The sequence below is a fragment of the Psychromonas sp. psych-6C06 genome (assembly GCF_002835465.1).
Classification (GTDB): Bacteria; Pseudomonadota; Gammaproteobacteria; order Enterobacterales; family Psychromonadaceae; genus Psychromonas.
Window position 1 is genome coordinate 346,029 of sequence record NZ_PIZM01000006.1, and the last position, 115,343, is coordinate 461,371.

At 38.8% G+C, this 115,343-nt stretch carries 106 protein-coding genes, 1 tRNA gene, 2 pseudogenes and 1 riboswitch (2 of these 110 cut by a window edge); of the genes and pseudogenes, 60 read left to right on the top strand and 49 right to left on the bottom strand.

All coding sequences use genetic code 11. From position 1 onward, the window contains the following. The 6 genes from nudF to CW745_RS10150 all read left to right on the top strand — a co-directional run. Positions 1 to 611: the 3' portion of an ADP-ribose diphosphatase gene (nudF, locus tag CW745_RS10125; RefSeq protein WP_101108528.1), read on the top strand. 25 nt of this gene lie to the left of the window's left edge; the window shows 611 of its 636 coding nt (coding positions 26-636); its start codon lies off the left edge, out of view; its stop codon occupies positions 609 to 611. A 154-nt stretch (positions 612 to 765) separates the two neighbouring features. Then, complete coding sequence (gene cpdA / locus CW745_RS10130; RefSeq protein WP_101108529.1) at positions 766 to 1,590, top strand: 3',5'-cyclic-AMP phosphodiesterase; 825 nt, start codon at positions 766 to 768, stop codon at positions 1,588 to 1,590. Further along, on the top strand, positions 1,590 to 2,162 hold the full coding sequence (locus CW745_RS10135) for a YqiA/YcfP family alpha/beta fold hydrolase (RefSeq protein ID WP_101108530.1): 573 nt from the start codon (positions 1,590 to 1,592) through the stop codon (positions 2,160 to 2,162). Before cpdA ends, CW745_RS10135 begins: the two co-directional genes overlap by 1 nt. 180 nt (positions 2,163 to 2,342) lie before the next feature. Further along, a complete protein-coding gene (gene parE / locus CW745_RS10140) occupies positions 2,343 to 4,232 on the top strand; it encodes a DNA topoisomerase IV subunit B (RefSeq protein ID WP_101108531.1) in 1,890 nt (629 codons plus the stop codon). Positions 4,233 to 4,547: 315 nt separating this feature from the next. Then, positions 4,548 to 5,624, top strand: coding sequence for a TRAP transporter substrate-binding protein DctP (dctP, locus tag CW745_RS10145; RefSeq protein WP_101108532.1), 1,077 nt, complete (start codon positions 4,548 to 4,550; stop codon positions 5,622 to 5,624). Continuing rightward, positions 5,621 to 7,519, top strand: coding sequence for an ATP-binding protein (locus tag CW745_RS10150; RefSeq protein ID WP_101108533.1), 1,899 nt, complete (start codon positions 5,621 to 5,623; stop codon positions 7,517 to 7,519). Before dctP ends, CW745_RS10150 begins: the two co-directional genes overlap by 4 nt. A 500-nt stretch (positions 7,520 to 8,019) precedes the next feature. Here the strand turns inward: CW745_RS10150 and CW745_RS10155 are convergent, their stop codons facing one another. From CW745_RS10155 to CW745_RS10165, 3 genes are all read right to left on the bottom strand, one after another. Continuing rightward, complete coding sequence (locus tag CW745_RS10155; RefSeq protein ID WP_101108534.1) at positions 8,020 to 8,571, bottom strand: mechanosensitive ion channel family protein; 552 nt, start codon at positions 8,569 to 8,571, stop codon at positions 8,020 to 8,022. Between the two features lie 453 nt (positions 8,572 to 9,024). After that, positions 9,025 to 9,831 carry an SDR family NAD(P)-dependent oxidoreductase gene (locus CW745_RS10160; protein ID WP_101108535.1) on the bottom strand — a complete coding sequence of 269 codons (807 nt, stop codon included), beginning with the start codon at positions 9,829 to 9,831 and terminating at the stop codon, positions 9,025 to 9,027. A 56-nt stretch (positions 9,832 to 9,887) separates the two neighbouring features. After that, positions 9,888 to 10,544 (bottom strand): NAD(P)H-dependent oxidoreductase, encoded by a 657-nt coding sequence (locus tag CW745_RS10165; RefSeq protein WP_101108536.1) that lies wholly within the window; start codon positions 10,542 to 10,544, stop codon positions 9,888 to 9,890. Positions 10,545 to 10,654: 110 nt separating this feature from the next. On the opposite strand from CW745_RS10165, the gene CW745_RS10170 reads away from it, so the two are divergent. After that, positions 10,655 to 11,590, top strand: coding sequence for a LysR family transcriptional regulator (locus CW745_RS10170; RefSeq protein WP_101108537.1), 936 nt, complete (start codon positions 10,655 to 10,657; stop codon positions 11,588 to 11,590). A 144-nt stretch (positions 11,591 to 11,734) separates the two neighbouring features. Here the strand turns inward: CW745_RS10170 and CW745_RS10175 are convergent, their stop codons facing one another. From CW745_RS10175 to CW745_RS10190, 4 genes are all read right to left on the bottom strand, one after another. Beyond that, positions 11,735 to 12,253: a hypothetical protein gene (locus CW745_RS10175; RefSeq protein WP_101108538.1), complete on the bottom strand. Its 519-nt coding sequence runs from the start codon at positions 12,251 to 12,253 to the stop codon at positions 11,735 to 11,737. A 97-nt stretch (positions 12,254 to 12,350) separates the two neighbouring features. After that, on the bottom strand, positions 12,351 to 12,731 hold the full coding sequence (locus CW745_RS10180; protein ID WP_274521248.1) for a CbiX/SirB N-terminal domain-containing protein: 381 nt from the start codon (positions 12,729 to 12,731) through the stop codon (positions 12,351 to 12,353). A 79-nt stretch (positions 12,732 to 12,810) separates the two neighbouring features. Next, on the bottom strand, positions 12,811 to 13,026 hold the full coding sequence (locus CW745_RS10185) for a TIGR02450 family Trp-rich protein (RefSeq protein WP_101108540.1): 216 nt from the start codon (positions 13,024 to 13,026) through the stop codon (positions 12,811 to 12,813). Positions 13,027 to 13,086: 60 nt separating this feature from the next. Continuing rightward, positions 13,087 to 14,583, bottom strand: a complete 1,497-nt coding sequence (locus CW745_RS10190) for an MATE family efflux transporter (RefSeq protein WP_101108541.1) — start codon at positions 14,581 to 14,583, stop codon at positions 13,087 to 13,089. A 133-nt stretch (positions 14,584 to 14,716) separates the two neighbouring features. Here CW745_RS10190 and CW745_RS10195 point away from each other — a divergent pair, with 133 nt between their 5' ends. Next, the gene (locus CW745_RS10195; RefSeq protein ID WP_101108542.1) at positions 14,717 to 15,973 is read left to right on the top strand and encodes a leucine-rich repeat-containing protein kinase family protein; all 1,257 of its coding nucleotides are present in this window, start codon (positions 14,717 to 14,719) and stop codon (positions 15,971 to 15,973) included. A 500-nt stretch (positions 15,974 to 16,473) separates the two neighbouring features. On the opposite strand, the gene CW745_RS10200 is transcribed toward CW745_RS10195, so the two are convergent. Together CW745_RS10200 and CW745_RS10205 are read right to left on the bottom strand one after the other, a co-directional pair. Then, positions 16,474 to 17,634, bottom strand: a complete 1,161-nt coding sequence (locus tag CW745_RS10200) for a methyl-accepting chemotaxis protein (RefSeq protein ID WP_101108543.1) — start codon at positions 17,632 to 17,634, stop codon at positions 16,474 to 16,476. 194 nt (positions 17,635 to 17,828) lie between these two features. Continuing rightward, a complete protein-coding gene (locus CW745_RS10205; RefSeq protein ID WP_101108544.1) occupies positions 17,829 to 19,337 on the bottom strand; it encodes a CYTH and CHAD domain-containing protein in 1,509 nt (502 codons plus the stop codon). Positions 19,338 to 19,501: 164 nt separating this feature from the next. On the opposite strand from CW745_RS10205, the gene CW745_RS10210 reads away from it, so the two are divergent. The 3 genes from CW745_RS10210 (at position 19,502) to CW745_RS10220 (ending at position 22,199) form a co-directional block, all read left to right on the top strand. Next, complete coding sequence (locus CW745_RS10210) at positions 19,502 to 20,182, top strand: TIGR00153 family protein (protein ID WP_101108725.1); 681 nt, start codon at positions 19,502 to 19,504, stop codon at positions 20,180 to 20,182. Between the two features lie 19 nt (positions 20,183 to 20,201). Beyond that, positions 20,202 to 21,467 (top strand): inorganic phosphate transporter, encoded by a 1,266-nt coding sequence (locus CW745_RS10215; protein ID WP_101108545.1) that lies wholly within the window; start codon positions 20,202 to 20,204, stop codon positions 21,465 to 21,467. Between the two features lie 123 nt (positions 21,468 to 21,590). After that, positions 21,591 to 22,199: a TIGR04211 family SH3 domain-containing protein gene (locus CW745_RS10220; RefSeq protein ID WP_238596775.1), complete on the top strand. Its 609-nt coding sequence runs from the start codon at positions 21,591 to 21,593 to the stop codon at positions 22,197 to 22,199. A gap of 249 nt (positions 22,200 to 22,448) precedes the next feature. On the opposite strand, the gene CW745_RS10225 is transcribed toward CW745_RS10220, so the two are convergent. The 3 genes from CW745_RS10225 to CW745_RS10235 all read right to left on the bottom strand — a co-directional run bounded on the left by CW745_RS10225 (position 22,449) and on the right by CW745_RS10235 (position 26,258). Further along, the gene (locus tag CW745_RS10225; RefSeq protein WP_101108546.1) at positions 22,449 to 23,219 is read right to left on the bottom strand and encodes a general secretion pathway protein GspB; all 771 of its coding nucleotides are present in this window, start codon (positions 23,217 to 23,219) and stop codon (positions 22,449 to 22,451) included. Then, positions 23,219 to 24,814: an AAA family ATPase gene (locus CW745_RS10230; protein ID WP_101108547.1), complete on the bottom strand. Its 1,596-nt coding sequence runs from the start codon at positions 24,812 to 24,814 to the stop codon at positions 23,219 to 23,221. The genes CW745_RS10225 and CW745_RS10230 overlap by 1 nt, the downstream gene beginning before the upstream one ends. 106 nt (positions 24,815 to 24,920) lie before the next feature. Then, entirely contained in the window at positions 24,921 to 26,258 is a 1,338-nt protein-coding gene (locus CW745_RS10235) for an AAA family ATPase (RefSeq protein ID WP_101108548.1), read from the bottom strand. A gap of 291 nt (positions 26,259 to 26,549) precedes the next feature. Here CW745_RS10235 and CW745_RS10240 point away from each other — a divergent pair, with 291 nt between their 5' ends. Beyond that, the gene (locus CW745_RS10240) at positions 26,550 to 27,779 is read left to right on the top strand and encodes a multifunctional CCA addition/repair protein (RefSeq protein ID WP_101108549.1); all 1,230 of its coding nucleotides are present in this window, start codon (positions 26,550 to 26,552) and stop codon (positions 27,777 to 27,779) included. 8 nt (positions 27,780 to 27,787) lie between these two features. Continuing rightward, a complete protein-coding gene (locus CW745_RS10245) occupies positions 27,788 to 28,501 on the top strand; it encodes an ABC transporter permease (protein WP_101108550.1) in 714 nt (237 codons plus the stop codon). 189 nt (positions 28,502 to 28,690) lie between these two features. On the opposite strand, the gene CW745_RS10250 is transcribed toward CW745_RS10245, so the two are convergent. The 3 genes from CW745_RS10250 to folB form a co-directional block, all read right to left on the bottom strand. After that, positions 28,691 to 29,488, bottom strand: coding sequence for an undecaprenyl-diphosphate phosphatase (locus tag CW745_RS10250; RefSeq protein ID WP_101108551.1), 798 nt, complete (start codon positions 29,486 to 29,488; stop codon positions 28,691 to 28,693). Between the two features lie 76 nt (positions 29,489 to 29,564). Next, the gene (folK, locus tag CW745_RS10255) at positions 29,565 to 30,053 is read right to left on the bottom strand and encodes a 2-amino-4-hydroxy-6-hydroxymethyldihydropteridine diphosphokinase (RefSeq protein WP_101108552.1); all 489 of its coding nucleotides are present in this window, start codon (positions 30,051 to 30,053) and stop codon (positions 29,565 to 29,567) included. Beyond that, a complete protein-coding gene (gene folB, locus CW745_RS10260; protein ID WP_101108553.1) occupies positions 30,053 to 30,406 on the bottom strand; it encodes a dihydroneopterin aldolase in 354 nt (117 codons plus the stop codon). The genes folK and folB overlap by 1 nt, the downstream gene beginning before the upstream one ends. Positions 30,407 to 30,478: 72 nt before the next feature. Between folB and plsY the strand changes: the two genes are divergently transcribed. The 3 genes from plsY (at position 30,479) to CW745_RS10275 (ending at position 32,999) form a co-directional block, all read left to right on the top strand. Continuing rightward, entirely contained in the window at positions 30,479 to 31,075 is a 597-nt protein-coding gene (plsY, locus tag CW745_RS10265; RefSeq protein WP_101108554.1) for a glycerol-3-phosphate 1-O-acyltransferase PlsY, read from the top strand. A 190-nt stretch (positions 31,076 to 31,265) separates the two neighbouring features. Further along, positions 31,266 to 31,691, top strand: a complete 426-nt coding sequence (locus CW745_RS10270; RefSeq protein WP_101108555.1) for a cytochrome c5 family protein — start codon at positions 31,266 to 31,268, stop codon at positions 31,689 to 31,691. A gap of 399 nt (positions 31,692 to 32,090) precedes the next feature. Beyond that, positions 32,091 to 32,999, top strand: coding sequence for an aldo/keto reductase (locus tag CW745_RS10275; protein WP_101108556.1), 909 nt, complete (start codon positions 32,091 to 32,093; stop codon positions 32,997 to 32,999). A gap of 55 nt (positions 33,000 to 33,054) precedes the next feature. Here the strand turns inward: CW745_RS10275 and CW745_RS10280 are convergent, their stop codons facing one another. Next, on the bottom strand, positions 33,055 to 33,660 hold the full coding sequence (locus tag CW745_RS10280) for a LysE family transporter (RefSeq protein WP_101108727.1): 606 nt from the start codon (positions 33,658 to 33,660) through the stop codon (positions 33,055 to 33,057). Between the two features lie 91 nt (positions 33,661 to 33,751). Here CW745_RS10280 and mobB point away from each other — a divergent pair, with 91 nt between their 5' ends. Then, the gene (gene mobB, locus CW745_RS10285) at positions 33,752 to 34,300 is read left to right on the top strand and encodes a molybdopterin-guanine dinucleotide biosynthesis protein B (RefSeq protein WP_343226081.1); all 549 of its coding nucleotides are present in this window, start codon (positions 33,752 to 33,754) and stop codon (positions 34,298 to 34,300) included. On the opposite strand, the gene CW745_RS10290 is transcribed toward mobB, so the two are convergent. The 6 genes from CW745_RS10290 to CW745_RS10315 all read right to left on the bottom strand — a co-directional run bounded on the left by CW745_RS10290 (position 34,283) and on the right by CW745_RS10315 (position 41,496). Beyond that, the gene (locus CW745_RS10290; protein WP_101108558.1) at positions 34,283 to 34,801 is read right to left on the bottom strand and encodes a hypothetical protein; all 519 of its coding nucleotides are present in this window, start codon (positions 34,799 to 34,801) and stop codon (positions 34,283 to 34,285) included. The genes mobB and CW745_RS10290 overlap by 18 nt on opposite strands. A gap of 332 nt (positions 34,802 to 35,133) precedes the next feature. Further along, the gene (locus CW745_RS10295; protein ID WP_101108559.1) at positions 35,134 to 35,823 is read right to left on the bottom strand and encodes a porin; all 690 of its coding nucleotides are present in this window, start codon (positions 35,821 to 35,823) and stop codon (positions 35,134 to 35,136) included. 638 nt (positions 35,824 to 36,461) lie between these two features. Further along, positions 36,462 to 37,106 carry an SEL1-like repeat protein gene (locus CW745_RS10300; RefSeq protein ID WP_153069759.1) on the bottom strand — a complete coding sequence of 215 codons (645 nt, stop codon included), beginning with the start codon at positions 37,104 to 37,106 and terminating at the stop codon, positions 36,462 to 36,464. 124 nt (positions 37,107 to 37,230) lie between these two features. Continuing rightward, complete coding sequence (locus CW745_RS10305) at positions 37,231 to 37,995, bottom strand: phosphoadenylyl-sulfate reductase (RefSeq protein ID WP_101108560.1); 765 nt, start codon at positions 37,993 to 37,995, stop codon at positions 37,231 to 37,233. After that, complete coding sequence (gene cysI / locus CW745_RS10310; protein WP_101108561.1) at positions 37,988 to 39,703, bottom strand: assimilatory sulfite reductase (NADPH) hemoprotein subunit; 1,716 nt, start codon at positions 39,701 to 39,703, stop codon at positions 37,988 to 37,990. Before cysI ends, CW745_RS10305 begins: the two co-directional genes overlap by 8 nt. Continuing rightward, complete coding sequence (locus CW745_RS10315; RefSeq protein WP_101108562.1) at positions 39,703 to 41,496, bottom strand: assimilatory sulfite reductase (NADPH) flavoprotein subunit; 1,794 nt, start codon at positions 41,494 to 41,496, stop codon at positions 39,703 to 39,705. The genes cysI and CW745_RS10315 overlap by 1 nt, the downstream gene beginning before the upstream one ends. A 164-nt stretch (positions 41,497 to 41,660) precedes the next feature. Here CW745_RS10315 and CW745_RS10320 point away from each other — a divergent pair, with 164 nt between their 5' ends. The 20 genes from CW745_RS10320 (at position 41,661) to CW745_RS10410 (ending at position 61,251) form a co-directional block, all read left to right on the top strand. Continuing rightward, positions 41,661 to 42,965: a MipA/OmpV family protein gene (locus CW745_RS10320; RefSeq protein ID WP_101108563.1), complete on the top strand. Its 1,305-nt coding sequence runs from the start codon at positions 41,661 to 41,663 to the stop codon at positions 42,963 to 42,965. A gap of 59 nt (positions 42,966 to 43,024) precedes the next feature. Next, a riboswitch (TPP riboswitch) is annotated at positions 43,025 to 43,138 on the top strand. A 73-nt stretch (positions 43,139 to 43,211) separates the two neighbouring features. Next, entirely contained in the window at positions 43,212 to 45,194 is a 1,983-nt protein-coding gene (gene thiC / locus CW745_RS10325) for a phosphomethylpyrimidine synthase ThiC (protein ID WP_101108564.1), read from the top strand. Positions 45,195 to 45,362: 168 nt separating this feature from the next. Beyond that, a complete protein-coding gene (gene thiE / locus CW745_RS10330; RefSeq protein WP_193755583.1) occupies positions 45,363 to 46,871 on the top strand; it encodes a thiamine phosphate synthase in 1,509 nt (502 codons plus the stop codon). 9 nt (positions 46,872 to 46,880) lie between these two features. After that, complete coding sequence (locus CW745_RS10335; protein WP_101108566.1) at positions 46,881 to 47,630, top strand: HesA/MoeB/ThiF family protein; 750 nt, start codon at positions 46,881 to 46,883, stop codon at positions 47,628 to 47,630. Continuing rightward, complete coding sequence (gene thiS / locus CW745_RS10340) at positions 47,630 to 47,830, top strand: sulfur carrier protein ThiS (RefSeq protein WP_101108567.1); 201 nt, start codon at positions 47,630 to 47,632, stop codon at positions 47,828 to 47,830. Before CW745_RS10335 ends, thiS begins: the two co-directional genes overlap by 1 nt. A 2-nt stretch (positions 47,831 to 47,832) precedes the next feature. Beyond that, positions 47,833 to 48,612: a thiazole synthase gene (locus CW745_RS10345; RefSeq protein ID WP_101108568.1), complete on the top strand. Its 780-nt coding sequence runs from the start codon at positions 47,833 to 47,835 to the stop codon at positions 48,610 to 48,612. A gap of 77 nt (positions 48,613 to 48,689) precedes the next feature. After that, positions 48,690 to 49,808, top strand: coding sequence for a 2-iminoacetate synthase ThiH (thiH, locus tag CW745_RS10350; RefSeq protein ID WP_101108569.1), 1,119 nt, complete (start codon positions 48,690 to 48,692; stop codon positions 49,806 to 49,808). Positions 49,809 to 49,859: 51 nt separating this feature from the next. After that, positions 49,860 to 50,225: an RNA-binding S4 domain-containing protein gene (locus tag CW745_RS10355; RefSeq protein ID WP_101108570.1), complete on the top strand. Its 366-nt coding sequence runs from the start codon at positions 49,860 to 49,862 to the stop codon at positions 50,223 to 50,225. A gap of 359 nt (positions 50,226 to 50,584) precedes the next feature. Continuing rightward, positions 50,585 to 51,691, top strand: a complete 1,107-nt coding sequence (gene rfbB, locus CW745_RS10360; RefSeq protein ID WP_101108571.1) for a dTDP-glucose 4,6-dehydratase — start codon at positions 50,585 to 50,587, stop codon at positions 51,689 to 51,691. Further along, the gene (gene rfbA, locus CW745_RS10365) at positions 51,688 to 52,584 is read left to right on the top strand and encodes a glucose-1-phosphate thymidylyltransferase RfbA (RefSeq protein WP_101108572.1); all 897 of its coding nucleotides are present in this window, start codon (positions 51,688 to 51,690) and stop codon (positions 52,582 to 52,584) included. The genes rfbB and rfbA overlap by 4 nt, the downstream gene beginning before the upstream one ends. Beyond that, positions 52,572 to 53,450, top strand: coding sequence for a dTDP-4-dehydrorhamnose reductase (gene rfbD, locus CW745_RS10370; protein WP_101108573.1), 879 nt, complete (start codon positions 52,572 to 52,574; stop codon positions 53,448 to 53,450). Before rfbA ends, rfbD begins: the two co-directional genes overlap by 13 nt. Positions 53,451 to 53,473: 23 nt before the next feature. Continuing rightward, positions 53,474 to 54,019 carry a dTDP-4-dehydrorhamnose 3,5-epimerase gene (rfbC, locus tag CW745_RS10375; RefSeq protein WP_101108574.1) on the top strand — a complete coding sequence of 182 codons (546 nt, stop codon included), beginning with the start codon at positions 53,474 to 53,476 and terminating at the stop codon, positions 54,017 to 54,019. Positions 54,020 to 54,092: 73 nt separating this feature from the next. Beyond that, entirely contained in the window at positions 54,093 to 55,172 is a 1,080-nt protein-coding gene (locus tag CW745_RS10380) for a DegT/DnrJ/EryC1/StrS family aminotransferase (RefSeq protein ID WP_101108575.1), read from the top strand. After that, entirely contained in the window at positions 55,169 to 56,044 is an 876-nt protein-coding gene (locus tag CW745_RS10385; protein WP_101108576.1) for a sulfotransferase, read from the top strand. The genes CW745_RS10380 and CW745_RS10385 overlap by 4 nt, the downstream gene beginning before the upstream one ends. Before the next feature lie 5 nt (positions 56,045 to 56,049). Continuing rightward, entirely contained in the window at positions 56,050 to 56,199 is a 150-nt protein-coding gene (locus tag CW745_RS16680) for a hypothetical protein (RefSeq protein WP_193755584.1), read from the top strand. 25 nt (positions 56,200 to 56,224) lie between these two features. After that, the gene (locus tag CW745_RS10390; protein WP_101108577.1) at positions 56,225 to 56,878 is read left to right on the top strand and encodes a sulfotransferase; all 654 of its coding nucleotides are present in this window, start codon (positions 56,225 to 56,227) and stop codon (positions 56,876 to 56,878) included. Next, positions 56,879 to 58,342, top strand: a complete 1,464-nt coding sequence (locus tag CW745_RS10395) for a lipopolysaccharide biosynthesis protein (protein ID WP_101108578.1) — start codon at positions 56,879 to 56,881, stop codon at positions 58,340 to 58,342. It abuts the gene before it with no gap. Then, complete coding sequence (locus tag CW745_RS10400) at positions 58,342 to 59,346, top strand: glycosyltransferase (protein ID WP_101108579.1); 1,005 nt, start codon at positions 58,342 to 58,344, stop codon at positions 59,344 to 59,346. Before CW745_RS10395 ends, CW745_RS10400 begins: the two co-directional genes overlap by 1 nt. 79 nt (positions 59,347 to 59,425) lie before the next feature. Continuing rightward, positions 59,426 to 60,163 (top strand): class I SAM-dependent methyltransferase, encoded by a 738-nt coding sequence (locus CW745_RS10405; protein ID WP_101108580.1) that lies wholly within the window; start codon positions 59,426 to 59,428, stop codon positions 60,161 to 60,163. 236 nt (positions 60,164 to 60,399) lie between these two features. Then, a complete protein-coding gene (locus tag CW745_RS10410) occupies positions 60,400 to 61,251 on the top strand; it encodes a glycosyl transferase (protein ID WP_101108728.1) in 852 nt (283 codons plus the stop codon). Between the two features lie 18 nt (positions 61,252 to 61,269). Here CW745_RS10410 and CW745_RS10415 read toward each other — a convergent pair whose 3' ends face one another. Then, on the bottom strand, positions 61,270 to 62,034 hold the full coding sequence (locus CW745_RS10415; RefSeq protein ID WP_101108581.1) for a class I SAM-dependent methyltransferase: 765 nt from the start codon (positions 62,032 to 62,034) through the stop codon (positions 61,270 to 61,272). Between the two features lie 131 nt (positions 62,035 to 62,165). Between CW745_RS10415 and CW745_RS10420 the strand changes: the two genes are divergently transcribed. Genes CW745_RS10420 through CW745_RS10440 form a run of 5 tightly spaced genes read left to right on the top strand, consistent with a single transcriptional unit; the run spans position 62,166 to position 66,348 of the window. Beyond that, entirely contained in the window at positions 62,166 to 63,023 is an 858-nt protein-coding gene (locus tag CW745_RS10420) for a glycosyltransferase (RefSeq protein WP_101108582.1), read from the top strand. A 56-nt stretch (positions 63,024 to 63,079) separates the two neighbouring features. Continuing rightward, a complete protein-coding gene (locus CW745_RS10425; RefSeq protein WP_101108583.1) occupies positions 63,080 to 64,045 on the top strand; it encodes a glycosyltransferase family 2 protein in 966 nt (321 codons plus the stop codon). Further along, entirely contained in the window at positions 64,045 to 64,776 is a 732-nt protein-coding gene (locus CW745_RS10430) for a glycosyltransferase (RefSeq protein WP_101108584.1), read from the top strand. The genes CW745_RS10425 and CW745_RS10430 overlap by 1 nt, the downstream gene beginning before the upstream one ends. Position 64,777: 1 nt before the next feature. Then, entirely contained in the window at positions 64,778 to 65,959 is a 1,182-nt protein-coding gene (locus CW745_RS10435; protein WP_101108585.1) for a CDP-glycerol glycerophosphotransferase family protein, read from the top strand. Further along, entirely contained in the window at positions 65,956 to 66,348 is a 393-nt protein-coding gene (locus CW745_RS10440) for an adenylyltransferase/cytidyltransferase family protein (protein ID WP_101108586.1), read from the top strand. Before CW745_RS10435 ends, CW745_RS10440 begins: the two co-directional genes overlap by 4 nt. A 1-nt stretch (position 66,349) precedes the next feature. On the opposite strand, the gene CW745_RS10445 is transcribed toward CW745_RS10440, so the two are convergent. The 4 genes from CW745_RS10445 to uvrA form a co-directional block, all read right to left on the bottom strand. Beyond that, positions 66,350 to 67,579: a sugar transferase gene (locus CW745_RS10445; RefSeq protein ID WP_238596776.1), complete on the bottom strand. Its 1,230-nt coding sequence runs from the start codon at positions 67,577 to 67,579 to the stop codon at positions 66,350 to 66,352. 119 nt (positions 67,580 to 67,698) lie between these two features. After that, positions 67,699 to 68,346, bottom strand: coding sequence for a lytic transglycosylase domain-containing protein (locus tag CW745_RS10450; protein ID WP_101108587.1), 648 nt, complete (start codon positions 68,344 to 68,346; stop codon positions 67,699 to 67,701). Positions 68,347 to 68,349: 3 nt separating this feature from the next. Further along, on the bottom strand, positions 68,350 to 70,074 hold the full coding sequence (locus CW745_RS10455) for a PglL family O-oligosaccharyltransferase (protein ID WP_101108588.1): 1,725 nt from the start codon (positions 70,072 to 70,074) through the stop codon (positions 68,350 to 68,352). 96 nt (positions 70,075 to 70,170) lie between these two features. Next, positions 70,171 to 72,993: an excinuclease ABC subunit UvrA gene (uvrA, locus tag CW745_RS10460; protein ID WP_101108589.1), complete on the bottom strand. Its 2,823-nt coding sequence runs from the start codon at positions 72,991 to 72,993 to the stop codon at positions 70,171 to 70,173. 39 nt (positions 72,994 to 73,032) lie between these two features. Here uvrA and CW745_RS10465 point away from each other — a divergent pair, with 39 nt between their 5' ends. Next, complete coding sequence (locus CW745_RS10465; RefSeq protein WP_101108590.1) at positions 73,033 to 74,901, top strand: 7TM diverse intracellular signaling domain-containing protein; 1,869 nt, start codon at positions 73,033 to 73,035, stop codon at positions 74,899 to 74,901. A gap of 124 nt (positions 74,902 to 75,025) precedes the next feature. Here the strand turns inward: CW745_RS10465 and CW745_RS10470 are convergent, their stop codons facing one another. Continuing rightward, positions 75,026 to 75,352, bottom strand: coding sequence for a hypothetical protein (locus tag CW745_RS10470; RefSeq protein WP_101108591.1), 327 nt, complete (start codon positions 75,350 to 75,352; stop codon positions 75,026 to 75,028). Positions 75,353 to 75,439: 87 nt separating this feature from the next. After that, a complete protein-coding gene (gene mutH, locus CW745_RS10475; RefSeq protein WP_101108730.1) occupies positions 75,440 to 76,108 on the bottom strand; it encodes a DNA mismatch repair endonuclease MutH in 669 nt (222 codons plus the stop codon). A 594-nt stretch (positions 76,109 to 76,702) separates the two neighbouring features. Between mutH and rppH the strand changes: the two genes are divergently transcribed. Both rppH and ptsP read left to right on the top strand, forming a co-directional pair. Continuing rightward, positions 76,703 to 77,245 (top strand): RNA pyrophosphohydrolase, encoded by a 543-nt coding sequence (rppH, locus tag CW745_RS10480; RefSeq protein ID WP_101108592.1) that lies wholly within the window; start codon positions 76,703 to 76,705, stop codon positions 77,243 to 77,245. A 29-nt stretch (positions 77,246 to 77,274) separates the two neighbouring features. Next, the gene (gene ptsP, locus CW745_RS10485) at positions 77,275 to 79,545 is read left to right on the top strand and encodes a phosphoenolpyruvate--protein phosphotransferase (protein WP_101108593.1); all 2,271 of its coding nucleotides are present in this window, start codon (positions 77,275 to 77,277) and stop codon (positions 79,543 to 79,545) included. 51 nt (positions 79,546 to 79,596) lie between these two features. Here the strand turns inward: ptsP and sstT are convergent, their stop codons facing one another. Further along, complete coding sequence (sstT, locus tag CW745_RS10490) at positions 79,597 to 80,808, bottom strand: serine/threonine transporter SstT (protein WP_101108594.1); 1,212 nt, start codon at positions 80,806 to 80,808, stop codon at positions 79,597 to 79,599. Positions 80,809 to 81,162: 354 nt separating this feature from the next. Continuing rightward, positions 81,163 to 82,053 (bottom strand): DMT family transporter, encoded by an 891-nt coding sequence (locus CW745_RS10495; protein WP_101108595.1) that lies wholly within the window; start codon positions 82,051 to 82,053, stop codon positions 81,163 to 81,165. Positions 82,054 to 82,153: 100 nt separating this feature from the next. On the opposite strand from CW745_RS10495, the gene lgt reads away from it, so the two are divergent. Beyond that, positions 82,154 to 82,948, top strand: a complete 795-nt coding sequence (gene lgt, locus CW745_RS10500) for a prolipoprotein diacylglyceryl transferase (protein WP_101108596.1) — start codon at positions 82,154 to 82,156, stop codon at positions 82,946 to 82,948. Positions 82,949 to 83,426: 478 nt separating this feature from the next. Here lgt and CW745_RS10505 read toward each other — a convergent pair whose 3' ends face one another. Further along, the gene (locus tag CW745_RS10505) at positions 83,427 to 83,867 is read right to left on the bottom strand and encodes a MarR family transcriptional regulator (RefSeq protein WP_101108597.1); all 441 of its coding nucleotides are present in this window, start codon (positions 83,865 to 83,867) and stop codon (positions 83,427 to 83,429) included. A gap of 165 nt (positions 83,868 to 84,032) precedes the next feature. Between CW745_RS10505 and CW745_RS10510 the strand changes: the two genes are divergently transcribed. Continuing rightward, the gene (locus tag CW745_RS10510; RefSeq protein ID WP_101108598.1) at positions 84,033 to 84,455 is read left to right on the top strand and encodes an organic hydroperoxide resistance protein; all 423 of its coding nucleotides are present in this window, start codon (positions 84,033 to 84,035) and stop codon (positions 84,453 to 84,455) included. A gap of 25 nt (positions 84,456 to 84,480) precedes the next feature. Further along, the gene (locus CW745_RS10515; protein WP_238596777.1) at positions 84,481 to 85,416 is read left to right on the top strand and encodes an NADP-dependent oxidoreductase; all 936 of its coding nucleotides are present in this window, start codon (positions 84,481 to 84,483) and stop codon (positions 85,414 to 85,416) included. Between the two features lie 99 nt (positions 85,417 to 85,515). Here CW745_RS10515 and CW745_RS10520 read toward each other — a convergent pair whose 3' ends face one another. The 4 genes from CW745_RS10520 to CW745_RS10535 form a co-directional block, all read right to left on the bottom strand. Further along, the gene (locus tag CW745_RS10520; protein WP_101108600.1) at positions 85,516 to 86,367 is read right to left on the bottom strand and encodes a thymidylate synthase; all 852 of its coding nucleotides are present in this window, start codon (positions 86,365 to 86,367) and stop codon (positions 85,516 to 85,518) included. 91 nt (positions 86,368 to 86,458) lie between these two features. Next, positions 86,459 to 88,750 (bottom strand): EAL domain-containing protein, encoded by a 2,292-nt coding sequence (locus tag CW745_RS10525; RefSeq protein ID WP_101108601.1) that lies wholly within the window; start codon positions 88,748 to 88,750, stop codon positions 86,459 to 86,461. Between the two features lie 8 nt (positions 88,751 to 88,758). Further along, the gene (locus CW745_RS10530) at positions 88,759 to 89,676 is read right to left on the bottom strand and encodes a transporter substrate-binding domain-containing protein (RefSeq protein WP_238596779.1); all 918 of its coding nucleotides are present in this window, start codon (positions 89,674 to 89,676) and stop codon (positions 88,759 to 88,761) included. A gap of 105 nt (positions 89,677 to 89,781) precedes the next feature. Further along, positions 89,782 to 91,185 (bottom strand): aminotransferase class V-fold PLP-dependent enzyme, encoded by a 1,404-nt coding sequence (locus CW745_RS10535; RefSeq protein WP_202973186.1) that lies wholly within the window; start codon positions 91,183 to 91,185, stop codon positions 89,782 to 89,784. 313 nt (positions 91,186 to 91,498) lie between these two features. On the opposite strand from CW745_RS10535, the gene CW745_RS10540 reads away from it, so the two are divergent. Continuing rightward, positions 91,499 to 93,103, top strand: a complete 1,605-nt coding sequence (locus tag CW745_RS10540; protein ID WP_101108603.1) for an ABC-F family ATPase — start codon at positions 91,499 to 91,501, stop codon at positions 93,101 to 93,103. A 215-nt stretch (positions 93,104 to 93,318) separates the two neighbouring features. Here CW745_RS10540 and CW745_RS10545 read toward each other — a convergent pair whose 3' ends face one another. After that, positions 93,319 to 93,936, bottom strand: a complete 618-nt coding sequence (locus tag CW745_RS10545) for a thiol:disulfide interchange protein DsbA/DsbL (RefSeq protein ID WP_101108732.1) — start codon at positions 93,934 to 93,936, stop codon at positions 93,319 to 93,321. Between the two features lie 122 nt (positions 93,937 to 94,058). Between CW745_RS10545 and CW745_RS10550 the strand changes: the two genes are divergently transcribed. Beyond that, on the top strand, positions 94,059 to 94,520 hold the full coding sequence (locus CW745_RS10550; protein WP_101108604.1) for a TerB family tellurite resistance protein: 462 nt from the start codon (positions 94,059 to 94,061) through the stop codon (positions 94,518 to 94,520). Between the two features lie 64 nt (positions 94,521 to 94,584). On the opposite strand, the gene gorA is transcribed toward CW745_RS10550, so the two are convergent. Together gorA and CW745_RS10560 are read right to left on the bottom strand one after the other, a co-directional pair. Continuing rightward, a complete protein-coding gene (gorA, locus tag CW745_RS10555) occupies positions 94,585 to 95,949 on the bottom strand; it encodes a glutathione-disulfide reductase (protein WP_101108605.1) in 1,365 nt (454 codons plus the stop codon). Between the two features lie 369 nt (positions 95,950 to 96,318). Then, a complete protein-coding gene (locus tag CW745_RS10560; protein ID WP_101108606.1) occupies positions 96,319 to 97,443 on the bottom strand; it encodes a phosphoserine transaminase in 1,125 nt (374 codons plus the stop codon). A gap of 252 nt (positions 97,444 to 97,695) precedes the next feature. Between CW745_RS10560 and CW745_RS10565 the strand changes: the two genes are divergently transcribed. The 3 genes from CW745_RS10565 (at position 97,696) to CW745_RS10575 (ending at position 98,734) form a co-directional block, all read left to right on the top strand. Further along, a tRNA-Trp gene (locus CW745_RS10565) sits at positions 97,696 to 97,771 on the top strand. A gap of 455 nt (positions 97,772 to 98,226) precedes the next feature. After that, complete coding sequence (locus CW745_RS10570) at positions 98,227 to 98,481, top strand: type II toxin-antitoxin system prevent-host-death family antitoxin (protein ID WP_101108607.1); 255 nt, start codon at positions 98,227 to 98,229, stop codon at positions 98,479 to 98,481. Next, positions 98,474 to 98,734 (top strand): Txe/YoeB family addiction module toxin, encoded by a 261-nt coding sequence (locus CW745_RS10575; RefSeq protein WP_101108608.1) that lies wholly within the window; start codon positions 98,474 to 98,476, stop codon positions 98,732 to 98,734. Before CW745_RS10570 ends, CW745_RS10575 begins: the two co-directional genes overlap by 8 nt. A gap of 242 nt (positions 98,735 to 98,976) precedes the next feature. Here CW745_RS10575 and CW745_RS10580 read toward each other — a convergent pair whose 3' ends face one another. From CW745_RS10580 to CW745_RS10590, 3 genes are all read right to left on the bottom strand, one after another. Then, entirely contained in the window at positions 98,977 to 99,504 is a 528-nt protein-coding gene (locus CW745_RS10580) for a DUF6436 domain-containing protein (protein WP_101108609.1), read from the bottom strand. Continuing rightward, on the bottom strand, positions 99,488 to 100,954 hold the full coding sequence (locus tag CW745_RS10585) for a methyl-accepting chemotaxis protein (protein WP_101108610.1): 1,467 nt from the start codon (positions 100,952 to 100,954) through the stop codon (positions 99,488 to 99,490). Before CW745_RS10585 ends, CW745_RS10580 begins: the two co-directional genes overlap by 17 nt. 432 nt (positions 100,955 to 101,386) lie before the next feature. Then, positions 101,387 to 102,082, bottom strand: a complete 696-nt coding sequence (locus CW745_RS10590; protein ID WP_101108611.1) for a Crp/Fnr family transcriptional regulator — start codon at positions 102,080 to 102,082, stop codon at positions 101,387 to 101,389. A 265-nt stretch (positions 102,083 to 102,347) separates the two neighbouring features. Here CW745_RS10590 and CW745_RS10595 point away from each other — a divergent pair, with 265 nt between their 5' ends. Continuing rightward, a complete protein-coding gene (locus CW745_RS10595) occupies positions 102,348 to 102,698 on the top strand; it encodes a hypothetical protein (RefSeq protein ID WP_101108612.1) in 351 nt (116 codons plus the stop codon). Positions 102,699 to 102,824: 126 nt separating this feature from the next. Here the strand turns inward: CW745_RS10595 and CW745_RS10600 are convergent, their stop codons facing one another. After that, positions 102,825 to 103,265, bottom strand: coding sequence for a cytidine/deoxycytidylate deaminase family protein (locus CW745_RS10600; protein WP_101108613.1), 441 nt, complete (start codon positions 103,263 to 103,265; stop codon positions 102,825 to 102,827). Between the two features lie 241 nt (positions 103,266 to 103,506). Here CW745_RS10600 and CW745_RS10605 point away from each other — a divergent pair, with 241 nt between their 5' ends. Continuing rightward, positions 103,507 to 105,093 carry a trypsin-like serine protease gene (locus tag CW745_RS10605; RefSeq protein WP_101108614.1) on the top strand — a complete coding sequence of 529 codons (1,587 nt, stop codon included), beginning with the start codon at positions 103,507 to 103,509 and terminating at the stop codon, positions 105,091 to 105,093. Between the two features lie 962 nt (positions 105,094 to 106,055). On the opposite strand, the pseudogene CW745_RS17015 reads toward CW745_RS10605, so the two are convergent. Together CW745_RS17015 and CW745_RS10610 are read right to left on the bottom strand one after the other, a co-directional pair. Then, positions 106,056 to 106,178 (bottom strand): annotated as a pseudogene (locus tag CW745_RS17015) (carbohydrate-binding protein); the annotation flags it as partial. Positions 106,179 to 106,415: 237 nt separating this feature from the next. Further along, positions 106,416 to 107,855 (bottom strand): annotated as a pseudogene (locus CW745_RS10610) (chitinase); the annotation flags it as partial. A 263-nt stretch (positions 107,856 to 108,118) separates the two neighbouring features. On the opposite strand from CW745_RS10610, the gene CW745_RS10615 reads away from it, so the two are divergent. The 3 genes from CW745_RS10615 to CW745_RS10625 are packed head-to-tail and all read left to right on the top strand — an operon-like array spanning position 108,119 to position 109,740. Beyond that, positions 108,119 to 108,511: a DNA polymerase III subunit psi gene (locus CW745_RS10615; RefSeq protein WP_101108616.1), complete on the top strand. Its 393-nt coding sequence runs from the start codon at positions 108,119 to 108,121 to the stop codon at positions 108,509 to 108,511. Beyond that, the gene (gene rimI / locus CW745_RS10620) at positions 108,498 to 108,953 is read left to right on the top strand and encodes a ribosomal protein S18-alanine N-acetyltransferase (RefSeq protein ID WP_238596781.1); all 456 of its coding nucleotides are present in this window, start codon (positions 108,498 to 108,500) and stop codon (positions 108,951 to 108,953) included. Before CW745_RS10615 ends, rimI begins: the two co-directional genes overlap by 14 nt. A 43-nt stretch (positions 108,954 to 108,996) precedes the next feature. Next, on the top strand, positions 108,997 to 109,740 hold the full coding sequence (locus CW745_RS10625) for an RNA methyltransferase (protein ID WP_101108618.1): 744 nt from the start codon (positions 108,997 to 108,999) through the stop codon (positions 109,738 to 109,740). Here CW745_RS10625 and CW745_RS10630 read toward each other — a convergent pair. The 3 genes from CW745_RS10630 to metK form a co-directional block, all read right to left on the bottom strand. Beyond that, positions 109,737 to 110,858: a toxin-antitoxin system YwqK family antitoxin gene (locus CW745_RS10630; RefSeq protein WP_101108619.1), complete on the bottom strand. Its 1,122-nt coding sequence runs from the start codon at positions 110,856 to 110,858 to the stop codon at positions 109,737 to 109,739. The genes CW745_RS10625 and CW745_RS10630 overlap by 4 nt on opposite strands. A 121-nt stretch (positions 110,859 to 110,979) precedes the next feature. Further along, complete coding sequence (locus tag CW745_RS10635) at positions 110,980 to 111,471, bottom strand: SprT family zinc-dependent metalloprotease (RefSeq protein ID WP_101108620.1); 492 nt, start codon at positions 111,469 to 111,471, stop codon at positions 110,980 to 110,982. A 120-nt stretch (positions 111,472 to 111,591) separates the two neighbouring features. Continuing rightward, positions 111,592 to 112,740 (bottom strand): methionine adenosyltransferase, encoded by a 1,149-nt coding sequence (gene metK, locus CW745_RS10640; RefSeq protein WP_101108621.1) that lies wholly within the window; start codon positions 112,738 to 112,740, stop codon positions 111,592 to 111,594. A gap of 239 nt (positions 112,741 to 112,979) precedes the next feature. Between metK and CW745_RS10645 the strand changes: the two genes are divergently transcribed. Next, a complete protein-coding gene (locus CW745_RS10645; RefSeq protein WP_101108622.1) occupies positions 112,980 to 114,308 on the top strand; it encodes a peptidoglycan DD-metalloendopeptidase family protein in 1,329 nt (442 codons plus the stop codon). Between the two features lie 239 nt (positions 114,309 to 114,547). Then, on the top strand, positions 114,548 to 114,892 hold the full coding sequence (locus CW745_RS10650; protein ID WP_101108623.1) for a DUF3802 family protein: 345 nt from the start codon (positions 114,548 to 114,550) through the stop codon (positions 114,890 to 114,892). A gap of 45 nt (positions 114,893 to 114,937) precedes the next feature. Here CW745_RS10650 and rsd read toward each other — a convergent pair whose 3' ends face one another. Further along, positions 114,938 to 115,343: the 3' portion of a sigma D regulator gene (gene rsd / locus CW745_RS10655; protein ID WP_101108624.1), read on the bottom strand. It continues 68 nt past the right edge of the window; only the last 406 of its 474 coding nucleotides appear in the window; the start codon falls outside the window, past its right edge; it ends in the stop codon at positions 114,938 to 114,940.

A 115,343-nucleotide genomic window follows, 5' to 3' on the forward strand; every position in this document is an offset into this window, starting at 1 on the left:
GCCATAATGAAGCTACTTTTGGTAAAAAAGATCTACAGATACTTGATAAGAAGCCATTATATAACGGCTTTTTCCAGTGCAATAAATATACCTTTAAGCATAAATTGTTTGCCGGTGGCTGGAGCCCTGAAATTCAACGAGAAATTTTTGAACGTGGTCATGCTGCTGCGGTCTTACCTTACGATAAAGAAAATGATGCCGTAGTGCTTATTGAGCAATTTCGTTTTGGTGCCATTGAGACAGAGCTATCTCCTTGGTTATTGGAATTAGTGGCTGGCATTATTGAGCCTGGTGAAGAAGCCGTTGAAGTTATTCAACGTGAAGCGCAAGAGGAAGCGGGGCTGATCATAGAATCGAGCCAGTTTATAATGAATTGTCTACTAAGTCCGGGCGGTTCAACTGAGCATGTTGATATTTTTGTTGGTGCTGTAGATAGCACAAAAGCACAGGGCTTACATGGTTTAGAAGAGGAAGGTGAAGACATTCGCGTGCATGTCGTACCAAGAGAAACTGCATATCAATGGGTGCTAGAGGGAAAAATTAATAACTCTGCAACCGTCATTGCTCTCTTGTGGTTACAAATAAATAAAGATAATGGTCTGACCCTGTAAAAGTAAATTGAGGCATCACCTACATTTTTAACCATTAGTGCATCTTCGATTACACACAAATGATAAAATTGCGTACTCGCTCGGTGACTAATAAAGTGCTTAATTTATAATCACCGCAACGTAATTGGATCATAAATTTAGATTAATAGGTGCTATGAAAAGCAAAACGGTACAATTAAAAGCAGATGCACAGGGTGATTTAGCTTTTTTACAAATCACTGACACTCATCTTTTTGCGGATAGGCAAAAGGATTTACTCGGTATAAAAACAGTACAAAGTTTTGAAGCTGTAGTTGCGCATGCAAGTAAATATAAGCAATGTCATGCAGTATTGTCGACTGGCGACCTGTCTCAAGATCACTCTGCGCAATCCTATTTAGATTTCAGTAAACATATTAAAACATTACAATTACCTTGCTATTGGTTACCGGGTAACCATGATATGCAATCGGTGATGCTTCCTAGTTTACTGTCAGAAGGTTTAGCTCAAACGACGGTCATTGAAAGTGATCATTGGCAGGTTGTGCTTCTCGACTCACAAGTTGAAGGCGTACCACATGGCCTATTAAGCCCTAGCCAGTTAGCCTTTTTGCGTAAAACGCTGACGAATAAACCGCAAAAAAATACACTTATTTGTGTGCATCATCATGTTTTACCTGTCGGTAGCGCTTGGTTAGACCAGCATATTCTAAAAAATGCTGATGAGTTATTGTCGTTAATCAAGCCTTTTAGCAATGTGAAAGCGGTGCTTTCTGGGCATGTTCATCAAGCTGGTGACAAATTACAAGATGGTGTGCGTTTTATTACCACTCCTTCGACCTGTGTGCAGTTTAAACCTAATAGTGATGATTTTGCATTAGATAGTGTGGCGCCGGGATATCGTTATTTGAAGCTTAGTGCGCAGGGGGAAATAGAAACCGTAGTAGAGCGTATCGATAAAGATGCTTTCTCGGTGGATGCAGATGCAACGGGCTACTAATGGCAAAGATACTATTATCTTTACACGGTTTTCATAGTTCGCCTGCCTCGTTAAAAGCACGTCAACTTGATGAGTATATTAAAGAAAACCACCCTGAGATTACTTTTATTTGCCCACAGCTTCCTAGCTTACCTGGACAGATGTGGGAGCTCATTGATGCTATTTTTGAACAATATTGTGATGATGATATTGCGGTAGTAGGTAGTTCATTAGGTGGGTATCTTGCGACTAAAGTTGCTCAACATTATAAATGTCGAGTTATTTTAGTGAATCCAGCTGTTACTCCCTACCGCCTATTACAAGTTTACGAAGGAATACAAACCCATCCATATACTGGAGATGTATATCAGATTGATAATGATTACATGCAACAACTTAAGGCATTAGACGTAACTAATATTGAACAACCTGTGCTTTTTTGGGTACTTATTCAAGAGGGCGATGAAGTTCTAGATTATCGTCAAGCAATGACTAAATATCAAGGTTGTAAAATAAGTTGTGAAAAAGCGGGAGACCATAGCTTTATTGGGTTTGAGCGCTATATTCCTGATATAATAAAATTTCTTTTTTAGCATTAATAATGCTCGCTAGTTGATCGTTGAAAATGCGTATTTAAACAATTAAACTTCGCTTTTTCTTGAACTAACTGTAAATGGGCTTTTTAGCGCTTATTTATGGGCTATTTTTAGCCATTTAATGGTTAATTTGTCGTTACCGAGTTTTAATCTACCCACTTTTTAATAGGTCTTCTCATGAGCGAGCAATACAATTCCGATTCCATTGAAGTTTTAAACGGACTTGATCCTGTTCGTCATCGTCCAGGTATGTATACCGAAACCAATCGCCCTAACCATCTAGCGCAAGAGGTCATCGATAACTCAGTTGATGAGGCACTTGCCGGACATGCCAGTTCAATCCAAGTTATACTCCATGAAGATCAATCATTAGAAGTGATCGATGATGGCCGAGGTATGCCTATCGATATTCACCCAGAAGAAAAAATATCGGGTGTTGAGCTTATTTTTTGTAAATTACATGCTGGTGGTAAATTCTCAGGGAAAAATTACGAAATATCAGGTGGTTTGCATGGTGTAGGTATCTCAGTCGTTAACGCATTATCAACACGAATTGATGTACATATTCGCCGTGATGCAAAGGTTTATCATATTGCCTTTGAGAATGGCGACAAGGTCGAAGAGCTTCATGAAGTGGATACCTGTGGTAAACGCAATACCGGTACTAGCGTTCATTTTAGACCTGATGCTAAATATTTCGATAGCGCCAAATTTTCAGTATCGCGCTTATTGCACCTATTAAAAGCTAAAGCAGTATTATGTCCGGGCTTAAGCATTAAATTTAAAGATAAAGTTAATAAAAATAACTATGAATGGTGTTATCAAGATGGTTTAAACGACTATTTGTTAGAAGCTGTATCTGAAAATGAATTGTTGCCGGCAACGCCATTTGTTGGGCAATTTACGGCTAACCGCGAAACTGCGGATTGGGCCGTTGTTTGGTTACCAGAAGGTGGTGACTCTATCTCTGAAAGCTACGTTAACCTTATACCCACAGCACAGGGTGGTACACACGTTAATGGCTTTAGACAGGGGCTATTAGATGCGATGCGCGAATTTTGCGATATTCGTAATTTACTACCACGAGGAATTAAGCTAAGTCCTGAAGATATATGGGATAAGTGTGCTTATATTCTCTCTGTTAAAATCAAAGAGCCACAATTTGCAGGTCAAACTAAAGAGCGCTTATCTTCTCGTCAATGTGCTGCATTTGTTTCAGGAGTTGTTAAAGATGCCTTTAGCTTATGGTTAAATGCAAATGTTAACGAAGCAGAAGCATTGGCTGAATTTTGTATTAACAATGCACAAACTCGCACCCGTAAAAGTAAGAAAGTTGCACGTAAAAAAATAACACAGGGACCGGCATTACCGGGTAAGTTAACCGATTGTTCAGGACAAGATCCGGAACGAGGTGAGCTGTTTTTGGTGGAAGGAGACTCAGCAGGAGGCTCTGCTAAACAGGCTCGAGATCGTGATTTTCAAGCTATTTTACCTTTACGCGGGAAAATTAAAAACACGTGGGAAGATGAGTCCGATATTATTTTGAATTCAGAAGAGATCCACAATATTTCAGTGGCGATAGGCATCGACCCCGCTTCTAAGGATCTTTCAGGATTACGCTACGGGAAAATATGCATTCTTGCAGATGCCGATTCCGATGGGCTACATATCGCCACCTTAATTTGTGCGTTGTTTGTACAACATTTTCGCGCTGTTGTTGATGCCGGCCATTTTTATGTGGCGATGCCTCCCTTGTATCGTATCGATGTAGGTAAAGAAGTTTTTTATGCCCTTGATGAAGATGAAAAAGAAGGCATTTTAGACCGAATTGAAGCTGAGAAAAAGCGCGGTAAAGTGGGTGTACAACGCTTCAAAGGATTGGGAGAAATGAATCCTGATCAACTTCGTGAAACAACCATGGATCCTAATACACGCCGATTAGTTCAGCTTACTAGTGGTGACGCTGAAAAAATGCTGGAAATGATGGATATGTTGCTAGCTAAAAAGCGTGCATCGGATCGCAAGGTCTGGTTAGAAAGCAGTGGTGATATGCTATCGGTGGATTAATGCTTTAAGAAAAAAAGTTACTTTATTTAGGCCATGACAATAAGCCATTTACAACATCGTCATGGCTTCTCAATCATGTCACCTTATCCATTGCCTACTATTTACTTTAAGCTATCGCCTTCTACATTTCTAAAATGAGAGGTTGACGGCGAAGTAAAGTAATTCATTTCTAATAAATATCCGCATTGAATGCCAGTTAAGTTAATTAGTCTATTATAAATATGAAACCTTATTGCTAATAAAATCAGTATTTAGCCATCTTTATTAGCGTTAAAAATCACGTCTCATATTATTTTAATTACTGGTGCCTATTGCATGAAACTATTATCCATTAAACCGCAAAATATTCTTTTTATAATGGCTAGCATTGCAGTGCTATTAACACTTCAATCATGTCAGTCTAAACCCGAAGTCATTAAATGGCAGTTGCAATCGCAAGCAACGAAAAGCAGTACTGATTATAAAGAGTTGGTCAAAATGGCTGAAAATATTAAAGTGATGAGTGGTGGTCGTTTTATTATCACCCCTTATCCTGGTGGTGAGATAACCAATGGGCCAGATATCTTTAATGCCGTCAAAGTAGGTAAAGTGCAAATGGGAAGTGGTTGGCCAAATTGGTGGTCCGGTCAACATCCTGCTTGGGCTGTGATGAATGCAGGCCCCTTTGACTTCATGAACATTGACGCCTCACTGATGTACTTCTTAGCGGGAGAAGGGACAAAGTTAGCTAACGAGTTAGCAAACCCTGAAGGCGTTATTTGGCGAGCCGCGTGGTGGCCAGGCATGGAGTTTGGTTTGTTATCCAAGAAACCGATTACTGGTATAAATGATCTTAAGGAGATGAATGTCAGAATAGGCCCTGGACTGCCTAGTGAAGTACTTGCAGCCACAACAGGTGCCTATGCCATCCCATTAGTACCGAATGAAATTAAGTCTTCTCTGCAGAACAATTCTTTGGATGCTGTTGAGTGGACAAGTGTTTCGGGGGCGTGGAACTTAGGGCTAAATGATATTGCCAAGCATGCGATTGTTCCGGCAATTTGGCAACCTTCTGTATTGGCTGACTTTTTGATTAATCAACAAGCGTATCAGGCATTACCTGGCGACTTACAAGCCATATTAGAAACTGCGATTAAATCATATACATTAACCACAACAATGAAGGCAAAAGTTGAAGATTTTGAAGCACTACACGCATTCAAAAATAATGGTACTCAAATTACGCAATGGTCAGACAGCGATATTGAGCAATGGCGCACTGTATCAGAAAAAATAGTAGGGGAATATAAAGCGAAGGATGAGTTTACCAAGCGATTAATCGAATCAAAACAAGACTTTAAAAAAGAATATACGCTCTATTATCAGTTGTTTGGAGCTTATGATAATAAATGAGATCCTATAATCTTTTGTCGAAAAAAGTACTGCTATTTGTCTTAGTTACGACTATCTCTTTAATGGTTGCGCTGTTTGCATGGCGAGTTAATGTTGCAGATAAGCATATTAAAAATAATATAAATGAGCGTGTAACAGGTATTGGTACGCGTATTGCCCAAAACGCAATTCCATTGGTTTACAACATTTATCAAAAGTCTGCAGAAAGACGGTTTACTGAAGAGACGGCTTCAGCAATTTTAGATTCTGAACTGAGTGCTGATTTTGTTTCGGCGATAAAGGTGTTCGGCAATTTTGGTCATCTTTTTATGGGAAAATATAAAGATCGTCAGGGTAAATTTATTACCGTCATCGATGATGCTGTAACGCCTGATTTTGTAATGAATCTTGATGCAGTTAGAGTACCCGTTAAGTATAACAGTATGACGATTGGCCATATTATGGTCTATTTCTCATCAGAGGCTCAAGACGCTCAGTTACAGAAAATTATTATTCAAGAGTTATTACAAATCTTAACGCTGACAATTTTTATTGTATTATTAATCTTTCTAACACGAAAATCATTGATTGAAAAAAATAACGCAGAATCTGCGTTAATCGAGTTAGAAGTTACACAGGCTAAATTGGTAAAATCAAGACAGCAACTTCAAGATGCAAACCTCTCTTTAGAGCAAAAAGTAGATAGTCGCACCACTGAGTTGATCAGCGCGAATGAAAAGTTATTGCAAGCCACTGAAAAAGCAGATGCAGCAAATAAGGCGAAAAGCCTCTTTTTAGCAAATATGAGTCATGAGATACGCACACCGATGAATGGTGTGATTGGTTTAACTGAGCTTTTATTGCGCACCGATTTAAACGAGATGCAGCAAGACTACTTGGTTAAATTACAATACTCCTCAAATAATCTGTTACACATCTTAAACGACATTCTTGATCTCTCTAAGATAGAAGCAGGTAAATTCAGTGTTGAAAAAATTGAATTTGATTTTATGAAAATGCTGCACTCTGTGCTGAGTATTGCACGTACTTCAGCAGTAGAGAAACAATTAGCGCTAAAGGTTAAAGTTGAACAACCTTTTCCTGCACAGGTTATCGGAGACTCCGTGCGTTGTTCACAAGTTTTTGCAAACTTAATTAGTAATGCAATTAAATTTACCGAAGCGGGCTCTATTACGATTAATTTAAGCCGAGAAGATGGAAGTGATTTTTTACAGGTTAAAATATCGGACACCGGTATTGGGATTAGCCCTGCGCAACAAAAAAAGTTATTTTCAACTTTTACACAAGCAGACGACTCGACCTCCAGAAAATATGGAGGGACAGGTCTAGGCCTTGTAATTTGTAAGCACCTAATTAATTTAATGGGAGGAGAGATAGATTTAGATAGCGAAGTAGGTAAAGGCACTACCTTTAGTTTTCAACTGTTGCTCCCTGTTACCCAGCGTAAAAATACTGCTGAAGCTAATCACGCCGATAAAATAGAGGTGGATTATATCTCCTTGAAGCTACAGAATAAAAAGGTGTTATTAGTTGAAGATGTAAAAATTAACCGCATGATTGCTCAAAAGTTATTAGAGCAGGCTGGTTTAGTTGTATCTTGCGCCGTGAATGGTTTAGAAGCGGTAGAAATGGCAAAAAGCAATTGCTACGATATGATTGTTATGGATATCCAAATGCCAGAAATGGATGGTTATGAAGCAACAAAAATTATCCGAGGGCTGAAAAACTATCAACACACCCCGATTGTTGCAATGACAGCTAACGCTATGTCAGATGATAAAGAGTTAAGCTTACAAGCAGGAATGGATAGTCATCTTACGAAGCCGATTCAATTTGAACAAGTGATTGCGGAATTAGAGCGTTTAGCGGAGGTTAAACTCGGCAATAAAGCGTAAACCAGCAAACTTTTTGCAGTGTTAACTCTAAAGCATCAATAGGCAATGCTTGCAATTTTTCCTATTGACTGGAATAACTGCAGTATATCGGCTCTGCCTTGTATCAATAAGCTCCATTCTAGATAATAGCAATCCGCATAACTATCTGATTTACCTTGTTGGTTAAAAGAGTAGATAACTGCGTTGCATTGAATCGCAATAGTTAGCTATTAGTCAATCATAGGCCTTGCTCTCTATCATTTTTCCTCAACAAGCCCTGATCACAATATTATGCGCAATGGTATAAGCAAAGCGATATAACATCGCTATTTCCGTGAATTTTTACCATAATTGGCTTTCAATTACGCAAAACTAATAGCGCGCCTCTTAAAAATAATTACTCTCTTATTCAAGATACTATACCGCGTTCATCGACTAAAATTGCAGTCAAATAGCTGTAATAATGATCTTGAAATATTCAACCGCCCTTAGAGAATGTATACACTATCGGGCGTTACAGATTAGTTTTCTTCACGTTTCGTTAAAGGCCTGCGATTTACCACAACAGGCGTACGTTTTTTCGTTTTTTTCTCAATGTTAGTTATCTTGATCACTGACTTTTGAAGTATGAGGTTATTCGGGTACAAAATAACATTGCCATCATCACGCTCAATAGACAGGTGAAACATGCCGATATCTGTAATCACGCCAGTCATCTCATCATTTTCAATTTTTATTCTATCGCCAATACGGTAAGGAAAGACAAAAAAGATCAACACGCTTGCTGTGACATTACTGAGCATTGACCACTGTGCAATTAGAGCAACGCCTAACACTGCAAAAATTGAGGAAAGAAATAAAGACACGTCTCCATAACCAATATCGATGACATTGAGAAATATGCTAAATAATAAGGCGAACAATAGGCTACTAATGCACAGCGCAATAAACTTACGTCGATTATCAGATACATTTTTCTTTTTTGCCTGTGATTGAATTTGCTTATTAACAAACTGTTTAAGAAAACCAAAAGCAATTAAAAAAATAATTGATAACATAATGTTTAATAACATAACTTTCTTTCCCTTCTGCGCTTAATGGGCGCAGAGTACATGCAATATTTGGCGACAATGCCGATTCGATACTGTATATCGACTTTATCGTACTGTCTAACTATTTGCAGGGAGTTAAGGGGAATATCAAAGTCTGTAAGCATGACTTGCATGTACAATTTGTTCTCAATAAGTGTTTTTTAGCCTTGATGAATAACTATAATGTTTTTCCGGGGAGGGGCATTAGCGTTTGTTGGGTAAACATGTCGCTTTTAAATTCTACTGTGCATGTTTTTTCGAATTTACTTGTTGACCATTTTTATTGCTTTTTCGCCTATGCAATGTGTAATAACCACATGGCATAGGCTCTGCCTTGTATAAACAGCAAAATGACTGTTTATTTTGTGTTGCGTGGTATTGACGAAGTCATTACAGCAATAGCCAATAAATTATTGCAAAAATAAACCCGAAAGATCAACCGACCCTAGCAATAGTCTCGGTAATCGCTTTCATTACAGATTCACATATTGCAGGATCAAGTGCATCGGGGTGAGGATCTGCAAACTTCTCTTTATCGTTGTCAAAATATAAACCTGATGCATGTGTAAACTCATCACACAGTGAGGCTTGGCAAAGAACTTCGGCACCTAAACTGAGGTCGTTGCCTACAATGCCAAATGCATTTTTGACCATTTTACTCGCAAGTAAAGATTTTGGGTTGATAGCAATAATAGCGGGCCCACTCATCTTTAATTGCATACCTAGTACACGGGAAAAAATGGTTAATGCCAGTTTACTTTGTGCATACGCTTCACCATCGCTTAATACCTCTTTACCTGCCATTGCGTTTAAATTTACCGTTGATTGTGCCGCTGAAGAAAGGTTCAGCACACGACTTTGTTTATTCATAATCGGTAATAAAGCGTTTGTAAGTATGTAAGGCGCAATCGTATTAACCGCGAAACGAATATCTAAATTATCACTGCTACGATGATTATCTGCACTATAAACACCAGCATTATTAATTAAAACATCAATGTGTTGGTGTTTATGTTTCAGCATGTCGGCTAATGCATTGACCTCCTTAATAGAGGAAAGGTCTGCAATATAGCTCTCAGTCTGTACACTATTAGAAAGCAGGGCAAGATTACGCTCTACCTCGGCTAGCTTGTTGCTATTACGGCCGTGTAAAAGTACATGGTGACCCTGTTTAACCAGCATTTTAGCGGTTTCAAAACCAATGCCATCGGTTGCGCCCGTGATTAAAATTGTTTTTTGCATATTTAACTCCAGAAGTAACCAAACTATTAATAGTCAATGCTCATAGATACGAAGTGCTAGATGATGTTTACAACACGTTCAAGTGGTAAACGAGATTTAGGTAATGCTAAGTTATAATCCTCTTCGTTGTGATGATAACCAATTGCAAGTGCAACATCACAAACAAAACCATCTAATTCCTCTGCAAAAATATCACCAATTAACTCGCTATCGATGCCTTCCATTGTTGTTGAATCGATGCCTAGACGCGCTAAAGTATGCAATGTATTTCCTAATGCTAAATAGGTTTGTGATTTTGTCCAGCTAGCATTATTGCCTGTTTCATCAGTATTTAGGTCTACAAATGCAAATGCACCAAATGCTTGCTCTCGGTTTTCTGCTTGTGTGCGCTTATTAATAATATCTTGATCAATAACATGTCCGTAATCTTTACGTTTGTAAGCTGGATTATGAGCAAAGAGAATCGTATGCGATGCGTCTTTAATATGGTGTTGGTTAAATTGAAACTTATTTGCAAAGCTATCAAACATACGCTGTTTTGCTTGCTCGCTCTCGATAACAATAAACTTCCAAGGTTGCGAGTTAATTGATGATGCAGAAAGGTTCATCGCCTGATAAATCACATCAAGGTCTTGTTTTGATATGCGTTTAGAAGCGTCATATTTTTTAGTTGTGTAGCGTTTTTGTAAATCAGCAATAATAGGGTGAGTCATTTTTTTCTCCAATTTGAATAAGCTAATGTTGTTGAATGAATCATAGTGGGTTTTATTATTTACTTGAACAGTGTAATGTTTGAAACATTATCAAATTATTTTTGAGAATTATGTTATTAGAAGATCTGCAAGTTGTTTCTAAAGTCGCGGAGTATCGCAGTATTACAGCCGCCGCAACGCATTTAGATATGCATACTGCGACTGCAAGTGCAGCTGTAAAGCGTGTTGAAGCTTCGTTAGGTATAGAGTTATTTATCCGTACCACGCGCCACTTGCGTTTGTCGAGTGCAGGAGAACGCTATATTCCGCAGTGTGAACAAGCATTATTAATGCTCAAGCATGCGAAGCAAAATATTAAGAATGAGCTAGATATTGTTGATGGTGATTTGCGTATTGCTGTCTCTTCGGATTTAGGTCGAAACTTAGCTGTGCCTTGGTTAGATGAATTTATGTCAAAGCATCCGAAACTTAAGCTACGTGTGAGTATCAGTGATAGTAATATTGATTTTTATCGAGATTCGGTCGATATGGCACTACGTTATGGTTCACCGACTGATACTAATCTTTACGGTTTTAAAATTTGTGATGTGCCGGGGGTCTTATGTGCTTCGCCGGAGTATTTGAAAAAACAAGGAATGCCAGATCATCCTGATCAGTTAAACCAATATAACGGCCTGTTTTATCAGATGCATGACATTGTTTATGATCTTTGGGAGTTCCAACAAAAAGGGCAAACCTTTAAAGTGAAAATGGGGAGTAATCGTATCGCTAATGATGCTGAGTTGGTAAGACGCTGGTGTGTCGCAGGGCACGGACTAGCGGTTAAATCTAGCCTAGATATGGCTGCTGATCTGTTGTCAGGGAAGCTACTGAATGTGATGCCGGATTATCATCCTCGTAGCACTGAGCTTTGGTTAGTTTGCCCAAGCCGTCAATCGATAACGCCTGCCGTACGTTTGTTGCGTGATGCATTTCGAGATAAATGTGCACACATTCTAAAACAATTAACCGAACGAGAAATTATACCAAACAAAGTAAATAGCTGAGCAATTTTACTGCTTAAAATAACTTACTATGTTGAGTTTTTGCCTGAATTAAGTCACTTTTCCAGCGCAAAAATTTACATCACATAGTTAATTAGACTGGTATTACTTATTTACAGCTGAGGTAAATTAATGTTTTAGTATAAATTAAAGAATCACACTTCTTAATTGGTTTAAAGCGGGTACTGAAAAACCACGGTCATAAAAATAGAGTATTTCTCCTGCTTGGTTGATGAGAATGACTCTAGCGTTGTTGGCATTTTCATTACCCGTAAATGCTTGCATCGTTTCACCATCTTCATAGAGTGTGATAACACCTTTCCATAGCTCTTTGGGGATCCCTGCTCGCATGCCATCATTGATCTTAGTTTTAAACATGCGTGGCAACATCCCTTGTATAGCCGGAATCTCGTAAGCATCAACTCTAGTCTCTGTCATATCTAAAGCGATTAACCACCTATCGATATCAAACTGAGTATCTTGTTTATACCCAACGAGTAACAGTGTTTGCTCTGCAGTAAACATATCTGGAATGCTAACATCTTGCTGTTCAAGTGTTTGTCCGAGCATACGAGGCACTGTTTGACCATCAACATCATTGTTTTTATAGGTGCTACTACAAGCGGTTATCAGCAGGCTGAACAAAAGTACGGTAAGTAATTTCATGGCAAACTCTCTTATTTTTCAGTAAAAAAACATTTCTATTTTCACTGTTTAATACGCAATTAAATTCGCTATAGATCATGCTTACTGTTGATTATTACTAATTCACGGAATTAGCAGCTTCAATTAATAAGGTCATCATTAAAGGGGAAGCGCCGATATGTGTGGCAAGTTTAATTTCAGTGTCTGGGAATTGCTTTTTTGCTTGATTAATCGCATGAGGGATATCACTGGTCACATGTGTACCAGAATTAAGGAAATAAGGTAATAAGGTAATCGAAGTAGCGCCTTGGTTAACACATTGCTCAATACTTTCACTTATTGAAGGAGTCGATAGCTCTAAAAAACCTGCTTGAAAAATACGGTACTGAGCACCACAGTTATTTTTTAGCTTGTCAGCGATTGCAACCACCTCATCATTTGATTGTTGACGACGGCTTCCGTGTGCAATTAACAGTAATGCTTTCATTATTTTTTCCATGTTTAAAATAACCTCAATGTTGGAGAAAATGGCATATAGCCCCAGATCAGAGGTTAAATATTAATTTATTTTATTGGGATTATACCCATCCTAATCGCCATTGCTGGCTATCTTTTAAATCTCGCCAGTTTATGGCGTATTCATTGTTATTAATCACTGCTTCAATAAGGCACTCAATCACCACCTGTTGCTCATCAAAAGTAACACTAGTGATCACAAAGTGCTTTTCTTTATTAGTTACTGTGGTTTTAGTCCATTTACTATGTAATAGCGCTTTAGGGCTGACTCTATTCATCCGTTGCTCACCAAGTGTGTTTTTTTTATTACTACGAATGTTGTTGAGATCTGGATCACTCTAAGGTTGAAGATTTTTATCGGTTATATCTTTGTCCTTTTGATAATCTTGCTCTACTAGAGGCTCATCATTTTCAGCACACATATATGCACGACTTGAACAAAATGGAGTTAAAGGTAATGCGGGGGTCAGCGGTGGCTCTTCTTTGTTGATCTCACAATCTTTTGTGTGATGCATTTTTTTAAGAATACGCTGCGCCCACGCCCATGCGATAATACCAAACAGAACAGAGCCTAGCGCTTGCCCCGCGACGACGCCAATGGCACCAAACCACTGCGCACCAAAATAGACGAGTGGAATAGTACCAATGGTCGCTTTACCGATATTCATGGCTGTCGATGTTGTTGGGTAACCAAGGTTGTTAAAAGCTGCGTTGGAAATAAATAAAATGCCGTTAAAAATAAAGGTAATGCATAACCATGTACAATAAAATTGTAGTAGTTCGGCGGCATCACCCTGAAGACCAAAAATTTGCATAATATGTGCTTGAAGCAGGTAGATAATTACCGCCATTATTGCTACATAACAGCTGGTGAACTGTAGCGCTCGTGTCATGGTGTGGTTGACTCTATCATGCAAATTGGCACCATAATTTTGTCCTATAATCGGGCCAACAGCGCCAGACATAGCAAAGATCATGGCGAAAGCGACCGGTATTAATCTTCCAACGACTGCCCAACCTGCTACATAACCATCTCCAAAGCTGGCGATCATCATTGTCACATAAGCATTTCCTAAGGGCGTTGCTACATTGGTCGTCATTGCCGGGATAGCGACATTAAAAATCTCTTTTTGATCATCAATCCAAGCGCGGTAATTAAAGCGTCCGAGTAGCTGGTGGATATGAACAACGCCATAAATCGCTACCCAAGCTACGGCGAATCTAGCTAGCACAGATGCGACAGCTGCTCCGTGTAATCCCCAGTCAAAGACAAAAATAAACAGTGGGTCTAGCATTGCATTAGTGGCTCCCCCTGCTAATGTTGAATACATGGCACGTTTAGCATCACCTACTGACCTTAAGGCGGCCCCTGCACCCATCGCAACAGCTAAAATGGGTAAGGAGGGTAATAAAATTCGTAGATACTCAACGGCAAATTGGTGTGTGCTACCTTTTGCTCCCAGCATGGAAATCATCTCTGGTGTAAAAATCCAAGCGAGTGCTGCGACAAAAGCGCTCACTATAAAGCCACTGACCAGAATGTTGATCACTAATCGACGTGCTTTTTCACGGTTTTGTTGGCCAATCGCTCTTGATACCAATGCGCTCATCGCAATAGATAAACCAATTGATATTGATGTGGTGAAAAAGGCTATCGTGCCAGCATAACCGACCGCAGCTGCTAATTCTGTTTCACCTAACAAGCTGATAAAAAATAGATCTGCGAGATCGACTAGAAACAAAGCCGTTAAACCAATTGCATTAGTTGAAGACATAACCACGATATGGTTAAAAATATTGCCTGTCACAAATTTAGCTTTTTTACTATTTGGCATGAATGTTATCCAGATTAGTGAGGAGGATGTTGAGGCAACATAATGTGATGCGTAAGAAGTATGGAATAAGTTCTTTTTTATAACAACATATACATTTAAACTGTTTTTTTGATTTTTAATGAAGGTTTCTATTTTGCATACACTTTCTCAATTAAATGCTGGTGAATTAACCGGTGTTTCTCGCCTTTCTCTTTCGGAGGGATTACGTGAATTTCCTATGGCTATTTTGTCACTTGCAGACAGTTTAGAAGTTCTGGATTTGTCTAATAATCAATTGTCATCGTTACCTAATGAAATCGCACAGCTTCATAAGTTAAAAATTGTGTTTGCATCAAATAACCTTTTTACAGAATTACCCGCAGTGCTCGGGAAATGTAAAAACCTTGAAATGATCGGTTTTAAATCCAATCAAATTTGTGATGTCCCTGCGCAAGCATTACCCGAAAAACTGCGTTGGTTAATTTTAACAGATAATAAAATTGGCAATTTACCAGAGCGTTTAGGTGATTGTATACGACTACAAAAATTAGCGCTGGCGGGTAATGTATTAACGCACTTACCTGACTCTTTTGATCAGCTTGTTAATTTGGAATTGCTTCGTATTTCAGCGAACCAGTTAACGACATTCCCTGTTCAATTATTGTCACTACCTAAATTGGCCTGGTTTGCCTTTGCCGGCAATCCTTTCTGCAAAACTGATATTGCAATTAAATCTGTGCCCAGTATCGCTTCATCAAGTTATAGGCTAGGCAATATATTGGGGCAGGGCGCGTCGGGTATTATTTATCAAGCACATTGGAATACTGTAAAAAATGATTTTCCTGCGGATATTGCAGTGAAAGTCTTTAAAGGTGAGGTGACCAGTGATGGTTATCCGCAGGATGAGTTACAGGCTTGTTTAAAAGTGGGTAATCATCCTAATCTCGTACAATCTCTAGCACAGGTAGAAGCACCAGATAAACTCTCACTAATCATGGAGTTAATACCAGCACATTATACTAACCTTGGTCTGCCACCAACGTTACAAAGTTGTACTCGAGATACCTTTCCGAACGACTATCGTTTGAATATTCTGCAAATCGACAAAATGGTGAAGCAAATGCAAGCGGTCTTTGAACATTTGCATGATAACTTAGTGTGTCATGGCGATCTTTATGCACACAATACCTTAGTGGATCAGCAGGCAAATATTATCTTTGGTGATTTTGGCGCTGCGTCGATGTACCAAATGCTCAGTGAGAGCCATCAACAGAAAATAAGAGAGATTGAGCATCGTGCATTGATACACTTTGTGGATGATCTTTTATCTGTTTGCCGTGAAGAAGATCGCGGGACAGTACAATATCAGAGGCTTAAAAGGAAAATAATAGCAATCGAATTAAGTCTGTGATCTAAATTTTGCGCAGAAAAAGAGACTTAACTTAAAGCTAATACCATTGCGCATAATATTGTGATCAGAACTTGTTAAGGAAAAATGATAGAGAGCAAGGCGCATGATTGAGTAATAGGTAGCTATTGCCATTGAATGCAATGCAGTTATCAACCCTTTTAACCCACAAGGTAGATCAGATGGTGATGCGGATTGCTATAAATCTGACCGAAATAGTTACTCCTATTACGAAAGTTTCAACGAAGAGGTAAGTTACTTTAGCCAGTAAAATAGATCCGCTATTTGTTCGTTTGGTATAAGTCGTTCTTTACAGAAATAAAGAGACTACCCTAATATGAAAAAGCCCTACCATGAACTGATAGGGCTTTTTATCTTTAATAAATAATAGGTCTACTTACTTTTAATGCAGATAACCAACCGTGGCTCCAATACTGCAGGCTTTTCTGAAAATTATTTTTACCAAACGGAGCGTAAATAGCAAAGGTCAACACAACCTAAGGTTAGTTGTTTAGTGCTTTTGCATGATTAGCAATGGTATCAGCCATCTCTGTTACTTCTTTAAGTACTGTTACAGAGCCTTCAACGACCTCTTTTACGAGATCTAAGTTTTCATTGATATTGGCGGCTACCGTAGTTTGTTCTTCGGCTGCAGATGCAATTTGGTAACTCATATCTGAAATGTGGTGAACTTTCTCTACAATACCTGCCAACTTACCACCAGCTTGCGTTACTTGATCAACACCAACATCAGCTTCTTTTACACTTTTTACCATTAAGTTAACCGCTTCTTGAGCACTTTTTTGTAATTGTTCAATCATTCCTTGAATTTCAACGGTTGCGTCTTGCGTTCGCTTCGCAAGGTTACGTACTTCATCTGCCACCACTGCAAAACCTCTACCTGCTTCACCAGCACGCGCCGCTTCAATTGCCGCATTTAATGCTAAGAGATTAGTCTGCTCGGAAATACTGCGAATCGTATCAACGACACTGCCAATACCTTCAACTTTGACCTCGACACTGTTAACTGCATCAGAAGATGCACCAATGTTACTGGATAAAGAGTTAATAGACGCGATCGTTGCATCGACAAATTGACTACCTTCTTGAGCAACGTCAGATGCTTCAGTCGTTGATGAAGAAGCACTATTAGCATTGTTGGCGACCTCTTTAACAGTGGCAGTCATCTCATTCATTGCTGTTGCAAGTTGTTCGATTTGTTCAAACTCCTCCGCCATGGAGTCATTAATGATCTCCATACAGACACCAAGATGTTCTGTCACTTCGCTTAATCCTGCGATCTCTTTTTGATGGGCTTCTCTTTGGCGTTCATGTTCGGTGATACTTGGTGCTAATAAATGTAAAATTTCACCGCTTTCATTTTTAGGTTGAGTTTGAATGAATTCACCGAGCTTATTTGATGCGAGTGCGTTAATGACATCCTGCTTATTACTTTGCTGTTGTTTTTTTTGTAACAAGACGATTAGGTAAAGAATGGCTGCAAAGCAAGCTAAAAAAATAATATCCAGCATTAGATTGTTGCTACTGATAATGTGCTTAATAGCCAGTAATAGAGCACTAATTGCGATTAAAATGGTTGCCTTAGCATTGAGTGATAAGGCGAAGGCTTTTTGCGCTGTATTGGATAGTTTAGATTGAGACATGTGGATACCTGCATAATTAATTAAGTTCTTAATCACAGAGGAATACACTTTTACCTCATCGATTAAGCAGAAACTAGCTAATAGATAAGTCTAGAACGGTTGACCAGAAAAAGTAGCGATCTTTACAATAAAAAACAGAACTGTGAGGAGTGACCTATCTGATTGTTTTTTATCATAGAAAATCGCTTATATTGTTACTTTTCCTCTTGCCAATATACTGGTTTTAACAGAGCCTGTTGTTTTGATTGTTGCAGAGCATGTAATAATGAGTTTTGTTTGCGTTGTATCCATTTTAGATATTCATATTGCAAAGCATTATCGGGTTCATCATGCGCTATCTCATCAATAAGGTTCAGCATGGAAAACTCATTTAATCCCTGTTTGATATCTAGCCAAGGCGAACGGAATAAGTTGCTCTGTTGTCTTGAAAAAACATTACCTACGCTCAGTCCTGTTAATAGCGCACTTTCTAATAAACCTTGGTAAGCAAGAAACTGCTGCACAGAGAGTTCATCACTATTATTAAGGGCCTTTGCTATTTCATTCCAAGTGTTATCTAAGGTGCGTCGTGCGAAGGGGATGATGTTATTGGATTTGTCGCCTGAAAAAGTGCTTTTTTCTAACTGAATCGACCACTCTGTAAATGACAGGATGAACTGGCAATACCTTGATGATGTCAGTAAGCTGATAATAGGTTCAATTTCTGGTAGTGCGCGTTGCTGAGTGTTTATCTGTCGAATCAAGTTTTTTGATTTTGGTAGTTTACGCAAATAATAAGCTTTATTTTCTAATAAACGAGACTGAATAAAATATTCATCTAACCAAGAAAATGAACGTGCAAGCCAATGCAGGTCTTCAATCCACGGAGTTTGCGTCAGCCCATCTATTTCATTCTTAAATAATACAATGTTCTGATGTAAAAACTTAACCCCATTTAATAACTCACAAAGCGCTTCTAATTGATGCCCTTCTATAAAGCAATTTTCGTGGTATTGAATCTGTTTAAGTCCGTGCTGTAGGTTTGCTAATAATGCTTGTGTAACGGACAAGCTTTCGCTAATTGGCGAGTGTTCAAGGGGTTTAATATCGAATGTTGCATTATCGGCTAGCATGTAACCACGTTGCGCTTTACTCACATTACCTAAACGAACACTGGGTAGGTGTGCGATTTGCTCGCCGAGTATAAATAATTGCTTTTCATCACCCTTTACGAGTTCAAGTTCAATTTCACAGAGTGCGACTTTACCCTTATTGGTTTCAACAAAACCACTGTCGTAAGCGACTTCAATAAGAGTGTCATTAGCGATTTCAATTAACCAAGTCTGACGCTCAAAGTCGGTGCTAAAAATGGGGGTTAGTGCTTTTTGTAGTTCCTGAGTATCGCTATTTTCTGGCCATATTTTTGTTGGGAAACGAGTCAACTCTGGGCGTAGACCTTCAATTGGTTCGTTATATTCTGGGCGCTGATGTAACCCACCAATCACTCGTCCTGCTGTTTTAATGGTTTGTACTGCTTTGCCATCACAGCTACGAACACGTAACCCCATATCAAATTGGCGAAGGCGTCGATCTGCAGTATCAAAGTAAACATTATGTAAAAATTGTGTTTTGTTAGAAATGCAGTGAAATTTGTTAAGTGTGCTGTACAAAGTGTCTGCAAATGCAGCATTAAAAATGAATTTTAATTCTATTTCTACTTCCATAATTTCTTTGATAAACCTATCTACTCAGGGAATTTAAATGTCGAATTCGTGATAATTTTGTGAATTATACTAAATTCAGGTTCAATTGTGTTGAAAAGAAAGCTAACATGCGCCGCATATTTGTTGTTCAGTTTGATCACTTAAATAAAATAATAGGGTATGTTATGCCAGTTAATTCAATATTTGGAGTATTTGCAAAATCTCCAATTAAACCGATTCAGATGCATATTGATAAAGCTGCTGCTTGCAGTGAATTATTAGTTTCATTTTTTCATGCTAGTGCGAAACCTGACTGGGTTGAAGCTGAAAAAATTCGTAAAGAAATATCCACACTTGAAAAACAAGCTGATGAACTGAAGCGAGAATTACGCTTAACGTTACCTCGTGGCTTGTTTATGCCTATCGATCGTTCTGATTTGATTGAGCTTGTAAACCGTCAAGATAAAATTGCTAATACGACTAAAGATATCGCAGGACGTATCTATGGTCGCCAATTACAAATTCCAAATGAAATCTTTACTGACTTTATGACTTATGTTGAACGTTGTGTTGATGCGGTTAAACAAGCACGTAAAGCAATTAATGAGTTAGATGAATTGCTCGAAACAGGCTTTAAAGGCCGTGAAGTTGATATCGTGACCGAGATGATTGGTGAATTAGAAAGTATTGAAGATGATACTGATACATTACAAATCCGTTTACGTCGTCATCTACTTTCTGTTGAGGAGCACTACAACCCTGTTGATGTCATGTTCCTTTATCAAATTCTTGAGTGGGTTGGCCAATTGGCAGATCATTCAGAGCTAATTGGTACGCAGCTTGAACTTATTCTTGCTCGTTCATAATATTCACTAGGAGTTAAACATGGATATTTTAGCAGTACACGGCGAAACTTTAGTTATTTTTGCTGCTGTTGTAGGCTTTTTGATGGCTTGGGGTATTGGTGCAAATGATGTTGCCAATGCAATGGGGACATCAGTTGGGTCAAAAGCACTTACTATTAAACAAGCAATCATCATTGCGATGATCTTTGAGTTTGCTGGTGCATACTTAGCGGGTGGAGAAGTAACTTCAACGATTCGTAAAGGTATCATTGATGCAACTTATTATGTTGACCAACCTGAGTTGCTGGTCTTTGGTATGACCGCCGCTTTACTTGCCGCTGGTACATGGTTAATTATCGCATCGTATTATGGCTGGCCAGTTTCTACTACTCACTCTATCGTTGGTGCTATTGTAGGATTCTCTGCCGTTGGTGTTGGCATGGACAGTGTGACATGGTCAAAAGTAGTTGGCATTATTGGTAGCTGGGTTATCACGCCACTTATATCGGGCATAATCGCATACTTTATATTTATGAGTTCGCAAAAGTTGATATTTAACACTAAAGATCCTATCGATAATGCGAAGCGATATGTTCCTATCTATATGTTTTTAGCTGGTTTTGTAATGTCATTAGTGACCATTATTAAAGGCTTAAAACATGTCGGACTACACTTTGAAACAAGTAATGCATTTATCCTTGCTATTGTGACAGGTGTGATTGTTGCGATTATCGGTAAAGTATTTATTAATCGTATCAAGATTGATCCGAAAGCTGATAAAAAGATGCACTTTGCGAATGTGGAAAAAATATTTGCGGTATTGATGATTGTTACTGCATGTGCAATGGCCTTCGCCCATGGTTCAAACGACGTAGCTAATGCGATTGGTCCACTAGCTGCTGTTGTGAGTATCGTTGGTCATAACGGTGAAATCGTTCCTAAATCGGAACTTGCTTGGTGGATTTTACCACTAGGTGGTGTAGGTATTATCTTAGGTCTCGCTATTTTCGGTAAACGTGTAATGGCAACTATCGGTACTGGTATTACTCATTTAACGCCAAGCCGCGGTTTTGCTGCTGAGCTAGCTGCCGCTTCAACGGTCGTTATTGCATCAGGTACTGGTTTACCTATTTCTACCACTCAAACCCTCGTGGGCGCGGTCTTAGGTGTAGGTATGGCCAGAGGTATCGCAGCATTAAACTTAGGCGTTGTTCGTAATATCGTTATCTCATGGGTAGTAACACTGCCAGTTGGTGCTGGTTTATCTATCGTATTCTTCTACGGATTAAAAAATATGTTTAGCTAATTAGTCCGCTAAGCAGTAATGTGAAAGAGAGCTTCGGCTCTCTTTTTTGTTAATCGCACTTTTACTTAAATGTAATTGCTTTAAAATAACCGCAGTCTTTATTCTTGGTAACAGGTGAACCCTTTGAAAAAATTTAAAATGCTTTTTGCAACACTACTGGCAACGGTCTCGATGAATACTTTCGCTGAGGTGCGTTATATCAGTGATGACGTTTTTATCTATCTACACTCAGGACCAAGCTTAGAATATCGCATTATTGGTACATTAAAAGTTGGCACACAGGTAGATACTTTAAAGTACGATGAGAAAACCAAGTTCATGCAGGTAAAGTCTGAAACCGGCCGTGTGGGGTGGATGAAGTCTTCTGAATTACAAGCAACACTGCCAGCTAAAAGCTTACTACCTACTGTGCAGGAAAAGTTAGTCGCAGCTGAAGAAAAATTAGCTAACATTGCGGCTGAAAATGCTGCTAGCCTTGCTGATAAAGAGCAACTGTTTCAAGAGCAAATTATACAGGTTGATAATTTAGAGCAGGAAAAGGCATCATTACAGCAACAAATTTTAGATCTTAAAGCGCGTAATTTAGAGTTGGACTTATTGCAAGAAACGAAAGAGTCACGCATTCAAATGGAATGGTTGCTTAATGGTGGTGGGGTGTTATTTTTTGGATTGTTAATTGGCTTATTAATTCCTTTTCTACCACGCCGTAAAAAACGTACTAATAACTGGTAATTGAAAAGAAGCTGACAGCTGATAGTTTTCAGCTGTCAGCGAGTAATAGCTAAAGAGTCCTTCTTGCTTGTTAAAGCTTGCTCTTCCTACTAAGCACCACAGCGCTTTCTCTATTCTATTATTATAGCTTATAGCTTATAGCTTATAGCTTCTAGCTTCTAGCTTCTAGCTTCTAGCTTCTAGCTTATGGCTTCTAGCTGACAGCTAATAACTGACAGCTAATAACTGACAGCTGATAGCTAATAACCTCTAATACCCTTTCCAGTCCGTTAACGACTCTACACTAAAGCTTTGTCTTTCTAAGCGGAAAATACTTCGCTGAGGCTGTATTTCAATGAGTTCTAACTGTCCTGTACTATCAAACTCACCTTCTGTAAGCTTTTCACCGTTGATGCGAATCCACCTATCAGCAACCACTGATGAGTACATATGCGAGTCGTAACGGATAAGTGGTACTTTATTTTGAAAGTCACTGCTCATGTCTCGAATATCGCTGCCATCATTCATCCCTTCTTCGGGAGTGAAGTCATCTTTTATTTCACTATTTTCTTCAATTTCGCTTAACAGAAGTGCTAATTCAAAGCGTTTTTTGAGATCGTTTGGCGTATCTTCATAATCTACTTCAGTTGATGTGTTTTCTTCATTAAGTGAGATAACTTGTTGTGAATTGTCTTCCTCTTCAATCACTTCCTCTTCCTGAACAGATACGGTTTTAGGTGCTTGAACTGTTATTTCTGCCTTAGGTGCTTGCGTTGGAAGTGGTTTAGTATCAAATGTTACTTGCACCATGTGGTTCTTTTGAGGTTGCTGTGTGACGATGTTATTCATTGCCGGTGCCACTTTAGCTGGTGGGTTAAGCAATAAATATATCAGCGCGCTTAATAATACGATGATCACGAGTAATGCCGCAGAAATAATCACTTTCCATTGCATGAATATATTCACTTTAGGGGCGACCGGTGGGGGAGTCCCTGTCTGGTCAAAATTACTTTTTTGTAATGCTTGTAAAATAGTCGACATTAGTTTGCTTCCTGCAATAATCGAGGTGAATCGGGCGAAGCGATCTGCATTAGTGGCATCAATGTACGTGGTCCTACAATACCATCGTCCATAAGTCCTTGCTCACGTTGAAATGCACTCACCTGCTCTAGTAAACGTAGGTCAAAGCGAGTTTTATTTTCGCTAGACCATCCCTGTTCTTTGTTAAGTTGATTGGCTAACCAAGTCACTTTTTCGCCCTCTTGCCCAAACTTAATGGCCCCATTTAATGGGAAGGGAGCTTTCCATATTAACGTGCTTTCGCCTGTCCAATATTGTTGAAACCACGCTTCTGTGACATAGATGAGGTTACCATTTATAAGTAGTTGATAGTTGTCTGCGATCTTGTAAATGACCGCGTACACTTCATCTTTATTGTTATTAGCTAAGCGGATTACACTTGGATAATTTAACTGTTTAAGTTGCTCTAGGTTAACTTTACGTTCATAACAATTCATTAATGCACTGTTATTTTGTTGGCAACTGATAGCGTTGCTATTTACCTGATATCCCCATACGGAATATAAACTTGTTAACGCATTTTGATAGTTGCTGTTACTCAGGTCTAGCTGTGGGTAGGCATTAAACCACTCGCTACCTAAGGCAACATGCTCTTGCTCATCAAACGATAAGCTTTTTTTCAGAGTGACTAAAGCGTCATCGGGGATTAAGCGCTGTATAATTTGTGGTGCTTGCCAGAGAGTCAATGCAATTAATGCGACTAATGCAGGAATTCGCCATTTGGTCAGCAAGGATTTTGACTTCGTCTTATGGTGTTCAAAATGCACTTCTCGGCTAGCTTGCTTGACCATTTTTAGAGTAACAATATGGCTATCTTCGGTATAAGCTGCCAATAAGCTGCGATCACAAAGAATATTCGTTAAACGTGGAGTGCCTTTACACTTCCTAAAGATCTCTTGTAGCGCGGATTTATCAAAAATAGCATGCATTGACCCGGCAATATTAAGTCGATGCTGAATATACAGATTGCTTTCTTGCTGTGTTAAAGAGAGAAGGTGGTAACGTGCTGTTATTCGCTGTGCTAATTGGCGAAATTCAGCCTGCTTTAGCTTCTCCTGTAACTCTGTTTGACCAATTAAAATAACCTGTAATGGTTTTTTATCGTTAGTTTCGATGTTAGTAAGCAAGCGAAGTTGTTCAAGCGCTGCAAAACTAAGGTGTTGTGCTTCATCGATAATGACAATGGTATGGCGATTTTGTAAACAGTTTGCAATCATCCATGTGGTCAGTTCATTGAAAAGAGAGCGTAGATTGTTTTTCTGATATTGAATATTAAAGCTATCGCAAATCGTCGACAGTAATTCAATCTCACTTAAAGCTGGATTAAGAATAAAAGCAATATCGCTATCATCGCTCATATGTTCGACCAAAGAGCGACAAATAGTGGTTTTTCCCGTCCCCACTTCACCTGTTAGTAGTGCAAAACCGCCATGACCTTTTAAGCCTTCTTTGAGATGGTCAATCGCCTCTTTATGACGTTCACTCAAAAAAAGAAAGTTAGGATCCGGTGAAATGGAAAAAGGTTTTATTTTTAATGAAAAAAATTCTTGGTACATAAATAACCTAAAGAAATAAAAGTATCGTCCGTGATGCGGGTATTTTAACTGATTGTGAGACAAACAGGAAAAAACAAAGTTGCAATTTGCTATGTCAGAAATACTTTTATTCTATATCGCGGTGTATCGTTTTGTAATCTTTAATCCAAGGGTCTATTTTAGGGAACTGATTTTGAAACTCTTTACTCGCAAGCTTGGCCATTTTATAGGTATGAAAAGTGCCTAATAAAATAATATATTTGGACTTTTTAGATGTAACACCATGGTAGAGATATGTCTTTCCTTTTAATCTTGGATACTCGTCGAAAAAACGCTCCACAGAGCTTTCATTTGGTAATGCGGCTAGTTGCAAACTATAACTACTGCTTGGCATGGCTAATAAAGTACCTACGGCGGTAAGCGTTGTAACCGACGGTGGATTGCCCGAGGCATCTACTTGTTCGCTGACCGCTGGGCTTGGCTGTGTATTGGCATTATTTATTATTTTTAACCACTCTTTTTGCATTGCCTGTTCTTCAGAGTCTTTAAAGTAATTAGCAATTGCAGGCGCCTGCGAATTGATAATAAACACTGTTAAGATTACCGAAACAATTGCCACGCTATGGGGTATGTAGGGCGCAAAAGGGTGCGGGTGTTTAGGAAGTTCAGCTTCGCTAATCGCTTGCTTAGCAATAGGTGCGCTAATGCTAATAGATGATTGTGTATAAGCACTTAACAAACAACGATCGCATATCTGGTTAATAAGCTTTGGAATACCACGACTGGCTTTATAAATGACGGGTATAGATTGCGGATCAAATATTGGTCCTTTGGCGCCAGAACGATTAAGGCGATGGTGAATATAAAAGCTAGTTTCTTGTTTGTTTAAGCCTCGCAAATGATAGCGGGCAGTTATACGCTGCGATAGTTGGCGTAACTCTTTTGTTAACAGCTTCTTTTGTAGGTCAGTTTGACCGACAAGAATAATTTGCAGTGGCTTTTGGTTATCAGACTCGATATTGGTTAATAGGCGTAATTGCTCTAAAACATTAAACGAAAGGTGCTGTGCTTCATCAATTAATACAATTGCATGGCGTCCATGTTGGTGATTCTCTAACATCCATGAAGCTAGGGCATCAAACATTACTTTAAGAGAGATGTTATCGCGATCGTAACTGATAGAGAATTGGTTACAAATTTCAACAAGCAAAGCAATTTCAGACACCGCTGGATTAGTAATGGAAGCAACATCTGTATCGGCTGGCATATCTTGTAATAGAAAGCGACAAACACTGGTTTTTCCCGTGCCGACTTCTCCTGTTAAAACAACAAACCCGCCATTACCTTGTAGTCCGTACGTAAGGTGGGCAAGGGCCTCTTTATGTTGTTCGGTAAAAAACAAAAAATCAGGCTCAGGCGCAATTGAAAATGGCTGCTGATTTAATGAAAAAAATTCCTGGTACATGTTAAACCCAAAATGAGAGTGAGAACCTAATAAATATTTTAATTAGCCATGCGACTTCAGGCGCAAAGTCTGCTGGTAAATAGTCCGAGATGCCTGCTTTATCGCTTGCACTACGTTGTGTTATTGGAAAACTGGATCACAATAAAAAGAGTTCTATTTTTAATTTAATCCAAGATTTCGCAAGTTACGGTTGATATCTTCGGTCAGTACCGGCATCCGAGCTAGTGCCTGACAAAGCATCTTGAGGTAACATGGGTATAATAACTAAAATAGCAAGCGAAGGGGAAAACAATGCGTAAATTTTTGGTCGGGGGCGCAGTTCGCGATAAATTATTACAGCTTAGCGTTAAAGATTGCGACTACATGGTGGTGGGATCAACGCCAGAGGAACTGTTATCACTTGGTTATCAGCAGGTAGGAAAAGATTTCCCTGTTTTTTTACACCCACAAACCGGTGACGAGTATGCGCTCGCTCGTACAGAGCGAAAAGCGGGCAGTGGTTACAATGGCTTTAGCTGCTACAGTGGCCAAGATGTTACCCTTGAAGAGGATTTAATTCGACGCGATTTAACCATTAATGCCATTGCTGAAGATGAGCATGGCGAACGCTTTGACCCTTATCATGGTCAGCAAGATATTAAAGATAAAATACTACGACATGTTTCACCTGCTTTTAGCGAAGACCCCTTACGAGTATTGCGTGTCGCACGTTTTGCAGCGCGTTTTCACTCACTTGGTTTTAGCATTGCATCAGAAACAATGCATTTGATGCAACAGTTGAGTGAAAGTGGTGAATTAAGTTATTTAACCCCAGAGCGCGTATGGACTGAAACGGAAAAAGCATTAGCGACAGGGGCACCACAGATCTATTTCCAAGTATTGCGTGATTGTGGTGCACTAGAACACCTCTTTCCTGAAATTGATAATCTATTTGGTGTTCCGGGACCTAAACGATGGCACCCAGAAATAGATACCGGCATTCACACTTTGATGGTTGTTGAGCAATCGGTTTTGTTATCGGATGATATTGCATTTCGATTTGCTTGTTTAGTGCATGACTTAGGCAAGGCGTTAACACCGAAAGATAAATGGCCAAGTCATAAAGGGCATGGTTTTTTAGGCCTCGCTGTCATTAAACGGTTATGTAAACGCCTTAAGGTACCCAATGACTGTCGCGATTTAGCGTTAATGGTCAGTGAGCATCATACTTTGATTCACAGTGCATTTGAGCTCAAGCCGAGCACCCTGTTAAAGCTGATGAATAGCTGTGATGCATGGCGAAAACCAGAACGTTTTTTGCAGATGTTGCAGTGTTGCATTGCAGACTCAAAAGGGCGAACAGGTTTTGAAAATAAGCCTTACCCAAGTGCCGATTATGTCTGGCAAGCATTTCAGGCAGCTTTAACTGTGGATGTGCAAGATATTATCAAACAAGGTATTCAAGGGGCTGAAATCAAAGAAGCATTACTTGATGCCCGGATTAAAGCGGTTGCTATTTACAAAGAAAATATCCAACAATAGAGGCTAAGATGAGTCAATCATTAGCAACGATTAGTCTTGCAAACTTAGCCTTTGCCTTTATTCCGGTTGTGGTGGTTATTGTTATTATGTGTAAGTGGTCGTTAGATATAAAACGGCCCTTACATGCCTTCGCGCGTATGCTTGCGCAGCTTTTATTGGTGGGGTATTTTTTAACTTATCTTTTTGAAAGTGATAGTGCCCCGATTGTTCTGGCAATGTTGCTAGTGATGATTCTTTTTTCTAGTTGGATTGCGCTCAGTAATATCACTGTTTCACGCTGGGCACTGTTAAAATCTGCGGTGCTAGCAACAAGCGTCGCAGGGGGATTTACATTGGTAATGGTGACGCAGGGCGTGCTCCAATTAACACCTTGGTATCACGCACAAACCGTGATCCCATTAGCGGGAATGATTTTTGCTAACTGTATGAATAGTATTAGTTTAAGTGGAGAGCGTTTCTTTGCCGAGCAAGCACGAGGTGAGGGGAACACAGAAGCGAAAAAAATTGCCTTTCAAGCTTCTATTATCCCTAATGTTAACGCGTTGTTTGCAGTAGGTATAGTGTCACTGCCTGGCATGATGACAGGGCAAATATTATCGGGTATCTCGCCGTTTATCGCAGCCAGATACCAAATAATGGTGATGTGCATGGTATTTGCTGCTGCAGGGATCGCGTCAGCAATTTTTCTTACATTACTGATATCAAAAGAATTAAAAAGGTGATCAGTATTACTTGTTAAAATTTATACTACCAGTGTTGTGAGTTTTATTGAGAACATCCTGTTCTTCACAACCTTGTGGTCAGCTAAAGCTGATTTTGTGAAGAGAGAATAACTAACTTCTGCGCCTCACACCTTGGTAGCTTAAATTTTTCCTGCTCAATACTAGATCACTTTCTAAGTGCCATTGCTATTAAAACAGCACATAAAATAGTACCGCAGCTAAAAGCAAACGGTAGATAACAAAGGGCAACATGCCGACTTTATTTAATAAAATAAGAAACACATGAATACATAAAATTGCACTAATAAAAGAAACACCTGCGCCAAGTAATAACCCCGTCCAATCAACATGTTCATCAGATAAAATAAACTTCAGCAGATCGTAGCCAGATGCCATTGATATAATTGGAATCGACATTAAAAATGAGAAACGCGCAGCTGCATTACGTGTTAGTCCAAGCATTAGGCCCGCAGTGATCGTTATTCCTGAGCGGGATGTGCCGGGAATAAGTGCTAAAACCTGTGCAAAACCAATGATCAACGCACCTTTAATGCCCGTTTGATATTCTGTTTTAAGCTGCTTTGCCTGTGAGTCTGCCCACCAAAGTAAAAGACCAAAAATAAGTGTGCTAAAGGCGATGACATAACCACTACGCAGATACATCTCGATCAGGTCTTTGCCGAAGTAACCAATGGCTGCCGCTGGAATAGTCGCCCAAATAATCCACCACGCAAGTTTACTATCTTGGGTTTGTTGCTTGGTTTTAACCGATGTTACCCATGCCTGTGACATATTAAACACTTCACGTCTAAAGTAGATTAATACGGCACCTAAGGTACCAATATTAAGCACCAGGTCAAAGGCTAAACCTTGATCCTGCCAACCGAGTAAGACGGAAGGTAAAATGAGATGTGCGGAACTGGATATAGGTAAAAATTCAGTTAAGCCCTGAATTAAAGCGAGTACAACAATTTCAAGTGTAGACATAATGTTTCTCTGGTTAATTTTTATTAAGTAATTTTTATTAAGTAATTTTTATTAAGTAATTTTAATTGGCTAATTATTAGCAGTTAATAAGGGTTTCAATGGACCATAGCTTTTGCTGGTCCTTAGGGAAGTCATGCCATAGCTGCCGGTATGTTTTCTGGGCTGTTGGGTGTTCGAGCTGTGGTGCGATATCTGCTAGAGGCTGTAACACAAAAGCATTACGCAAAATCTCTGCTCGGGGGATATCTAGCGAATTATCGATTAGCTGGTCATGCAATAGTAGGTCTAAATCCAATGTGCGCGGTGCAAATTTAATTGCTTTCTCTGGTCGCCCCTGCTGAAGCTCTATTTTTTTTAATGTGTTAATTATCTGTTTTGCAGTAAGCTGACTTTCAAAGCTCACCACCAAGTTATAAAAGTTACCGCCACTAAAACCGACCGCTTCACTTTCATAAACAGGTGAAATAGCTAGCTCGCCAAAGGTGGTTTGCAAAGCGATAATGCCTAATTGGATATTTTTAGTTCTATTGATGCTTGAGCCGATACCGACAAAGACCTGTGCCACTAGCGAATACCGCGTTCAATTTGTACGCCTAAGCTAGCTGCTTTAGGTAGTGCACCGGGTTTATGCAGTGTCAGTTTTATCCATGGCACAGAAAACTGTTCCATAATCAGCGCTGCGACACGTTCTGCCATCGTTTCAATTAATTCGAATTGATGCTTTTGGGCAAACTGGTTAACGACTTCTGAAACACTAAAATAGTTAAGTGCAAGATTGATATCATCGCTCGCGGCTGCTGGGCGATTATCAAAAGCCATCTCTAAATCAAAGTAGAGCTTTTGCTGTAATGATTTTTCCCACTCATAAACACCAATAGTGCTAATTACCTCTAACTGCTTAATAAAAACAATATCCATCTTTCAACCCTATCGAATACCACGTATTATCAAAGCGCAGTATTTTACCTGATTAAGAGGAAATAAGTACAAATGATTTACCTTACGACTCTTTTATTTATGTTGTGTGCATACCTTTTCGGCGGGCTAAATGGCGCCATTTTATTGTGTCGGATTAAAGGTTGGCCTGATCCTCGTACGCAAGGGTCTAAAAATCCAGGTACCACTAATATTTTACGCTTTCATCACGCACAGGCTGCCAGTGCAGTACTTATTTTTGATCTGTTAAAAGGCACTTTGCCTGTTTATATTGCTTATTTTCTTGGCTATAGCCCTTTTGTTATCGGTCTTATTGGTATTGCTGCCTGTCTAGGTCATATATTCCCTCCCTATTTTCAATTCAAAGGTGGTAAAGCGGTTGCTACAGGCTTAGGGACATTATTACCACTAGGCATGGATATGACGGGGTTATTAATGCTAACTTGGTTGTTTACGGTCGCGGTAAGTGGCTATGCTTCGTTGGCTGCTATCATTACCGCTATCGCTGCGCCTTTTTATGTTGCGCAGATAAAGCCTGAATATACTGTTTCTGTCATTATGCTTTCAATACTCATTGTTTTGCGTCATGGCAGTAATATTCGACGTTTAATAGCAGGCAAAGAGAAAAAAATAGTGAACTGGAAACAATAACCCTATAAAAATATTGGTAGTTGTAGGTTGCATGGGTATAATTAACAAAATTGTAACTATTTAGCAGCCCTAATACTTTTTACCTGCCATTTAGATAGTTATCTAGATTTGCTGAAGAAAAATAGAATAACCAGTTTCATTATGTTTAAGCTGACTGGTTACTAAAATAATTATTTTACTTATATTATAAATGGAGTTAACTGTGCAGCTTATTAAACGTATCACCCTACTTATTGGTTTAACCGCTAGCTTATTTTCTGCAACAGCGTTTGCTGAAGTGGATATCGCTGAGCGTATTGCACCAGTAGGCGATGTTTACCTAGATGGTGAAATTGCTACGGCAAGCACTAAAAGTGAATCAAATGAACCTGCAGGGCCTCGCTCTGGTGAAAAAGTTTACAACACTTTTTGTGTTGCTTGTCATGGAACTGGTGCCGCGGGCGCACCAATCAAAGGTAAAGCAAGTGACTGGACAGCACGTATTGCACAGGGTGAAGAAACATTGATAAAGCACGCTATCGAAGGCTTCAATGCAATGCCAGCTAAAGGTACTTGTATGGATTGTAGCGATGATGAAATTATTGCGACCGTTAAGTTCTTAACTCAAGGACTATAGTGAGTAAAACTCATCTATTTTCATTTTAAACCACCTTCGGGTGGTTTTTTTATACCTAATAGCAATCGAATTAAGTCTGTGACCTAAATGTTGCTTAGCAAAATAGATTAACTCAGGCTTAAATAGTTATTTCTTTTATACCAATTCCATTAAGTATGTGATCTAAATTTAACGCAGGGAAAATGGCTTAATTCAAGGCGTAAGTTGATGTAAATGGTTGTTCCCTTTGCGAAACTTACAACGTGGAAATAAGTTATTTTAACCAGTTAAATAGATCAGCTATTTACTGGAATTGGTATTACTATAAATAGTAACGAATTGTATCTGCTAGTGAGAAAGCGTTCATTAAGTGCTATAACATCATACAGTAAACCATAGATATTCTATTTAGGAGTTGGTATGAGTAATGTAGAAAAAGTTTTAATGTCGCCACAAGGCCCCGAATTTTCTCAGTTAGTACAAGGTTACTGGCGTTTAGGCGCTTGGGAAATGAGCGCACAAGAACGATTAACCTTTTTAAAGCAACATGTAGAGTTAGGTATTTCAACCGTCGATAACGCCGCTATTTATGGTGATAGTGAGCAGTTATTTGGTGAGGCATTAGCCCTTGATCCGAGTATGCGCGAGCAAATCCAAATTGTGTCTAAGTTTGGTATTAATGGCATTCCTGCTGCGATTGGTGAGAAGCGTGTCTCCCATTATGACAGTAGTAAATCACTGATTTTATCTTCCACTGAAAATTCACTAAAACGTCTAGGTGTTGAACAATTAGATGCACTGCTCGTTCATCGCCCTGACTTTTTAATGGATGTTGATGTGGTCGCTGAAACCTTTGCTGAACTTAAAGCGAGTGGTAAAGTAAAACATTTTGGTGTGTCTAATTTTAGTGCTTCGCAATTTGAGTTGTTGCAGTCGCGCCTAGATACTCCTTTGATCACTAATCAAGTAGAGATCAATCCAATTAACTTTGATGTATTAGAAGATGGTACAACGGATCAATTACAACGCTTACGTATTCGCCCAATGGCTTGGTCATGTTTAGCGGGTGGCGGTATTTTTTCGGCAGATAGCGAACAAGCAAGACGTTTACGTGGCACATTATTAGAGTTGCAAGTTGAGCTAGATGCAAACTCAATTGAACAGGTTATCTTTGCTTGGGTCTTAAAACATCCTGCGAATGCCGTGGCATTAATTGGTTCGGGTAAAATAGAACGTGTGCAAGAAACCTTAGGCGCACTTGCGCTTAATATGAATACTGAACAGTGGTATCGAGTTTGGACTGCATCAAAAGGGCATGGTGTCGCTTAACAATAATAGATTAAAGGCTGGCGATAAAAAATGCGTCAGTCTTTGCCACTTCAATTTATATTAATCCCCAGATCAGCTTTGCTGCAAAAAGCAATAAAACAACACCCATCAAACGTTCGAATAAATAGCCGTGACTGACAAATTTTGCGCGTATTCTTTTTTGTGAAAAGAAAAAAGAGACCAAGAAAAACCAACTAATCGTGGTGAAAATAATCCAACCTGCATAGATCGTTTGCACCCAAAGTGGGGTGCTTAAGCTTACGATTGTGGTAAATATAGCTAAAAAGAAAAGCGTTGCTTTAGGGTTTAATAGGTTGGTCATAATACCAAGCATAAACGCCTTTCGATGGTGTGCTTTGTTATTATCAATAGTAAACTGATCATTATGCGCGTCTTGTGGCTGACTTTTGAGGAGATTAAATGCTAAGTAACATAAATAACTAATCCCCACTATTTGTGCAATTAAAAAGCCTGTTTCTGATTGGGTGATAATAAAGCCTAGACCAAGCAAGGTATACAGCATATGTACGGCGATACCCGTGCCAATACCAAGGCTAGTAATAAGCGCTGTTTTACGATCAAAACTGATGCTTTGTCTGACAACAATCGCAAAATCAGGGCCGGGGCTCATAACGGCAAGTAGGTGGATCAGTGTTAACATTAAAAATTCATCGAGATAGGGCAAGGTGGTTGTCCTTGTTAGATTAACGTGTGCAAGCGATCACTATAACAGTAACTTTTCATAAGGTTAAATGATGTCATCATTAAATAATTTTTCTGTGCCCCTATTAGGTTTTGCTGCTTATAGTGGCACCGGAAAAACTACATTATTAACACAACTTATTCCGCAATTAACTGCACTTGGTTTAAACATTGCTGTCGTTAAACATAGCCATCATGATATTGAGATAGATAAACCGGGTAAGGATAGTTATCAGCTTCGCAAAGCGGGAGCTTGTCAATTATTGTTAGCGGGCACAAAACGCGCCATTCTTTTCAATGAGTATGAGAAAAAAGAGGATAAAAAACTGAGTGAGCAGTTGCAGTTACTCGATGCAGACTGTTTAGATTTAGTGCTGGTAGAAGGTTATCGTGATGAGCCCTTTAATAAAATAGAGTTGCACCGTTCGTCACTAAATAAAGCTTACCTATTTGAAAATGACACCAATATTATTGCGTTAGCGAGCGATAAGAAGCTGCAAAACTGTCATGTAACACAGTTAGATATTAATAACTTATCGCAGTTAATTCAGTTTATTTTAGATTATTTGCAAACACAGCGCTCAAAGCTTAATAGGTGATTTTAAAATAAAGTAAATTACATTACCTTCGCTGATACTAATATCGTAATTTCTGGTAATAACAGGAATAGTGGCTGAAATCTCTTGCCCTTGTCTGCTGACAACTTGCTCTTCATCATCTCTATTTTCGCCAACAGTTGAACGTTCTTGGCTTTTACCTTTTCCCGCTACCGGAAAACTCTCTGCTTTAATTGCTCGTTTGTTAATGGTGATTGAGTGTAAAGTTACGATAATTGCAGGAGCATCCAGACCTTTTCCTGAGCGCTGTATTTCACTGATCATTGCTTGGCCTGTTGCGCCTGACTTTAAAAGCGTTTTCCCCTCTTTCACAATATCGCTATCAAGTGTGATTCTAAACTTGTAACCGGGTTGACGTACTCTGCTATCAACCTGCTCTGCCACGCGCATTTTTAATGTGCTACCTGCCGATATTTCTGCCACATTTGCGTTTGATAAAGGTGAAAAACTGATTAGTAACAATGTAAGAAATAGCTTATACATTTTTGCTCCTTAAAGGATTATACCAATCCGTATAAATATCTGATTTATCTTGTTAGTTAAAATAATAGATAACGAGGTTACATGCAATCATAACAACGGGCTATTACTTAATCATGGGGCTTGCCCTTTATCATCTTTTCTTAACAAGGCCTACCCACACTATTATGCAGAATGTTTTTACTAATAGATATTATACTATTTTCGTTCAATATATGACTCATTTAAGTGTAGCGGAAAGCTTGAATTTAACGGGGTGATTAATGTTGAGTATTGAGGAGAAAAAGACAAAAAACCCAAGCAACTGCTTGGGTTTAAGATAGCTTCTTATTTATTTAGAAAGCGTAAGATGCGCCAATGACGAATGCATTATTTGAATCTTGGCCGTCTACGTTATTGCCTTGGCTACGGAACTCTGCATATGGTTGTACACCTGAACGAGTCCAAGTAGCACGTAACTCATGGTCCATGCTTTCACTATCTAACATATATACATTATTATATTTTAGGTTAATAGGTGAGTCTTGGAAAGTGTAAGCAATCGCGTTATCCATACGAGTATCATCATTATCATCGATTGCATCTAAGTGCCAACGAGTTCGGTTCGAAATAGAGATACCATTATCAAAATTATAACCAATTTTAACAAGAGGTCGGTGCTGAACGGCTTCGCCATTTGCTAGCAGGTGATGGTAACCAACAGCAACCCAAAAGTTATCGTTAATATTAAATGCTTGTTCTGCACCTAGTGTTATATATGCTGGTGCATTGTAATCTGTTTTTAAATCACCAATTTGAATGCCATCGAACTCAACTAATAGCGTGGTGCCAGATTTAAATGTATGGCCTGCTTCTAGCGTTGAAGTAGCTGAAGAACCATGCATATCAGAATCATGAAACTGGACATTACCTGTTACATATGAGGTACCAAAAATACCTTCATTGATAACTTCTGCTTGTTCAGAAAAAGCAAGAGGAGAGATAAGAAGAGAAGAACATGCTACTGCTAAAGAAAGTTTTTTCATAGTGCTGTGCCTTAGTATTAATAAAGTTTGAAATCCTAGTAAATTTCACTTACTCCATGTTAGCGAGGTGCTGTTAATTGAGGTTTCAATTCCATGAAGTTTCATTATCATTTGCCATTTACTGGTCTACAGATAAAGAATATTAATCAAGCAACCATCGGTAAAATTCCGTACCGATTTAAGTTGAAATAACTATAAAGTAATTCGTTGTTATCAAGCAAGTCGAATTTTAGAGAGAAATAATCGTACTTTGCGTGTAAAAGTCAAATAAATGTTCTTTTCATTAAAGTTGTAATGCCGTCGTAAACCTGTTTTTGTCACTTTAAATTAGATAAAAAATCACGCTTTTTTTAAGCTTTTTAAAAAGCTATGTAGCGCCTTCCTCTCTTTTAATTCTGAAATGTAGGTTTATTGGGGGATTGTTAGCAGAATTTTAGCAACAAGATAAATGTATTTTCTTTGATGTGTTAGTAGCCACCTATGTGCTAACCCGTATTCATTTTAGTTGTTTTTTTGTCAATAAAATGTGTTTTTTTATCGTCGCTTTTTAGTTGTTCATTGAAACTGATGCTTTGCATTAACTCTAAAAAGTGAGACTTTTGTCTCACTTTTGGTGCTTGATGTTGGTGTCACTCAATTTAAATGGCTTCAATTTGAGCACGTTTAACAATGTACTCTGGCATTTTAGAGGCGAGCTTATCAAGCATTTTTTGTACTTTTACTTGCGTAATAGGGTCGCTAATGACGCTATGAAAAAGTGCGTTGTAGGCATCTTCATAATCTAGCGGGCTACCATAACCTTGATTTAACATCTGGACGTAATTAATTTGTGCTTTGACAAAACCTTGGAGAGCGGCTTCTCGAAAATAGATAATGGCTCGTTGTTTATTTTCTCGGACTAGAATGCCTTTTTCATAATAACGGCCAAGTTGTTCAATAGCAGGTAACAGCCCCTGTTTTGCCGATTGTTTTATGTAATGCATACCTAATGGTGCATTACGTTCAATACAGACGCCCCATGCCAACATATCTCCCCATAAGTAAACATATGATGGCTCTTTTATTTTTAATGCATGTGCTTCAATATCTTCAACAAGTTGGCAGTCATCTTTTTTTACCCGTTGCAGGTGCTTATTTTCGTAAATAAGCGCATTCAGTTCATCTTGGCTATAAATCTGAATAACGTCATAACCTTTATAGCCATCAAAGCCATTATCATTTGCAAGTAGCGCAATGCAATATCCAAAGCTAATCAATGCGCATAGAATGTGTTTGTAAAACATGTGATTGCTCCTTCTGCAATGTGCTATCTACTAGTATCGGCCAATTAAGTCTTTTCTTGAAAATTTAGTGAAAAAAAGCCCTCGCGATGCGAAGGCTTTAGTTTAGTAGGAAGTATATTGAGTTTTAAATACCACTACCTTGATCTTCGGTTTGCTCTTCGTGGAGACCACATTCACGCTTGAGCCCAAAGAAGCGTGTATCTTCTTCACTCATACCAACTTCTAATGGACGTGAAGTTTGCATGTCACCGACAGAAACATAGCCTTCATCCCACAGAGGATGGTACTCAAGACCGTGCTCTTTGAGATAATAGAAAACATCTTTATTCGACCAATCTATGATAGGTAAAAACTTGAAACATCCATTTTGGATACTCAATACAGGTAAATCGCCACGCGTTGAAGATTGATCGCGACGTAGACCTGAGAACCATGTTTTCGCATTGAGCTCTTTCAGTGCGCGTTGCATAGGTTCAACTTTATTGAGTAGATTATATTGTGTTAAGCCTTCGACGCCCTGTTCCCAAAGTTTACCGTAGCGCGCTTCCTGCCATGCACTACTTTGTTTTGCACTGTAAACCTTTAAATTAAGATTAAGCTGCTCGGTTAATTTATCAATAAATTGATAAGTTTCCGGGAAAAGATAACCAGTGTCCGTCAGTACAACCGGAATATCAGGTTTCACTGTGGTTATCAGGTGTAAACAGACTGCCGCTTGAATGCCAAAGCTTGACGTTAATACCAGCTCCGTTTCAAGATTTTCAACAGCCCATTTTACGCGATCGATAGCGGTTTTAGACTCAAGTAAAGCGTTGACGTCGCGAAGCGCCTCTGTACGTTGCGCTTTATCTAAGCTTAATAGATGCTGTAGATCGAGTTTTTTAGTCATGGAAATCCTTAGCCGCAATGACTACTTCTTTAACGATGCCGGCGCGAATAGAGAAGTCGCCAAAGCATTCATCTTGGTTACGCTCTTTTGACCATCGGCCAATTAAATCGTCTAGTGTTGCTACAATCGTTGCTTCATCAATGTTTTCTTTATACATTTTCGGCAGACGGGTACCGTTGGTATTACCACCTAAGTAAAGGTTATAACGCCCTGGTGCTTTACCAATTAAGCCGATTTCAGCCAGCATTGAACGACCACAGCCATTTGGACAACCGGTAACGCGCAAAATAATTTTATCTTTCGCAATACCGTGTTTTTCAAGTAGCCCTTCAACGTCGTCAGTTAGACCTGGTAGGTAGCGCTCAGCTTCTGCCATTGCTAATGGGCAAGTGGGTAATGCCACACAAGCCATTGAGTATTTACGTTGGTCCGTTGTGCCGTCATCAATCAAACCACACTCACGTGCCATTTTCTCGATAAGTTCTTTTTGTGATTCTTCCACTTCTGCAATCACTAAGTTTTGGTTCGCCGTCATGCGGAACGTACCTGTGTGTACTTTAGCAATCTTGTTTAAGCCAGATTTTAATGGTTTGCCATCAAAGTCTAAGATACGACCATTTTCGATAAATACTGTTAAGTGCCATTTATTATCGATACCTTTAACCCAGCCGATACGGTCGCCACGTTCTGTAAACTCGTAAGCACCTGGTGCTGCGAAAGTAATGCCAGCACGTTTTTCAACTTCTTGCTTGAACGTCTCAATACCATGTGTTTCTAGCGTGTATTTAGTACGTGCATGAGAGCGACTTACACGACCACCAAGGTCACGTTGTGTCGTTACCACGGCTTCTGCCACTGCCATTACTTTATCTACAGGGATAAAACCAAAATCGTCACCTAAACGTGGGAAGGTTGTTTTATCGCCATGTGTCATACCAAGGCCTGCACCTACTACCACGTTGTAACCGCTAATTTTAGCGTCATCACCTTCACCATCAATAATGGCGATAAAGTTTAAGTCGTTTGCGTGAATATCCACATCGTTATACGGTGGAAGCGCAACGGCAATTTTAAATTTACGCGGTAAGAAAATGTTTTGATAAATAGGCTCATTTTCTTGTGTATCAACGACTTTTTCACCGTCTAACCAAATCTCTGCATAAGCATTACTTTTTGGTAGGAAGTGTTCACTGATCGCTTTTGATAACTCATAAACTTCAGTGTGTAAAACTGATTGTTCAGGGTTTGATGTACAAATCGTATTACGGTTAACATCACCAGCTGTGAAAATCGCATCAATGTTGGCTTTAAACTTAAGCTCTTGGAAAACAGACTTAAGATTACGCTTGAAAATGCCGTGGTACTGAAATGTTTGACGTGTGGTAATACGAATACTACCTGCATCAGTTAACTCTTCAGCAATGCGGTCAATCTCTAACCATTGTTGTGGCGTTAATACGCCACCCGGTAAACGAGCACGAAGAAGAAAAGAGTATAGTGGCTCTAGCTTCTGCTTTTTACGCTCTGCACGACGGTCACGGTCATCCTGTTGATATAAACCATGGAATTTAACCAGTTGTACTTCATCAGAAGGAAACGAACCTGTTGTAGTATCGTTAATGCCTTCAACTAATTTACCGCGAAGAAAATTACTTTCAATTTTAATACGCTCGTTATCGTGTAGTTTTTGAGTTGGCTTCTGGCTCATTAGTAAACATCCCTTTGGTAACGTTTTGCTTTACGTAATTCATTTAATTCTTGTTCAGCTTCTTCAAGGTTCTTGTTACCTTGCTCACTGATAATTTCGATTAGTGCTGTGTGTACATCTTTAGCCATACGGTTAGCATCACCACATACATAGAAGTGCGCGCCATCTTGTAACCATTGGTAAACCTCAGCTGCATTTTCTTTTAAGCGATCTTGTACATAGATTTTTTGTGCTTGATCGCGTGAGAATGCGAGGTCTAATTTTGTTAACAGACCTGATTTTAGGTGCGATTGCCATTCAACTTGGTATAGGAAATCTTCGTTGAAGGTTTGGTCGCCAAATAGTAACCAGTTTTTGCCCGTTGCATCTGTCGCTTCACGCTCTTGCATGAATGAACGGAACGGCGCGATACCTGTACCAGGACCAACCATGATAATTGGCGTTTCTGGGTTAGCTGGTAAGCGGAAGTTATGGTTATCTTCGATAAATACCTTAACTTCTTCACCTTCTGCTAAACGGTGGTTTAGGAAGCCTGATGCACCACCTGAACGTTTTTCACCCTGTTCATTTTCAAACAATACAGAGCCAATCGTTAAGTGTACTTCTTCTTCAACTTCTGTTTGGCTAGAAGCGATAGAGTATAATCGAGGGCTGATACGGCGTAATAGCGCTAAGAAGTTTTCAGCGGTGACTGCATCATTACCACTATCAGAAATTACATCAACAATCTGGTTGTTATTAGCAAAGTCGCGTAGTGCATTTTTATCGCTAGCAAGTTCAAGTAAAGCTGCATTACCTGTTAAGGTTGCATAACCTTCTACAAATCCTGGGTGCGTTCCTGTTAATTCGTAAGACTCAATTAGCGCTTCGCTCAATGAAACAGTTTTATCATCAACGCTTACTTCTGTGCTTGCATCAAGGTTTAATTTAGCGATGATTTGTGCAACTAGTGCTGCATCATTTTTAAACCACACGCCTAGCGCATCACCCGCTGTGTAAGTTAAATCAGAACCTTCTAAATCAATTTCGATATGGCGTACATCTTTTGCTGATTGGTCACCGGTAATTTTTTGGCTAACAATCAAGCTTGCCGCGAAAGGGTTTTGCTTGTCGTATTTGTTTGCTGATACAGCGCCTGCGACAGAAGCTACCGGAGCACTTGCAACACCACCTTTTTCTATCGTTTTTTCTATTTCATTTAAAGCGTTGTCGATCCATGGGCCTGTTACTTGGTCGTAATCAACATCTGCATCTAAACGTTCAGCAATAATCGTTGCGCCTAATGCACTAATGCGTTGCTCGAAGTCTTTACCTGTTTGACAGAAGAATTCATAACTTGAATCACCTAAGCCTAACACTGCAAATTTTAAGTCGTTTAATTTTGGGGCTTTTTTAGTTGCTAAAAATTCATGTAGGTCAATCGCATCATCAGGGGCCTCGCCTTCACCATTGGTGCTGGCAACAATGATGAGATGGCTTTCATCTTTAATGCTTTTAACTTTGTAATCAGCCATCGAAACAACACGGTGTGCAATGCCTTTAGCATCTGCTGCTGCGCCTAGTTGCTCTGCTACACCTTTTGAGTTACCTGTTTGTGTACCATATAAAATGGTTAAGCTCTGTCCTGAGCTTACCGTTGCTTGCGCGCTAACGGGAGTTTGGCTTACGCCTGCTAAATAACCACTCACCCATGCTGTCTGCATTGGGTCAAGTCCAGCCATCGCTTGTTGTAGTTGTGATAACTGCAACTCAGATAATGGCGAAGTTAATGCCGAGAGATTCGTTAATGCCATGAAACTATTTCCACTATTACAAAAGATTGGGCGAGTTTACTCCTCTGCTTTATAACAACAAAAGAACAAAAGGGGCTTTTTTATAACAAAATGGAATTAATCGAATATTTTTCTGTTTTTAGTGATCTCTGTCGTATAATCAATAACACCATGAAGGATTTACTATGCCACTGTTTTACTTATTTTTATTTATTTTTCCAAGTGCATTACTCGCGAGTGAAGCGCTTAATTCAGAGACCAAAGCTACATGGTCGGAGACTGTTCCTGACTGGGGAATTGCTATTGGAGTGCGAAATGCTTCCATTCCCTATGATATTTCACAGGAGAGCCATGTTAATGACTTTGTACCCAAAATGTATTACGAAGGGGAATATATTTTTTTACGAGGCGAATCAGGCGGGCTACGTTTTTATCAGGAAGAGAAGTTCAGTGCGAGTATTTTAGGGCGTTACCGTTACTTTGATATTCCTAAAGAGTTTCAACGCGAATATAAAGGCACTAATATCGATATGGGCTTACAGTTTGAATATTTGCTTCAACCTCACTTTCCGTTGCAGTTAGAGCTACTTTCTGATGTCTATGGCAATAGTTATGGCAATGCTAATCTACGCTATCAAATCGATCATAACGATTGGGATATAGATCTATATAGTACGTTTCGTTATAAAAGTGGTGAATTTAATAACCTTTATTATGGTTTTGGGCAAGATGATATTGGCAGTGACTTAGATATAAAATTTGGTACCGAAGCCCGTTATCACTTGTTTAGCAATCTTTACCTGCTTGGTGAGATGAGTATTAACGTACTTGGTAATCATACTTATCAAAGTGAACTGATTAATTCACGTGTTGAGACAGAATATTATTTAGGCTTTGGTTTCTTTAACGATAAAAAAAATCAAGAAACACTAACCTTGCCAGATAACCATTATTTGCGCCTTGCCTATGGTTGGGCAACACCTTCCAACATTGGCGAAATAATTAACGGCGACACCGAAAAAGATGAATACAATAATCGCTTAAGTTCACTGTTTTACGGTATCCCGTTGACGGAATCTATTTTTGGCCTACCCATTGAATTCTATTTTACCCCTGGTTTTGTATATCACTTTAATTCTGAAGTGCAAGATCCGTTAACAGAATATGTTTTAGCGATAAAAGCCTATTACACCTTTACTTGGCCCGTTCGTTGGCGATTTGGTTTTGCCGAAGGGCTTTCATATGTTTCAGATATTACTTATATCGAACATAATGATGATCCTGATAACCCGGGAAGTAAGATATTAAATTATTTAGACTTTACACTTGATGTGAACCTTGGCGATGTGACTAATGTGAAAGCGTTAGATAAACTTTGGCTTGGTTATTCTATCCATCATCGCTCTGCTATTTTTGAAAGTAGCTCGATGTTTGGACGCAGTAAAGGCGGTAGTAATTACAATACTATTTATTTACAGTGGCATTTTTAGTCCTGCGTGATTGAATATTAACATCGCTTTAATTTGCGCTGAGTTTCTTTTATACTGCGTGCATCTTGTCGGAGTGCCCCTATTTATTAGAAAAGGGCTGAGACCGCTATTATGCGGGATCCGTGGAACCTGATTAGGCTAATACCTACGAAGGGAACAGGAATAAAGTGATCATCATTGGATCTCTTTTAACTTGCCACACATATTCGATAAGCACTCTTAAAACTACTGAAGGTAAAGATTGCTATGTCCAAAGAAATCAACTCAACATTAAAAACCACCGATCGTAAAGGTCTCTCTCGTCGTGAATCGCGTCAAGCAGCGCAAGACTACATTCAAAACTTAAACAATGAATCTTATCCGAATTCAGAAAAGATTTTCATTGATGGTGAAATTCATCCTATTAAAGTGGCGATGCGTCAAATCCACCAAACTGATACCTTTGTCGGCGGCACGGAAGAAAACCCTGTATTTGAAAAAAATGAGCCAATTCCGGTTTACGATACCTCTGGGCCTTACACAGATCCAAACACTAAAATCGACGTGCATGCGGGTTTACCAAAATTACGTAAAGCGTGGATAGAAGCGCGTGATGATGTTGAAGCGTTAGAAGGGGTGACTTCTGATTTCGCTAAGGAGCGTTTAGCGGATGATTCTTTAAATGAACTGCGTTTTGAAAATTTACCAAAACCATTACGTGCTAAAAAAGGCAAGTGTGTTACGCAATTACACTATGCTCGCCAAGGTATTATTACACCTGAAATGGAATACATTGCCATTCGTGAAAACCAAGGTCGTGATCGTATTAAATGTGAAGCGTTGCACTTTCAACATGCAGGTCAAAGCTACGGCGCAAATTTACAGGAATCGATTACCCCTGAATTTGTTCGTTCAGAGGTCGCTCGAGGCCGCGCAATCATTCCATCAAACATTAACCACCCAGAATTAGAGCCAATGATCATCGGTCGTAACTTTTTAGTGAAAGTTAACTCTAATATCGGTAACTCATCGGTTTCATCTTCAATCGAAGAAGAGGTTGAAAAATTAGTTTGGTCAACGCTATGGGGCGGTGACACGGTAATGGATCTATCAACGGGTCGTAATATTCATGAAACTCGTGAGTGGATCATGCGTAACTCGCCAGTGCCAATCGGTACGGTGCCAATCTACCAAGCACTTGAAAAAGTAAACGGTGTGGTTGAAGACCTAACGTGGGAAGTATTCCGCGATACATTAATTGAACAAGCAGAGCAGGGTGTGGATTACTTTACCATTCACGCGGGTGTTTTATTACGTTTTGTACCGATGACCGCTAAGCGTGTTACAGGTATTGTTTCACGTGGTGGCTCTATCATGGCGAAGTGGTGTCTGACGTACCATAAAGAAAACTTTGCTTATGAATACTTCCGAGAGATCTGTGAAATTTGTCAGCAGTACGATGTGGCGTTATCACTAGGTGATGGTCTGCGTCCAGGTTCAGTTGCAGATGCAAACGATGAAGCACAATTCTCTGAGTTAGAAATTTTAGGTGAATTAACTAAAGTTGCATGGGAATATGATGTGCAAGTGATCATTGAAGGTCCGGGACACGTACCTATGCAGATGATTAAAGAAAATATGGATAAACAGTTAACAGAATGCTTTGAAGCACCTTTCTACACATTAGGTCCATTAACGACTGATATCGCACCGGGGTACGACCATATTACCTCTGGTATAGGTGCCGCTCAAATCGGTTGGTACGGTTGTGCAATGCTTTGTTATGTAACACCCAAAGAGCATTTAGGTCTGCCAAATAAAGATGATGTTAAAACAGGTTTGATTACTTACAAACTTGCTGCACACGCCGCTGATTTAGCAAAAGGTCATCCGGGGGCGCAAATTCGTGATAACGCATTATCTAAATCTCGTTTTGAATTCCGTTGGGAAGATCAGTTTAATCTTGGTTTAGACCCGGTAACTGCGCGTGAATACCATGATGAAACATTGCCACAAGAGTCTGGCAAAGTAGCGCATTTCTGCTCAATGTGTGGTCCTAAATTCTGCTCAATGAAAATCACTCAAGATGTACGTGATTTCAGTGATAAGTTAGACTCAGGTGAGATCTCAATTAAGATCTTAGATGAAACGATCACCATGACGGCAGAAGAAGGCATGGCAGCTAAAGCGAAAGAGTTTAATGACTCAGGAGCAGAGATATATCAACCTCCAGTACTAGATAAAGCTTAATCACGTCGAGGTTTAGCCCAACTCTGCGTCGAAAGTGCTCATTGATGCTTATCAACTGCGCGCTTTCTTCTTGATTTGAACTAAACCTCTTAGTGCTTAATCTTCATGAAATATATTAAAAATAAATATTAGTATCACTAATTTCTACAAACTAACCAAAGGTTAATAATGAGCAATATTGTTTGGACAATCGCAAGTTCCGATTCAAGTGCTGGTGCGGGCATACAGGCTGATTTACATACCATTAAAGCATTAGGTGCTGATGGTTGCAGTGTGATCAGTGCGGTGACGGCGCAGAACTCTCAAACGGTGAGTTTGGTTGAAAGTGTCTCCGATAAAATGTTTATCGCGCAGTTGGATGCATTGGCCAGCGATATGCCGGCAAAAATCATTAAAATTGGTCTGATTGCTAGTATCGAGCATGTGAAAATATTAGCTGAAAAGTTAGCCGAATATAAAGCAAGCTGGTCGGTTGCACCTTTTGTTATTTATGATCCGGTGGCGGTTGCGTCAACGGGGGATGAAATGACAGAAGAGGGCATTAACGAGGTGATTAAATCTCAGTTACTGCCGGTGATTGATCTGTTAACACCTAATGCCAAAGAGGTGTTTACGCTGTCGGGGCACATGTTAATTAGTGGTGAATCACTAAAAGGGGCATCTGAAAAACTGATCGAAATGGGCTGTAAAAGTGTATTGATTAAAGGTGGCCACTTACCGTTTTTAGAAGAGCAGTGTATCGACTATTACTTTGATGGCGAACGTGAGATCGCGTTAACGAGTCCGCGTTTAGAGAATGTGCATTCACATGGTACAGGTTGTACGTTATCAAGTGCATTGGCTGCGACTATGGCACAAAGTTACTTTGTAGAAGATGCGTTGGTTATCGCTAAAGCCTACTTAAATCAAGGCTTAAAAGGTTCCAAACAACTCGGCAAAGGCGAAGGTGCTATTGCACACTTTGGCTGGCCAAGTGATAACGCCGACTTCCCAGAAGTGGTACTTCCTGAGTCAAAAGTCGGTTATGAATTAGATCTGCAAGGCACTTTAGAAGCGGGACCTGGCTTTGTAAGTTGTGATACTCATAAGCTTGGTTTATATCCAGTTTTGGATAGTGTTGAATGGTTAGAAAAAGTATTAAAAAGTGGCGTGAAAACGCTTCAACTTCGTATTAAAGATAAACAGCCAGAGCAAGTTGAACAGCAGATCATCGATGCGATTGCACTGGGTAAAAAATACGATGCACGACTATTTATCAATGATTACTGGCAATTGGCGATTAAACATGGTGCTTATGGTGTGCACTTAGGTCAAGAAGATATGGATGTTGCCGACTTGCCTCAAATTGCCGAAGCTGGTTTACGCTTGGGGTTAAGTACCCACGGTTATTATGAAATTCAGCGTGCTAAGCAGTTAAAGCCAAGTTATATCGCGCTAGGACATATCTTTGAAACACAAACCAAGGATATGCCCAGTGATCCGCAGGGTTTAGGACGTTTAGCTAAATATGCAGCTTTATTGGCAGAAACACCCACAGTTGCGATTGGTGGTATAAACTTACAACGTGCGCCAGATGTTTATAAAACAGGGGTGGGCAGTATCGCTGTTGTCACTGCTATTACCCTTGCCGATGACTATGAGGATGTTATTAGTCGATTTAATGACATCATGAAATAAGGAACCGCCATGTTAACCGATGCCGAAATGTTGCGTTACAGTCGCCACCTATTATTAGAAGAGGTAGGAGAGCTGGGCCAAAAAGATCTGAAAAAAGGTAAAGTTTTAATTATCGGCATGGGCGGACTTGGCTCTCCCGCTTCGCTTTATTTGGCTGCAGCCGGCGTCGGCTCAATCGTTATTGCAGACTTTGATTGTTTAGAGGTGAGTAACCTACAGCGTCAAATAGCTTATAAAACCGCAGATATTGGCACAGATAAAGTCGCGCTAATGAAGCAGCGTCTTGAACAACTTAATCCCGAAGTACGTGTACGTAGCATTACTCGCGAAATGGATAAAGAACAGTTGATGATGGAGCTGATGATGGTGAATTTGGTGTTAGACTGCACCGATAACATGGCTAGTCGTCAAATGATTAATGCTGCCTGTGTAGAGGCGCAAGTTCCTTTAATTGTAGGGGCAGCTATCCGTATGGAAGGGCAGTTGATGTTTTTCGATCATGGAGAGCCTGAAGCTGCTTGTTATCACTGCTTGTTTCCTACGGATGAAGAGCAAACGCTCAACTGTAGTAACTCGGGTGTATTAGGCCCTGTTGTGGGAACTATTGGCACTTTGCAAGCGCTAGAGGCGATCAAACATATTACTGGTTTGCCTTCTGGCATAAAAAACAAATTAAAACTATTTGATGGCAAAACATTAGATTGGCAAACCTTCGCCATTAATAAAGACCCTCAATGTAACGTATGTGGAAATAGATAGTGAAAGTAAACGTAAATGAAAAGCTTATCGAATTAGATGAGAACTGTAATATCGAGCAGTTATTGGCTACCTTAGAAAGTCCACTAAAAGGCAGTGCTGTCGCTGTTAACCAGAAGATAATCAGTCGCAGTGAATGGGCTACGTTTACCCTTCAAGAGAACGATCAGGTTTCTCTTTTTCAAGCGATAGCAGGGGGCTAAAAATGAGTCATGATCCATTAATTATTGGCGATAAAGTTTTCTCGTCACGCCTATTTACCGGAACCGGCAAGTTTAACGATCAAAATACCATGGTAGCCGCGCTTCAAGCCTCGCAATCAGAACTCGTGACGATGGCGCTAAAGCGTATTGATATGCAAAGCAAAGAGGATGATATCCTTGCACCATTGATTAAAAATGGCATGAATTTATTACCCAATACTTCAGGTGCCCGTAACGCTAAAGAGGCGGTATTTGCAGCTGAACTAGCGCGCGAAGCACTGCAAACTAACTGGGTTAAACTAGAAATTCACCCTGATCCTAAGTATTTACTACCTGATCCGATTGAAACATTAAAAGCGGCTGAAAGCTTAGCGAATCTTGGATTTGTGGTTTTGCCCTATGTACATGCCGATCCGGTTTTATGTAAACATTTAGAGTCTGCGGGTTGTGCCGCTGTAATGCCATTAGGCGCGCCAATTGGTTCAAACAAAGGCATTAAAACCGCTGAGTTCTTAGAGATTATTATCGAACAAGCTAATGTTCCTGTTGTTGTTGATGCAGGGCTTGGAGCACCATCACATGCGGCACTTGCCATGGAGATGGGCGCGGATGCGGTATTAGTCAATACGGCAATGGCTGTTGCTGGCGATCCGGTTGCCATGAGTCGTGCCTTTGCAAAAGCTGTTGAAGCAGGGCGTGAAGCCTATTTAGCAGGGCTAGGCGGGCAAAGCCAAGTCGCAGTCGCATCTAGCCCATTAACTGCATTTTTAGAAGCGGGATAAAATTGCTAGAAAGCGAGAGGGCTTGAAGCTGGAAGGCTGTCTGCTCATCGTTCCTTCATTATCTTTTTAGGATTGACATGACTTTTAGTGAACAGATAAAAAACTACCAATGGGACGATGTACGTCTTTCTATTTATGGGAAAACCGCCCAAGATGTGCAACGCGCACTGAATAAGTCACGCTTAGATCTTGAAGATTTTAAAGCACTGGTCTCACCTGCCGCAGAACCTTTTTTAGAACAGATGGCGCAAAAGTCACAGCAACTAACATTGCAACGTTTTGGCAAAACCCAGCAGTTTTATATCCCACTTTATCTTTCTAATATGTGCAGCAATATCTGCACCTATTGTGGTTTCTCGATGCATAATGCGATACGTCGTAAAACATTAGATACAAAAGAGATAGAAGCGGAATGTGTCGCCATTAAAAAGATGGGGTTTGATCATATTCTACTCGTTACGGGAGAGTCTGAGCGCAAAGTCGGTGTTGAATATTTCAAACAAGCGCTACCGATCATCAAACAATATTTCTCACATATCACTATCGAAGTGCAGCCGTTAGATCAGCATGAGTATGAAGAGTTGATTGAATATGGAGTCGATTCGGTATTGGTATATCAAGAAACTTATCACCCTGTGACATATGCTGAGCATCACCTTAAAGGTAAGAAGTCTGATTTTAAATACCGCTTAGATACCCATGATAGATTAGGTGAAGCGGGTATTCATAAAATGGGCTTAGGTTGTTTAATTGGTCTTGAAGAGTGGCGTACCGACTGTTTTTACGTGGCTGCCCACCTCAATTATTTAGAGAAAAAATACTGGCAGAGTCGTTATACCATCTCTTTTCCACGTCTTCGCCCCTGTGCTGGTGGCATGGAGATTAAATCGGTGATGGATGATAAACAGCTGGTACAACTGATCTGTGCTTATCGTTTGTTTAATCCGGAAGTCGAGCTGTCACTATCAACACGCGAGTCAGAGCATTTTAGAAACAACGTGTTACCATTAGGTATTACCACCTTAAGCGCAGGTTCAAGCACTCAGCCGGGTGGTTACGCAGATGCCGCTGAGCAAGCGTTAGAGCAGTTTGAAATCAGCGATGACCGTTCTCCTGCTGAAATGGCAGAGCTAGTTAAAGCACAAGGCTACGAAGTGGTTTGGAAGGATTGGGATCATAGCCTCACCGGCTCGTAATCACTCAGCCCTGAGCAGTTAGGTTCTATCTATATAAAAATTGGACGCTATATGTCAGAAGAAGAGATTTACGCAACACTGGTGGAGATTCGTGAAGAACCCACCGCGTTGTATAAAATATTAAAAATCGCCAACCTCGTTTCTGGCGGAGGCGAAGCAAAACAGCTCATTGCCGAAGGCTACGTATACTTAAACGGCGAAGTAGAAACGCAAAAGCGTAAAAAAATATACGCAGGCGACCAAATCTACTTTAACGAGCAATACCTACAAATTGCGATAGTGGGTGAAGCGGGCGATTATCAAATCGTGGATGAAGCAGAGTTAGAGCAAGTCGCCTTCCAAGAAATTGAGCAAGCAGAGCCTGAGCAAGAAGTTAAACCTAAAGGCAAGAAACCACGCCGCGCAATTAGTTTTTAATTATCTATTCTGTGAAGAAGGTAATTAAATAAAAACGACCTGATTGTTTGCGTTTGCAGTATGTGGTTAGATACTTGATTACTTTATTTAGTTAGCTTGTTGGACAATATGATCACTCCCGTAATTTTAGCTGGTGGTACAGGCTATCACGTATCTACCCAGTTAGTATTCTTACTAAAATTCATTTGTAGTTACCAGTCAGAAAACCGTGCATACCTAATATTAAATCGCTATTCAATATTATAAAATACGGCTGATTAGTGGTTGTTAATCAAAATAAAATATATGTTTTTCAGTATTAAGTAATTGAATCTCTAAGTTAGTTATTACTGTGAAATAATTTTAGGAATATAAAAACGATGAAAATATTAGTGACGGGGGGAGCAGGCTTTATTGGTACGGCTGTTATCCGATATATCATTAACAATACACATGATGAAATTATTAATGTTGATAAGCTAACCTATGCAGGTAATTTAGAGTCGTTAGGTTCAGTAGAGAATAATCCCCGATATATTTTTTCAAAAACAGATATTTGCGATAAAGAAAAGCTACTCGAACTATTTAACACTTATAGACCAGGTGCTGTAATGCATTTAGCCGCAGAGTCTCATGTTGATCGTTCTATCGATGGACCAGCAGATTTTATGAAAACTAACATCGTTGGTACATTCACTTTGTTAGAAGCAACGCGTTGTTACTGGTCAAAGCTATCTGATGAGAAAAAATTATCATTTCGCTTTCACCATGTTTCTACTGATGAGGTCTATGGTGATTTAGAAGGGACTGATGAGTTATTCACCGAAGAAACATCTTATGAACCAAGCTCGCCTTATTCTGCATCCAAAGCGTCTAGCGATCACTTAGTTAGAGCCTGGAATAGGACTTATGGCCTGCCAGTTATTGTTACGAACTGCTCAAATAACTATGGACCTTATCATTTTCCAGAAAAGTTGATCCCACATATTATTTTAAATGCGTTATCTGCAAAACCATTACCTGTATATGGTGATGGTAGTCAAATTCGTGATTGGTTATACGTAGAAGATCATGCTCGCGCACTTTATCAAGTTATTAGCCAAGGCAAGGTGGGAGAAACCTATAATATAGGTGGACATAACGAGAAAAAAAATATCGAAGTGGTGAAAACATTATGTGCAATTCTTGATGAGTTAAGGCCTATTGCTGATAACCCTGCTTTTTCAACCTCCCCATCTCCAGTAACTCATTACAACGAACTTATTGCTTTTGTTACAGATAGGCCTGGGCATGATGCACGTTATGCGATTGATGCATCTAAAATTGAGCGTGAGCTAGGTTGGGTACCTATTGAGAGTTTTGAAACCGGCATTCGTAAAACCGTTGAGTGGTATTTAAATAATGAAAGCTGGTGGCAACGTGTGCTTGATGGCTCTTATGCTGGGGAGCGCCTAGGAACCTTGCACCAGAAGAATATTAAATCATGAAGGGCATTATATTGGCAGGAGGCTCTGGTACGAGACTATATCCCCTTACCCGCGGCGTTTCTAAGCAGTTATTACCTGTTTACGATAAACCGATGATCTACTATCCGTTATCAGTATTAATGCTCGCGGGTATTAAAGATATCCTTGTTATTACTACAGGTGAAGATAATGACTCCTTTAAGCGTTTGTTAGGTGATGGTTCTTCGTTTGGTATTCGCATCGAATATGCAATTCAAGAAAGTCCTGATGGTTTAGCACAAGCGTTCATTATCGGTGAAGAGTTTATCGATGGTGACAGTTGTTGTTTGGTGCTAGGTGATAATATTTTTTACGGGCAATCATTTACCCAAACGTTAAAAAATGCGGCACAGCAGCCATCGGGTGCAACTGTATTTGGTTACCAAGTGAAAGATCCCGAACGTTTTGGGGTCGTTGAATTTGATGAAAACATGAAAGCACTCTCTATTGATGAAAAGCCAACTCATCCAAAATCTAGCTATGCAGTTACCGGCCTATATTTCTATGATCATCGTGTGGTTGAATTTGCTAAACAAGTAAAGCCATCTTCTCGTGGAGAGTTAGAGATCACTAGTATTAATCAAATGTATTTGGAAGATGATTCGTTGAATGTGCAGCTACTTGGGCGTGGTTTTGCTTGGCTTGATACAGGAACTCATGAAAGCCTTTATGAAGCTTCTTCATATATAGAAACGATTGAGCATGTACAAGGTTTAAAAGTAGCTTGTCTTGAAGAGATAGCATGGCGCAATGGTTGGCTGTCAGACAGTGAAATACTCACACTAGCAGAGCCAATGATGAAAAATAACTATGGCCTATATTTGACTCGTTTGGTAACTGAAAAAAATGAAAAAGGCAAACAATGCGTGTATTAATCACTGGAGGAAATGGTCAAATTGGTCATAGTCTTACCAAGCAGTTTAAAAAGGTTGATAGTGCTGAAGTATTATCATTAGGCTCCGCTGGGTTAGACATTACCGACGAATTGGCTGTGTACAAGCGAATAAATGAATTCAAACCTAACGTTATAATTAATGCGGCTGCTTATACTGCCGTGGATAAAGCGGAAACAGAAGTCGAGTTAGCCTACGCGATTAACAGGAATGGTGCAAAGTATCTCGCACAAGCAGCAAACAAAGTTGGCGCGGTTATACTCCATATTTCCACTGATTATGTGTTTTCAGGAGATAAAATAGATCTTTACTTAGAAACGGATTCCGCTGTCCCAAAGAGTGTATATGGTGAAAGCAAGTTAGCAGGTGAGCTGGAAGTGATAAAAGCGTGTGACAAGCACATTATTTTAAGAACGGCTTGGGTATTTGGTGAAGTGGGGGGCAACTTTATTAAAACTATGCTTCGTTTAGGTAAAGAGCGCAATGCGTTAAATATTGTCGGTGACCAGTTCGGTGGGCCAACCTATGCGGGTGATATCGCTAGTGCGCTCATCACAATTGCAATTGGGGTGGATAAAAAACAATCTACGCAATATGGTATATACCATTTCTCTGGTTTACCACATGTTAGTTGGTTTGAGTTTGCACAAGTCATATTTAATGAAGCAAAAGTACATGGCTTGATTGAAAAAATTCCTACTTTAAATGCTATTACAACGGCTGACTACCCAACACCAGCAAAGCGTCCAAAAAACTCCAAGTTAGCAACTGAGTGCATAACAAAGACTTTCAATATTAAAGCAAGTGATTGGCAGGCTGCACTGCGAAATATTAAGCAATATACGTAATTGAAAATTCAAAAAGGGTAACAATGAAAGTCATTCAAACGAGTATTCCTGATGTTAAAATTATAGAGCCTACAGTTTATGGTGACGATCGTGGTTTCTTTCTTGAAACATTTCAAACTGAGCGATACAAAGAGCTCGTTGGCATTGCTCTTCCTTTTGTACAAGATAACCATTCAAGATCATTGAAAGGGGTGCTACGAGGGTTGCATTTTCAGAAAACTAAGCCACAAGGCAAACTAGTACGTGTTGTAAAAGGCAAAGTGTTTGATGTGGCCGTTGATGTCCGTAAAAGCTCTACGACTTATGGTAAATGGGAAGGGGTTATTTTATCGGAAGAGAATAAACGTCAACTCTGGGTACCGCCAGGGTTTGCTCATGGTTTTTTAGTGCTCTCCGAAATAGCTGACTTTGAATATAAATGTACTGACTTTTATGATCCCGCTGATGAAGGAAGTTTAATGTGGAATGATCCTGATATTGGTATTCAGTGGCCGTTAACGGCTCGAGAATTAAAGAAATTACAGTTGTCAGAGAAAGATAGAGTTGCTAAGGCATTTAAGGATTTATAAGGTAAGTTGTGAACCTAAACTCAGCAGAAGATATCAAAAGATTTTTAATTTACTTCTAAGGTAAAATATATAAATGATTACTTTGAACTCACCATTGAAACCAAACCTTAAAAGGTTAAATCATTATTTAGAAATGATTAACGATAATGGTTGGTACACCAATTTTGGCCCGCTTCACGATGAATTAACTGTTCGTCTTGAGGAAGATTTAGGGGTTAAAAATTTATTGCTGGTGAGTAATGGAGCAGCCGCATTACAAGTTGCAGGTCGTGCGTTAGGCTCAAAATCAATTATCTCTACTCCTTTTAGTTTTATCGCTACGATTAGTGCCTTTGAATGGCAAAAAGATACAGTTAGTTTTGCCGATATTGATAGAAATAGTTACAACCTTTCCCCTAGTAAAGTAAATAAAGCGTTTCAACAAGGTTGCCAAGCGGATACGATTGTTGCCACCCATGTTTATGGAAATCCTTGTGATGTTGGCGCTTTTGAACGTGTCGCTAAAGCGAATAAATCGAAAATTATTTACGATGCAGCACAAGCATTTGGTGTGAAAATTAATAATAAATCGGTATTGAGTTATGGTGATGCCAGTATATTAAGTTTTCATGCCACCAAAATTTTCCATACCGGAGAAGGTGGGGCGATTGTTTTTAAAAACGCAGATAATTTTGAAAAAGCGAAAGAGATAATCAATTTTGGGATAAAAAAAGGAATGGGTATTCAGCGTGTTGGCTTAAACGCCAAAATGAGTGAATATCATGCAGCTGTTGGGCTGGTTAACTTAGATGAAATAGATAAGGTATTAGAGCATCGTGCCAACCTGTTTCACGCATATCGACAAGGTTTAAAAGATGTTGTAGAGATGCCTGTTTGGCACCCCGAAGCCAATTATAATGGTGCGTATATGCCCATTAAACTAGAAAGCAATGAGCAATTGCTTAAAGTTAGCCAAATGTTAGCCGAAAATGATATTCAAAGTCGAGCTTACTTCAGGCCTTCTTTAGATGATTTTTTTACAGATAATGAAAACTATGGGTCTACAAATAGTCATCAATTGTCTGGTGAAGTTTTATGTTTGCCTATGCATTATCATATGTTAACTCATGATATGAATTTTATTGTTGAAAAAATAAAAATGGCGCTCAAGTGATTGATTTCTATATTTTAGGTAATCCACGTTCAGGTACCACTCTATTAAGGTTAATGATGTCAGCACATTCAGGCCTTATTGTTCCTCCTGAAGCTGGTTTCGCAGTGTTTTTGTTGGAGAACTGGGATAATAAAATTCCATATTCTCACTGTCGATATATAAGTTCATTGAAGAGAACCACTAAAATTGTAAATTGGGGTATTGATTATCAAGAGCTTGATGGGCAATTATTGAAAGCTAATGTGTCGAGTCTCATTGAAGCAATGCAGGAAACTTATAGATACTATGCAGTTAAACATAAAGAAGCTAATTGCTTAATCGGTGATAAAAATAACTTCTATATACACCATATAAGCTCTATTTGTAAATTATCGCCTAAAGCAAAGTTTATCCATATCATCAGAGATGGTCGTGACGTCGCTTGCTCGTATCAAGAGGTGATGTCGAAGGGTATTACTTCAAAATATGCTCCGAATTTACCTACGGACATAAAAGCAATCGCTACAGAATGGGCAGATAATAATCAAAAGCTCATAGATGAACTATCAGGGAAAAATGTATATCAAATAAAATTAGAGGATTTAATTGCTAGGCCTAAAGATGTACTGGTAAGAATATGCACCTTCCTTGGCGTGAACTATGACAAAAATATGCTAGATTACTATGAAAAAAAATACTCAGATATGCTTGAGCCAGAAGAATATAACCAGTGGAAATTAAAAAATAGAAAGCCATTAATCAACGATAGTTATAAATATAAAAAAATATTAACCAAAGAGGATGTTAAATTATTTGAAAAACTAGCGGGTAAGCAATTAAGTTATTTTGAGTATCCAATAGAGAGTTCTGAAATAGAAAAAATTGGTTTCTAGTCGATGTGAATACATTAAAATCAAAAGGTATTAAGGCTTTCATCTGGGATCTTGGCGATAAACTATCAGCTAAAGGAATGGGGGCGGACTATCAATATTGCCATTTATTAACGCCTGTCAATTTTGGTTTAATCGATGATGGTTCTGATAATTAAGTACTAATATTTTATAAGGAAATTTATGTTTTTTACCACGAGAAACCAAAAAATTTTTTGTATTTCATTTCAAAGAACTGGGACTACTTCTACAGGGGCGTTTTTTAATGACTTTGGTTACAAAGTAGCTACTTATCCAATCTCTAGGAAAAATGATTGGACTGGTAAATGGTTCAAAGGGGATTATGAAACTATTTTTAAATCTAGAGATTTCAAAAAATATCAAGTGTTTGAAGATAATCCTTGGTGGTGTTTAGACTTTTATAAGGTGTTATTTCACCGTTTTCCCAATGCAAAATTCATTCTATTGGAAAGAGATGCAGATGAATGGTTTGACTCAATGGTTTCTCATAGTAAAGGTAAAACATTAGGTAATACACATCGTCATTCCATTCTATATAATAGAGAGGAAGATTTTTATAACCAGGAAATAGATAGGAAACTTTATTCGAAGGAAATCGATAATTTATTAGACTTAAATGAAGAAAATAGAGAACACTATAAAGCCATTTATCGGAATAGAAATCGTGAGGTCAATGTTTTTTTTAGTGAGTTTGGTCAAGACAGGTTATTTACCGGGGAATTAAAAGATTCTAATGTCTGGCATGAAATGTCTGTTTTTTTTGGTATGAAAATCCCTGAGAACTATCGTTCTCACAAAAACGCTTCGACACAATAAATGAATTCTAGTTTTGATAAGCTAAAGAAAAAGGGAGTTATATCTTTCTTTTGGGATTTGTCAGGAAAAATAGCAAATCAAGTTGCAACCCTTTTTGTTGGTATTATATTAGCTCGCTTATTAGATCCTAGTGATTTTGGTTTAATTGCAATAATAATGATATTTATTGGTTTCACTCATGTGTTTACCGATGTCGGGCTTTCCTCTGCACTCATTCAGCGACGGCATGTTATTGAGGTTCATTATACATCTGTATTTTATTTTAATGTTTTTGTTGCGAGTCTATTTTGCATTATTACATTTTTTCTAGCGGATGAAATAGGGATCTACTACCCAAATACTCAAATACCCTTTTTATTAAAATGTCTTAGTCCCATCTTCATTATTCAGGCTATAAGTAGTGTTCAATCTACTATTCATATAAAAAATCTTAATCACAAAGTAATTGCTAAAAGTAAATTTATTTCAGCTCTTATAGGCGGGGTTATAGGTTGTTTTCTTGCGTACAATAACTTTGGTGTTTGGAGCCTCTTGTGGCAATCATTATCTAATGCTCTTTTATACTCAATTATAATCTGGCGCTTAAGTTATTGGAGACCATCTTTATTATTCTCTTTTAATGCGTTAAAGCAACTGTGGGGATTTGGCTTTAAAATATTTCTTGCAGGGTTAATTGAAGCGATATTTACCCGCGCTGATTCTCTCGTAATAGCTAAATTAACAACGCTGGAATCTCTTGCATTTTTTCAAAAAGCCAGACAATTAAACAAGTTAACAGTAAAGTATTCATCAGGTAGCTTGATGTCAGTGTTATTTCCTGTATTGAGTGAATTGCAAAATACCCCTGTCGAATTTAACCGAGTTGTATTTAAGGGGTTGAATATCTTATGTTTATTAACGTTTCTACTTATCGGTATGTTGTATCTGATTTCGAATGATATTGTTGTGTTGTTATATACATCGAAATGGGAAACATCTTCATACTACTTACAAATTCTTCTTCTAAGTTCCTTTGCTTACCCCATAAGCGCATTATTAATAAATGTTATAAAAAGTAGGGGACATGCCAAAAGAAACCTTTACTTACAGCTAATTAAAAAAGTTTTTCACGTGATAAATTTTGCAAATGCATTTGCTTTTGGGGTTAGCGCGTATTTATATGGGCTTATCCCTGTAGCCCTATTTTCTATTATTACTAACATATATTTCGTTAATAGTGACTTAAGGATGAGACTAAGTTTTTATTACGCCCCTTTATTTACACAAATGGTTATTAGCTTTTTATCTGTGGTTGTAACAATGCAGATAACCTCAAGCTTAGATTTAGGCCTTATTTTAAATATACCTTTTAAAGTGTTAATCTTCTTAGCTTTATTTTTCCCAATAAATTTTATGTTTAAAACAAGATCTTTTTTTGAAATGAAGTCTATGTTATTACCCGTGATTAAGAGGTTTATCTCATAATGTTAGATATTAAGAGGGTTCAATTAAAAACTGAAGAAGAGATAATAGCTTCTTGGAGTGATAAAGAAAAAATAGTTGTTAGTGTTATTTGTGCTACATATAACCATGAATTGTATATTGAAGATGCAATCACAGGTTTTTTGATGCAAAAAACTGATTTTTCATTTGAGGTCATCATTCACGATGATGCATCGACAGATCAAACTACAAATATTATTAAGCGTTATCAAAAACTATACCCAAATATTATCAAACCTATTTATCAAACTGAAAACAAATATTCAAAAGGCAATTTTAAACCCGGCTTATATATGGCTAAGCGTGCAAAAGGTTTTTTTTTAGCTTGGTGCGAAGGCGATGATTATTGGTGTGAAGATAAAAAGTTAGATTTTCAGGTTAGAGCATTAGAAAAGCATGGGACTATTAACTTATGCATTCATGATGCTTTTGTAATTGATGGTGCAGGTTCGCCAAGTAATTATAATTTTCCTTTGCGCAGTAATAGTGTTCAAGTAGTTAATTATTTAGAAGTGTATAAGACATCAGGACAGTTTTCACCTACTGCTTCCATGTTGGTCAGGGCTAGTGTTTTATCAGATATTCCATCTTTTGTTTATTCTGCTCCTATTGTAGACTTCTTTATTGAAGCTCTTTCTGGGCGAGGGGGGATTTTATATTTACCAAATAAAATGAGCGTATATAGGCGGGGTATCCCTGGTGCTTGGTCTTCTGCTATTATTTCTAATATAGGAAAAACGATTACCTTTAACCTTGGTATGGTTGACTCACTTTTGGAATTACAAAAATACCTAAAAAATGGGGAGTCTAAATATGTAATGTATAAAATTAATTATCTCTATTTTTCATTAGCTAATTTATATATTCAACAACAGGATGTTTATAATTCAGCTAAATATCAAATGAAATCTTTTCATGGAAAGCTACCTCTAAAAAGTCGAATTAATACTTTTAAAGAATGGTTGAAATCTATTTTATATAGGTAGTGGGGCTAAATTAGAGCTTTATAACCATATTATGTCTACCTTAGGCTGAGTAAAAAGTCTAAGTAAACAGGAGGGGCAGATGGATCAGAATAATATATGGAAACCCAGTAAGTTCATATATAAAAATGAAAGGCTTGTAGCATCTAAAGATACAAATGAAGTTGGCATTGGTTCTAGGCTTATAGCTAACATTATTGCTGAAGTATATCAAAATAATTTAAAGTATCATGCTAAAGGTAATCTACTTGATTTAGGTTGTGGGCAGGTCCCTCTTTTTGAGGCTTATAGAGGATATATCTCAGATAATACATGTGTTGATTGGGGAGGGTCCCTCCATCGAAATGAATACTTAGACCTGGAACATGATTTAACCAAGCCATTGCCTTTTGGTGATGGGCTGTTTGATACAATTATACTTTCTGACGTTCTTGAACATATTCCCGAACCTGAAAGATTGTTTAGTGAGTTATTTCGGGTTTTATCCCCTAATGGAAAACTTATACTGAATGTTCCATTCTATTATTGGATCCACGAGCAACCTAATGATTATTACCGTTATACTGAATTTGCATTGAAGCGTTTTGTTGAAAGGTCAAGTCTGACACTGATTAAATTAGAGTCAATCGGAGGAGTTCCTGAAATATTGGCAGATATTTTAGCAAAAAACCTATTACGAATCCCTATTTTCGGGAAATGTTTGTCTTCATTTTTACAGTGGGCCACCATATTTTTTATAAGAACTCGTATTGGGAGAAAAGTATCGAATAGGACTAAAAATACTTTTCCTTTAGGCTACTTCTTAGTTGCTCAGAAATAGGAGTATCGTCAGAGTTATTAGTAAGTAATTATTTTAAGGTCAGGATTCAGTGCTATAACAAAATTATTACATTATTAATGTACAAAGAAGAAGCACCCAAGTTTTAAGTTAGCTATGATTTAATGATAATTATTAATTGGAGATATATGTTTTCACTGTGTTTCAAAATGTTTAGTAAACTAAAGCAAATTAACAGACTGATTAATAGGTTAGATGTGGTTATTAACAGAGTAAGTATGGTCAACGATACTTGTGTCAATTGTAGTATAAGGTCTAACCAGTTACTTATTGAAGCGATGAATTCTACTGCACCTTTAACTTCACCTTTAATTGAAGGTAATGCAGAATTAATTATTAGTTTTACTACATATAATAAACGAATCCATGATGTACACCTTGTTGTAGAGTCAATTGCTCAGCAAACCGTAAAACCTAATCGTCTTATTCTGTGGTTAGATGAAGGGGAGTTTACATTAGAGTCACTTCCTTTAATTTTGCATAAGCAAATGGAAAGGGGCTTAGAGGTTCGTTTTTGTCCTAACTATCGTTCATATAAGAAACTAATTCCCACTCTAAAAGAGTTCCCTGAAGCAAATGTTATTACGATTGATGATGACGTGCTTTATCCATATGACACTATTGAATTACTCTATCGGGAGCATTTGCAAGAACCGACATCAATTATTGCCCATCGTGTTCGTAATATGAACTTTGATGAAAGAGGGGAACTTTTGGATTATAAAACATGGGACTACGAAATAGTCCAAAATAAGGCAAGCTTTCAGTTACTTGCTATTGGTCTTGGAGGGGTGTTATATCCCGCTCACTCTTTGCATGAAAAATGCCTTGATGTAGAATGTTTTACGCGTTTAGCACCCTTCGCTGATGATGTTTGGTTTAAAGCGATGGCATTATTAAACAAAACTAAATGCAAGAAGGTAAAAGACGAAAGGGATTTTTTAAAACGCTTTCATCTTATCCAAGAGACGCAGGATATTGCGCTTTATAATAATAATATTGGAGATAATGATTTGCAGATCAAAGCTGTTTTTAATCAATTTGAATTATATCCAAAATTACTTGATTAACACCCTGTATTTTACAAGTTACTTATAACATATAGGAACAATTTCCAGGTGTTTTTCACCATGCATCTGAGGCCTTAAAGGACACTCTTTAGTTGGAAAATTGCTCCGGTTCTCACAAACAAAAAGTTGATTTTTTCCGTCAAATGAGGAAGAGTTAAAATCTTTTACTTTTGAAAATTGTTTTTTATATCTTTCGGAGTAATCCCAGCCAGGGGCCCTGACATGATAAGCCTCATATGGATTAGGCTCTGGATATTCAATTGTTTTTTCTGAAACGATTGGTACAGGCAGGATAGCAATGCCGTTTGATGATAATACTCGATGTATTTCTGAAATCGCTTTTTGATCGTCTGGTACGTGCTCTAAAACGTGTGAAGCAAAAACAAAATCATAGCTTTCAGACTTAAATGGAAGGTTTTCAAGATTGACATTATGAGTTACACCTTTCATGTTCAAGTCTGCAGTTTCATAACTTTTAAACTTATTTGATAAATATTTTTCTAAAAAAGGCTCTGGAGCAAAATGAAGAACTCTGATGCTTTTAGGTTCTAGCTCTTTGATAATCGTTTCAAGTACTAAAAATTGAAGGCGATGCCTTTCAAGGGATTTGCAACTTGGGCACATTGCATTTTTTCTAATACCTGTTGTCGGCCTTACATCCATAAATGGGCCAGAGTATTGGCAAATAGGGCATTCAAATCTTTCTTTTTCGCTGTGATTTCGCTTAAACTTTATAATTATAAATTTACGTTTAATGCTTTTAAGTAGTTGTTTTAGTATCATGAAACTTACCTTCACGTGATGAGCGTAATTGAATGCCAAAATATTATATGCTTAATAAATAGAGGGGACATCGTTTTTTAATTAATACATATTGTTGGTATAAATCTCTCATTTTTAAAAATGGATTTAATATGAAACCTTTAGTTTCTGTGTATATTACTACACATAATAGAGCTGAACGCTTAATTTTAGCTATTAATTCAGTTTTAATGCAAACCTATCAGAATATTGAAATTATTGTTTCGGATGATGGCTCAAAAGATAATACGAAAGCAGTCGTTTCAAATTTAATGAAGCAATATCATAATATTAGGTATACAAGAAATGATGAATCACGTGGTGCTAACCATGCTAGAAATAAAGCATTAGCGATGGCGAAAGGTGAGTTTATAACAGGTTTAGATGATGATGATTTATTTACTCCTACTCGAGTGGCATTCTTCGTTTTAAATTGGGATGATGAGTATTCGTTTATTTGTGATAATTTTGTGAATTCAAAAAAATTAGAAATGAAGCCACATTATGAGAAAACAACTAATCATATTATAACGTTAAGTGAAATGTTATTTTGTAATATGGCTTCAAATCAAATTTTCACTAAAACATCTAGGCTTAAAAAAATAAATGGATTTAATGAAAACTTGAGGAGATTGCAAGACTGGGATTGTTGGCTTCGAATGGTTGTAGAATATGGCAATGCAATGAGGTTTAATGAAAAGTCATATATTATGCATCACGATGAATTAATTCGAGTGTCAAAAAGCATTTCATCTCTTGAGGCTTATAAAGCTCTTGTAAAGGTAAATCCTGAATTATTTCCCCCTATGAAAGATGATTTCATAAATAAATATATCTTAAAAACTGTGCCAATAAAGTATTGTGACTGTTTCATCTATAGCTCACTCTGGGAGCTTCAGAGAATAATTGTAGTGATTCAACAAAAGATTCAAAAAAAACTTGCACGGAAATTTGACTCAGATTCGATATGAGTAAAATTTCAAAATAGATACTTTCTAGAGTTGATTGACATAATAAGGATTTAAGTTTGAAAATTTGTATTCTTCTTGCGACATATAATGGCGAATCTTTTTTAAAGGAGCAGTTAGATAGCTTAATTAATCAAACAGAAAAAAATTGGTTTTGTCTCATTAGAGATGATGGCTCTCAGGATAAAACCCTTGAAATTATAAAAAACTATTGTGTTAAAGATTCTCGATTTTTTTTATTAATGGATGAAGAGGGGCCTCAGGGTAATGCTAAAGACAACTTTTCTTTGTTGATGCAGGCTGGTTTAAAAACTAAAGCTAATTACTTTCTTTTCAGCGATCAAGATGATGTTTGGATGCATTCTAAAATAGAAATATTATGCTCTGAATTTACAAAACATAATATCAATAGGCCTTTTTTAATTCACCATGACCTTGAAGTTGTTTGCCAAGACCTAACTATTTTGAGCCCTTCTTTCATAGACTTTTCACGTTTAGATAGTTGTGCAAGTTTCGCGAGGTTACTTGGGCGTAATACAGTTACCGGTTGTGCTACTGCGTGCAATAGAAAGCTAATTGAAATAATCCTACCCATACCCCCTGATGCTATAATGCATGATTGGTGGCTAGGTCTCACTGCATCTTATTTAGGGGAATTGTATTTTCTAGATAAAGCACTAATTAAGTATCGGCAGCATAATGGTAATGTATTAGGGGCTAGACCCTTTAGAGTTAGAGTTCCGCTTCTACTAACCCCGGAAAAAATTAAAAATAGTCTATTTCCCTTCTATAAAACTATATTGCAAGCTAAAGCGTTTTTGAGGTTAATAGATGGTAATAAAAGCTTATCAAGGAGTAACTATTCTGTTTTAAAAATGTATTGCCAGATATTATCTATTACAAGGTTTCAAAGAATTCAAACTGCTTTTCGTTTTGGCTATTTCCAAAAAAACTGGTTTATTAAAGGGAAAATTTTTATTAAATTGCTTCTATATACTTCAAAGTTCCATGATATGGATAAATAATGATTTCAGTTTGTATGGCAACTTATAACGGGGAAAAGTACATATTTAAACAGCTCGAGTCAATTCTCTCTCAATTAGAAGTTGATGATGAGCTCATTATTTCTGATAACTTATCTGATGACGGAACCCTTGAAATAATTAAATCATTTAACGATCAACGGATCAAACTATTTACTCTTGAGCATGACCCTATATTGCTACAATCTTTCAAAGGAGTTGAAAAAACAATAACTAAAAACTTTGAGAATGCTTTAAAACGAGCAAAAGGTGAGTATATTTTTTTATCGGACCAAGATGATATCTGGAATAAAAATAAGGTAGCTGAATCTATCAAGCACTTGGGGAAATATGATTTAGTTATGTCTAATGCGGAGCTTATTGATGGCCATGGTAATACTGTCAAAGATAAGCTTTATAATGATAACCCGATAAATGCAAAGGTTTTGTCATTTCGACATCGTGGGTGTCTATTGGCCTTTAAGCGAAATATCCTCTCCATCTCTTTACCTTTCCCAAAAAATCTTTTATATCATGACTATTGGATTGGGATTCTTGCAGAAAGTGCAGGACAAACATTATTTATAGATCAGCCTCTTGTTTTGCATCGTCGAGGTATTGGAAATGTATCAACTGATGTTACTCAGGGGTCAAATAACAGCTTCTTTTATAAAATAAAATATAGAACTATATATTTTATTTTATGTTTTAATAGAATAATTTTAAATCGATAATATGAACAAACATAAATACAGTTTGTTAAAGCTATTTCATTTCCTATCGGGCTTTTTCTTATCATGGATATATGCTTTTTTTCTCTTAAAAAGAGATAAGCGGATAGTTTTCAGTTCGACGAATAATGAACATTTTATTTTTAATTCTAAAAGTTTGTTTATCGACCAGAAAGCGGAATTTGAGAGCGCTGGCTTTCAAGTTTTTTTTGTGATGAACGACCCAGTGAAAAGGAAGCTGCTTAATAAACAATTTCCTAACGCTTTTATTTCAAATAAAGGTATTAAAAATAAGTTATTTATTCTTAAATCTGCAGTGTGGGTAATTAGCACTCTTGATCTACCTGTTTCAGGTTTGTTCTTATCTCGAAATCGCTTTGTCTATCAGTTAGGACACGGTACACCAATTAAAAATATTGGTTTAATGGAAGCAAAGTGTTCTCTAGTTAAAAAGCTATATTATAAAGCTAATGCAACTAACATATCTCTGTTTTTAAGCCCTTCTAAGTTTTTTCAAAGCTATATTGCTGATGCATTTGGGGTAAATATAAATAAGGTTGTTGTTGCACCTCAGCCTAGAAATGATGCTCTTTTGGCAGGTGGGCAACCGTTAATGACGTTGAGGGACGATGTGAATAGCAAATTAATCTTATATTGCCCAACATGGCGACCATTCTCTAATTTAAGATTATTTCCTTTTGAGAGGGTGGATTTATCATTGTTGAATTCATATTTGAAAGAGAAAAACTGTAAGCTATTACTGCGCTTACACCCATTATTTGAAGGTGACTTATCACAATATGAAAGGTCTAATATTGTGATATTTGATAGTAATATATGTCCTGAAATATCCGATGTTTTAGTGGATATAGATGCGCTTATTACCGACTACTCAAGTATTTATTGTGATTATTATCTTTTAGATAGACCCGTTGCTTTTATCCCTTACGACTTATCAATATACACTCAAAAAATAGGTTTTTCTTTTGACTATAAAGAGCTAACTTCTAATTGTTATTTAGAAAATTTATCGCAATTTCAGCTGTTTGTTAGCGAGGTTGCACAAAGCTCCTTTGATATTACTGAGCAGATAAGAATTAAACATCGTTTAAATGTTATTGCGGAACAAAGTGCAGGCTCGTTTAATTATGATTTAATATTAAAAAAGTATGGGGAATTAGAGTGAACATTATTACCTTTGGTACATTTGATGTGTTCCATGTTGGCCATATTCATATTTTAGAGCGGGCTGCTGGCTTAGGTAGCAAGTTAATTGTTGGCGTATCTTCAGACCAATTAAATTACAAAAAAAAAGGACGTACGCCAGTTTATTGTGAAAAAGATCGTCTTAAAATTATTTCTTCATTGAGTTGTGTTGATGAAGTGTTTGTTGAAGAGTCTTTAGAGCTTAAAGCACAATATATTAAAGATTATGAGATAGATATTCTAGTGATGGGGGACGACTGGGAAGGAAAGTTCGATCACTTTTCTGAATTTTGCCAAGTTATCTATTTTCCAAGGACGCCTTCAATTTCAACAACTGAAATTATTGAAGTTGTTAAAGCGATCGAGTAAATTATCTCGCCCCAAACCCCGTTAACATGGTTTTTAGCGTCTTAAAAAATATATTCACGTCTAACCAGAATGATAGGTGCTTAATATAATACAAGTCATGTGCGAGCTTCTCTTTCGTGGTTTCAGTGTCTGCTGTATACCCTTGTACTGTCTGAGCCCAGCCAGTAATGCCTGGCTTTACCATATGACGATAGCCGTAGAATGGGATCTCTTTCTCAAAGTCTTTCACAAAAGCTTGCTGCTCTGGTCGAGGGCCGATTAATGCCATCTCTCCTTTTAATACATTAAAGAACTGCGGAATTTCATCAATACGTGTTTTGCGTATGAGTTTACCGACTCGAGTTACTCGCGCATGTTCATCGGGGGCAAATTTACTGCCCGCTTTAGGGCAACCTATTTCCATACTTCGAAATTTGTATATTTTAAAAGGTTTACCGCCTTGGCCTATGCGAATTTGCGTATAAAGGACATCTCCGCGACTCTCTAGTTTAATAATGGCACTAATTATTAGCGCTAAAGGGGCTAGTAAAGGTAGGCTACAAAGAATAAGGGCTGATTCCCATCCTCTTTTGACAATGCAGTAACTCGGATTTGCACGCAATGAGCCAAGCGTATTTTCAGATAAGTGCGTTGTGTGAACTTTTCCTTCAATCATCTCTCTGATCGTTTCTGAGTGGTATACAGCGATGTTATTGATGCTACAGTCGGCAATGAACTTTTCTTGCTCTGCATTTAATGGATTATGGAGGTTAACAACTAACCCTTGTTCAATCTTGTTAAAAAGATAAGGGGCTTCTATTACTTGCAGTTCAATACGTGGGTTTTCACTGAGAGTTTTAATATCAAAATTATTGATGGCACTTAGTGTTAATGTGGACTCTTTACGACTAATCAGTGTGCTCAGAAATAGCCAAAACAACACTATAATAAAACCATATAGAAGTGTAGGACGAGAGTAATCAATGCGTAATAAAACAATCGCAATGATAGCAACGCTATAAACCGATAACATGACCGGGAAAATATATAATTTCTTATCAACCAATAGATAATTGGTTACTTTAGGCAAGATGGCTACACAGCTTAAATATACTGCAATGGTGATCAATAAACTGTTATGCACTGTGTCTAATGAGAGTGGCATTAATAACGCGATATAGCTGTAAATAAGCAATACGCCAATAGCGTAAGCGATATAAGGAATGGCAAGGATTTTGTTGATTTTACGCATCTGGGTTTATTACTTTTGGCTTAATTTTATGGGCGCTAGCGTAGCATATAATAATATTTTTTTTGTTATTTAAAACAATAATTGCTACTTAGCGCTTTACTGTTTTAATACATAATTTTCTATAAATTATCTTTATAATACCAGTAGAATCCAATGACTTTTTTGACGTATTGCTGTGTTTCTGGGTAGGGAGGGATCTGTTTATTGTAACGCCTTACTGTGCCTTCTCCGGCATTATATGCCGCCAATGCTAACTCTTTACTTTTAAACTCTTTTAATAGCTTATTTAAATATAGTGCACCTGCATTGATGCTTTGTTTAGGATCAAAGGGATCATCAACACCAAATCGTTCTGCGGTGACGGGCATCAATTGCATCAACCCCTGCGCGCCTGCAGAAGAAACGGCTTTACGTCGATAGCTCGACTCTGCGGTGATCACTGCATGCAAAAACTCGGGTTCTAACTGGTATTTTTGTGCTGCATTAACAATGAGCGGGTGATATCTGTTTTGAAGCGTTTTATTACGTGGAACGCTAATGTTGGTATAGCTTTTCTCTTTCCAGTTTTTAAAGGTAGCAGGTGCTTTATTAGTTTCACTTCTCAGCAACAACCGATATTTATCATTCACCTTGCGTTCAGAGAAGTGCTGATTACCATTACTATCAATATAGATATAAATATCCGCCTGCACTAATTGTGAAAAAAATATGCTTAAAAATATTACGAGGATATTTTTATTGATAGTTAATTTTAGCAATACAGGCATAACTTACTTCACCACTGGTAAAGTAGATTGTGCATTACTGTTCGTTTGCATTGCTTGTGATGGTCTGGGTTTATCAATGTTAGCCAGTTGTTTATCACGAGGATAAAGATATCGAGCGTAATCGAGTATCTGCTTTGCTTTTTCTGGTTGGCTATTATGTTGATAAGCGAGGTAAAGGATCACGTAAAAAAACGATTTTGGTGTTTTTTCTAATGTTTTTTCTGTCCAAGTGATGACTGATTGAATCTCTTCTTTATTATCGGTTTGTACGGCGATTGCTAAACGGAAATGACTCAGGTGAAAATCAAACCGGTCTTGAAATACTAATGGATTGACAATATCCATTAGTAAGTTTATATCTGGGTTTTTACTACGCTCATAGGTCGTTATTTTAGCGATGGTGTAAAGGTTACTGAGCATGAAAATAGCAGTAAAAATTGGGATTAATAGCGCAAAAATACGTAGTGCAAAGGTAGGCCTAAATTGTTGCTCTTCGTTTTTCTTATGCTCACTGTCTATATAAAAGACTAATACGATCAGCACTAGCCAGTGTAATGCTGAATGATATAGTGGGTACTCAGTTTGAGTATGTAACGCGATCGGTACCACTAATGCTAATAAACTAAGTGCTTTCTTTAATCCGAAACCTTTTAAGGTTGAAAGGAAACCTATGATCAATAATAGTATTGCGGTGATTGGAACTATTCCGCCCTCTACCGCCCAGAAAAGCGTATCGTTATGCGGGTGTGTTAAGTGTTGTGAGTTTGCAGGTACCTCGCCATTTTTTACTCGTTGCGCATAACTCTCTAAATATGCCTTTTCAAAGCTACCATAACCAGAGCCAATTAATGGCTTTTCTGCAATCATTGATAAACTATGGGTATACTTAACAACTCGCTTGTTATCTTGGGTTATATTCTCCATATGACCAGAGCGTATCTTAAGCATGTCATGCTTTAACGTGCCACATCCAATACCCAATAGAATTGCAATTAAGAATAAGACCAGTTTTCTGCGATTATTGTGCCAAGCCCATGGAATAAATAATAATAAGGATATTGCGCCTCCTAGATATGCCACACGAGAAATGGTTACGACGATAACCCAGATATTCAGCATAACGGTGAGCAACAAAAAGGCTTGTAGTTTCTTACACTCAATTTGTTGTAATAAATAGCCCGCTAAAATCAGTGTGGTTGCCATGAAAGAAGCGAGGACATTGGGTTGTTGAAAAATCCCATAGGGACGGCCATAACCGACATCGTAACCAAAGATGTTATCGACGGGTAACAGGTAATCTTGCATTAGGCTGTAACAAGCCTGAAGAAAGCCTGCCAGTACAATGAGCAATAATAAACGCTGTAGGAAAACGGCATTAAAGCGCATTTGCTGTAGGCTGACGAACAGTAAAAAACCGGCAAACAAGCCAATTAAGCGGGTATAACTTTGCTCGGCGAGGGCGTTATTAGGGTAAAAAACGGGGATTAAAAAAAGAATGCAGGCGATGAGAAAAACAATCGTTAATCGAGAATAAAATATCTTTTGGGCTTCGGTTACCTTCCATAAACCGATGCCAATTAAGGTGGAGAAGAATATCCAAACAACGTTATTTTGCGCTAGCTCTAAGCCACTTCCGCCTTGATTATGTTGAAAGTAGTGTGCACCTAAACCCATTAATAGCGCAAAGGTGATCATAAAGGCGCGATTTAGTTTGTGTTGAATATCCATGCTGATTGTTAATTCCGTTTCTATATTGATGCGTTCCCTTAAATAATCAGGGAACGTGTTTTCTCAAGTGCTTAAGGTTGGTAAATAAAAGCCTGCTTACTTATTTAAAATTGGCTTTAAGAATTGTCCTGTGTAACTACCTTTCACGTTAATGACCTCTTCAGGGCGACCCGTTGCAATGATTTCACCACCACCATTACCACCCTCTGGTCCAAGGTCGATGATCCAGTCTGCGGTTTTAATGACGTCTAAGTTATGCTCGATAATAACGATGGTATTGCCGTGGTCACGCAGAGTATGAATGACTTTAAGTAACTGAGCAATATCATGGAAGTGTAATCCCGTTGTTGGTTCATCAAGAATATAGAGGGTTTTACCTGTATCACGTTTTGATAACTCTTTTGCTAGCTTAACGCGTTGTGCCTCACCGCCAGAAAGGGTAGTTGCAGCTTGTCCCAAACGAATGTAAGAGAGGCCGACATCCATTAATGTTTTTAATTTACGAGCAATAGAGGGGACGACTTCAAAAAACGTGAAAGCATCTTCAACGGTCATATCTAAAGTTTCGTGGATGTTTTTACCTTTGTATTTTACCGATAAAGTTTCGCGGTTATAGCGCTGTCCTTTACAGGTATCGCAGGGGACATAAACATCGGGTAAAAAGTGCATCTCTACTTTGATAACACCATCACCTTGACAGGCTTCACAGCGTCCACCTTTAACATTAAAGCTAAATCGGCCCGGCTTGTAACCTCGAGCTCGTGACTCGGGAGTGGCTGCAAACAGCTCTCGAATAGGGGTGAAAATGCCGGTATAGGTTGCCGGGTTGGAGCGTGGCGTCCGTCCTATTGGACTTTGGTTAATGTCGACTACTTTATCGAGGTGATCTAAACCCGCCATTTTTTTGTATGGAGAAGCAGTAATGGTGGTCGCTTTATTCAACTTAGTTTGAGCAAGCGGAAATAGGGTATCGTTAATCAGTGTTGATTTTCCTGAGCCTGATACGCCAGTTACACAGGTGAGTATGCCAACCGGGACCTCTAATGTGACCGATTTTAGGTTGTTACCCGTTGCTTCTTCTAATTTCAGCCATTTATCGGTTAATGGTGTGCGTTCACTCGGTATTGTAATTTCTTTACGACCACTTAAATAATCTGCAGTGAGTGATTTTTTCTCTTTCAGAATCTGCTTGTAATTACCCTGAGCGATGATTTCTCCGCCGTGAATACCAGCACCTGGGCCAATATCGATGATATGGTCAGCTTGACGAATCGCATCTTCATCGTGTTCAACCACGATCACCGTATTACCTAAATCTCGTAGGTGAGTCAGCGTTTTAAGTAAGCGCTCATTATCACGTTGATGCAGACCAATAGAGGGTTCATCTAATACATACATAACCCCCATTAAGCCCGCGCCAATTTGGCTGGCTAAACGAATTCGCTGTGCTTCACCACCAGAAAGGGTATCGGCACTTCGTTCTAGGCTGAGGTAATTAAGGCCAACGTTAACTAAAAAGCTAAGGCGTTCAAGGATCTCTTTTAATATTTTTTCAGCTATTTTGGCTTTTTGACCTGTTAGCTTAATGCTTTTAAAGAAGGCTTCCGCTTCAGCAATCGATAACTGTGAAACGTATGGCAGGTTAACATCGTTGATAAAAACATGGCGTGAAGACTGCTTTAAACGCGAGCCATCACAGCTACTGCAATGTTGTCGGTTCATATATTTTTCAAGATATTCACGCATCGCGCTAGAGTCAGTCTCTCGATAACGGCGTGCACGATTTGGAATAACACCCTCGAATGCATGTGAGCGCGTCATACTATCGCCACGATCATTAAAATAGATAAAAGAGATTTTCTCTTTGCCACTGCCTTGTAATACTATTTTTTGTTGCTTTGCGGTTAATGCTTTAAAGGGGGTGAAGACAGAGAAACCATAGTGTTCAGCGACGGCATGTAATAGTTGAAAATAATAATTAGATTTCTGACTCCAGCCTGCTATCGCGCCTTCGGCAAGGCTTAAGTTTTTATCGGTGACTGCAAGCTTAGGGTCAAAGTATTGTTCAATGCCCAATCCATCACAAGTCTCACAGGCACCTGCTGGATTATTAAAAGAGAATATGCGTGGTTCTAGCTCGGTAATGCTATAGCCACACTTTGGACAGGCAAAGTTGGCTGAAAACATTTGTTCTGCTTGATCGCCATCCATAAAGGCAACAATTGCTGTGCCGTTGCTTAAACCCAGTGTCGTTTCTATCGACTCCGCTAAACGTTGCTTAATATCATCACGTACTTTAAAACGGTCAACCACGACTTCAATGGTGTGTTTTTTATGTAATTCGAGCGTCGGTGGATCGCTCAAATCGCAAATGTCGCCATCAATACGTGCGCGTAAAAATCCTTGCGCAGCTAAGCTTTCAAAGGTTTTAACGTGTTCACCTTTACGCTCTTTCACAATGGGAGCGAGTAACATCATTTTACTGCCCGCAGGGTTTTCTAAAATGGCATCAACCATCTGACTGACAGTTTGTGCATTGAGCGTAATGTCATGTGTTGGACAACGCGGATCACCGATACGTGCAAACAGTAAACGGAGGTAATCGTAAATCTCAGTGATAGTACCCACTGTAGAGCGAGGGTTATGAGAAGTCGACTTTTGTTCAATGGAGATAGCAGGAGATAAGCCTTCAATATGCTCAACATCAGGCTTTTCCATTAACGATAGAAATTGGCGAGCATAGGCTGATAGCGACTCAACATAACGACGTTGCCCTTCTGCATATAACGTATCAAAAGCAAGTGAGGACTTACCTGAGCCAGAAAGACCGGTAATTACCACTAATTTGTCTCTCGGAATAGTAAGATCTATATTTTTCAAGTTGTGAGTTTTTGCGCCACGAATTTCAATATTGTCCATTTTTCTCGCCTAATAACACTGTTAATTCAAACAGTATACATGAATAGAAAGGATCTGCTCAACGTCTCTTTTTTAGCTGTAATGTTAACCCTAACATTTTCTTTTTTAAAAAAAGAGAATATCTTTGAGGGACTATCTCATTTGTATTGGAACATGATGAATCGATTCTTCTTTTTTCTTCTTATATTGTTTTCGGGAAATCTTTTTGCCTCAGAAAATCTGCCTCCTTTATTAGTGGCTGAAGACAATTATTCTCGTAGTGACTTCACCCTAAATCTATTTGTTGATCATGAACAAAAATTAACCATACAAGACATTAGCAATGGACAATTAACATCTATTGAAACAAGTTCTCGTTTTAATATTCCTATTGAAGAAGCTAACTATTGGTTCTCATTTACTTTGAAAAATAACGGGCTAGAGGCAGTAAAGCGAGTAATACAGTTTGATGAGCCTTTTCTTTTTAATGCTGATATCTATTATCAACAGCCTAATGGAGTTTGGGTTGAAGAAAAAAATGGCCTATCTGTACCGCTAAAAGAAAGAGCTGTGCCTAATCGTTTGCCTGTCTTTATCGTTCCTCTCGAGGCGGGAGAGTCTAAAAAAATATACCTGATGATGAATTGTAAGCAAGACTTGCTTACGGTCGGGATCACGGTAAAAGCTGTTGAGTCATTTTTAATTGATGAGCAGTTCGAGGTTGCTGGATACTGGTTCTTTTTTGGCATATCACTAGCGATGCTACTTTATAACCTGTTTTTACTTTTTTCGCTTCGCGATGAACTGTACATCTATTACACCGCTTATTGTGCATCATTCTTTATTTTTGTGCTGATGTATAGTGGCTATGATCTTTATTTTGTCACTCAGCCGGCTAGCCATTATGATTTAGTCGTTTCAATCTCTATCTCTGTTGCTTGCTTAACTTTATTTATTCGCAAATTATTAAACAGCCCAGTAACCTTGCCCTATCTAGATAAATTGATGCTCTTCATCGCTTTCATTTTTATATTACAAGGGGCGTTGACTTATATTGATATCAGTAATTATTACTTCGTTGTTTTTATTGGCCTACCAGCTACCTTGGTGCTCTTTTTTATTGGTATTTACGCTTTTTATAAGAATATTGAGCTATCTAACTATCTTGTTTTTGGCATGAGCTGGCATATATTAGGGCTGTTTGCGATTGCGGCTGTTAATGCTGGGGTTATTGAGCATAATTTTGTCAGTCGTTATGGTTTTATGATTGGCTCCATGGTTGAAGTATTTGTTTTTTCATTAGCTTTGTCGCATCGCGTTCGCTTATTGCAAGAGAAAAAAAATGAGTTTCAATATGCTTTAATCGAACGAGAACAGAGAGAGAAAACGGCACTTAAAATAGAAGTTGCTCGTAATCAAAAAGCATTAGAAGATGCACAAATTAAGATGACTCGATTACAGCAAGTGGATGACTTAACAGGATTGTTTAATCGCCCCTATTTTGATGAGGAGTTTGAACGCGAATGGCAATTGATGCAATCAAAGCGACAGCCCTTAGCGATTATTTTATTAGAGTTTAATGAATTAGCACTGTTTTGTGATAAATATGGAAAAGAAACGGCTGATTATACGTTGCGATTGTTGGCGCAAAAATTAGTTGGTTGTGTTGGACACGATGCGGATATCGTTGCTCGTTATGGTGATAATCAATTTGCTGTTCTCTTGCCAAATTACAATAAGAATAAATGCAATGCATTAATACATAAAATTGAAGTATCGACGGACTTAGTAAAAATACCCTTTAAAGAATCACAATCGGGACAGATAGATATTATGGTGGTGGGGGATGCACTTATCCCAGCTAACGAGATCCGTTATACGATGTTTTTAGATCATGTAGAATCATTGCTAGCACAGCCAACGGATTGAATATTCAATTGGGTTTTACGGAGAGTTTAAGAAATTTGTAACATGTAAATAAGGTATTTTAAAGGCCAGTTAATCATAGAATATAAATTTATGATTAGCCGGCCTTTTACTTACTTGTCAATTATTATGCGATTTTTAAAACTGCGTTTTGACCGCCGTCATTCATACCGTTATCAACATAGTTATCGGCACCTGTGGGTAACAACATCGATTGTTCACCTGTACTATTTGTCACCTGAAAAATATATTGAAAGCCTTCACAAGTCGCGGTTGATACGTTAAATGCCACCTTAAACTTGCCACTTTTGAGTTTTTTAAACTCAATTGTTTGCCAGTCATTATGCTCCGAAAGCAGAGAGATACTATCTGCATCCGCAGCATCTTTGCTTTCAATCTCAAACGTAATTTTTACTTCTGGTTTAGATTTTAAGTACTGTTTTTTAATGCTCATAATTATTAACTCATAAAGTGATAAAGAGGATATAGATAATTTACTGCAACTACTGGTTAATTTCTAGCCGTATTTTAAAATTTTAGTTCATATTGCAAATTGTTGATTAATAATGGATTGTGTAAACGCTTTTTTAAGATAAAAACCACGTGGACGGACTTTAATGATTGTCCCATCTTCTCCATAAGCTTCAGTCAGTACTTTTCCATTGGCCGCTTTGGGTCTAAGTTGAAGTACATCGCCATCTCGTGCGCTGATAGACTCTATTTTACCAAGTGCAATCTTTTCCATTAGCTCTAGCCAGTCGGCTTTAAGTTGTTGTTCTTGGTAGGCTGACGCTGTCCATAAGAAACCACTGCCGACAATCCTATCTGCTAAGGAAACACTTCGTTCTCCCTGAACTGGGACCCACAATACTTGGCTTAGTTTATTACGAATATTACTGTTTTCCCAAGTTAGACCTGTGGTATTTAAAATAGGTGTGGAGCAGACAAAGGTGGTTTCTAATACTTTGCCAAATTGATCAATCGGAATTGTTTTTAATTCAATGCCTAAATGTTTAAAGTCTTGCTCTGGTTTACTGCCGGCCGTGGCGCCTAAGTGCCACTCGATCAGTTGACCGACCCATCCTTTATTAGTACGAAGATCCTTGGCCATCTTTATTCCAGCCTGTTCGGCAAGTTCATGCAATGAATAACCTGCTATTTTTTCACAAAGTGAGAGTAACTCATGGCTGGTTTTAGGTGGTGCAATCATCTTCACGCTGGTCTCTGTAGGTGATTTGAGAGATGAATATTAATATAGTTATATAACTATTCAAGGTTATTCATCTCTTTATCAAGTAGCTTACACAGAGTTATCCACTTTTTATGTGAGTAACTCATAATTGTAGTTATCTTCTATGACAGTTTTAATTTTCTACTAATAACTTTTTAAATAAACGTGATCATTGGCTAATTTAACAGCTAAATTATAGGTTAAAGATTGAAATGGTTGAAATTTGAACTAAGGAGATATTCACATTGAGGTGTGAATTATTACTACTGTTTATAAATACAGTTTATATTTGTGCGTGCCGTATTTACAGTCTTAAGTACATGATTATTAACAAATAAAAGGTTGGTAAACAAAAAAAATAAAGATCTTGCATATTACCTAAAAGATCTTTTTTCTCTTTGTAAGATCATTATGCACAAACTTATGCACAGTTTTCGTGGATATGTATCACTTTTCTTCATATCAGTTTGATGGGGTTAAGATTCTGTGAAAGAATGCCCCATTATTTCAATATAGTGCCTTACCCCAAAAAAATAATTCAAAGGGTTTGGTCTAACCTTAAAGGTGTATTTAGTGATAGATACTGACGGCTATCGTCCAAATGTAGGTATCATCATCTGTAATAAAAATGGCCAGGTTTTATGGGCGAAACGATATGGACAGCACTCTTGGCAGTTCCCACAAGGCGGAATTAAAGAGGGCGAGACGCCTGATCAGGCAATGTATCGAGAGTTATATGAAGAAGTTGGTCTAAAACCTGAACATGTTAAGCTGCTAGCAACCAGCCGTTCATGGTTGCGCTATAAATTGCCTAAACGTTTAGTGCGATGGGATTCCCCGGAGCCCGTATGTATTGGACAGAAACAGCGTTGGTTTTTATTACAATTGATAAGCAATGATAAGCAGATTGAGTTTGAGGCTTGTGGACACCCTGAATTTGATGATTGGCGATGGGTAACCTATTGGTATCCTGTCAGACAGGTTGTTTCTTTCAAACGAGAAGTTTACCGCAAAGCATTAAAAGAGTTCTCTGCGGTGGCCTTTTCACTCATGAAAAGTAACAGCGAGAAAAAAAGAGGTAAACGTTATCGTCGCCCAAACAATAAGGGCAATTAATTTCGCTATCGGTTAAGTAGAGGTATTGAATGTTAAGTCAGTTACGCCATATAGTTGAGCAAGTGGGTAATGCCACCAACCTCACTTTAGCGATGGATACCTTAGTAAAGCAAACCAAATCAGTGATGGAAGTCGACTGTTGCACGATTTATATTACTGATGATGGCACACAAAAACTTAATTTAATGGCCAGCGAAGGGTTATTAAGCCAAGGGGAAACAAGGCACCATCTCAAATTTGGTGAAGGTATCGTTGGCTTAATACATCAAAAAGGTGAGCCGTTAAATCTTGCCAATATTACTGAACATCCCCATTATAAATACTTACCGGGAAGCCAAGAAGATGACTTTAGTTCCTTTTTAGGCACTCCAATTATTCATCAAAGACAAGTGTTAGGGGTGTTAGTTGCCCAACAAAAAATCCCTCGTTTATTCAGTGAGCTTGAAGAATCTTTCTTAGTTACTCTGGCGATGCATTTAGCCAGTGTATTAGCTAATTCTGGGTTACGTTTACAAATTAACGAAGACCAACACCCTAGTAGTGCTTTACACCTTCAAGGTAGCCCTGCGAGTTCAGGTATTGCCATCGCTCCCGCTTATGTAGTGCGACCTATTTTAACGCTTGATGAAGTTGAAATAGAAAAAAGTCATTCACCAAGTAAAGATATTTTACTGTTTGAGATGATGCTGAAAAAGTGTCGAGATGAGTTTTCTAGTATGGCGCTAACGTTAAAGGAGCAACTATCTAAAGAAGCCTTTGCGTTGTTTGATATTTATTCACATGTTTTAAAAGACAAAGCCTTTATCGATGCGATTAGGTTACAAATTAATGAGCAGCACTTAACCGCTTCTAGTGCAATAAAAGTCGTTTCAGAGTCCTTTATTGCACAGTTTGAAGCGATGTCAGACGCTTATTTACGTGAAAGAGCAAGTGATATTCGTGATGTTGCTCAGCGTCTTTTATATCATTTAACACAGCAGGTAGATGAGCACATTAAACTACCAGATAAGCTCATTTTAGTGGCGAATGAGGTAACACTTTCGATGCTTGCAAGTGTTCCCACAGAGCATCTCCACGGTATTATCTCAGTGCACGGTGGCGTAAGTTCGCATGTGGCTATTTTAGCAAGAGCGCTTGGCGTTCCTGCTGTCATGGGAGTACCACTTTCATTAATTAATCTAAATCAGCAGATGTTGATTATTGATGGTTATGCCGGTGCCGTGGTGATATTTCCGACTCAGCCACTAATAAAGCATTATCAACAGCTTTTAGCTGAAGAGGATGAGCTTAAACTACTGGTTTCTGGCGGCGAGCATAAACCTGCATTAACTGTAGATGGACAGAAAATAGATATTTTGCTTAATACAGGTTTGAATGCCAACCAGCATGGTGCTGTTGAAGGGCAGTTTGATGGTATTGGTTTATATCGTAGTGAACTTCCTTTTATGCTCACCAATGTTTTTCCGACAGAGCTTGAGCAAGTTGCCATTTATCAAACCTTATTAACACAATATCGTACCTTACCTGTCACTATGCGTACACTTGATATCGGTGGTGATAAGCAGCTGAGTTACTTCCCTATTGTTGAAGATAACCCTTTTCTTGGTTGGCGTGGTATCCGTTTAACCTTAGATCACCCCGAAATATTTTTAATGCAAATTCGAGGTATGCTGAGCGCGAACCTGCATACACAGAATTTACGTATTATGTTACCAATGGTGAGTAATATTGAGGAAGTGGTTGAAGCTAAGTTGCTGATTTACCAGGCGTGGAATGAGATAAAGTATGAACTTGGGCTAACTCCTGAAGCATTCCCTATTCCGCCGATCGGTGTCATGATTGAAGTACCCGCATCAATTTTTATCATTAAACAATTGGCTCAACAGGTCGACTTTCTTTCTATTGGTAGTAATGATCTCATTCAATACTTACTTGCGGTGGATCGAAATAACAGCCGTGTCGCCTCATTATTTGATAGTTACCACCCTGCCGTATTGCAGTGCCTTAAAATGATAATTGATAATGCGCAAGAAGGGGAACTTGAAGTGAGTGTTTGTGGTGAATTAGCAGGCGATCCAATTGGTGCGATGATTTTATTAGGGCTGGGCTATAAAAAACTGAGTATGAATGCCAATAATATGGGAAAAATTAAATATTTAATTAATAACGTCCCAATGCATGAGTTAAATAATTGTATTGAGATAGCGTTAGAGGCGAACAGTGGCGCGGAAATTCGTACTGTTTTTGTTAATTACTTAGATAGGAAAGGCCTTGGTGGCTTTATTCGAGCCGGTAAGTAAATAACAAATAGCAAGCTTTAAGGGCGCCCTTAAAGCTTGCTAAAGCGTTAGTTATTGCTTTTGTTCCGCAGCACGGCACGCAGCTGCCGTAAATAATACATCCGTTGAACTATTAAGGGCAGTTTCAGCTGAATCTTGCACAACACCGATAATAAAGCCGATTGCAACGACTTGCATTGCCACTTCATTTGGCACACCAAACAAGCCACAAGCGAGTGGAATTAATAATAATGAACCACCAGCAACACCCGATGCACCACAGGCAGAAACGGCTGCTACCACACTGAGTAAAATAGCCGTCGCAATATCAAATTCGATCCCTAAAGTATGCACTGCCGCTAATGTTAAAATGGTAATAGTGATAGAAGCACCAGCCATATTAATCGTTGCACCAAGTGGAATAGATACTGCATAAGTATCTTCATGCAGATCTAATTGCTTACATAACTCCATGTTTACAGGAATGTTAGCCGCTGAACTTCGAGTAAAGAATGCCGTTACGCCTGACTCGCGTAAACATTTAAATACTAGTGGATAGGGGTTAGTACGTAACTTGAAGTAAACCAGTGCTGGGTTTACTGCAAGTGCGACAAATAACATGCAGCCGATTAATACTAACAGCAATTGAGAGTAACCTAATAGGGCTGAGAAACCTGTTTCAGCAACTGTTTGTGCGACTAAACCAAATATACCGATAGGTGCAAAGCGGATCACGATATGCACGATTTTAGTGATAGCGCTCGATACATCATGTAAGGTACTTTTAGTACTTTTATTTGCATGTTGTAGTGCAAAACCTAACCCTAATCCCCATGCTAAAATGCCGATGAAGTTACCGGTTACAATCGCGTTAACTGGGTTATCAACAATTTTAAACAGCAGTGTATTTAATACTTCTAAAATACCCTCTGGCGGTGTTGCCTGAATATCTGTTGATGCCAATACTAATGTAGTCGGAAATAAGACGCTAATCACCACGGCAGTCGTCGCCGCGAGTAAGGTACCAATAAGATAAAGGTGGATAACCGGTTTAAGGTTGGTATGAGTGCCTTTCTGCTGATTCGCAATCGCAGAAGCAACCAATACAAACACCAAAATAGGCGCAACCGCTTTTAAAGCACTAACAAATAAGCTTCCTAAAAAGGTCAGCGACAGTGCTGTCTCTGGTGCGAATAGTGCTAGTAAAATACCAGCGCAAATACCAATAATAATTTGTAGCACTAGGCTACCGTTCATATATCGTTGTAGAAGAGTGGGGGTCATATTAACTTACCTGTTTAAACTGTTTGGTACATAGCTTTATGCACTACTAATTGAGTGATGCTGTTAAATACATGTGAAGGGGATCAATGTGGAAGGGGGAATTGTATAATCTAATTACCCCCTGCTCCTAAGTCATAGCAATCGGATTAAATAGAGGTTATCTATTTATTCGGATTGCTATCAACTATGATCTTTGAAATCACGAGAAATAAGCGCTTAATGTCGTAACGCATTTTAAATTCCTTTTTGTACTGCTATGCAATGAAATTTATAACGCCATCATGGCATTATGTGGCTTCATTGTATTTGAATCACTTATACTTTCACAGCGTCAGATCATAGAAGCGAATAAATTCATTTTTTCTTTATCATTAATACAGCAACGCCACACATCACCATCATCATGCCAAAAAACATATATAAAGTGATCGGTTCATCAAGTAGATAGATAGCAAGGACAATAGTAAAGATTGGCCCTAAAGTGCCCATAATGCCGGTTTGGGTTGGTCCAATTCGTTGAATTGCTTCAGACATCATAAAACTGGGTAAAACAGTGCTCAATATAGCTAATAAAAATAACCATAACCAAGCTTGTGGTGTAATCACTAGGGCTAAAAAATCAATCTCGATTGCACCATGAATAAACACCAATACAGATGAAGCAGTCATTGCCAGCGAAGTAAAAAGTAACGAGCCTATTTGGTTGATGAGCGATTTACTTAATAAAACATAAAATGAAAAACTCAGCGCAGCCCCCATAACAAGCACTGTACCCAACACAACATTATTGCCGGTTATTTGTAACTCTTGGCCCATCACTACCCAGAGGCCGAGGTATGAGATAAGTAATGAAAGTAGCAAGCGCTTACTTAATGGTTGTTTAAATAAAAAATAACCAATGATTGCCACCATAAACGGGTAGGTAAAAAGTGTTAGGCGCTCTAATTGCGCACTAATATACTCAAGCCCCATCAAGTCGAGTAGCGAAGACAAGTAATAACCTAAAAAGCCTAACCCTAAAACCTTTAATAGCAACATCGAAGAAAGAGGAACTGCATAGCTTTGTTGTTTCCGCTTGATCATCAGGTAACTCAAAATAACTAGGTAAAACGGAACAGAAATCGCCATGCGAAACACAAGTACTGTATTGGCATCTAATCCTTGTGCATAAGCAAACTTAATAAAGATCGATTTTAATGAGAAAAGGAGCGTGCCAAAAAGCGCTAAGAGCATGCCTATATACATAGTGATATTAACCAAACATTAAAGATAATTTCAGAGTAGCGATTCTCTAATGGTGAAGCAATTGTTATTATTGCATTATTTTTTTGTAAAGAGTTTACGTATGCCTTCTTCAAACTTTGTTTTACCGGTCATAGATCCTATCGCGATCAGCATTGGGCCACTTGATATTCGTTGGTACGGATTAATGTACCTGGTGGGATTTGTGTTTGCCTTTTGGATGGCCAATCGACAGTGTGACCGCTCCAACGGGCTGTGGACGCGTGAGCAAGCCAGTGACCTCTTGTTTTACGGTTTCATGGGCGTTATTTTGGGCGGACGAGCGGGTTATGTATTCTTCTATCAATTTTCGCAATTCTTAGATAACCCACTCTATCTGTTTAGAATTTGGGAAGGAGGGATGTCTTTCCATGGTGGTGTTGTTGGTGTAGTGACTGCGATCATTTTTTATGCTTTAAAAAACAAACGCTCTATCTTATCTGTTGGTGATTTTATTGTGCCACTATTACCGGTCGGGTTAGGTGCTGGAAGAATTGGTAATTTTATCAACTCAGAGTTGTGGGGACGTGTGACCGATTCTCCCTTTGGCATCGTTTTCCATAATGCTGGGCCTTTACCTCGTCATCCCTCGCAACTATATGAATTCGCACTCGAAGGTGTGGTGTTGTTTATTATGTTGGTGATGTTTAATCGTAAGCCACGACCAGCAGGTTCAGTAGCCGGACTATTTTTGTTGGGTTACGGTGTGTTCCGAATTATTGTGGAGTTTGCACGTGAACCCGATGCACACCTTGGTTTCTTAACCTTTGGCTTAACTATGGGGCAAATTTTATCGGTGCCGATGGTGATTGCTGGTATTGCGCTGATCGTTTACGGTTATCAAAAACAAGCTAAGTAATGATAATGTCGCAAGCTTCTTTTGAGTAAAAAGGATCACAACTACCTGCTCATTAACACTCAAGTTTTGAGCTAAAATTTTTAGTTTTCGGTATTTCTTAGTGCGAATTTCGCCCTTGGCGAGTTACTTCTCTTTGACGGCCAAAGAGAAGTAACCAAGAGAAAGGCCGCCCCGCTATTTTTTGTCTTGCACGACCTGATTGCTTAAACGCACCGACTTGAACAGCACCCTTTCTAGAGTAAGCTTCTCATACTTGCAGGGTGTGTTAAAAAAGATAATTAATCTTTTTAATAACCATGGCGGGACTTGCTAAGCAATCACGTCTTAGCAAGAAAAATAGAGGGTATTTGTGTCACATTCATTTTTCACTTTGTCCGAAAATATCAGTTTTACAATAAAGATAAATATACTTGTTCATCTACTCGCTTCTAAAAAGGGGGCTGAGTAGCCACAAAGGTGGTTGTCTGATTAAATCGCGTTACGCCTGACTCAGCTTGCTCAGTAGCAAATCACAGCTTTGCTTTAATTGAGCTAACTCTTCGACACTCATCTTTGATTTACAAAACATCTCTTTCGGTACACTTTCTGCTTGCTCTCTCATTTTAAAGCCTGCATCAGAAAGAGTAATAATACGTACCCGCTCATCTTCCGCACTTCGAGAGCGCACAATTAACCCTTTACCTTCTAAGCGCTTTAATAATGGCGTTAACGTACCGGAATCTAAGCTTACTTTGTTGCCTAGTGCTTTCACGTTCATGGTGTCATGTTCCCACAATACCATCATCACAATATATTGCAGATAAGTGAGATCCAGCTTTTCCAGCAAAGGGCGATAAGCGCGACTCATTGCATTTGATGCGCTGTATAAAGCGAAACAGATCTGTTTATCGAGCTGTAAATCAGAATTATTTTTTTCCATAAAAGGATCCTAATAAGAAAGTATTTAAATATATTGTGCACAATATACTTGCGTTACGTGCAAAACTCAATTAACCTACAAAAATAGATTGTGCGCAACTAAGTTGTTATCAATTTAGTTTGCGAAAATACAATCCCCAATCATTAAATGCACTAAGGAATAAAGATGACTACGTTATACACAACTTCAGCAACAGCAAATGCCGGCCGTAACGGACAAGTAAGCACAGATGATAAAAAACTAGATGTTGCATTGAGCTACCCGAAAGAGATGGGCGGTACGGGCGAAGCTACAAATCCAGAACAACTGTTTGCAGCGGGTTATGCCGCGTGTTTCTCAAATGCACTGTTACACGTTGCACGTGAAGGCAAAGTGGCGATCAAGGCAGCACCTACAACAGCTACCGTTGGTATTGGCGCAAATGCAAGCGGGGGCTTTGCACTAACAGTAGCATTGGCGGTTGAGCTTGACTTGGCTGATGAAGTTGCTATTGAATTGGTTAAAACAGCACATCAGGTGTGTCCATATTCAAATGCAACACGTGGCAATATTGATGTGAAACTGACGGTTAATGGTGTAGCACTTTAATTTACAATTAATTGAAAAGGAATATATGATGCGCGCAGTCAGAATTCACCAATATGGTGGCACAGAAACACTCACACTAGATCAAATTGATATCCCGACTATTAATGATGATGATCTTTTAATCGAAGTTAAAGCTGCCTCTATTAATCCGGTTGATTGGAAAATTAGAGAGGGTTACTTACAAGAGTTTATCCCTTACGAATTACCGCTCACCCTAGGTTGGGATGTCGCTGGCGTGGTCACCAAAGTGGGTTCAGCTGTGAGCGATTTTAGAGTGGGCGATGAGGTATTTAGTCGCCCAAATATTACGCGTGACGGTAGTTACGCCGATTACATCGCCGTTAAAGCTGATGAAGTGGTATTAAAATCAACGAAACTCGATTTTGCACAGGCAGCTTCTTTACCACTTGCCGGTATTACCGCGTGGCAGTGTTTGGTTGATGTTGCTGATATTCAGGCAGGGCAACGTGTATTGATTCATGCAGGAGCTGGTGGTGTTGGCCATTTAGCGATTCAAATCGCCAAAGCCAAAGGCGCATTTGTGATTGCAACGGCATCAACTGCTAACCAAGCTTTATTAAAAGAGTTGGGGGCTGATCAAGCGATTGATTATACGCAGGGCGCTTTACAAGAACAGATAGAAGCGGTTGATGTAGTGCTTGATACCCTCGGGGGCGAAGCTCAAGAAAACTCATGGACGCTACTTAAAGCGGGCGGTATATTGGTTTCTGTTGTGGAACCACCCAGTGAAGAAAAAGCACAACAGCATAATGTAAAAGCTGCCTTTGTCTTTATCGAGCCAAGTCGCCGTATTCTCAAAGAGCTAAATAAGCTAGTGGAGGCAGATCAGCTTAAACCGCTAATTGAACACAGCTTTAGTCTAGAGCAAATTGTAGATGCGCATCTGCAAAGCCAATCTGGTCGAACACGCGGTAAAATTGTTATTGATGTGAACGCTTAGTCAGTTATCAGAGAGCACCTTAAATGCAAAAGAAAAGGCACATTCTAATTAAATGGAATGTGCCTTTTTGGCTTTAATCTTTGAGTTAACGGCTAATCCCTATACCGAAAACGGGTACTTGATTGATTCGTGGTGCTCATAACCAGTAACCGAAAAATCATCTAGCGTTACCCATGTTTCTAGATCTTCAAAGGATTTTATTTTTGGGTTGATATGCAGTTGTGGCGAAGCAAACGGCTCGCGTTTTAGTTGCACATCACGCATCAGTTCAAGTTGGTCTTCATAGATATGCGCGTTAATGATTTTGTGGTACGCCTTGCCTGGTTTTAATCCGGTGATTTGTGCCATTAGTGCTAACAATGTAAATACCTGTACCTGATTGAAATTTAAGCCTAGTGGTACATCACAAGAGCGCTGATAGCTGTTTAGGTAAAGGTGTCCATCAAGGATTGAGAATTGATGCTGAAACATGCATGGGCGTAAACAACCTAAATGAAACGAAGCAGGATGATAAAAGGTGATTATCTCGCCACGATCATCAATCCCTTTAGATAAGTTATCCACCACTTTGCGTACTAAATCGACGCTGCCACCATCAGGTTTGGGGAAGTTACGTGCCACCGCGCCGTATACAAAACCCATGTCATCTTCACCTTTTCGGTGTGGGTTGCTCAGCCAATCGGCATTATCGTTAGCATTGGCGTTCCAAGTATTACAACCAATGGCGCGAAACTGTTCAGCGCTACTGTAACCGCGAAGGTAACCCAGCAACTCAGCAATCGCGGCTTTCCAGAAACTTTTACGTGTGGTGATTAACGGGAACTCATTATCATCAACGTTATAGGTTAAATCTGCATTAATAACGGTTAAACAGCGTTTACCAGTGCGCTCATTTTCAATCCATTTACCCTCTTCGACGATGCGTCGACTTAACTCTAAATATTGTTTCATTGGTTATCATACTCTTTAATGTATTTTATGCTGCCTGAGAGTATACCGTTTGATCAAGGCTGATGCATCGTCGTAGAGGGGAAATTATGATTTAGCTATTATCTGCGATTAATAATTTTTCAAATGCATCCGCGGGAAGGGGTCTGCTAAATAGGTAACCTTGACCATATTCACAATCTAGATCTTTCAAGAAATCAGCCTGTAGTTGCTCCTCTATTCCCTCTGCAACGACTTTAAGCTTCAATGCTTTAGCCATCGCTATAATGGCTGTCACAAGAGATCTATCTGATTCATTGTCTGCAAGGTTCATCACAAACGCCCGATCAATCTTGAGTTTACTAAAGGCGTATTTTTGTAAGTAACTCAGTGCTGAATAACCAGTGCCAAAATCATCTATGCTCAAATGAATGCCTAAGCGTCGCACCTCTGCAAGCATGCTACTTAGCTCATCCTCTTGGTTGATAAGCAAACTTTCTGTAACTTCTACATCCAGTTTGTCATGGGGCAATCCAGTGGCATCGAGTACCGCAATAATTTTTGCTAATAAGCCGTGGCTATCGCGAAATTGTACACTAGAGAAATTAACGGCTATTTGAATGGGCGCAATCGTTTGCCATTTGGCTGCATGTTGGCAAGCCTCTGTTAAAGCAAAATCACCAAGCTGGTGGATTAACCCATTACGCTCTGCTAATAGAATAAATTCATCGGGGGGCACGAAGCCTAGCTCTTCATCTGTCCAGCGCATGAGTGCTTCTGCACCAAGTATTTTACCGCTATGAAGATCAACGAGTGGCTGGTAATACATCTCAAGTTTGTTATTTTCGATCGCATAGCGTAAACGACGATTAATACTTACATTGCGTAAGATATTGTTATTCATAATGGGATTATAAAAACTAAAACTATTACGGCCGTTGTCTTTAACACGGTATAGCGCCATATCTGCACATTTTAAAAGCGTATCTGGATTATCACCATCCTGTGGATAAATTGATAACCCGATGCTAGTTGAAGTGAAGAATTCATGCCCTTGCACATGAAATGGCTGCTCAAAGAGTTGTAAAATGTCGGCTGCTAGTACTGTTGCTTGCTGGTTATTTTTGAGGTCGGGTAATATTAGTAAAAACTCATCCCCACCTAAGCGAGCGACAGTATCTGTTTTACGAACTGATGCCAGTAAGCGTTCACTAGATTCAATTAAAACCTGATCGCCCGCACTGTGGCCTAAGGTGTCATTAATATGTTTAAAGTTATCGAGGTCGATAAACATTAATAGAATTTTACTGTGATGGCGTTTACTTAGTTCAATGGCATCGGCCAGTTTTTTTAAGCTGTAGTTACGATTAGCAAGGTCTGTTAATGAATCATGTGTTGCCTGATATTCTAATACTTTCTCAGAAGCTTTTCGTTTACTAACCTCTTTCTCTAATTGGTAATTATGAATCGATAACTGCTGTTGTTGTAGCTCAGATAAACTCACCTGCGTTTGTAATACGGTATTATTGTGTTCTATTCGGAGTAAAAAATAGAGACCTAATGTCACAGGAATGGCCATGAGTGATAACACTAAAACAAACCAATGAGAGGTAAAAAGATCTTTATTATTAACTGGTTCATACCAGCCCCTTAAGGTAAATGGAGTCATGCTGATAGCTTGGTTTAACTGAAGCAATTGTTTGTTGAGGTGATGGTTTGTTGCTTTGTTCAAAGAGTCCCAAATAAATAGGTTACCACGATCACTGGTTAATTCTATACGGCTACCACTGCCTAAATGCTCCTGTGCTGTTAATTGTTGAATAATCATTGCATTACTAATTTCAGCTACAAGGTAAGCAATCGGTTCGCCATTAAGATAAATAAGCTGTAATAACCTGATACTAATTGTATTGCCTGTTGGGGTTACTTGTATATAGCGCTCTTTTTGTCGAAGTTTGTTTATCTCTTTTACCGTTAAGGTAAGTGGCGTGTCACTGTTGTTAACAATGGCATTGCCATCAAGATTAAATAATGAAACCTGTTTAAAAATAGGAATATTATCGATTCTTCGTTGAACGACGAGCTGTTTTAATAGCTTTTTAAGCTTAAATAAGCTGGTACCTAACCCGTACGCCATGGACATACCGGCGTTTCTATTATGGAAAAAGGTGTTGATTGTTTGATCAACTGATAAGACACGAATGTTATCCTGCGAAACATCAAAAAAGTAGCTAAGGGCATAGGCGTAGTGGGCTACTTTTAATTCCAATTCACTGTGTTGTGATTCTTTAAGTTTGTTTTGTCCGAGATTTACTACCGTTAAAACAAGGATTAAATAAGCGGCTAGAACAACTGCTGCAATGATAATAGCTGTTTTGCTGGAAATGAATTTAGGTAACTTAGTCATTGATTAACTTATGATTTTTGATTAAAAAAATCATTGTAAAAGTGAAACACCGAAGGATAATATTTATCCACTAATTTATTATATATTCCTTCTTTTTTGAGATGTCTTAGGTATAAGTTGAAAGCATGGCGAAGTTCAGGAGAGTTTTTACGGAAAGCAACAGCCATTCGCTGGTCTTCTGAAATCGGTCCGATTATTTTTATTTCACCAGGCCACCTTTGTAATGCAATCAATGCATCTGGCACATCGAGTAAAGTTGTTTCAGCATCGTTGTTTAAGATTGCAGGCACCATTTCGTTTAGTTTTCTCGCTTTAACTGGCAATATAATATTAGCGCCTGTCTCATATAAATTATACAGGTCGGGATCTAAGCAGGAGTGTTTCATTGCTAATACGTCCACATCACTAATTAGTTTTTTAACCTGTTTGATATCTTTTGTCGTTGATTGGCTCGGCTTGATAGGGGAAAGTGGTGAGTCCGCTCGAGCAATTAGCCATACTGCAGAAGGAAAGTATGTATCGGAAAAATCGACTACCTGCTTACGCCACTCGAGGATTGTCGCTCCGTTCGCGATAATATCACCCGCTATTGCCTGTCGTTGTTCTCCGATAACGACTTGACCGTTTTTGTAATGCGCACTTTCGCCATTGAGTAGCGTAAACACGTTAGCCCAATTCGCTCTAACATATTCATAGCGTACCCCTAAATGTTTCGCAAAACCTTTCATTAACTCTACATCAAGGCCACCTTCAATGCTTTTCCCGCCTTGCGTATATTGGGTCACAAAATTGGCATAGGGAACACCAATGTGACGTAAAACACCATCAGCTTGGATCTCTTTAAGATCTCTTGCTTGTAATGTCAAAGGACACATTACAAGCAAGAAAATGGTTAATAACCATTTTACCTTTATATTTATAAACACTTTGTCACCCTCTTAATAGTCATAATCATTTCATTGTGAAGAAAGGGATTGCCCATGTCTTTAAAAGCATAGGCAACTTTGACATAAAGGTGACTACTTTTTTGATTAAATATTTTGATATACAGTGGTCATCGCATCAACTAATTGAATTACATCCTGTTCACTGTGGAATAGGTGCGTTGAAATTCTTAGTGCGTGGACATCTTCCGCATCACTAGAAAGTAATTTGAAATCCGTAGTACGAACAATAAAGCCTGTTTCCTCACGTAGCCTGTCTCTAAAAGCGGTTAATTGAGCAAGATCGTGTTGATCTTCAAAGGGGTTGAAGGTTGTCAGACCACTGCTTAAAGAAGCTATGTTAGGTGCGTAAAGTTGTGCGTCTGGAAACGCTTCAACTAATAGGGTTTTACAAAGTTGACTGAGTTGTAAAACGCGTGCTTCAATTTTTTCTCGTCCGATATCATCCCATAGAAGGCAGGCATCACACAGCGCTTGTTTAGCTGGATAGTTGTCATTGCCTATGTATTGTAATTGCAATTGCGTACCTAAGTAATCAGCATGACCTAGTGAGGAGTTCACGAACCATAGTGGGTTATCTCGGTCTGCCCAGTATTCATCTAATCGGCTGGCATTATCACGTACAAATAAAATGCCCGTTGCACCAGGCCCGCATTGCCATTTATGACCAGATCCTGCGTAAAAGTCACAGCCAATATCATTGAAATTAAGATCAAACATACCGATAGTATGCGCACCATCAATGAGGGTTGGAATGGCGTTAGGGATCGCCACCTCTTGGCAGATTCGTTTTGCAGGGAGGGCTGTGCCGGTTTTATAGGTGATATGCGAAAAACAGATCAGGCGAACACGTGACCCATATTCAACGACAGCATTAGCAAAAACGTCAAGAAAGTCTTGTTCAGTAATTGGGTTATCTTTTGTAAAAACAGGAATATCAAGATAAACCACTTCTACGCCAGTACGTTGACTGAGTATGTGGAAAGGTGAATTCGCGGCTACATGTTCATGATGGGTCGTTAAAATCACGTCACCAGCTTCAAAATGCAGCCCATGCAGAATGCTACACATACCGTCGGTAGTATTTCGACTTAAGATTATTTCGTGTGGTTGTGCACCAAACCCTGGGGCTATTTGAGCGACCATTTCTGATACATATGGCCAGCTACCAAATTTCCCCTGCATATCCCATGGATTTTTAGCTACGATGCGATTGTTGTGATCATAACTATTTAACACTGACTTTGGCATTGAGCCAGTGGTGCCAATATTCATATAAGTGGTTTTTTTATCGAGTGAAAATTGTTTTTGAACCTGTTTCCAAAAATGCTTTTCTGAATGGTGTTTATTTGGTTTTTTCCACTGTGTACCTGCTTGTAGCTCGGTACTTATTGTTGCTGCGCTTAGTCCTGCAATAGCAATCCCTGCACTGCTTTTTAAAAAGTGGCGGCGTGCTAAAGAGGTTGTGTTTTTATCGTCCATATCACTCATTCTTAACTCCAACTATGATGTTTCAGGAATTATTGAGGTTAGATTAAAATTGTGACTGTATTGTTTATATTTATTTGTTAAGTTGTTTTTGCACTCAAAATTTGAGATGGATCATCTAAATAGTTATGGCTCTATTGATGCATGTTGTTATAGCTAGGGTTGGCATAGCGTTTAAAAAATGTTCATTAAGAAACTTAAATTTGATGGGGTTCACGTTTTTCTTGCTGTATACTTCGCGACCCAATAAACACCTTTAATGCAATATTGCTAGTTCGCTAGTTAATATCAATTAACTTAGACTAGGAATAATATCGTGATCGCAACTTCTAATATCACCATGCAATTTGGCCCAGAGCCACTATTTGAAAATATCTCTGCCAAGTTTGGCAACGGCAACCGCTACGGACTTATCGGTGCCAACGGCTGTGGCAAATCAACTTTTATGAAGATTCTCAGTGGTGCATTAATTCCAACCTCTGGCAATGTCTCTATCACACCGGGTTATAAAGTGGGCACATTAAGCCAAGATCAGTTCGCCTTTGAAGCGTACAGTGTGATTGATACGGTTATCATGGGAGACACTGCACTTTGGAAGATCAAGCAGGAGCGTGATGCAATTTACGCCAAAGCGGATATGAGCGAAGAAGATGGCATGCGTGTTGGCGATCTTGAAAGCCAGTTTGCAGAGATGGATGGTTATAGTGCAGAGAGTCGCGCTGGCGAAATTTTACTGGATGCTGGAATTGAAGAGTCATTCCATTACGGTTTAATGCAACAGGTTGCCCCTGGCTGGAAGCTACGTGTTTTACTCGCACAGGCACTATTTGCGAACCCAGAAATATTACTGCTCGATGAACCAACTAATAACTTGGACATTCATACTATCAGTTGGTTAGAAACAGAACTTAATAAACGAAAATGCACCATGATCATCATTTCGCATGATCGCCATTTCTTAAATGCAGTGTGCACACATATGGCTGATATCGATTACGGTGAGTTGCGTATTTACCCGGGTAACTATGAATACTTTTTAGCGCAGTCTGCTTTGTTACGTGAGCAATTACTAGCAGGAAATGCTAAGAAAAGCGCAGAAATTGAAGAGCTTCAAGACTTCGTTAATCGCTTTGGTGCTAACGCTTCAAAAGCGAAGCAAGCCAGTTCTCGAGCGAAAAAAATGGATAAAATAAAGCTTGATGATGTGAAATCCTCAAGTCGTATTACACCGAGTATCAGCTTTGCGCCGGGTAAAAAAATGCACCGCCAAGCTTTAGTCTTAGAAAAGTTAGGGCACGGTTTTGAAGAGGGAAAACTTTTTGAAAATGGTGACTTAATTTTGGAAGCGGGCGCTAAACTTGCGATTATCGGTGAAAATGGGGTTGGTAAAACGACTTTTTTACGTTGTTTAGTCAATGAGTTAACGGCACAAGAAGGTGTCGTTAAATGGTCTGAAAATGCCACTATCGGTTATTGCCCTCAGGACAGTGGACATCTATTTGATAACGACTTAACGATCATGGATTGGATGACCCAATATCGTCGTCCATGCCATAATGATCTGATGGTACGCGGAATGTTAGGGCGTTTACTATTTAGTGAAGACGATGCCAATAAAAAAGCGCGTAACTGCTCTGGTGGAGAGAAAAATCGCCTATTATTTGGTAAGTTAATGATGTCTGATCTCAACGTATTGATTATGGATGAGCCAACTAACCATATGGATATGGAAGCGATTGAAGCATTAAATAATGCCTTAAAAGTCTTTGAGGGCACTTTGATTGTGGTTAGTCATGATCGTGAATTTGTATCATCCTTAGCAACACGCATTATTGACATAAAAGATAAGCAGGTTGTTGATTTTCAAGGAACGTTAGAAGAATACCTCGCAAGTCAAGCAGAGGCTAAAAAAGTCGCTTAGTTGTCTTTGTATGAAGCACTGAAGTTAACAGTGCTTCATCGCCGATTAATACCAAATCCACTAAATAACTGATCAATCTTGCTGGTTAAAAGAAGCTATTTCAGCGTTAAAAATTTCGTAAAGGGAACAACCATTTACATCAATTTTCGCCTTGAACTAACTACTTTTTCCGGCGTAATATTTGATCACTATATTAGCGGAATTGGTATAACTATCTATTTCTCTAAGAGAAATTTAATCGTTTCACTCATATCTTCTTTTTTATCATGGCCCGATGTGATCACTTCATATTTACCTTTTACAATGAAAGTAGGTACCGATTGTATCTCGCTTTGTTTCGATAATAGCTCTACTTGGTCAACACGTTTTTTCAGTTCATCTAACTGTTGTTCGTTGTAGCTAATTGGGCTTACTAAACCACGAGATTCAAATACTTTAAGCATGGCTGCTGTTTGCTCATCAGCGCTACTCTCTTTAGGCATTTGGAAAGTCGCAAATAGATCTAACATAAACTGATGATCTGGGGTGCCATTGCTTTGCATTTCAGCTGCATAATAAAACATAGCCGCAACGTAAGAGGGTTGATTAAAGACCACATGCATTTTAGCGATATCTTGACCGATAGCTTGTTGTAAAGTTGGAATGATATCTTCCATGTTTCTACAATGGATACAGCTCAATGAGAATACTTCTGTGACAGGCGCAAACTGGGTGCTGTCTATTGCTTCAGGTAAACGCTTATATTGTTTCCCCTCTTCAGGAACAGGTGCTTTACTACAAGCGCTAAGTAGGGTGATAAGCGCGAAGCCGATAAATAAGCGATTTAATTTCATGGTATTACCTTGTTTAAAAGTGATTAAGTAAAATGCTGAACTTTTTGGGTGTTTAATGTTCAAAGTAGATAATACATTGACTGTGACATTCAATCATCCGTAATCCTAAAATAGGAGCTATTTTGATAAAAAAAGTGACCAACTATCTTTCATCGCTGTTAAACGTTGATGAGGATGAACAAAAAAGCGATCATCGTGTCGCTATCGCCTCGCTCTTATGCGCCGTTGCCTACGCGGATCATAATTCTTCAGAGATTGAGCTTGATGCGATAAAACACTGTTTAATCAAACTACTTAAAATAACAAAAGATGAAGTGGAAACCATGATGCAACTTGCACAGCAAGATATGCTTGAATCTAATTCCATTTTTGATTTTACCTCTTTATTGTCGGATCTTGAGCACGATGAGCGCATTAATGTGATAGAAATGATGTGGCAGGTTGCTTATGCAGATGCATATTTAGATGAGATTGAAGAAGCAATAATTCGTCGTGTGGCTGGGCTATTATATGTTCCCCATAGCGAATTTATTCGCACTAAATTAAAAGTGTTAGCAAGCCTTGAGAAGTCTTCTGGGAATTAAAAGCGCAGTAATAATCAGAGATAAACTGCTCTGATTATTACTGCGCTAAAAGAGAAGCTAGCGCCTAGCGCATCGTCACAAATTCCTCAGATCCCGTTGGGTGGATTGCAACTGCACTATCAAAATCAGCTTTAGTTGCGCCCATTTTCATCGCAACCGCAAAGCCTTGAATCATTTCATCAACCGCAAAGCCAATACCATGTAGCCCAACGACCACTTCATTTTCACCTGCACAAACCAATTTCATTTTGCACGGTTGGCGGTGTTGCGTCACTGCTGTATACATTGCAGTAAAACCTGATTGATAGACTTTAACGTCACTTTCGCCATATTGTGCGATCGCTTCAGCTTCTGTTAAGCCGATCGTACCAATAGGTGGATGGCTAAATACCACTGTTGGGATCAAGTTGTAATCCATTTTTGCGTTAGTTTGCCCATTGAATAAACGCTCAGAAAGTTGACGACCTGCTTTTACAGCCACAGGGGTTAACTCGACACCGCCCTCCATAATATCGCCAACACAATAGATTCCGGGAATATTCGTCTGTTGGTATTCATCTACCTTGATATAGCCACGCGCGTTAGTTTCAACACCCGTTGCCTGTAGGTTGATTACATCCGTCGCAGGGTGGCGACCTATTGCCCAAATTAGCGTGTCGACATTGTACGACTCACCATTTTCAATATGTAGTGTTAAGCTACCATCGGGTTCTTTAACAACCTCTTTAGGCGTTGAATGTGTATGTAGAGTGGGTCCTTCTGCTGCCATCACTTCAACAAGAGTATCAACGATTAACGGATCAAAGCTACGCAGTGGCGACGCTTTACGCACAAAAAGGTGTGTTTCTGTGCCTAATGCACTTAATACGCCTGCAATCTCAACGGCAATATAGCCCGCACCAACGACCGCTACTCGTTTGGGTTGTTCAACAATATCAAAGAACCCATTTGAGTCGATACCAAATTCAGCACCAGGAATATTAGGGATAGAAGGGCGTCCTCCCGTTGCAATGGTGATATGTTTAGCTGTGTAATGTTTCCCATCAACCTCAACGGTATTTTTATCTACAAAAGTCGCAAAACCTTTGATCACTTCAACTTTATTATTACCTAAAACACGGTCATAAGAATCATGAATTCGGCCAATGTAGGCTTGACGATTCTCTACCATTTTTGCCCAGCTAAAGGCTTTCACATCTAAATCAAACCCATAATCAGGTGCATATAAATTTATTGCTTCAGCCACTTGTGCGCCATGCCACATCACTTTTTTAGGTACACAACCGACGTTAACACAGGTGCCACCTAAGTCTTTCGCTTCAATAATCGCTACTTTTGCACCATACATCGACGCACGATTTGCTGATGCGATACCGCCACTGCCACCACCAATACAGATATAATCAAAATCAAATTGTTGTTCGCTCATCGTTTACCTCGTTGTTTTAAATGGTTTGTTATTATGGAATGTTGTTCTGTAAAATTTAAGTTTTGTTCAACACAATACGTTTTGAGTAAGGAAGACGGAATGTGATTTCGTCATTCTAAGCAAATTCTTCTAACGGATAGCAAAGGATTTTTAGTTTTGCATTACGTTTTATTTGATGTAGTCAAAGATAACAAGAGCAAGGTATGTTGAACCCTTAGGGCAACATTTGTTGCAAAAATAAGCTTGAAAGACCAGCATCTCCAACTATTTTACATATCGCTAGGGATTGTATGATGTAAAGGCGAGAGCTGCACCCTCTTTTAAATTGGATAAGTTTAATAATGGGCCCTTTAGACCCATTATTAACTATTATGCGTTAACTTGTTGATATGCCCAGTACAACCAAGGCATTAACGCTTCAAGATCACTTTGTTCAACGGTACTGCCACACCAGATTCTTAAACCGCTCGGTGCGTCTTTGTAAGCATTGATATCAAAGGCCACTTGATGCTCTGCGAGTAACTTAATAAATTGTTTAAGTTGCTCATCACTTAATGCAACCGATAGGCAAACGCTGGTATTAGATCGCGTAGCCTCTGTTTCTGCTAAGAAGTTGATCCATTCGTGCTGTGCAACAAATTGACTCAATACAGCTAGGTTATCCTGTGATTTTTTAATACTCGCATCCACACCGCCTATCTCTTTGATCCAATTTAATGCATCTTGATAATCGGCAACACACAGCATAGAAGGGGTGTTAATTGTTGCGCCCTCAAAAATCCCTTCAATTAATTTACCGCCTGCGGTTAATCGGAAAATCTTTGGTAGTGGCCAACTCGGTGTGTAGCTTTCTAAGCGCTCAACTGCACGTGGACTTAAAATAATCATCCCATGACCACCTTCACCACCTAATACTTTCTGCCAACTAAAGGTAGTAACATCAAGCTTTTCCCACGGCATCTGCATTGCAAAAACTGCGGAAGTTGCATCACAAATGGTTAATCCTTCACGTTCATCGGAAATAAAGTCAGCACTTTCAACTTTGACACCCGATGTCGTGCCATTCCAGGTGAAAATGCAGTCATGCTTCGGGTTAACCTGGGAAAGGTCTGGTAACTGCCCATAACCGGCTTTTATCTCATTTATATTGTCTAGTTTTAACTGTTTGCTAATATCTGCAAACCAACCTTGTCCAAAGGACTCCCAGTAACACACATCAACCGGGCGAGCGCCAAGCACAGACCACATGATCATCTCCATTGCACCCGTATCGGAAGCGGGCACAATACCCACACGATAACCTTCAGGTAGTTTTAGAAGCGTTGCGGTATCACTAATTACTTTCTGTAATGCATCTTTACCGACTTTTGCACGATGAGAACGCCCTAAAGTGGAGAGATCTAGTTGATTAATATCGTAACCCGGGCGTTTAGCACAGGGGCCAGATGAGAAATTAGGATTAGCTGGTTTGATGCTAGGTTGGTTAACACTCATTGATTAAAAGTCCTTTATAAGCAATTGCTAGAAATAGCAAAATACACCAGTGTGTAACGGCAAGCAATGGAAACTGGGCTTATTAGTTTTTTTCATCCACATAATGAAAATAATCATCAGTATTAACTATGCGCAAGTTGGCATTTTTAGTGGTGATTTTATTTTATTGTTGGAATTGTAAGCAGTTGAGTCGAGTTTCATTAAAAGGTGCTTTACATTATTTTTGGCTTAGGTATTATTCACCGCGTCTGCAGGGGTGTAGTTCCAACGGCAGAACGTCGGATTCCAAATCCGAATGTTGGGAGTTCGAATCTCTCCACCCCTGCCACTTTTATATGAAGCCTCGACAATTGTCGGGGCTTTGTTGTTTCTAGGCTAATGTTTACAAATATACAAAAGCTTACAGCTACTTTACAACTAAAGTATCCCCTCTAGTTACCACGAAGCTATTAATTACTCTTGTCCATATCCTGTCTAACCATGTGCGTATTGTGTGTACAACGAAATCCAACGCTTACAAAGGCTTCCTATTGGAAATTATTTAACGATAAACGCAAATAGATTAGCGTTTTTGTTATTGCTTTTATCTCCCGACTGTAGGTGTTCCAACACACCAAAAAAACACTGTAAGCACAATCACAAAAACACAAATTCACTTTATGTCTGGCACAACAGGCCTATTTGTTAGTTAAATCATTTCATATCGGAACATGTACCAAATGTTGCACATGTTGTTTTTTAGTTATACTTGTCTTATTAGTTGTACAACTCAAGAGGTAATTTATGCGTATTGTATCTTTCACCGAGGCACGAAATGGTCTGAAATCAGTTTTAGATAATGTGGTTAATGATATTGATTATACTATTATCACTAGGCGTGATGCTGAAGATGCAGTGGTCATGTCGATGGATCATTATAATAGCTTGATGGAAACAGTTCATTTATTGAAATCTCCTGCAAATGCTGCACATTTATCTAAATCTATTGAGCAGTTTCAGCTCGCTAAAGTGGTTGAAAGAGAGATTCCGAATGACTAGGTTGCTTGCATGGACTGATGAAGCCTGGAAAGGTTATCTTTACTGGCAAGGTCAGGACAAAAAGACCTTAAAGCGAATTAATAAACTAATTAGTGACACTAAACGCTCTCCATTTGAAGGAATAGGAAAGCCTGAGGCATTAAAAGAAAATTTATCTGGATTTTGGTCTAGACGTATTGATGAAACCAATCGGCTTGTTTGTGCAGTGACAGATACTCATTTAACGGTTATCTCTTGTCGCTATCATTATTGAATTTCCAACTCTAAGTATCACAGGGCACATTCTATGAGTTTTAGCGTCTAAGTAAGTATTAGTTTATGCAAATAGGTGCAAATTCTGATGTAAGAATATGCAAGTGTAGCTAAGTCGGTATAGGTGCTTTCAATTGATTCCAGACCTGAATGTTGGGAGTTCGAATCTCTCCACCCCTGGCATATTCAGATGAAGCCCTAACGAGAAATCGTTGGCGCTTTTTCGTTTCTTAACCTTTATTTTTATGTTGGACAATAACAGCCTTGCGCTTCTTTAATGACAATATTATTGGCATAACCCTTTAGGTAGTTATTAAGTACGGTTTGCGCAAAACCGGATGTTTCATTACATGTGAGCCCTTGTCCGTAAGGTCCAAAGTAAACTACTTGTCCATCATTTCCAAGCACCGCAATTGAAGGTGTTGAGGGGATAACATCATGCTCATCAATGGTAATATGTTGGACCTGAAAAGCATTACGTTTTGCAAGTCTGTCAATGGCTTTGCTATGGGATTTAATATTGATTTGGCACTCACAATCTGGCGTTGAAAAATGCAATATTGTTTTTTTGTTTTCTACGGGCGTATTTTTAATATAAACCTCAAAATGTGGGCTTAATTTTTTGGCATCCATACCCTGCAACTTATCATCTGCGTCAAAGTCAATTAATCTATCAGAGGTAAAATAAGCAAAAGCTGATACCGTAAAAACGATCCAAAATATAAGTATTAGCCATTGAAACGTAGATATTTTACTACTTGAACCTTGCAATGTTATCCCCCATTTCCTCAGCCGTTTGGCTTACTTCTCCCGCTACATTCGCTAACGCTTTAACTCTTTGTGTGTCTGATTGAACGGTTTCTTTTAATGTTTCAGCACTTCTGGCAATACCATCTGTTGTGGCTGCTTGTTGATTAACTGCAGTGGCGACGTTATTTGAAATGACATTCGCTTGTTCAACCAAGTCAGAGGCTTTACTGATCTGATCTTGTGCCTTATTAGTACTTTCAATAACTGATTTTACAATATCAGCGCTATTTGTCATCGCATCTATCGTCGATTTTGAATATTCTTGTAAAAGAGATAGCGTGCTACCTATTTGCGCAGTGCTCTCTTTAGTTCTATTTGCTAGCGCACGCACTTCATCGGCAACGACTGCAAACCCACGCCCTTGTTCACCGGCTCTTGCTGCCTCTATTGCTGCATTAAGGGCAAGCAGATTGGTTTGCTCGGCAATACCACTAATTTCTGAAAGTACTTTGGTGATGATTTCTGTTGAATTGGCCAGTTCTGTGACTTTTTTACTGGTTTCCTCAAGAGCGAGAGTTAAATCTTGATTCTGTTGATTAATTGTAACGATATCATCGTGTGTTAACTGCGTGTGGTTATTAGCTTCTTGCATTTGTAGGCTTAGTTGACTTGACTCTGCTGCAATTAAGTCTATTTTTATGACCATATCTTCTGCAGATGTAGCAATGAGCTCTGTTTCCTGCTGACGTTGTGCAGATGAATTTTCTAAGTCTAATTTGGTAGTTAATAGGTTGTTTGCATTGTTATTAAGGTCTATTACCTGTTCCTTTACGCCACTAATTACATGAGCCAATACGTCTAATAACTCATTAAATGATTGTAATGTTTTGCTTTTTCTGGCATCGGTTTTAATGCTTAAATCAATAGCATTTTTATCTGCGGTCAGTTTGCTAGCAATAATAGATAACTCTTCACCCGCTCTGCTTTCTTTTTTCATTTCTCTGGCAATATAGCCGGCAATAAAGGCCTCTATAATCGCATAGCCGGCATGAATTAATACTGTGCTGAAAAAGAGCCTATCTTGATCAAAAACATAAATTTCTGCACCGCTTTTTTGTAAATAATAGAAAGACAAGTGATGCACTGCAATCACTAAAAGTGCAGAAATAAAAATGCGCCAATCTTGATAAATTATTAGTAGCCCTAGCAAAATAAATATTTCGAAATGAACTTCGATTAATCCGTATGCTTGGTGTATGTGCAACGCTGCATATATCATCACAGCGATGGCTGAAACATGCCGTGTAATCGCTGCGAATGGTGCCGTTTTATAAAAGTATATGGGCACGAGTAGTGTTGGCAAGCCAATGACAAACGCAGGAAAATAACTGTTGTAAATAACGCCTAATATTAAGCTTTCAACAAACAGGGTAATTAATAGGAAAGTAAATAGCTTATTGGTTTTATTCATGAGGAAGCCTTTAGTTGATGCACTGTTAAAAAAATATAGTGAATGGGCTGGAACTTGCCATAATCTAACTATTAAGATCAATTATAGGTTGAAATTATTGTTTCATTGCTAGAGTCGGCTGATCTTTGCCATTTAACTTTTGCTCAACACAACGTGTTTTGAGCAAGGCAGACGAAATGTAGCTTAGTCATTCTAAAGGCATTTCGTCTAACGGTTAGCAAAACGTCTTTTCATTTTGTATTGCGTACTGTTTGACGAAGTCAAATAGAGCAGGGGCAGAGCGTGTTGTGTTGAACCCGTCGGGCAACATTTGTTGACCATTTTTACTGCATTTTCACCTACTGATGTTGAATAACTACACGGCATAGGCTCTGCCTTGTATAAACAGCAAAATGGCTCTTTATTTTGTGAATAGGTTACATTGGCTGCTGTTTACGTTTTGCGTGGGTCGCTAAACATGGTATTAAGCTGATTAAGCCTATTTCCTAAGGCATTTACGTCGATGATATGGATCTCACCGCGTGTCATCGAAATCTCTTGTGCTTTCTCAAATTTTTTTAGCGCTTCGTTAATTCTTGGGCGAGTTAGACCGGTGATTGTGGATAATTGCGCCTGCGTTATTTTAAGTGACATATTTGCTCCTTTAATGAACGACTTCTTTTGCGCCAGTGAAAGCAAGCTATAAGCAATGCGAACTTCTCTATCATGGAGCGAAGTGAGCGAGGCCTGAAAAACTTGAGGATGCTCAGTGGTCACGCAATGGTATAAAAATTTGAAAGCTTCTAGGTTTTGCTTTGCAAGTAACTCGAGTTTTTGTTTGGGGAAAAAGAGGTGTTGTACAGGTTCTAATTCCAGTGACATTAATAAAACTTTATTATCATTTCCGATAGAGCTTGCACCAGTCCAATCATTAACTCCAATGGCCAGGCCAAGTGAACTACTCATGTTATCGCAAGTAATGAAAAGAATACCTGTCCCTTTTGTAATGTAATAAATACCGGGTAATGACATATTTTTATTGGTGTTTGGCATTCCTTTTCCGGGATGAGATAGTGCTAATAATTGCTGTTTTAAGTCTTTCGATAACGGACAAGGCCATTGGATGTTATCAATATTAACGATAGACATAGTATCTTCTGGTAAAGGTAAAGAAGCCGTTAATATAGCGTATGGTGCGGATGAAAAAGATGCTTGGGCGCATTATTTTAGTTTTATTTACCTTCAAATAGACTGATAAATTAACTAAATAAATTATCATAAATATCATATTTATAGCTGGGAGTGTTCTTTTGGGAACACTATTTTTTGTTCTACGCCTGTATTATAGCGATTGCTAATATGTACTTATCCATCATAAGTGCTCCGATCAACCTATTCAATAAGAGGCTATCAAATGGGAAATTTATACAACGTATCTTTATTACCTAATCAAAAAGCAATTAATACAGTCGCTATTTTGTATGATGAATTCGAAGCTGAAAATAAAGATGTAGATAATGTATTGGATAAATTAAGAAAAACGATAAGGAGGTTGGGTTTTATGCAGGAGCAAGATAATCAAATGTGGTTTCTACATCATGGTAATGATTATTCATCGAATCCAAAATTATTTGCATCAGCACCGTTAAACGTTATTTGTGCTTACCTTAGTGAAATATTTAGACACTATAAAGTACAGCAGATAAAGGAAAACTATGCAGTGTTACCAATAAAAAGCGCTTTATTACGTTTGAAAAACTTTTAATTGGTTTATTTCATGCTATATCAAGGCGTTAAAAGGATGAGTCGATGGTCTGCACTGCATGGAGTGATATAACACGGAATAAGTGATCTATAACTTATAAAACACTTATCCAGTTATGTCATTTAGCTAAGCTTTATCTGCGGTTAACCAGTTGACACTAACGCCTGCTTGCGTAAACATATTTTCACTTAATGCCACTTTTTCTCCCCAGCGCGATAAAAAATCTTCACTTTGTTCAGGACAATGTACAGCACTAATTCCGGTTTGAATGATTTTTGCTGCGCAGTTAGGGCAGGGGAAATGTGTCACCCAAATTTCACAACCGCTCAAATCACGCTTTGCATAGAGTATGGCATTTTCTTCAGCATGTAATGTCTTCAGTAGTTTTAAGTCTCTGCTATCTGTGGCCGCGCTGTCAGAAATACCGTGTGGATAACCATTAAAGCCAAGCGATACAATCCGATTATGCTCAGTGATCACGGCACCTACTTGCGTCGAAGGGTCTTTGCTCCATGAAGCGACTAGCTCTGCCATTTGAATAAATCGTTCTGCCCATTTAGAAATCATAGTGTTCCCTCGTCTGTTAGATTGCGTCTCTGCTTGGCTCATAATATAGGTTTTTTCGGATTTTTAAACAAACTATTTTCCTTAAAATACAGAATGATAAACGTATAAGTTGTGGTTGTTTGATTGTCGTTTCTGCGATGCTATTCGCATTATATCTCTAATAATAATTACTTAGTAGTGTTAGTATTATTTGCGTTGTCATTGTCTTTTCAATGACCTTTTTTATGTAAAAGGATTTTATATGCAAAAGTTAGGAAAATTATCGTTACTGTCAATGTTATTGTTACCAGCCACTTCGATGGCAAGTGATGCTATACAGCCACGTATTGTTGGTGGTTATGATGCAAACCCCGCTGATTGGAAATTTTATACCCAACTAGTGAGTAAAACCGGTAATCGTTCTTATTGTGGCGCGAGTTACATTGGGGAGGGTTTTGTATTAACGGCAGCACACTGTGTTGATGGTGATGCTGCCTCTACGATTGCCGTTAAGGTTGGCGGTTATCGATATGGTGGAACGGATGGTGAACGTGCCAATGTAACACAGGTTTATGTTCATCCAAGTTATAGCAAGAAAAATTTAGCTAATGATGTCGCGTTATTAAAACTAGACCGAGTGTTAACCAACGCAACGGTTGTTGATATTGCTGATGGCGCTCTTGAGCAGTACGTTCGCCCAGGCGATGCGTTAACCGTTGCCGGTCTTGGTCGCCTATCTGAAGGTGGTTCGTCTCCAACCGTATTGCAAGAAGTTGATGTGCCATTGCTTTCTGATGCTGCTTGTCGTACTGCGGGCGGAAACTATACCACTGTAGGTGATGTTTCTTTCTGTGCGGGTGTTGCAGAGGGTGGGATTGATTCTTGTCAGGGAGACAGTGGCGGTCCAATTGTAGTTAATCAATCAGGACAAGTTACTCAGTTGGGTATTGTAAGCTGGGGTATTGGTTGTGCACGCGAAGGTAAGTACGGTGTATACAGTGATATTGCAGCACTTCGCCCTTGGATTGATAGTGTTGTGAATGATCAACTAGGGAATGTTGCTGTGGATTATACTGCAACACAAGCTTTATCAAGTTTTGTGGTTGGAGAGTTAAAAACGCATAGTTTCACTATTAAGAACAGTGGTGATATGGAGTTTAACTTCAATAATCTTGATATTGCCACTTATGGTGTCACTAGCAACGCAATGATAACTGAAGATAACTGTTCTGCTATTACTTTACAGCCTTCGCAAAGTTGTGATGTAAGTGTTGAGTTTGGTGCATCTAAAAGCGGTACTGCAACATTAAAGTTAAACTTTGATATTGATAAGAATCGAACTCAATATTCATCAACAATCACAGCAATTGCGACCACTAATACTGTTGGTGGATGCAGTGAAGCATGGGAAGTTGGTAAAGTTTACAACACTGGTGATCTAGCGTTAGCTTCAGGCCAAATTTGGCAAGCACAATGGTGGACACAGGGAACAGATCCTGCAACAGTTGGTGAATGGGGTGTTTGGAAAAGCATCGGTATTGCAAATTGTGATGGTTCTGTCCCAACACCAGTTGTAACGCCAACACCGGTTGTAACACCAACACCGGTTGTAACGCCAACACCGGTTGTAACACCAACACCGGTTGTAACGCCAACACCAGTTGTAACGCCAACACCGGTTGTAACACCAACACCTGTCACTGGTGACTCTACTTGGAACGCTGATGCAATTTACCTTAAAGGTGATAGTGTTGTGGTGAATGGCACCACTTACGTTGCTGGATGGTGGACAACTGGTGAGCAACCAGGCACAACAGGTCCATGGGGTGTGTGGAAAGTAGTTAAATAAGCACAATGAACTGATTAACTGTTTTAAAGGGATGCAATTGCATCCCTTTTTAGTTCCATTAAGAGAGTTATTCTCTTCTCCAATTTACTCTGCCTTTCAGTTACTAATAAACTTCATCACAATACTAAACAGATTAAACTTGGTTCATCTTCTTAAATAATAGCAAGCGCAATAAATAACTGATCTATTTGATGGGTTAAAGTAATTTACCCATTTTTTGGGTTTTTCTAAAATAAAACAATTGCTTATGTAGATGTTTTCCTTGGGGTAAGTCAGTTTTCCTGCCAAAATTTAGATCATATACTTAATTCGATTGGTATAATTCTATTTTTACTTAAGCGTTAATAACAACAATACCTCAATCCAGCGCTTTTCTTGGACACCTGTGAGATTACAAAGGCATGCCTAAGTATTCTAAATAGTGTCATAAGGTGTAATGTTTGTGTTTTATACCAAATCCACTAGATAGCTGATCAATCTTACTGGTTAAAAGAAGCTATTTCAGCGTTAAAAATTTCGTAAAGGGAAAAACCATTTACATCAATTTTAGCCTTAAACTAACTCCTTTTTCCTGCGTAATATTTGATCACTATATTAGCGGAATTGGTATTATCTGAAAGATAATAAATAGTTGCTTCTATTAAGGGGAGAGAATATTGATTGAACGGAAATGGAAGTATTTGAAGAAAAAGCATGGCAAGGTAAGTGCTAATTAATAGTAAAAGAATTAACAAGGCGAAGAGTCTTATCTTGTACCTATTTTGACGGGAGGATAACTGACCCTAACCTAGATAAATATCTGCTCAATCTCGCAGGTTAAAATCAATGAACATGTTGTTGTTTTTAACCCCAATTGCTTAGAGCATTTTCCAAATACCATTGGTATAAGTGGAAATTAATAAATAAAAAAGCCCCAATCAAATTTGATTGAGGCTTATAGTGACGTTATTTAGAAGGGCTAATTAAGCTTTCTTCCAAACACCCCATTGACCCGTTGTTTCTGGGTTTTCACCTTTAGTCCACCACTGTGCTTTATATGTTACACCGTTAACAATTACAGTATCACCAGAAAGGTAGATAGTGCTTGCATCCCATGTATCACCACCTACAACCGGTGTTGGCGTAGCTGTTGGTGCTGGCGTTGGTGTTGGCGTAGCAGTCGGTGCTGGCGTAGCAGTTGGTGCTGGCGTAGCAGTTGGTGCTGGCGTAGCAGTTGGTGCTGGCGTAGCAGTCGGTGCTGGCGTAGCAGTCGGTGCTGGCGTAGCAGTTGGTGCTGGTGTAGCAGTTGGTGCTGGTGTAGCAGTTGGTGCTGGTGCATTACCTACTAATTTCCATGGACCACCATCTGAAGGTAGGTTATCTTGACTCCACCATTTAGCTTCATAAGTTGCACCTTGGTAGCTAACTTGATCGCCACCTGTGTATACTTTTTTCGCATCCCAAGCTGGAACTAGTGGATCACAATCATCACATGGCACTGGTGTTGGAGTAACAACGATCTCATCACTTACACGTACTTCAGGCCAGTTTGCATGTGAGCCGTAGAAGTTAGTAACACACTTCTCGTAATCACCTGGAACTAATGCAGAATATGCCGTTTGGAAACCAACTAATTCACACTCAAAAGATTGACCTTCTGGACGATCAGAATAGTACTTCCAGTTACCATCCCAGTTTGTGTAAAGTACGTCAGTTGCGCCGTTCAGGTTGATGCTGCCGTAAGGTGTTTGCTGGTAACAAGTATTTTTCTCGTCAGCTTCGATTGGAATTTGGTAATGCTCAGATAAACCTTCCCAGTAACGAATACGGTTAACAGGTTGACCTTTATTTTTGTTCACCTCACCACATTCAATACCACCATTAATTACATTAATCGTTGTACCAAATCCGTAAGTAATACCGGCTGCTGCTTCACGCTCAGAAGGCGCCCAAGTACGGTCGATAACGTGTAGCATCGCTGGTTTTGGAGCTTGTGGCGTCAAGAAGAACCAGATTGCTGATGCAAGGTTTAACCAAGAATCGGCAACTAAACCTGGGTTATTAAGTAATACAGTTGCATCACCGTCAAACATTGCTTCTGAGAACATACCGTAGTTAAAGTGGTAAGAAAGCTGTTTCGCACCACGACCAAAGTAACCTTCGCCTGCAGCACAAGGCCAACGAGCATTTTGCCAATCATTTTGACCACAACCTGTTGTGTAACCTGCTTGACCTTCAGACCATCCCATTTCACGAACGTGAACGAGTGCTTGTTGCCACTCTTCTAAACGTAGTGGGTTATCTGAAACATTATCTGTAGAGATATGACCGCCAGTTTCTTGTGAGAAATGAGCAAATGCAGTCACGATAGATTTTTTACAGATAAAGTCAGAATCACGACCATCAGTATATTCACCACAGAAAGCTGGGAATTTAGCGATTGCACGTAAGAAGCGAGTGTAAGTGTATTCAGGTGCCGCCATCTGCGTTAAGAAATCCCACTCAGACTGAGGGAATACACGCTCAACACGTTTAACGTTTTCCGGGTTAGTAGAAAGGCCTGGTTCAACTGCTTCAACGATTGAATTTTCACGAGTTTCGAGTGCTTTTGCCCATACGTCGTACATAGGGTTAAGCGTTTTAGCATCTTCTGCTGCTTGAATTTCAGCTGATGATACGATGTAGCCCGTTGGGTTTTGTGGATCTGGCTGAGGATTCATTGCATAGCTGTTTGCTGCAATGCCAAACCCAATCAGTGTAGAAAGTATTGTTTTTTTAAACATAAAAATTTCCTTATTTATGTATGCCAATCCTAGGCATCATTCCATGTTACTCTGAATAATTGTTATTCAGAGAACTACATTTTCCTAAATAATTTTAAAAATTTGACATCTTAAAATATAGAGCTATTAGGATACCTAATAATGATTAATTATGGGAACGCTGTCAAGAACTCTAAAGGGTAATATGATCTAGATCTTTTCTTTTCGGATCTTTTTTATTCGGTGTTATTATTAGCGCCTTAACATTGAATAATGAGCGCATTATGTTGCACCAAAAAGCATTTTTTTTGCAGGAGATGGGAATCACCCATTGGCAAGTTCGTAAACCGGGGTTATTTACTCAGGGGAGTGGCTTTCCGATGTTAGATCTTAGCGCGTGTAAACTTCTAATTATCTGTGCCGCTGGCGAGTTCGAACACCCATTAACAGAAGCGGTATTGACTGCCTTTCAGATCAGTAAAGACGAGGTATGTTGTTGCACCTTGGAGCAGTTTGAAAATCAACAGGGGAGCTTACCTACTATTATTTGGTCAACATTAGGTGATATAAATCAACCGCATGGTCATACTTTGTTACGCTCACCTGCGATTGCAGAGCTCGCACTGCAACCTAACGCTAAAAAACAATTATGGGAGCAGTTTTGTGCTTTGTCATGAACAGTTAAAGGTCCTGCCAATGGGGCTTAGCGATATTAAATCTATCACCGCAATAGAATCCCTTGCACATAGCCACCCTTGGTCTGAGAAGTTGTTTTTAAGTAACTTTGGTCAGCGTTATTTTAACCATGTGTTGTTTTATGATGAGAAGGTGATCGGGTATTTTGTCGCTAGCTCAGTTGCTGGTGAGGTTACGCTTATGAATATCGCCATTTCACCTGACGTTCAAGGTCAAGGTGCAGGGCAATATCTTTTACAATTTTTAGTAGATCACGCACGCAAAAATGAGCAACAAGAGATATGGTTAGAGGTGAGATGTTCAAATCACAGTGCGATTGCACTTTATCAAAAAGCAGGCTTTGTCGAAGTTGATGTTCGAAAAGCTTATTACCCTTCAGAAAATGGGCGTGAAGACGCATTAATTATGTGTTGCTATTTGTAGCTATCACCGTTCAACTTGCTCTGTTATTTTCCAGGAAAAAAATATGATCTCCAAAAACCAGTTAAAACTAATTAAAGCGCTTGAGTCTAAAAAGCAGCGAAAAAAACATGGCCTATTTTTGGTGCAGGGTGAAAAGAATGTGGCGGAGCTATTTCATTCTGACTTTATTATTAAACATATTTTTGCAACCCCAAGCTACATCAATGCGCAAGGGGCATTATTAAGGGAGCATCATTTAATCGCTAAAACCATCGAAGCGAGCGAAGAAGAGCTTAATAAAGCGGGCACGTTAGTAACTAATAACAGTGTATTAGCTGTAGTGGAATGTAAAGACGCGAAGCTACCGACGATTAAGACTGACGAGTTAATTTTAGTATTAGACCAGGTCGGTGATCCCGGTAACCTAGGGACGATATTGCGTGTTGCAGATTGGTATGGCATTAAACATGTCGTGTGTAGTCCTGATTGTGCCGATTTCTATAATCCGAAGGTTATCGCTGCTACCATGGGGTCCTTCGCACGGGTTAAGGTTTCGCACACACCACTGCCTGATTATTTAAAAGCTCAGAGTAGTCCAATTTACGGGGCATTTTTAGCGGGAGAAAATATTCATCAGGCGCAACTAGCTGACTCTGCTTTTATTGTAATGGGCAGTGAATCTCATGGCATCTCTTCTGAAGTAGAGGCATTTATCTCTAATAAAATTACCATTCCCAATTTTGGGCACGCAGAATCTTTAAACGTGGCAATGGCAACGGGCATTATTTTAGATAACTTTAAACGTTAATTAACTAGCTTCTCTACTTCATTTTCACTTAACCAAAGAAGATAACCATTTAAAAAGTTACTGTTTTCTTTGGTTACTTTACCTTCAGTATAATGCCGAGTAACCTTCAAGTTCCCTTCTTCATCAAATTCTTTGAGTAAGCCGGTGGCTTTAGAGTCTTTCATCGTGAGCTCATATTTCAAATAACCGTTTTCGTGGAAGAAACGTTTTGGACCATTCTGTTTATCATTCTGATAGATGATCTGTTTTCTAAGTTGTCCATTTTGATAATACTCTTTGTAATCACCTTCTCTTAGACCATCAAGATAGTAGGCTTGCCATTGTAATGCGCCATTTGGAAAATATCCGCTACTACTGCCACTTTGCAAATTATTGACGTATTGTTGTTCAACTTTAATTTTACCATTGTCATAAAATTTTAAGGTTTTACCATGGCGTAGGTCAGCTTTGTAGTTAGTGGTACTGATTAACCTTCCCTGTGGGTTATATTCGCGAGAGATACCCTGTTTTTTACCATTTAGGTAGGTATGTTCAAACTGCAGGTTACCACTGTTAAAATATTGGAACTTAAAATGAGAGATCAGCTTTCCTTGTTGATATAACCACTTATCGGTTCGTAATCCACTGCGGTCAAATGCTTCTTCGATACCTTCATTTATCCCTTGTTTATATTGAGAGCGTTTAGCGATTAACCCGGGCGCATAATAGGAGATAGACTCACCATCTTTTTTACCCTGTTTGTATTGTTCCGAACGCCAAATGTCGCCATTTTTTGAGTAATAGGTAACTTGCCCATGTTTTACGCCTCTAACAAAGTGAGATTTAATGGATAACTCACCACTTTTATAGTAGGTAAAACGTTCAGTGCCGACTTTGATATTGTCTTTAAAAGTAGTGACATAGGCTAGCCTTCCATCAGCATGATAGGTTTTTTCTTGCGCAATATGCGGCTTTGGCGGAGAAACTTTTTTTATTTTCTCAATTTTCTTAGGGGGGCTAATCTCAGGCTCATTCTTAGCAATAGGTGTTTCTACAACTGGATCAGGGGTTTTAATTTTAGTACTGCAACCTGCAAGCATAATAAGGGCCAGTATAAGGCTATATTTAAATCTAGGCACTTCTTTAATATCCTTAAATACAATAACTTACGCTGTTTTATTGCCTGTGTGATGAGGCTTGATTGGGCAATTATAATACAGTGCTTAATCTATTTAGCAAACGCTATGATTGCTACTTAGTTCAAACTATCGGATCAAAGTGAAGTATCGAGCGACATTTTTTACAGAGATATTGTGTACCTTTAAGTACCTTGTTATGACGACGAATTGTCAGTTTATGCGTACTACATAAACAACGATAGGGGAACTGTTTACCGACTACGTCATCGATATTAAGTTGGTGGGTGGTGAGTGCTGGTAACCTGAAAGCCTGTGTCATTACATGCTGCCACTCTTTACCATGTGGGCGCACCTTTCCATAATGTTGAAAAGTAATAAGGTGTGCAACTTCATGACCAATTACTTGTGCAAAGAACTCTTTTTTATTGTTAGCGAAGAGGATCGGATTAATTTTAATCAGGTTACGTTGTAGGTGTGCGGTGCCGGCAGCTTTACCTCGTTGATTAAAAAGGTAAGTCGGACGAATAAATGGGCGATTAAAAAAGCACTCAGCTTCGATGAAAAAATGTTCACCTTGAAGCATAAGTGCTTTTTTATCTTCTTCTGTTAGCATATAAGCCACTAGGGTCTAGTCATTTAGTCTGCTTTCAAGAGCAAAGCACGTCACTTAGTTTATCTAAATGCATGCTTTCGACGTAGAAGAGCGACTGAATGACGATAACCTGCAGTATGGTTAGAATGCATCTGCTTTAAGCGCTTCAACTTTATCTAATGCTTCCCAAGGGAACTGTTCACGACCAAAGTGACCATATGCAGCTGTTTCTTGGTAGATAGGTTGGATAAGATCTAACATTTCGATTAATCCGTATGGGCGTAAATCGAAGTGTTTGCTCACTAAACTAACGATAAGATCTTTTGCAACTTTTTCAGTGCCAAATGTTTCAACACTAATAGATGTTGGCTCAGCAACACCAATGGCATATGAAACTTGAATTTCACAACGATCTGCAAGACCAGCTGCAACAATATTTTTTGCAACATAGCGTGCTGCGTATGCTGCACTACGGTCAACTTTTGATGGATCTTTACCTGAGAATGCACCACCACCGTGACGTGCAGTACCACCGTAAGTATCAACGATGATTTTACGACCCGTAAGACCACAATCTCCTACCGGACCACCGATAACAAAACGCCCTGTTGGGTTGATGTGAAACTTAGTGCGCTCCGATAATAGGTTTGCTGGTAATACAGGTTTGATGATCTCTTCCATTACTGCTTCAACAAGATCATTTTGTTTGATCTCTTCAGAGTGCTGTGTAGAAAGTACTACCGCATCAATACCCACAATAACGCCATTCTCATAGGCAAACGTTACTTGGCTCTTTGCATCTGGACGTAACCAGTCAAGTTGTCCATTTTTACGAACTTCTGCTTGTTTTTTTACTAAACGATGTGCGTAAGTGACTGGTGCAGGCATGTAAACGTCAGTTTCGTTTGTTGCGTAACCAAACATTAAACCTTGGTCGCCAGCACCCTGTTCACGAGGGTCGCTACGGTCAACACCTTGATTGATATCTGGTGACTGCTTACCAACTACATTCAATACGGCACAAGAGTCTGCATCAAAGCCCATTTCTGAACTTGTGTAACCAATTTCACGTACTGTATTACGAGTGATCTCTTCGATATCGACCCAAGCGTCAGTGGTGATTTCACCACCAACCATTACCATGCCTGTTTTTACATAGGTTTCACAAGCAACACGTGCTTTTTTATCTTGCTTTAAAATGGCATCAAGTACCGCATCAGAGATTTGATCGGCGATTTTATCTGGATGACCTTCAGAAACTGATTCTGAAGTAAATAAGTCACGTGACATATGAGCTCCTACTAATTTATTAAAATAATTTCTTTGGATGTTTTTACATCTAGACGTCTATCTTACCTATTTTTGTGATGAAAGCTACTTTAATTATTAACGTTAATATTTATCATTTACAATTCAGGTCAATATTGAGAATCATAATAGTTCATAAAAGCCTCTTTGCATCTGTAACTATCATGGGGGTATACTCCCTGCTCGCCTTCTATATTGTTACCGTCTGTACGAGTTGTATTATGTTTTTTTTAAATCGCATTAAAGCGTTTTTTACAGTGTTTATTTCGTTTATTAATAACCTACCGCGTAAACATTTTTTTGCCCTTATTATTTTGTTTGTGTGTCTGCTGGTTATTTCTTTCTTACCAAGTCAGTCTGAACCCGCTAAAAATATTAAGCGCCCACTAACCCTGCCTGTGCATGTCCCTGTTGATGATGGCTATGCTAAAGCAGTGCCTGCCACTGCTTTACCTGAAAAGTATGGTGATACTGATTTTGATTTTAGCGGTAAACGGGAAATCGTCTGGACGATTAAAGAGGGAGACTCGTTAAGTACGCTGTTTCAAAAAGAAGGGCTTTCTGCTGCCGTACTCCATGCTTTACAAGAAGCGGATAAAGATCATTTACGCTTAGGAAATTTATTACCAGGGCAAGAGATTAAATTATTACTGGATGCCGAGAATCAATTACTAGCGTTAAAAATAAAAATTGATTTTGCTAGTACCTTGTCATTTGTACTAAAAGAGGGGAGCTACGTCTCATTTTTAGATACTCAGGAGGGAGAGTGGCGTAACAGTTATTATGAAGGTAATGTTACTGGTAGTTTCTATATTAATGCTAAACAAGCAGGCCTTTCTGCAGGGCAAATTCAGCAGATATCAAGCGCGCTACAGGAAAAGTTCGATTTTAATCGTCAATTACGCATCGGTGATACTTTTCATGTATTAGTCTCTAAGCAATACATTGATGGTCAGTATACTTACGACAGTGAAGTCTTGGCGGTATTAATTAAAACTAATCGACAAACCTATAGTGCTTTCTTAAATGAAGATGGACGTTACTATGATGAAGATGGAAAAGGGCTAGGCAAAGCTTATCGCCGTTCACCACTTGATGGTCGTAATCGCATCAGTTCATCATTTAATCCAAGACGCTTACACCCCGTCACGAAAAGAATCTCACCACATAATGGCACCGACTTTGCTGTAGGCATCGGTACGAAGGTTTACTCTATTGGTGATGGTGTAGTGCAACGAGCTGGCTATCATCCGGCCGCCGGTAATTACATTGTTATTAAGCATGGGCGTAAATATACCACCCGTTATTTGCATCTTAGTAAAATATACGTCAGTAAAGGGCAACGCGTTAAAATGGGACGTTTGATTGCCAAATCAGGTAACACTGGGCGCTCAACGGGACCACATTTACATTACGAATTTCATATCTATGGTAAACCGGTAAATGCAATGAAGGTTAATCTACCACTTTCTCAAGAGATTCCGAAAAAGAATAAAAAGGCATTTAACGCAAGGCGCGATGGGTATTTGAAAGAGATGAATGAAAGTTAGTCACTCATACCAAACGAAGTAAATAGTTACTCTCTTTTATTGGTTAAAAATTATCTCTTTGTTAAATTTATATATTTAAAACAAGTTGTTACGAAAACATTTTCTTTGAGATAAGTTCTTTTTTCTGTGCCAAATTGAGGTTGCATGCTTAATTCGATTGGTTCAACAGGCTAACTTATTTAGTAATCTAGTTAAATATGGCTATATTTTAGTAAACATAAAATTTAAGGGTGTTATTGATGTTACTTGATAGTGAAGCTTACCATGCCTGTATCGGTTATTTTGCTGACAATTTAGATCTTTTTGAAGGTGTTAATGGCTCTGAGGAAGGGGTGTTAATTGCTGATATTGTTTCTGATCAGATAGCGGATATGTTACTCACTTTTTTTCAGCAACAGCCACAACTTGAGCCTGCGGTGCGGTTAACTGTAATGGCTGAAGGTGACAAATTGTTGGAAGATATTGAGCAAATATTGGGAATGTTTTGGAATAAGTCAGCCACGCCTTCGCAACGTGAGTTTATTGAGGAGTACTTTTTACTGCTGAAAAATAGCCTAGATTCTCAAGTTGCAGAGCATGCTTAAGAAAAAGGCTTACTCTCAGCTTCTTGCTAAGAGTAAGCGAATTATTTAAGCGAGAGTATGATGAAGGTGAACTACTTCTAGTAGTTGGTCTTCTCGTTCAAAACGTCCTTCCATAATCTGTCCTAGTTCCGACAGATCTTTATCGAAATCAAGCAGTGCTTTATCACTCGCATTTTCTGCATATTTATCATTAAAGTTAAGTGCTGTATCTGTTGTGGTAGTGATACGAGAGTAAAGCTCTTGTGCAATTTTCAAGTTCTCTACACCATCTAGTTTGCACTGAGCAATAATCTGTTCATAAACCTCAAAATGGCCTGTTGAAGCATAATCAAGCAATAACTGACAGAATTTAGTGATCTTTTTCTGTTCTGGCAAGCTGCGCTCTGATGTTTGGTAAGGTGGCAGTCCTGCTAATTGACAATACAAAACCACGCACTCTTGTCGTGCTTCA

What these genes read in the sequence shown, in the direction of transcription:
- CW745_RS10295 (WP_101108559.1), bottom strand. Translation starts at nt 35,823, where the DNA reads ATGAAAAAACTTTCTTTAGCAGTAGCATGTTCTTCTCTTCTTATCTCT.
- CW745_RS10455 (WP_101108588.1), bottom strand. Translation starts at nt 70,074, where the DNA reads ATGGATATTCAACACAAACTAAATCGCGCCTTTATGATCACCTTTGCG.
- CW745_RS10315 (WP_101108562.1), bottom strand. Translation starts at nt 41,496, where the DNA reads ATGGCATTAACGAATCTCTCGGCATTAACTTCGCCATTATCTGAGTTG.
- CW745_RS10225 (WP_101108546.1), bottom strand. Translation starts at nt 23,219, where the DNA reads ATGTCGACTATTTTACAAGCATTACAAAAAAGTAATTTTGACCAGACA.
- CW745_RS10380 (WP_101108575.1), top strand. Translation starts at nt 54,093, where the DNA reads ATGATTACTTTGAACTCACCATTGAAACCAAACCTTAAAAGGTTAAAT.
- CW745_RS10345 (WP_101108568.1), top strand. Translation starts at nt 47,833, where the DNA reads ATGAGTCATGATCCATTAATTATTGGCGATAAAGTTTTCTCGTCACGC.
- folB (WP_101108553.1), bottom strand. Translation starts at nt 30,406, where the DNA reads ATGGATATTGTTTTTATTAAGCAGTTAGAGGTAATTAGCACTATTGGT.
- cysI (WP_101108561.1), bottom strand. Translation starts at nt 39,703, where the DNA reads ATGAGCCAGAAGCCAACTCAAAAACTACACGATAACGAGCGTATTAAA.
- CW745_RS10600 (WP_101108613.1), bottom strand. Translation starts at nt 103,265, where the DNA reads ATGATTTCTAAATGGGCAGAACGATTTATTCAAATGGCAGAGCTAGTC.
- CW745_RS10405 (WP_101108580.1), top strand. Translation starts at nt 59,426, where the DNA reads ATGGATCAGAATAATATATGGAAACCCAGTAAGTTCATATATAAAAAT.
- CW745_RS10595 (WP_101108612.1), top strand. Translation starts at nt 102,348, where the DNA reads ATGGGAAATTTATACAACGTATCTTTATTACCTAATCAAAAAGCAATT.
- CW745_RS10445 (WP_238596776.1), bottom strand. Translation starts at nt 67,579, where the DNA reads ATGCGTAAAATCAACAAAATCCTTGCCATTCCTTATATCGCTTACGCT.
- CW745_RS10570 (WP_101108607.1), top strand. Translation starts at nt 98,227, where the DNA reads ATGCGTATTGTATCTTTCACCGAGGCACGAAATGGTCTGAAATCAGTT.
- rfbC (WP_101108574.1), top strand. Translation starts at nt 53,474, where the DNA reads ATGAAAGTCATTCAAACGAGTATTCCTGATGTTAAAATTATAGAGCCT.
- CW745_RS10635 (WP_101108620.1), bottom strand. Translation starts at nt 111,471, where the DNA reads ATGCTAACAGAAGAAGATAAAAAAGCACTTATGCTTCAAGGTGAACAT.
- CW745_RS10250 (WP_101108551.1), bottom strand. Translation starts at nt 29,488, where the DNA reads ATGTCTACACTTGAAATTGTTGTACTCGCTTTAATTCAGGGCTTAACT.
- CW745_RS10625 (WP_101108618.1), top strand. Translation starts at nt 108,997, where the DNA reads ATGATCTCCAAAAACCAGTTAAAACTAATTAAAGCGCTTGAGTCTAAA.
- CW745_RS10355 (WP_101108570.1), top strand. Translation starts at nt 49,860, where the DNA reads ATGTCAGAAGAAGAGATTTACGCAACACTGGTGGAGATTCGTGAAGAA.
- CW745_RS10300 (WP_153069759.1), bottom strand. Translation starts at nt 37,106, where the DNA reads ATGTTTTACAAACACATTCTATGCGCATTGATTAGCTTTGGATATTGC.
- CW745_RS10615 (WP_101108616.1), top strand. Translation starts at nt 108,119, where the DNA reads ATGTTGCACCAAAAAGCATTTTTTTTGCAGGAGATGGGAATCACCCAT.
- CW745_RS10190 (WP_101108541.1), bottom strand. Translation starts at nt 14,583, where the DNA reads ATGCCAAATAGTAAAAAAGCTAAATTTGTGACAGGCAATATTTTTAAC.
- CW745_RS10465 (WP_101108590.1), top strand. Translation starts at nt 73,033, where the DNA reads ATGAATAGAAAGGATCTGCTCAACGTCTCTTTTTTAGCTGTAATGTTA.
- cpdA (WP_101108529.1), top strand. Translation starts at nt 766, where the DNA reads ATGAAAAGCAAAACGGTACAATTAAAAGCAGATGCACAGGGTGATTTA.
- CW745_RS10410 (WP_101108728.1), top strand. Translation starts at nt 60,400, where the DNA reads ATGGTCAACGATACTTGTGTCAATTGTAGTATAAGGTCTAACCAGTTA.
- CW745_RS10645 (WP_101108622.1), top strand. Translation starts at nt 112,980, where the DNA reads ATGTTTTTTTTAAATCGCATTAAAGCGTTTTTTACAGTGTTTATTTCG.
- CW745_RS10420 (WP_101108582.1), top strand. Translation starts at nt 62,166, where the DNA reads ATGAAACCTTTAGTTTCTGTGTATATTACTACACATAATAGAGCTGAA.
- CW745_RS10215 (WP_101108545.1), top strand. Translation starts at nt 20,202, where the DNA reads ATGGATATTTTAGCAGTACACGGCGAAACTTTAGTTATTTTTGCTGCT.
- CW745_RS10155 (WP_101108534.1), bottom strand. Translation starts at nt 8,571, where the DNA reads ATGTTATTAAACATTATGTTATCAATTATTTTTTTAATTGCTTTTGGT.
- CW745_RS10175 (WP_101108538.1), bottom strand. Translation starts at nt 12,253, where the DNA reads ATGAAATTACTTACCGTACTTTTGTTCAGCCTGCTGATAACCGCTTGT.
- CW745_RS10150 (WP_101108533.1), top strand. Translation starts at nt 5,621, where the DNA reads ATGAGATCCTATAATCTTTTGTCGAAAAAAGTACTGCTATTTGTCTTA.
- CW745_RS10545 (WP_101108732.1), bottom strand. Translation starts at nt 93,936, where the DNA reads ATGAAATTAAATCGCTTATTTATCGGCTTCGCGCTTATCACCCTACTT.
- lgt (WP_101108596.1), top strand. Translation starts at nt 82,154, where the DNA reads ATGCCTTCTTCAAACTTTGTTTTACCGGTCATAGATCCTATCGCGATC.
- CW745_RS10560 (WP_101108606.1), bottom strand. Translation starts at nt 97,443, where the DNA reads ATGAGTGTTAACCAACCTAGCATCAAACCAGCTAATCCTAATTTCTCA.
- uvrA (WP_101108589.1), bottom strand. Translation starts at nt 72,993, where the DNA reads ATGGACAATATTGAAATTCGTGGCGCAAAAACTCACAACTTGAAAAAT.
- ptsP (WP_101108593.1), top strand. Translation starts at nt 77,275, where the DNA reads ATGTTAAGTCAGTTACGCCATATAGTTGAGCAAGTGGGTAATGCCACC.
- CW745_RS10470 (WP_101108591.1), bottom strand. Translation starts at nt 75,352, where the DNA reads ATGAGCATTAAAAAACAGTACTTAAAATCTAAACCAGAAGTAAAAATT.
- CW745_RS10290 (WP_101108558.1), bottom strand. Translation starts at nt 34,801, where the DNA reads ATGTATAAGCTATTTCTTACATTGTTACTAATCAGTTTTTCACCTTTA.
- thiC (WP_101108564.1), top strand. Translation starts at nt 43,212, where the DNA reads ATGTCCAAAGAAATCAACTCAACATTAAAAACCACCGATCGTAAAGGT.
- CW745_RS10590 (WP_101108611.1), bottom strand. Translation starts at nt 102,082, where the DNA reads ATGTCTATCGTTAATATTGATAACATCCAATGGCCTTGTCCGTTATCG.
- CW745_RS10170 (WP_101108537.1), top strand. Translation starts at nt 10,655, where the DNA reads ATGTTATTAGAAGATCTGCAAGTTGTTTCTAAAGTCGCGGAGTATCGC.
- mobB (WP_343226081.1), top strand. Translation starts at nt 33,752, where the DNA reads ATGATGTCATCATTAAATAATTTTTCTGTGCCCCTATTAGGTTTTGCT.
- CW745_RS10435 (WP_101108585.1), top strand. Translation starts at nt 64,778, where the DNA reads ATGAACAAACATAAATACAGTTTGTTAAAGCTATTTCATTTCCTATCG.
- CW745_RS10235 (WP_101108548.1), bottom strand. Translation starts at nt 26,258, where the DNA reads ATGTACCAGGAATTTTTTTCATTAAATCAGCAGCCATTTTCAATTGCG.
- CW745_RS10495 (WP_101108595.1), bottom strand. Translation starts at nt 82,053, where the DNA reads ATGTATATAGGCATGCTCTTAGCGCTTTTTGGCACGCTCCTTTTCTCA.
- CW745_RS10305 (WP_101108560.1), bottom strand. Translation starts at nt 37,995, where the DNA reads ATGACTAAAAAACTCGATCTACAGCATCTATTAAGCTTAGATAAAGCG.
- CW745_RS10400 (WP_101108579.1), top strand. Translation starts at nt 58,342, where the DNA reads ATGTTAGATATTAAGAGGGTTCAATTAAAAACTGAAGAAGAGATAATA.
- rfbA (WP_101108572.1), top strand. Translation starts at nt 51,688, where the DNA reads ATGAAGGGCATTATATTGGCAGGAGGCTCTGGTACGAGACTATATCCC.
- CW745_RS10185 (WP_101108540.1), bottom strand. Translation starts at nt 13,026, where the DNA reads ATGAATAGAGTCAGCCCTAAAGCGCTATTACATAGTAAATGGACTAAA.
- thiH (WP_101108569.1), top strand. Translation starts at nt 48,690, where the DNA reads ATGACTTTTAGTGAACAGATAAAAAACTACCAATGGGACGATGTACGT.
- metK (WP_101108621.1), bottom strand. Translation starts at nt 112,740, where the DNA reads ATGTCACGTGACTTATTTACTTCAGAATCAGTTTCTGAAGGTCATCCA.
- CW745_RS10160 (WP_101108535.1), bottom strand. Translation starts at nt 9,831, where the DNA reads ATGCAAAAAACAATTTTAATCACGGGCGCAACCGATGGCATTGGTTTT.
- parE (WP_101108531.1), top strand. Translation starts at nt 2,343, where the DNA reads ATGAGCGAGCAATACAATTCCGATTCCATTGAAGTTTTAAACGGACTT.
- CW745_RS10335 (WP_101108566.1), top strand. Translation starts at nt 46,881, where the DNA reads ATGTTAACCGATGCCGAAATGTTGCGTTACAGTCGCCACCTATTATTA.
- CW745_RS10230 (WP_101108547.1), bottom strand. Translation starts at nt 24,814, where the DNA reads ATGTACCAAGAATTTTTTTCATTAAAAATAAAACCTTTTTCCATTTCA.
- CW745_RS10210 (WP_101108725.1), top strand. Translation starts at nt 19,502, where the DNA reads ATGCCAGTTAATTCAATATTTGGAGTATTTGCAAAATCTCCAATTAAA.
- rfbD (WP_101108573.1), top strand. Translation starts at nt 52,572, where the DNA reads ATGCGTGTATTAATCACTGGAGGAAATGGTCAAATTGGTCATAGTCTT.
- CW745_RS10395 (WP_101108578.1), top strand. Translation starts at nt 56,879, where the DNA reads ATGAATTCTAGTTTTGATAAGCTAAAGAAAAAGGGAGTTATATCTTTC.
- gorA (WP_101108605.1), bottom strand. Translation starts at nt 95,949, where the DNA reads ATGAGCGAACAACAATTTGATTTTGATTATATCTGTATTGGTGGTGGC.
- CW745_RS10245 (WP_101108550.1), top strand. Translation starts at nt 27,788, where the DNA reads ATGAGTCAATCATTAGCAACGATTAGTCTTGCAAACTTAGCCTTTGCC.
- CW745_RS10135 (WP_101108530.1), top strand. Translation starts at nt 1,590, where the DNA reads ATGGCAAAGATACTATTATCTTTACACGGTTTTCATAGTTCGCCTGCC.
- CW745_RS10520 (WP_101108600.1), bottom strand. Translation starts at nt 86,367, where the DNA reads ATGAAACAATATTTAGAGTTAAGTCGACGCATCGTCGAAGAGGGTAAA.
- CW745_RS10510 (WP_101108598.1), top strand. Translation starts at nt 84,033, where the DNA reads ATGACTACGTTATACACAACTTCAGCAACAGCAAATGCCGGCCGTAAC.
- CW745_RS10430 (WP_101108584.1), top strand. Translation starts at nt 64,045, where the DNA reads ATGATTTCAGTTTGTATGGCAACTTATAACGGGGAAAAGTACATATTT.
- CW745_RS10515 (WP_238596777.1), top strand. Translation starts at nt 84,481, where the DNA reads ATGATGCGCGCAGTCAGAATTCACCAATATGGTGGCACAGAAACACTC.
- CW745_RS10200 (WP_101108543.1), bottom strand. Translation starts at nt 17,634, where the DNA reads ATGTCTCAATCTAAACTATCCAATACAGCGCAAAAAGCCTTCGCCTTA.
- sstT (WP_101108594.1), bottom strand. Translation starts at nt 80,808, where the DNA reads ATGACCCCCACTCTTCTACAACGATATATGAACGGTAGCCTAGTGCTA.
- CW745_RS10270 (WP_101108555.1), top strand. Translation starts at nt 31,266, where the DNA reads ATGGAGTTAACTGTGCAGCTTATTAAACGTATCACCCTACTTATTGGT.
- CW745_RS10320 (WP_101108563.1), top strand. Translation starts at nt 41,661, where the DNA reads ATGCCACTGTTTTACTTATTTTTATTTATTTTTCCAAGTGCATTACTC.
- CW745_RS10505 (WP_101108597.1), bottom strand. Translation starts at nt 83,867, where the DNA reads ATGGAAAAAAATAATTCTGATTTACAGCTCGATAAACAGATCTGTTTC.
- CW745_RS10205 (WP_101108544.1), bottom strand. Translation starts at nt 19,337, where the DNA reads ATGGAAGTAGAAATAGAATTAAAATTCATTTTTAATGCTGCATTTGCA.
- CW745_RS10415 (WP_101108581.1), bottom strand. Translation starts at nt 62,034, where the DNA reads ATGATACTAAAACAACTACTTAAAAGCATTAAACGTAAATTTATAATT.
- CW745_RS10390 (WP_101108577.1), top strand. Translation starts at nt 56,225, where the DNA reads ATGTTTTTTACCACGAGAAACCAAAAAATTTTTTGTATTTCATTTCAA.
- mutH (WP_101108730.1), bottom strand. Translation starts at nt 76,108, where the DNA reads ATGATTGCACCACCTAAAACCAGCCATGAGTTACTCTCACTTTGTGAA.
- CW745_RS10450 (WP_101108587.1), bottom strand. Translation starts at nt 68,346, where the DNA reads ATGCCTGTATTGCTAAAATTAACTATCAATAAAAATATCCTCGTAATA.
- CW745_RS10650 (WP_101108623.1), top strand. Translation starts at nt 114,548, where the DNA reads ATGTTACTTGATAGTGAAGCTTACCATGCCTGTATCGGTTATTTTGCT.
- CW745_RS10240 (WP_101108549.1), top strand. Translation starts at nt 26,550, where the DNA reads ATGCGTAAATTTTTGGTCGGGGGCGCAGTTCGCGATAAATTATTACAG.
- CW745_RS10585 (WP_101108610.1), bottom strand. Translation starts at nt 100,954, where the DNA reads ATGAATAAAACCAATAAGCTATTTACTTTCCTATTAATTACCCTGTTT.
- CW745_RS10280 (WP_101108727.1), bottom strand. Translation starts at nt 33,660, where the DNA reads ATGTTAACACTGATCCACCTACTTGCCGTTATGAGCCCCGGCCCTGAT.
- CW745_RS10165 (WP_101108536.1), bottom strand. Translation starts at nt 10,544, where the DNA reads ATGACTCACCCTATTATTGCTGATTTACAAAAACGCTACACAACTAAA.
- plsY (WP_101108554.1), top strand. Translation starts at nt 30,479, where the DNA reads ATGATTTACCTTACGACTCTTTTATTTATGTTGTGTGCATACCTTTTC.
- CW745_RS10525 (WP_101108601.1), bottom strand. Translation starts at nt 88,750, where the DNA reads ATGACTAAGTTACCTAAATTCATTTCCAGCAAAACAGCTATTATCATT.
- CW745_RS10575 (WP_101108608.1), top strand. Translation starts at nt 98,474, where the DNA reads ATGACTAGGTTGCTTGCATGGACTGATGAAGCCTGGAAAGGTTATCTT.
- thiE (WP_193755583.1), top strand. Translation starts at nt 45,363, where the DNA reads ATGAGCAATATTGTTTGGACAATCGCAAGTTCCGATTCAAGTGCTGGT.
- rfbB (WP_101108571.1), top strand. Translation starts at nt 50,585, where the DNA reads ATGAAAATATTAGTGACGGGGGGAGCAGGCTTTATTGGTACGGCTGTT.
- CW745_RS10535 (WP_202973186.1), bottom strand. Translation starts at nt 91,185, where the DNA reads ATGAGTGATATGGACGATAAAAACACAACCTCTTTAGCACGCCGCCAC.
- dctP (WP_101108532.1), top strand. Translation starts at nt 4,548, where the DNA reads ATGAAACTATTATCCATTAAACCGCAAAATATTCTTTTTATAATGGCT.
- CW745_RS10275 (WP_101108556.1), top strand. Translation starts at nt 32,091, where the DNA reads ATGAGTAATGTAGAAAAAGTTTTAATGTCGCCACAAGGCCCCGAATTT.
- CW745_RS10605 (WP_101108614.1), top strand. Translation starts at nt 103,507, where the DNA reads ATGCAAAAGTTAGGAAAATTATCGTTACTGTCAATGTTATTGTTACCA.
- CW745_RS10180 (WP_274521248.1), bottom strand. Translation starts at nt 12,731, where the DNA reads ATGGAAAAAATAATGAAAGCATTACTGTTAATTGCACACGGAAGCCGT.